This is a genomic window from Pseudomonas antarctica (assembly GCF_900624995.1).
GTDB lineage: Bacteria > Pseudomonadota > Gammaproteobacteria > Pseudomonadales > Pseudomonadaceae > Aquipseudomonas > Aquipseudomonas antarctica.
Genome location: NZ_UYXQ01000003.1, coordinates 55,043 through 170,385 on the forward strand (window position 1 = coordinate 55,043; position 115,343 = coordinate 170,385).

Annotated in this window: 102 protein-coding genes and 2 pseudogenes (2 of these 104 running past the window's edge); 50 read left to right on the forward strand and 54 right to left on the reverse strand. The window is 60.4% G+C overall.

Features of this window, described 5'->3' with window-relative positions:
• Nucleotides 1-70: pseudogene (locus E0F99_RS03170) on the reverse strand (hypothetical protein); its annotated part reaches 166 nt to the left of the window's first position; the annotation flags it as partial.
• Nucleotides 71-369: 299 nt separating this feature from the next.
• On the opposite strand from E0F99_RS03170, the gene E0F99_RS03175 reads away from it, so the two are divergent.
• From E0F99_RS03175 to E0F99_RS03205, 7 genes are all read left to right on the forward strand, one after another.
• Nucleotides 370-1,296: a glutamate/aspartate ABC transporter substrate-binding protein gene (locus E0F99_RS03175; RefSeq protein ID WP_083359914.1), complete on the forward strand. Its 927-nt coding sequence runs from the start codon at nucleotides 370-372 to the stop codon at nucleotides 1,294-1,296.
• 194 nt (nucleotides 1,297-1,490) lie between these two features.
• Nucleotides 1,491-2,237 (forward strand): amino acid ABC transporter permease, encoded by a 747-nt coding sequence (locus E0F99_RS03180; RefSeq protein ID WP_083359915.1) that lies wholly within the window; start codon nucleotides 1,491-1,493, stop codon nucleotides 2,235-2,237.
• A complete protein-coding gene (locus tag E0F99_RS03185; RefSeq protein WP_083359916.1) occupies nucleotides 2,237-2,908 on the forward strand; it encodes an ABC transporter permease subunit in 672 nt (223 codons plus the stop codon). The genes E0F99_RS03180 and E0F99_RS03185 overlap by 1 nt, the downstream gene beginning before the upstream one ends.
• Nucleotides 2,905-3,639 (forward strand): amino acid ABC transporter ATP-binding protein, encoded by a 735-nt coding sequence (locus E0F99_RS03190; protein WP_083359917.1) that lies wholly within the window; start codon nucleotides 2,905-2,907, stop codon nucleotides 3,637-3,639. The genes E0F99_RS03185 and E0F99_RS03190 overlap by 4 nt, the downstream gene beginning before the upstream one ends.
• Before the next feature lie 209 nt (nucleotides 3,640-3,848).
• A complete protein-coding gene (aauS, locus tag E0F99_RS03195; RefSeq protein ID WP_083359918.1) occupies nucleotides 3,849-5,750 on the forward strand; it encodes a two-component sensor histidine kinase AauS in 1,902 nt (633 codons plus the stop codon).
• A complete protein-coding gene (gene aauR, locus E0F99_RS03200) occupies nucleotides 5,747-7,096 on the forward strand; it encodes a two-component response regulator AauR (protein WP_083359919.1) in 1,350 nt (449 codons plus the stop codon). Before aauS ends, aauR begins: the two co-directional genes overlap by 4 nt.
• Complete coding sequence (locus E0F99_RS03205; RefSeq protein WP_083359920.1) at nucleotides 7,096-7,434, forward strand: GlpM family protein; 339 nt, start codon at nucleotides 7,096-7,098, stop codon at nucleotides 7,432-7,434. The genes aauR and E0F99_RS03205 overlap by 1 nt, the downstream gene beginning before the upstream one ends.
• A 139-nt stretch (nucleotides 7,435-7,573) precedes the next feature.
• Here the strand turns inward: E0F99_RS03205 and E0F99_RS03210 are convergent, their stop codons facing one another.
• The 6 genes from E0F99_RS03210 to E0F99_RS03235 are packed head-to-tail and all read right to left on the reverse strand — an operon-like array spanning nucleotide 7,574 to nucleotide 14,827.
• Nucleotides 7,574-8,971 (reverse strand): sigma-54-dependent transcriptional regulator, encoded by a 1,398-nt coding sequence (locus tag E0F99_RS03210; RefSeq protein WP_083359921.1) that lies wholly within the window; start codon nucleotides 8,969-8,971, stop codon nucleotides 7,574-7,576.
• Nucleotides 8,961-10,739, reverse strand: a complete 1,779-nt coding sequence (locus tag E0F99_RS03215; RefSeq protein WP_083359922.1) for a sensor histidine kinase — start codon at nucleotides 10,737-10,739, stop codon at nucleotides 8,961-8,963. Before E0F99_RS03215 ends, E0F99_RS03210 begins: the two co-directional genes overlap by 11 nt.
• Nucleotides 10,739-11,863: a GNAT family N-acetyltransferase gene (locus E0F99_RS03220; protein WP_083359923.1), complete on the reverse strand. Its 1,125-nt coding sequence runs from the start codon at nucleotides 11,861-11,863 to the stop codon at nucleotides 10,739-10,741. Before E0F99_RS03220 ends, E0F99_RS03215 begins: the two co-directional genes overlap by 1 nt.
• A gap of 15 nt (nucleotides 11,864-11,878) precedes the next feature.
• Nucleotides 11,879-12,745 (reverse strand): alpha/beta hydrolase, encoded by an 867-nt coding sequence (locus tag E0F99_RS03225; protein ID WP_083359924.1) that lies wholly within the window; start codon nucleotides 12,743-12,745, stop codon nucleotides 11,879-11,881.
• Nucleotides 12,742-14,136: an aspartate aminotransferase family protein gene (locus E0F99_RS03230; protein ID WP_083359925.1), complete on the reverse strand. Its 1,395-nt coding sequence runs from the start codon at nucleotides 14,134-14,136 to the stop codon at nucleotides 12,742-12,744. Before E0F99_RS03230 ends, E0F99_RS03225 begins: the two co-directional genes overlap by 4 nt.
• A complete protein-coding gene (locus tag E0F99_RS03235; RefSeq protein ID WP_083359926.1) occupies nucleotides 14,129-14,827 on the reverse strand; it encodes an MtnX-like HAD-IB family phosphatase in 699 nt (232 codons plus the stop codon). Before E0F99_RS03235 ends, E0F99_RS03230 begins: the two co-directional genes overlap by 8 nt.
• A 240-nt stretch (nucleotides 14,828-15,067) precedes the next feature.
• Between E0F99_RS03235 and E0F99_RS03240 the strand changes: the two genes are divergently transcribed.
• From E0F99_RS03240 to cmoB, 6 genes are all read left to right on the forward strand, one after another.
• Nucleotides 15,068-15,838 (forward strand): MipA/OmpV family protein, encoded by a 771-nt coding sequence (locus E0F99_RS03240; protein ID WP_083359927.1) that lies wholly within the window; start codon nucleotides 15,068-15,070, stop codon nucleotides 15,836-15,838.
• A 1,166-nt stretch (nucleotides 15,839-17,004) separates the two neighbouring features.
• A complete protein-coding gene (gene lon / locus E0F99_RS03250; RefSeq protein WP_083359968.1) occupies nucleotides 17,005-19,428 on the forward strand; it encodes an endopeptidase La in 2,424 nt (807 codons plus the stop codon).
• 195 nt (nucleotides 19,429-19,623) lie between these two features.
• On the forward strand, nucleotides 19,624-20,013 hold the full coding sequence (locus tag E0F99_RS03255; RefSeq protein ID WP_083359969.1) for a protease inhibitor I42 family protein: 390 nt from the start codon (nucleotides 19,624-19,626) through the stop codon (nucleotides 20,011-20,013).
• Between the two features lies 1 nt (nucleotide 20,014).
• The gene (locus tag E0F99_RS03260) at nucleotides 20,015-20,671 is read left to right on the forward strand and encodes a lysoplasmalogenase (RefSeq protein ID WP_130908701.1); all 657 of its coding nucleotides are present in this window, start codon (nucleotides 20,015-20,017) and stop codon (nucleotides 20,669-20,671) included.
• Nucleotides 20,672-20,707: 36 nt separating this feature from the next.
• Entirely contained in the window at nucleotides 20,708-21,451 is a 744-nt protein-coding gene (gene cmoA, locus E0F99_RS03265) for a carboxy-S-adenosyl-L-methionine synthase CmoA (RefSeq protein ID WP_083359971.1), read from the forward strand.
• On the forward strand, nucleotides 21,448-22,404 hold the full coding sequence (gene cmoB, locus E0F99_RS03270) for a tRNA 5-methoxyuridine(34)/uridine 5-oxyacetic acid(34) synthase CmoB (protein WP_083359972.1): 957 nt from the start codon (nucleotides 21,448-21,450) through the stop codon (nucleotides 22,402-22,404). Before cmoA ends, cmoB begins: the two co-directional genes overlap by 4 nt.
• 50 nt (nucleotides 22,405-22,454) lie before the next feature.
• Here the strand turns inward: cmoB and tadA are convergent, their stop codons facing one another.
• The 10 genes from tadA to lptF form a co-directional block, all read right to left on the reverse strand.
• Complete coding sequence (gene tadA, locus E0F99_RS03275; RefSeq protein WP_083359973.1) at nucleotides 22,455-22,952, reverse strand: tRNA adenosine(34) deaminase TadA; 498 nt, start codon at nucleotides 22,950-22,952, stop codon at nucleotides 22,455-22,457.
• Complete coding sequence (locus E0F99_RS03280) at nucleotides 22,952-24,328, reverse strand: multicopper oxidase family protein (protein ID WP_130908702.1); 1,377 nt, start codon at nucleotides 24,326-24,328, stop codon at nucleotides 22,952-22,954. Before E0F99_RS03280 ends, tadA begins: the two co-directional genes overlap by 1 nt.
• A gap of 193 nt (nucleotides 24,329-24,521) precedes the next feature.
• Nucleotides 24,522-25,265 (reverse strand): pyridoxine 5'-phosphate synthase, encoded by a 744-nt coding sequence (pdxJ, locus tag E0F99_RS03285; RefSeq protein WP_083359975.1) that lies wholly within the window; start codon nucleotides 25,263-25,265, stop codon nucleotides 24,522-24,524.
• A 51-nt stretch (nucleotides 25,266-25,316) separates the two neighbouring features.
• On the reverse strand, nucleotides 25,317-26,006 hold the full coding sequence (recO, locus tag E0F99_RS03290; RefSeq protein WP_083359976.1) for a DNA repair protein RecO: 690 nt from the start codon (nucleotides 26,004-26,006) through the stop codon (nucleotides 25,317-25,319).
• A 194-nt stretch (nucleotides 26,007-26,200) separates the two neighbouring features.
• Nucleotides 26,201-27,103: a GTPase Era gene (gene era / locus E0F99_RS03295; RefSeq protein WP_032886448.1), complete on the reverse strand. Its 903-nt coding sequence runs from the start codon at nucleotides 27,101-27,103 to the stop codon at nucleotides 26,201-26,203.
• Entirely contained in the window at nucleotides 27,096-27,785 is a 690-nt protein-coding gene (rnc, locus tag E0F99_RS03300) for a ribonuclease III (protein ID WP_003188856.1), read from the reverse strand. Before rnc ends, era begins: the two co-directional genes overlap by 8 nt.
• A gap of 152 nt (nucleotides 27,786-27,937) precedes the next feature.
• The gene (gene lepB / locus E0F99_RS03305; protein ID WP_083359978.1) at nucleotides 27,938-28,792 is read right to left on the reverse strand and encodes a signal peptidase I; all 855 of its coding nucleotides are present in this window, start codon (nucleotides 28,790-28,792) and stop codon (nucleotides 27,938-27,940) included.
• A gap of 5 nt (nucleotides 28,793-28,797) precedes the next feature.
• Entirely contained in the window at nucleotides 28,798-30,597 is a 1,800-nt protein-coding gene (gene lepA / locus E0F99_RS03310) for a translation elongation factor 4 (protein ID WP_032859966.1), read from the reverse strand.
• Nucleotides 30,598-30,748: 151 nt separating this feature from the next.
• Nucleotides 30,749-31,828: an LPS export ABC transporter permease LptG gene (gene lptG, locus E0F99_RS03315; RefSeq protein ID WP_083359979.1), complete on the reverse strand. Its 1,080-nt coding sequence runs from the start codon at nucleotides 31,826-31,828 to the stop codon at nucleotides 30,749-30,751.
• Nucleotides 31,821-32,939 carry an LPS export ABC transporter permease LptF gene (gene lptF, locus E0F99_RS03320; RefSeq protein ID WP_083359980.1) on the reverse strand — a complete coding sequence of 373 codons (1,119 nt, stop codon included), beginning with the start codon at nucleotides 32,937-32,939 and terminating at the stop codon, nucleotides 31,821-31,823. Before lptF ends, lptG begins: the two co-directional genes overlap by 8 nt.
• A gap of 283 nt (nucleotides 32,940-33,222) precedes the next feature.
• On the opposite strand from lptF, the gene E0F99_RS03325 reads away from it, so the two are divergent.
• The 5 genes from E0F99_RS03325 (at nucleotide 33,223) to rlmF (ending at nucleotide 39,760) form a co-directional block, all read left to right on the forward strand.
• The gene (locus E0F99_RS03325; protein WP_130908703.1) at nucleotides 33,223-34,713 is read left to right on the forward strand and encodes a leucyl aminopeptidase; all 1,491 of its coding nucleotides are present in this window, start codon (nucleotides 33,223-33,225) and stop codon (nucleotides 34,711-34,713) included.
• 51 nt (nucleotides 34,714-34,764) lie between these two features.
• The gene (locus E0F99_RS03330) at nucleotides 34,765-35,193 is read left to right on the forward strand and encodes a DNA polymerase III subunit chi (RefSeq protein WP_083359982.1); all 429 of its coding nucleotides are present in this window, start codon (nucleotides 34,765-34,767) and stop codon (nucleotides 35,191-35,193) included.
• Nucleotides 35,194-35,200: 7 nt separating this feature from the next.
• A complete protein-coding gene (locus E0F99_RS03335; RefSeq protein ID WP_083359983.1) occupies nucleotides 35,201-35,596 on the forward strand; it encodes a DNA polymerase III subunit chi in 396 nt (131 codons plus the stop codon).
• Between the two features lie 152 nt (nucleotides 35,597-35,748).
• Entirely contained in the window at nucleotides 35,749-38,601 is a 2,853-nt protein-coding gene (locus tag E0F99_RS03340; RefSeq protein WP_083359985.1) for a valine--tRNA ligase, read from the forward strand.
• A 139-nt stretch (nucleotides 38,602-38,740) separates the two neighbouring features.
• Entirely contained in the window at nucleotides 38,741-39,760 is a 1,020-nt protein-coding gene (rlmF, locus tag E0F99_RS03345; protein WP_130908704.1) for a 23S rRNA (adenine(1618)-N(6))-methyltransferase RlmF, read from the forward strand.
• Between the two features lie 78 nt (nucleotides 39,761-39,838).
• On the opposite strand, the gene E0F99_RS03350 is transcribed toward rlmF, so the two are convergent.
• Complete coding sequence (locus E0F99_RS03350) at nucleotides 39,839-40,120, reverse strand: HU family DNA-binding protein (protein ID WP_003188840.1); 282 nt, start codon at nucleotides 40,118-40,120, stop codon at nucleotides 39,839-39,841.
• Nucleotides 40,121-40,516: 396 nt separating this feature from the next.
• Here E0F99_RS03350 and yejK point away from each other — a divergent pair, with 396 nt between their 5' ends.
• Together yejK and E0F99_RS03360 are read left to right on the forward strand one after the other, a co-directional pair.
• On the forward strand, nucleotides 40,517-41,521 hold the full coding sequence (gene yejK, locus E0F99_RS03355; RefSeq protein ID WP_003171997.1) for a nucleoid-associated protein YejK: 1,005 nt from the start codon (nucleotides 40,517-40,519) through the stop codon (nucleotides 41,519-41,521).
• Nucleotides 41,521-41,871: a glutaredoxin family protein gene (locus E0F99_RS03360; RefSeq protein ID WP_083359987.1), complete on the forward strand. Its 351-nt coding sequence runs from the start codon at nucleotides 41,521-41,523 to the stop codon at nucleotides 41,869-41,871. Before yejK ends, E0F99_RS03360 begins: the two co-directional genes overlap by 1 nt.
• Nucleotides 41,872-41,929: 58 nt before the next feature.
• On the opposite strand, the gene E0F99_RS03365 is transcribed toward E0F99_RS03360, so the two are convergent.
• The 6 genes from E0F99_RS03365 to E0F99_RS03390 all read right to left on the reverse strand — a co-directional run bounded on the left by E0F99_RS03365 (nucleotide 41,930) and on the right by E0F99_RS03390 (nucleotide 48,180).
• Nucleotides 41,930-44,170: a TonB-dependent receptor gene (locus E0F99_RS03365; protein ID WP_083359988.1), complete on the reverse strand. Its 2,241-nt coding sequence runs from the start codon at nucleotides 44,168-44,170 to the stop codon at nucleotides 41,930-41,932.
• Nucleotides 44,171-44,419: 249 nt separating this feature from the next.
• Nucleotides 44,420-45,397 carry a FecR family protein gene (locus E0F99_RS03370; RefSeq protein ID WP_083359989.1) on the reverse strand — a complete coding sequence of 326 codons (978 nt, stop codon included), beginning with the start codon at nucleotides 45,395-45,397 and terminating at the stop codon, nucleotides 44,420-44,422.
• Nucleotides 45,394-45,972 carry an RNA polymerase sigma factor gene (locus E0F99_RS03375; protein WP_083359990.1) on the reverse strand — a complete coding sequence of 193 codons (579 nt, stop codon included), beginning with the start codon at nucleotides 45,970-45,972 and terminating at the stop codon, nucleotides 45,394-45,396. The genes E0F99_RS03370 and E0F99_RS03375 overlap by 4 nt, the downstream gene beginning before the upstream one ends.
• A gap of 7 nt (nucleotides 45,973-45,979) precedes the next feature.
• Entirely contained in the window at nucleotides 45,980-46,306 is a 327-nt protein-coding gene (locus tag E0F99_RS03380; RefSeq protein WP_083359991.1) for a DUF3325 domain-containing protein, read from the reverse strand.
• On the reverse strand, nucleotides 46,307-47,881 hold the full coding sequence (locus E0F99_RS03385) for a PepSY-associated TM helix domain-containing protein (protein WP_083359992.1): 1,575 nt from the start codon (nucleotides 47,879-47,881) through the stop codon (nucleotides 46,307-46,309). It lies immediately after the preceding gene.
• Entirely contained in the window at nucleotides 47,878-48,180 is a 303-nt protein-coding gene (locus E0F99_RS03390) for a DUF3649 domain-containing protein (protein WP_083359993.1), read from the reverse strand. The genes E0F99_RS03385 and E0F99_RS03390 overlap by 4 nt, the downstream gene beginning before the upstream one ends.
• A gap of 170 nt (nucleotides 48,181-48,350) precedes the next feature.
• On the opposite strand from E0F99_RS03390, the gene E0F99_RS03395 reads away from it, so the two are divergent.
• The 3 genes from E0F99_RS03395 to fecA all read left to right on the forward strand — a co-directional run bounded on the left by E0F99_RS03395 (nucleotide 48,351) and on the right by fecA (nucleotide 52,204).
• Complete coding sequence (locus E0F99_RS03395; RefSeq protein WP_083359994.1) at nucleotides 48,351-48,839, forward strand: sigma-70 family RNA polymerase sigma factor; 489 nt, start codon at nucleotides 48,351-48,353, stop codon at nucleotides 48,837-48,839.
• Nucleotides 48,836-49,777 (forward strand): FecR domain-containing protein, encoded by a 942-nt coding sequence (locus E0F99_RS03400; protein WP_083359995.1) that lies wholly within the window; start codon nucleotides 48,836-48,838, stop codon nucleotides 49,775-49,777. Before E0F99_RS03395 ends, E0F99_RS03400 begins: the two co-directional genes overlap by 4 nt.
• Nucleotides 49,778-49,867: 90 nt before the next feature.
• Nucleotides 49,868-52,204 (forward strand): TonB-dependent Fe(3+) dicitrate receptor FecA, encoded by a 2,337-nt coding sequence (fecA, locus tag E0F99_RS03405; protein WP_083359996.1) that lies wholly within the window; start codon nucleotides 49,868-49,870, stop codon nucleotides 52,202-52,204.
• A gap of 91 nt (nucleotides 52,205-52,295) precedes the next feature.
• Here the strand turns inward: fecA and E0F99_RS03410 are convergent, their stop codons facing one another.
• Nucleotides 52,296-53,207, reverse strand: a complete 912-nt coding sequence (locus E0F99_RS03410; protein ID WP_130908705.1) for a LysR family transcriptional regulator — start codon at nucleotides 53,205-53,207, stop codon at nucleotides 52,296-52,298.
• 106 nt (nucleotides 53,208-53,313) lie between these two features.
• On the opposite strand from E0F99_RS03410, the gene E0F99_RS03415 reads away from it, so the two are divergent.
• Nucleotides 53,314-54,825 carry an MFS transporter gene (locus tag E0F99_RS03415; RefSeq protein ID WP_083359998.1) on the forward strand — a complete coding sequence of 504 codons (1,512 nt, stop codon included), beginning with the start codon at nucleotides 53,314-53,316 and terminating at the stop codon, nucleotides 54,823-54,825.
• A 59-nt stretch (nucleotides 54,826-54,884) separates the two neighbouring features.
• On the opposite strand, the gene E0F99_RS03420 is transcribed toward E0F99_RS03415, so the two are convergent.
• On the reverse strand, nucleotides 54,885-55,295 hold the full coding sequence (locus E0F99_RS03420) for an HPF/RaiA family ribosome-associated protein (RefSeq protein WP_083359999.1): 411 nt from the start codon (nucleotides 55,293-55,295) through the stop codon (nucleotides 54,885-54,887).
• 213 nt (nucleotides 55,296-55,508) lie between these two features.
• Nucleotides 55,509-56,456, reverse strand: a complete 948-nt coding sequence (locus E0F99_RS03425; RefSeq protein WP_083360000.1) for a LysR substrate-binding domain-containing protein — start codon at nucleotides 56,454-56,456, stop codon at nucleotides 55,509-55,511.
• A gap of 137 nt (nucleotides 56,457-56,593) precedes the next feature.
• Between E0F99_RS03425 and E0F99_RS03430 the strand changes: the two genes are divergently transcribed.
• The 3 genes from E0F99_RS03430 to E0F99_RS03440 all read left to right on the forward strand — a co-directional run bounded on the left by E0F99_RS03430 (nucleotide 56,594) and on the right by E0F99_RS03440 (nucleotide 60,059).
• Entirely contained in the window at nucleotides 56,594-57,970 is a 1,377-nt protein-coding gene (locus E0F99_RS03430) for an L-serine ammonia-lyase (RefSeq protein ID WP_083360001.1), read from the forward strand.
• 201 nt (nucleotides 57,971-58,171) lie between these two features.
• Entirely contained in the window at nucleotides 58,172-59,458 is a 1,287-nt protein-coding gene (locus tag E0F99_RS03435) for a serine/threonine transporter (protein ID WP_083360002.1), read from the forward strand.
• A gap of 286 nt (nucleotides 59,459-59,744) precedes the next feature.
• On the forward strand, nucleotides 59,745-60,059 hold the full coding sequence (locus tag E0F99_RS03440) for a DUF3509 domain-containing protein (protein WP_083360003.1): 315 nt from the start codon (nucleotides 59,745-59,747) through the stop codon (nucleotides 60,057-60,059).
• On the opposite strand, the gene E0F99_RS03445 is transcribed toward E0F99_RS03440, so the two are convergent.
• Nucleotides 60,056-60,544, reverse strand: a complete 489-nt coding sequence (locus E0F99_RS03445; RefSeq protein WP_083360004.1) for a phosphate-starvation-inducible protein PsiE — start codon at nucleotides 60,542-60,544, stop codon at nucleotides 60,056-60,058. The two genes, E0F99_RS03440 and E0F99_RS03445, sit on opposite strands and share 4 nt — an antisense overlap.
• A gap of 313 nt (nucleotides 60,545-60,857) precedes the next feature.
• Nucleotides 60,858-61,118: a DUF6124 family protein gene (locus E0F99_RS03450; RefSeq protein ID WP_083360005.1), complete on the reverse strand. Its 261-nt coding sequence runs from the start codon at nucleotides 61,116-61,118 to the stop codon at nucleotides 60,858-60,860.
• Nucleotides 61,119-61,391: 273 nt separating this feature from the next.
• Here E0F99_RS03450 and E0F99_RS03455 point away from each other — a divergent pair, with 273 nt between their 5' ends.
• Nucleotides 61,392-61,652, forward strand: a complete 261-nt coding sequence (locus E0F99_RS03455; RefSeq protein WP_083360006.1) for a YebG family protein — start codon at nucleotides 61,392-61,394, stop codon at nucleotides 61,650-61,652.
• A gap of 55 nt (nucleotides 61,653-61,707) precedes the next feature.
• Here the strand turns inward: E0F99_RS03455 and E0F99_RS03460 are convergent, their stop codons facing one another.
• Complete coding sequence (locus tag E0F99_RS03460; protein WP_083360007.1) at nucleotides 61,708-62,727, reverse strand: Leu/Phe/Val dehydrogenase; 1,020 nt, start codon at nucleotides 62,725-62,727, stop codon at nucleotides 61,708-61,710.
• Nucleotides 62,728-62,914: 187 nt separating this feature from the next.
• On the opposite strand from E0F99_RS03460, the gene E0F99_RS03465 reads away from it, so the two are divergent.
• On the forward strand, nucleotides 62,915-63,718 hold the full coding sequence (locus E0F99_RS03465) for a SirB1 family protein (RefSeq protein ID WP_083360008.1): 804 nt from the start codon (nucleotides 62,915-62,917) through the stop codon (nucleotides 63,716-63,718).
• A 1,267-nt stretch (nucleotides 63,719-64,985) separates the two neighbouring features.
• Here the strand turns inward: E0F99_RS03465 and E0F99_RS03475 are convergent.
• From E0F99_RS03475 to hmgA, 4 genes and pseudogenes are all read right to left on the reverse strand, one after another.
• Nucleotides 64,986-66,346 (reverse strand): annotated as a pseudogene (locus tag E0F99_RS03475) (MFS transporter).
• Nucleotides 66,347-66,421: 75 nt separating this feature from the next.
• Nucleotides 66,422-67,066 (reverse strand): maleylacetoacetate isomerase, encoded by a 645-nt coding sequence (maiA, locus tag E0F99_RS03480; RefSeq protein WP_083360009.1) that lies wholly within the window; start codon nucleotides 67,064-67,066, stop codon nucleotides 66,422-66,424.
• A gap of 11 nt (nucleotides 67,067-67,077) precedes the next feature.
• Nucleotides 67,078-68,364 (reverse strand): fumarylacetoacetase, encoded by a 1,287-nt coding sequence (fahA, locus tag E0F99_RS03485; protein WP_083360010.1) that lies wholly within the window; start codon nucleotides 68,362-68,364, stop codon nucleotides 67,078-67,080.
• Nucleotides 68,365-68,367: 3 nt separating this feature from the next.
• Nucleotides 68,368-69,651 carry a homogentisate 1,2-dioxygenase gene (gene hmgA / locus E0F99_RS03490; protein ID WP_130908706.1) on the reverse strand — a complete coding sequence of 428 codons (1,284 nt, stop codon included), beginning with the start codon at nucleotides 69,649-69,651 and terminating at the stop codon, nucleotides 68,368-68,370.
• Between the two features lie 120 nt (nucleotides 69,652-69,771).
• On the opposite strand from hmgA, the gene E0F99_RS03495 reads away from it, so the two are divergent.
• Nucleotides 69,772-70,551 (forward strand): IclR family transcriptional regulator, encoded by a 780-nt coding sequence (locus E0F99_RS03495; protein WP_083360012.1) that lies wholly within the window; start codon nucleotides 69,772-69,774, stop codon nucleotides 70,549-70,551.
• A gap of 1 nt (nucleotide 70,552) precedes the next feature.
• Here the strand turns inward: E0F99_RS03495 and dacB are convergent, their stop codons facing one another.
• The 8 genes from dacB to E0F99_RS03535 all read right to left on the reverse strand — a co-directional run bounded on the left by dacB (nucleotide 70,553) and on the right by E0F99_RS03535 (nucleotide 79,096).
• A complete protein-coding gene (gene dacB / locus E0F99_RS03500; RefSeq protein ID WP_083360013.1) occupies nucleotides 70,553-72,004 on the reverse strand; it encodes a D-alanyl-D-alanine carboxypeptidase/D-alanyl-D-alanine endopeptidase in 1,452 nt (483 codons plus the stop codon).
• A 115-nt stretch (nucleotides 72,005-72,119) separates the two neighbouring features.
• On the reverse strand, nucleotides 72,120-74,540 hold the full coding sequence (locus E0F99_RS03505) for a TonB-dependent siderophore receptor (RefSeq protein ID WP_083360014.1): 2,421 nt from the start codon (nucleotides 74,538-74,540) through the stop codon (nucleotides 72,120-72,122).
• 233 nt (nucleotides 74,541-74,773) lie between these two features.
• Entirely contained in the window at nucleotides 74,774-75,709 is a 936-nt protein-coding gene (locus E0F99_RS03510) for a glutathione S-transferase family protein (RefSeq protein WP_083360015.1), read from the reverse strand.
• A 76-nt stretch (nucleotides 75,710-75,785) separates the two neighbouring features.
• Nucleotides 75,786-76,061, reverse strand: a complete 276-nt coding sequence (locus E0F99_RS03515) for a GIY-YIG nuclease family protein (RefSeq protein ID WP_083360016.1) — start codon at nucleotides 76,059-76,061, stop codon at nucleotides 75,786-75,788.
• A 36-nt stretch (nucleotides 76,062-76,097) separates the two neighbouring features.
• Nucleotides 76,098-76,568 carry a nuclear transport factor 2 family protein gene (locus E0F99_RS03520; RefSeq protein WP_083360017.1) on the reverse strand — a complete coding sequence of 157 codons (471 nt, stop codon included), beginning with the start codon at nucleotides 76,566-76,568 and terminating at the stop codon, nucleotides 76,098-76,100.
• A gap of 87 nt (nucleotides 76,569-76,655) precedes the next feature.
• Complete coding sequence (locus E0F99_RS03525; protein ID WP_083360018.1) at nucleotides 76,656-77,300, reverse strand: DUF1120 domain-containing protein; 645 nt, start codon at nucleotides 77,298-77,300, stop codon at nucleotides 76,656-76,658.
• 229 nt (nucleotides 77,301-77,529) lie between these two features.
• Nucleotides 77,530-78,165: a response regulator gene (locus E0F99_RS03530; RefSeq protein ID WP_083360019.1), complete on the reverse strand. Its 636-nt coding sequence runs from the start codon at nucleotides 78,163-78,165 to the stop codon at nucleotides 77,530-77,532.
• A gap of 196 nt (nucleotides 78,166-78,361) precedes the next feature.
• The gene (locus E0F99_RS03535; protein WP_083360020.1) at nucleotides 78,362-79,096 is read right to left on the reverse strand and encodes a response regulator; all 735 of its coding nucleotides are present in this window, start codon (nucleotides 79,094-79,096) and stop codon (nucleotides 78,362-78,364) included.
• 496 nt (nucleotides 79,097-79,592) lie between these two features.
• Here E0F99_RS03535 and E0F99_RS03540 point away from each other — a divergent pair, with 496 nt between their 5' ends.
• The 9 genes from E0F99_RS03540 to E0F99_RS03580 all read left to right on the forward strand — a co-directional run bounded on the left by E0F99_RS03540 (nucleotide 79,593) and on the right by E0F99_RS03580 (nucleotide 87,697).
• On the forward strand, nucleotides 79,593-80,219 hold the full coding sequence (locus E0F99_RS03540; RefSeq protein ID WP_083360021.1) for a DUF1120 domain-containing protein: 627 nt from the start codon (nucleotides 79,593-79,595) through the stop codon (nucleotides 80,217-80,219).
• 40 nt (nucleotides 80,220-80,259) lie between these two features.
• On the forward strand, nucleotides 80,260-80,883 hold the full coding sequence (locus tag E0F99_RS03545; protein ID WP_083360022.1) for a DUF1120 domain-containing protein: 624 nt from the start codon (nucleotides 80,260-80,262) through the stop codon (nucleotides 80,881-80,883).
• 38 nt (nucleotides 80,884-80,921) lie between these two features.
• A complete protein-coding gene (locus E0F99_RS03550; RefSeq protein ID WP_083360023.1) occupies nucleotides 80,922-81,545 on the forward strand; it encodes a DUF1120 domain-containing protein in 624 nt (207 codons plus the stop codon).
• Between the two features lie 88 nt (nucleotides 81,546-81,633).
• Nucleotides 81,634-82,263, forward strand: a complete 630-nt coding sequence (locus tag E0F99_RS03555; RefSeq protein WP_083360024.1) for a DUF1120 domain-containing protein — start codon at nucleotides 81,634-81,636, stop codon at nucleotides 82,261-82,263.
• A gap of 2 nt (nucleotides 82,264-82,265) precedes the next feature.
• Nucleotides 82,266-83,003: a fimbria/pilus chaperone family protein gene (locus E0F99_RS03560; RefSeq protein ID WP_083360025.1), complete on the forward strand. Its 738-nt coding sequence runs from the start codon at nucleotides 82,266-82,268 to the stop codon at nucleotides 83,001-83,003.
• A gap of 56 nt (nucleotides 83,004-83,059) precedes the next feature.
• Nucleotides 83,060-85,513 (forward strand): fimbria/pilus outer membrane usher protein, encoded by a 2,454-nt coding sequence (locus E0F99_RS03565; protein ID WP_083360026.1) that lies wholly within the window; start codon nucleotides 83,060-83,062, stop codon nucleotides 85,511-85,513.
• An 11-nt stretch (nucleotides 85,514-85,524) separates the two neighbouring features.
• Nucleotides 85,525-86,655 (forward strand): DUF1120 domain-containing protein, encoded by a 1,131-nt coding sequence (locus E0F99_RS03570; RefSeq protein ID WP_083360494.1) that lies wholly within the window; start codon nucleotides 85,525-85,527, stop codon nucleotides 86,653-86,655.
• 9 nt (nucleotides 86,656-86,664) lie between these two features.
• Nucleotides 86,665-87,036, forward strand: coding sequence for a DUF1120 domain-containing protein (locus E0F99_RS03575; RefSeq protein WP_232000107.1), 372 nt, complete (start codon nucleotides 86,665-86,667; stop codon nucleotides 87,034-87,036).
• Between the two features lie 10 nt (nucleotides 87,037-87,046).
• Nucleotides 87,047-87,697, forward strand: coding sequence for a DUF1120 domain-containing protein (locus E0F99_RS03580; protein ID WP_083360028.1), 651 nt, complete (start codon nucleotides 87,047-87,049; stop codon nucleotides 87,695-87,697).
• Here E0F99_RS03580 and E0F99_RS03585 read toward each other — a convergent pair.
• Nucleotides 87,694-88,965: a CynX/NimT family MFS transporter gene (locus tag E0F99_RS03585; RefSeq protein WP_083360029.1), complete on the reverse strand. Its 1,272-nt coding sequence runs from the start codon at nucleotides 88,963-88,965 to the stop codon at nucleotides 87,694-87,696. The two genes, E0F99_RS03580 and E0F99_RS03585, sit on opposite strands and share 4 nt — an antisense overlap.
• Nucleotides 88,955-89,614, reverse strand: coding sequence for a FadR/GntR family transcriptional regulator (locus E0F99_RS03590; protein ID WP_083360030.1), 660 nt, complete (start codon nucleotides 89,612-89,614; stop codon nucleotides 88,955-88,957). Before E0F99_RS03590 ends, E0F99_RS03585 begins: the two co-directional genes overlap by 11 nt.
• A 159-nt stretch (nucleotides 89,615-89,773) precedes the next feature.
• On the opposite strand from E0F99_RS03590, the gene E0F99_RS03595 reads away from it, so the two are divergent.
• Entirely contained in the window at nucleotides 89,774-90,085 is a 312-nt protein-coding gene (locus E0F99_RS03595; RefSeq protein ID WP_083360031.1) for a type II toxin-antitoxin system MqsR family toxin, read from the forward strand.
• Complete coding sequence (locus E0F99_RS03600) at nucleotides 90,082-90,564, forward strand: type II toxin-antitoxin system MqsA family antitoxin (protein WP_083360032.1); 483 nt, start codon at nucleotides 90,082-90,084, stop codon at nucleotides 90,562-90,564. Before E0F99_RS03595 ends, E0F99_RS03600 begins: the two co-directional genes overlap by 4 nt.
• A 51-nt stretch (nucleotides 90,565-90,615) precedes the next feature.
• Here E0F99_RS03600 and E0F99_RS03605 read toward each other — a convergent pair whose 3' ends face one another.
• From E0F99_RS03605 to E0F99_RS03620, 4 genes are all read right to left on the reverse strand, one after another.
• The gene (locus E0F99_RS03605) at nucleotides 90,616-91,380 is read right to left on the reverse strand and encodes an amino acid ABC transporter ATP-binding protein (RefSeq protein ID WP_083360033.1); all 765 of its coding nucleotides are present in this window, start codon (nucleotides 91,378-91,380) and stop codon (nucleotides 90,616-90,618) included.
• An 11-nt stretch (nucleotides 91,381-91,391) separates the two neighbouring features.
• Nucleotides 91,392-92,489, reverse strand: a complete 1,098-nt coding sequence (locus E0F99_RS03610; RefSeq protein WP_083360034.1) for an amino acid ABC transporter permease — start codon at nucleotides 92,487-92,489, stop codon at nucleotides 91,392-91,394.
• A gap of 10 nt (nucleotides 92,490-92,499) precedes the next feature.
• Complete coding sequence (locus E0F99_RS03615) at nucleotides 92,500-93,681, reverse strand: amino acid ABC transporter permease (RefSeq protein WP_083360035.1); 1,182 nt, start codon at nucleotides 93,679-93,681, stop codon at nucleotides 92,500-92,502.
• A 72-nt stretch (nucleotides 93,682-93,753) separates the two neighbouring features.
• Nucleotides 93,754-94,785: an amino acid ABC transporter substrate-binding protein gene (locus tag E0F99_RS03620; protein ID WP_083360036.1), complete on the reverse strand. Its 1,032-nt coding sequence runs from the start codon at nucleotides 94,783-94,785 to the stop codon at nucleotides 93,754-93,756.
• Nucleotides 94,786-95,132: 347 nt separating this feature from the next.
• Here E0F99_RS03620 and E0F99_RS03625 point away from each other — a divergent pair, with 347 nt between their 5' ends.
• Nucleotides 95,133-95,789, forward strand: coding sequence for an alpha/beta hydrolase (locus E0F99_RS03625; protein ID WP_083360037.1), 657 nt, complete (start codon nucleotides 95,133-95,135; stop codon nucleotides 95,787-95,789).
• 96 nt (nucleotides 95,790-95,885) lie between these two features.
• Nucleotides 95,886-97,355, forward strand: coding sequence for an ATP-dependent RNA helicase RhlB (gene rhlB, locus E0F99_RS03630; protein WP_083360038.1), 1,470 nt, complete (start codon nucleotides 95,886-95,888; stop codon nucleotides 97,353-97,355).
• A gap of 139 nt (nucleotides 97,356-97,494) precedes the next feature.
• Here the strand turns inward: rhlB and moaE are convergent, their stop codons facing one another.
• From moaE to E0F99_RS03660, 6 genes are all read right to left on the reverse strand, one after another.
• Nucleotides 97,495-97,944, reverse strand: coding sequence for a molybdopterin synthase catalytic subunit MoaE (gene moaE, locus E0F99_RS03635; protein ID WP_083360039.1), 450 nt, complete (start codon nucleotides 97,942-97,944; stop codon nucleotides 97,495-97,497).
• A gap of 2 nt (nucleotides 97,945-97,946) precedes the next feature.
• Complete coding sequence (gene moaD, locus E0F99_RS03640) at nucleotides 97,947-98,189, reverse strand: molybdopterin converting factor subunit 1 (RefSeq protein ID WP_083360040.1); 243 nt, start codon at nucleotides 98,187-98,189, stop codon at nucleotides 97,947-97,949.
• Nucleotides 98,186-98,659 carry a cyclic pyranopterin monophosphate synthase MoaC gene (gene moaC, locus E0F99_RS03645; RefSeq protein ID WP_017135207.1) on the reverse strand — a complete coding sequence of 158 codons (474 nt, stop codon included), beginning with the start codon at nucleotides 98,657-98,659 and terminating at the stop codon, nucleotides 98,186-98,188. The genes moaD and moaC overlap by 4 nt, the downstream gene beginning before the upstream one ends.
• 116 nt (nucleotides 98,660-98,775) lie before the next feature.
• A complete protein-coding gene (locus E0F99_RS03650) occupies nucleotides 98,776-102,513 on the reverse strand; it encodes an autotransporter domain-containing protein (protein ID WP_083360041.1) in 3,738 nt (1,245 codons plus the stop codon).
• Between the two features lie 312 nt (nucleotides 102,514-102,825).
• On the reverse strand, nucleotides 102,826-104,220 hold the full coding sequence (locus E0F99_RS03655; RefSeq protein ID WP_048723779.1) for a PhoH family protein: 1,395 nt from the start codon (nucleotides 104,218-104,220) through the stop codon (nucleotides 102,826-102,828).
• Between the two features lie 349 nt (nucleotides 104,221-104,569).
• A complete protein-coding gene (locus E0F99_RS03660; RefSeq protein ID WP_083360042.1) occupies nucleotides 104,570-105,694 on the reverse strand; it encodes a polysaccharide deacetylase family protein in 1,125 nt (374 codons plus the stop codon).
• 335 nt (nucleotides 105,695-106,029) lie between these two features.
• Here E0F99_RS03660 and yaaA point away from each other — a divergent pair, with 335 nt between their 5' ends.
• The 7 genes from yaaA to algG form a co-directional block, all read left to right on the forward strand.
• The gene (yaaA, locus tag E0F99_RS03665) at nucleotides 106,030-106,809 is read left to right on the forward strand and encodes a peroxide stress protein YaaA (protein WP_130908707.1); all 780 of its coding nucleotides are present in this window, start codon (nucleotides 106,030-106,032) and stop codon (nucleotides 106,807-106,809) included.
• An 839-nt stretch (nucleotides 106,810-107,648) separates the two neighbouring features.
• Nucleotides 107,649-108,965 carry a nucleotide sugar dehydrogenase gene (locus tag E0F99_RS03670; RefSeq protein WP_083360495.1) on the forward strand — a complete coding sequence of 439 codons (1,317 nt, stop codon included), beginning with the start codon at nucleotides 107,649-107,651 and terminating at the stop codon, nucleotides 108,963-108,965.
• An 83-nt stretch (nucleotides 108,966-109,048) separates the two neighbouring features.
• Nucleotides 109,049-110,530, forward strand: a complete 1,482-nt coding sequence (alg8, locus tag E0F99_RS03675) for a mannuronan synthase (protein ID WP_083360043.1) — start codon at nucleotides 109,049-109,051, stop codon at nucleotides 110,528-110,530.
• A gap of 37 nt (nucleotides 110,531-110,567) precedes the next feature.
• Nucleotides 110,568-111,734: an alginate biosynthesis protein Alg44 gene (locus E0F99_RS03685; protein WP_083360044.1), complete on the forward strand. Its 1,167-nt coding sequence runs from the start codon at nucleotides 110,568-110,570 to the stop codon at nucleotides 111,732-111,734.
• Nucleotides 111,735-111,736: 2 nt separating this feature from the next.
• Nucleotides 111,737-113,128, forward strand: a complete 1,392-nt coding sequence (algK, locus tag E0F99_RS03690) for an alginate biosynthesis TPR repeat lipoprotein AlgK (protein WP_083360045.1) — start codon at nucleotides 111,737-111,739, stop codon at nucleotides 113,126-113,128.
• Nucleotides 113,125-114,612, forward strand: coding sequence for an alginate export family protein (locus E0F99_RS03695; RefSeq protein WP_083360046.1), 1,488 nt, complete (start codon nucleotides 113,125-113,127; stop codon nucleotides 114,610-114,612). Before algK ends, E0F99_RS03695 begins: the two co-directional genes overlap by 4 nt.
• Nucleotides 114,612-115,343, forward strand: the 5' end (the start) of a protein-coding gene (gene algG, locus E0F99_RS03700; protein ID WP_083360047.1) for a mannuronan 5-epimerase AlgG. 858 nt of this gene lie beyond the right edge of the window; only the first 732 of its 1,590 coding nucleotides appear in the window; it begins with the start codon at nucleotides 114,612-114,614; the stop codon falls past the right edge of the window. The genes E0F99_RS03695 and algG overlap by 1 nt, the downstream gene beginning before the upstream one ends.

Genomic DNA, 115,343 nt, shown 5'->3' on the forward strand with positions numbered 1-115,343 from the left:
AAGTCCCTTTGGCTGGACAGGCATTCCGAGCTCTTTTCCAAAAGTGACCCGCTGCAAGAGCGCAACCGATAGCCATCGTTACCGCAGCAACGGATAGACACTCTCCTCCGCCACACCGATTCGGTTTTCCGAACACCATACCCAGAACCATTCGGTTTGCCGGACCAAACAGCTAAAACCTTCCCGTAACACAAAATTAATCTCCATATAAATCAATCATATAGCCTTTTATTCCGGGTATGGCACGACTCATGCTCTACACTCCCTGACGATTGCCTGAGACGCTTCAGGAGCCGTTTCGGGCATTCGCTGTACAAGAGAGCCGTTTTAGCCGGCTTCATAAAAAAAACAAATGTCGAGGAAGTATTGATGCGTATCGTTCCCCATATCTTGGGCGCAGCTATCGCTGCTGCTCTGATCAGCACTCCAGTTTTCGCCGCCGAACTCACCGGCACACTGAAGAAAATCAACGACTCCGGCACCATCACTCTCGCTCACCGCGACAGCTCCATTCCGTTTTCCTACATCGCGGATGGTTCGGGCAAACCCGTGGGCTACTCCCACGACGTTCAGTTGGCTGTCGTTGAAGCCCTGAAAAAAGACCTGAACAAACCCGATCTCAAGACCAATTACAACCTGGTCACCTCGCAAACTCGTATCCCGCTGATCCAGAACGGCACCGCGGACCTCGAGTGCGGCTCGACCACCAACAACGCCGAACGCGCCCAGCAAGTTGATTTCACCGTCAACATCTTCGAAATCGGCACCCGTCTGCTGGTTAAGAAAGACAAGGATGGCAAGCCGTCCTACGCCGACTTCGCCGACCTGAAAGGCAAAAACGTCGTGACCACCGCCGGCACCACGTCCGAGCGCATCATCAAAGCGATGAACGCCGACAAGCAGATGGGCATGAACGTCATCTCCGCCAAAGACCATGGCGAATCCTTCCAGATGCTGGAAAGCGGCCGCGCTGTCGCCTTCATGATGGACGACGCCCTGCTGGCCGGTGAAGAAGCCAAGGCCAAGAAGCCGGATGACTGGGTCATCACCGGTACTCCACAGTCCTTCGAAGCCTACGCGTGCATGGTGCGTAAAAACGACCCAGCCTTCAAGAAAGCCGTGGATGACGCCATCGTCGGCCTGTACAAATCCGGCGAGATCAACAAGATCTACAGCAAATGGTTCGAGAGCCCGATTCCACCAAAAGGCCTGAACCTGAACTTCCCGATGAGCGAAAAGGTTAAGGAGCTGATCGCTAACCCAAGCGACAAACCAGCGCCTGACGTAAAAATCTGATACCTGACTAAGCTTATGCCCTGAGGGAGCCAACCCTCCCTCAGGTGTCTGTTACTACCTGCTTGCTTTAATTTGGAACACTCGACCTGGCGGTTTTCGAGCCGATCGCGTGTGCCTGACGTTCAACGTCGGGCTGGAAAGGATCTCCTCCAAGCGGGTGCTTGTACATCGATCGATCTTGAGGGGAGACCCTAATGAATTACAACTGGGACTGGGGCGTGTTCTTCAAGTCCACTGGCGTGGGCAGCGAGACTTATCTCGACTGGTACATCGCCGGCTTGGGCTGGACCATCGCCATCGCTGTTGTGGCATGGATTATCGCCTTGTTGCTGGGGTCCATTCTGGGCGTCATGCGCACCGTGCCAAACCGCATCGTATCGGGCATCGCGACCTGCTACGTGGAACTGTTTCGTAACGTGCCGCTGCTGGTTCAACTGTTTATCTGGTACTTCCTGATACCCGATCTGCTGCCGCAAAACCTGCAGGACTGGTACAAACAAGACCTCAACCCGACCACCTCGGCCTACCTGAGCGTTGTTGTGTGCCTGGGCCTGTTCACCGCAGCCCGTGTGTGTGAACAAGTGCGTACCGGCATCCAGGCGCTGCCACGTGGCCAGGAATCCGCTGCACGCGCCATGGGCTTCAAGCTGCCGCAGATTTACTGGAATGTGCTGCTGCCCCAGGCTTACCGCATCATCATTCCGCCGCTTACCTCGGAATTCCTCAACGTGTTCAAGAACTCCTCCGTGGCGTCCTTGATCGGCTTGATGGAGTTGCTGGCGCAAACCAAACAGACCGCCGAGTTCTCGGCCAACCTGTTTGAAGCCTTCACCCTGGCCACGCTGATCTACTTCACCCTGAACATGAGCCTGATGTTGTTGATGCGCGTGATCGAGAAGAAAGTCGCGGTGCCCGGCCTGATCTCCGTGGGGGGTAAATAATGGAATTTGATTTCAGCGGCATCATCCCCGCCATCCCGGGCCTGTGGAACGGCATGGTCATGACCTTGCAGTTGATGGTCATGGGCGTGGTCGGCGGCATCATCCTGGGTACGATCCTGGCGCTGATGCGCCTGTCGTCGAGCAAACTGTTGTCGCGCTTGGCTGGCGCCTATGTGAACTACTTCCGTTCGATCCCACTGCTGTTGGTGATCACGTGGTTCTACCTGGCGGTGCCGTTCGTGTTGCGCTGGATTACCGGCGAAGACACCCCGATCGGTGCGTTCGCCTCCTGCGTCGTGGCCTTCATGATGTTCGAAGCCGCGTACTTCTGTGAAATCGTGCGGGCTGGCGTGCAGTCGATCCCCAAGGGCCAGATGGCCGCCGCACAAGCGATGGGCATGACCTATGGCCAGACCATGCGTCTGATCATCCTGCCCCAGGCGTTCCGCAAGATGACCCCGTTGCTGCTGCAGCAGTCGATCATCCTGTTCCAGGACACCTCGCTGGTTTACACCGTGGGCTTGGTGGACTTCCTCAACTCCGCCCGCTCCAACGGCGACATCATTGGCCGCTCCAATGAGTTCCTGATCTTCGCCGGTGTCGTCTACTTCATCATCAGCTTTTCCGCCTCGCTGCTGGTCAAGCGTCTGCAAAAAAGGTTTGCCGTATGATCTCTATCAAGAATATCAACAAGTGGTATGGCGACTTCCAGGTGCTGACCGATTGCAGCACCGAGGTTAAAAAAGGCGAAGTGATCGTGGTGTGCGGGCCGTCCGGCTCGGGTAAATCCACCCTGATCAAGTGCGTCAACGCACTGGAACCGTTCCAGAAGGGCGACGTGGTAGTGGATGGCACCTCCATCGCCGACCCGAAGACCAACCTGCCGAAACTGCGTTCGCGCGTGGGCATGGTGTTCCAGCACTTCGAGCTGTTCCCGCACTTGACCATCACCGAAAACCTGACCATTGCGCAGGTCAAGGTACTCGGCCGCAGCAAGGAAGAGGCTACTAAGAAAGGCTTGCAACTGCTGGAGCGCGTCGGCCTGTCGGCGCACGCCCACAAGCACCCGGGCCAATTGTCCGGCGGCCAGCAACAACGTGTGGCGATTGCCCGCGCACTGGCCATGGACCCGATCGTCATGCTGTTCGACGAACCGACCTCGGCGCTGGACCCGGAAATGGTCAACGAAGTGCTCGACGTGATGGTGCAACTGGCCCAGGAAGGCATGACCATGATGTGCGTGACCCACGAAATGGGCTTTGCCCGCAAAGTGGCCGACCGCGTGATCTTCATGGACGCTGGCAAGATCATCGAAGACTGCCCGAAAGAGGAGTTCTTCGGCGACATCAGTGCCCGCTCCGAGCGCGCGCAGCACTTCCTTGAGAAAATCCTGCAGCACTAAGCCCTATATAGCTTCCACTGTGGAAACCGCGCCCATTTGGGAGCGGGCCTGTGTGGGAGCTGGCTTGCCTGCGATGGCATCACCTCGGTGCCCCTGTGATACCGAGGCGTCTGCATCGCGGGCAAGCCCGGCTCCCACAAAAGCCCGGCTCCCACACAAACAGGTTCGTGCCAGGGCTGGCAAGCTCTGGTTGACCCAAGGCATCTGTGATGAAATGCGACCCCAACCAATTTCGCGCCGCACCGCCATCACTTGCCGTGAGACCTCGTCTGATTCGCCAACTGTTCCTGCCGCCGTTGATTATCGCCCTGATGATCGGCTTGGGTTATATCGGCTTCTGGGTCAGTGAGTACTACGGCATCCGCACCCTCAGCGACAACGGCGAACGCCAGTTGGAGTTGCACGCGCGCACCGTCGAAAGCGAACTGAGCAAATACACCTACCTGCCAAGCCTTCTGGAACTGGAATCCAGCGTCTCCACGCTGCTTGCCGACCCAAACCAGGAAACCCGCAAGACCGTCAACGATTACCTCGAAGGCCTGAACCGGCGCAGTCGCAGTCGGGCCATCTACGTGATGGACACCACCGGCCGCGTGCTGGCCACCAGTAACTGGCGCGATGCCGACAGTTATCAGGGTGAGGACCTGTCCTTTCGCGCCTATTTCCAGAACGCCGTACGCGGCCAGCCGGGACGCTTCTATGGCATCGGCAGCACCAACGGCGAACCCGGCTACTACTTGGCCCATGGCCTGGAAGAGCACGGCAAGATCATTGGCGTCGCGGTGGTCAAGGTGCGTCTTGAAGCGCTGGAAGAACGCTGGCAGCGCGCCCGCCTCGAAGCGTTTGTAAGCGATGAGAACGGCATCATCATCCTCTCCAGCGACCCGGCTCGCCGGCTCAAGGCCGTGCGCCCGCTGAGCGACGACACCAAAGAACGCCTGGCCCACAGCCTGCAATATTACTGGGCGACGCTTAACGAACTGGAGCCGCTGGCCCGTGAGCGACTCAATGAGGGCACCGAAAAGCTGACCTTTCCGGCCAACAGCGAAGTGGTCAACGACGAGCACGCGGTCAGCTACCTCGCACAAACCCGCCCGCTTAACGACACACCGTGGAATTTCACCCTGCTCACCCCGCTCAATGACCTGCGCCGCGCGGCGATCAACCAGGGCATTCTGGTGGCCGTCGCGTTTGGCCTGGTCGCGTTTTTGCTGATCGCCTGGAACGAGCGGCGCAAGGTCATCGCCACCCGCCTCGCCGCGCGGGAAGCCTTGCAGGAAGCCAACAGCCAGCTGGAACGTCGGATTGCCGAACGCACCGCCGACCTGCGTGCCAGCAATGAACGGCTCAAGGGCCAGATTCGCGAACGGCGCCAGGCCGAAGAAACCTTGCGCCGCGCCCAGGACGAGTTGGTGCAGGCCGGCAAACTCGCCGCCATCGGCCAGATGTCGACCAGCATCGCGCATGAATTGAACCAGCCGCTGGCGGCGCTGCGCACGCTGTCGGGTAACACCGTACGTTTCCTCGAACGCGGTGCCCTCGATACCGCCAGCGCCAACCTCAAGACCATCAACGAACTGATCGACCGTATGGGCCGCATCACCGCCAGCCTGCGCTCCTTTGCCCGACGCGGCGATGACCAGGGCGAAGCCAGCCTCGGTAAAGCCGTGGACGCGGCGTTTCAGGTGCTCAGTGCACGCCTGGACGGCCTACCGTTGACCGTGCACCGCGACTTCGCCAACGCTCAGTTGCAGATCGACCAGACGCGCCTGGAGCAGATCCTGCTTAACCTGATCGGCAACGCCCTCGACGCGATGCAAGCACAACCGGCCCCCGAACTGTGGCTGGACGGCCACATGTTTGAGGGTAAGTACCGCCTGCACGTGCGCGATAACGGCCATGGTATTGCTCCCGAAACCCGCAAACATCTATTCGAACCGTTCTTCACCACCAAACCTGGCGAACAGGGCCTGGGCCTCGGCCTGACGCTTTCCGCCAGTCTCGCTGCGGCCACCGGCGGCAACCTCGCCGTGGAACACCCCGCCAGCGGTGGTACTGCCTTTGTCTTGTGCTTGCCGCTGGCAGGCACCCAAAAAGCTGAGTCGACATGAATACAGACGCTACCGCCTCTAAAGACGACCTCACCGTTCTGATCGTCGAAGACGACCCCCATGTGCTGCTCGGCTGCCAGCAAGCACTGGCGCTGGAAGACATTCCCAGTGAGGGCGTAGGCAGTGCCGAAGAGGCCCTCAAGCGCATCGGCGAAAACTTTGCCGGTATCGTCATCAGCGATATTCGCCTGCCGGGCATCGACGGGCTGGAGCTGTTGACCCGCCTCAAGGCCTTGGACAAAAGCCTGCCGGTGGTGCTCATCACCGGCCATGGCGATATCTCGATGGCCGTCGGTGCCATGCGCAACGGCGCCTACGACTTCATGGAAAAACCCTTCTCGCCCGAGCGCCTGGTCGACGTCGCCCGCCGTGCCCTGGAACAACGCGCGCTGGCGCGAGAGGTGTGGTCGTTGCGCCGCCAACTGGCTGAGCGCGACTCCCTGGAAGGTCGCATCATCGGCCGCTCCCCGGCCATGCAGACCCTGCGCGAGCTAATCGCCAACGTCGCCGACACCTCGGCCAACGTGCTGATCGAAGGCGAGACCGGTACCGGCAAGGAACTGGTCGCGCGCTGCCTGCATGATTTCAGCCGGCGCCATTCCCACCAATTCGTCGCCTTGAACTGCGGCGGCCTGCCAGAGAACCTGTTCGAAAGCGAGATATTCGGCCACGAAGCCAACGCCTTTACCGGCGCCGGCAAGCGGCGCATCGGCAAGATCGAGCACGCCCACGAGGGCACGCTGTTTCTCGATGAAGTGGAAAGCATGCCGATCAACCTGCAGATCAAATTGCTGCGGGTGTTGCAGGAACGCACCTTGGAGCGCCTGGGTTCAAACCAGAGCGTGGCGGTGGATTGCCGAGTGATCGCCGCCACCAAGTCCGACCTCGACGAACTGAGCCGTGCCAGCCAGTTCCGCAGCGACCTTTACTACCGCCTCAACGTAGTGACCCTGGAGCTGCCGCCGCTGCGTGAACGCCGGGAAGACATCCTGCAATTGTTCGAACACTTCTTGCAGCAGTCGTCGCTGCGCTTTGACCGTAGCGTGCCGGAGCTGGATAACCAGACGGTGTCGAGCCTGATGAGCCACGACTGGCCAGGCAACGTGCGCGAACTGCGCAACGTCGCCGAGCGGTTCGCCCTGGGTTTGCCCGCTTTCAAAAAAAGCGGCAACGGCAACGTCAACCATGGCCTGGCCTTTACCGAAGCGGTGGAGGCGTTCGAGCGCAACCTGCTGGTTGATGCCTTGCAACGCAGCGGTGGCAACCTGACCCAGGCCAGCCAGGAACTGGGTATGGCCAAGACCACCCTGTTCGATAAGGTCAAGAAATACGGGTTGAGCCACTGATGGATCTATTCTTAAAGGCCGCCATTGGCGCGGCAGTGGTGTTGATCTTGGCGGCGCTGGCCAAGACCAAGAACTATTACATCGCAGGGTTAGTGCCGCTGTTTCCGACCTTTGCGTTGATTGCGCATTACATCGTCGGCAAGGGCCGTTCGGTGGACGATTTGAAGACCACGATCGTGTTCGGGATGTGGTCGATCATTCCGTACTTCATCTATTTGGCGACATTGTATGTGATGGTCGACCGGATGCGCTTGGAAGCGTCACTCGCCGTGGCGGCAGTGGCGTGGTTGATCGCGGCGACGGTGTTGGTGAGTGTGTGGGTGCGCCTCCACACCTGACAACCGCAATCAACAATGTGAGAGCGGGCTTGCTCGCGAAGGCGGCGTGTCAGTCGATACATCCGCTGACTGAGTGACCGCTTTCGCGAGCAAGCCCGCACATTTGATCGGCGTTGTCTTGAAGATTGGGTTAGCAATCTCACCGCACGATCTTGTCGACCTGAATCCCCAGCTTTTTCAACCGATACCAGAAGCTCCTCTCGGAAATCCCGATCTTCGCCGCGGCCGCCGCCTGCACGCCGTTGCTCTCATGCAACGCCGCCAGAATGTAGGTTTTCTCGACCTCCGCCAGGGCCGCATCCAGGTCCGAAGGCACGCTTGGGTTGTCACCCAACAGTGCCGTGAGGCCACCTTCGGCGGGCCTGGACGCAAACAAATACGCCGGCAGGTCGATGTCTTCGATCACCGGCGACGCCGCGACGATGGTCGCGCGCTCCACGCAGTTTTGCAGTTCACGAATATTGCCCGGCCAGCTGTAGGCCGCCATGGCCTGCAACGCCTCGGGGCTGAAACCGGTGATGCGTTTGCCGGCGGTGGCGCTCAGGGTCTGGGCGAAATGTCGGGCCAGGGGCACGATATCCTCGGCACGTTCGCGCAGGGCTGGCAGTGGGATCGGGAACACATTGAGGCGGTAATACAGGTCCTCGCGAAACTCTTTATTGGCCACCGCATCCAGCAGGTTTTTGTTGGTGGCGGCGATCACCCGCACGTCTACCTTGCGCTCGCGCGGGTCGCCCACCGGCTCGATCACCCGCTCCTGCAAGGCGCGCAGAATCTTGGCCTGCAGCGCCAAGGGCATATCACCCACCTCATCCAGGAATAGCGTGCCTTTGTCGGCCTGCATAAAGCGCCCTACCCGGTCCGCCACAGCGCCGGTGAAGGCGCCCTTGCGATGACCGAACATCTCGCTTTCCAGCAAACCTTCGGGGATGGCTGCGCAATTGACCGCCACGAACGGCTTGTCGGCGCGGCTGCCGTGCTTGTGGATCGCACGGGCAACCATCTCCTTGCCGGTGCCGCTTTCGCCCGTCAGCAGGATGGTTGCGTTACTGTCACGTACCGAGTCGATCGCGTGCAACACTTGGCGAAACGCCGGGCTGTCGCCGACCAGACTGTCGAATTGCGCATGGTGATCAAGCTCGGCGCGCAGCCGCGCGTTGTCGCGCAGAATGTCGCGAAACTGCAGGGCCTTGGCCACGGTAATGTCCAGCTCGTCGATATCGAACGGCTTGGCAATGTAGTCATAAGCGCCATTACGCATCGACTGCACAGCGTTTTTCACCGTGCTGTAGGCGGTCATCACGATCACCGGCAATTGCGGGAAACGCACTTTTATCTCGGCCAGCAGCGCCGGGCCGTCCATGCCCGGCATGCGCCAATCGCTGATCACCAGGTCGATGTCTTCCTGCTCCAGTACTTTGAGTGCATGCAGGCCGTTGCTCGCGGTGAACACTTGAATGCCGTTCTGGCTCAATGCCGAGGACAGCAAATCGCAGAGCTTGGGCTCGTCGTCGACTACCAATACGTTATGCGTCATGACCGTCCTCATCGTCGCCGTCGTCGTCACCTTGGGCCGGAATGTACAGGCTGAAGGTGGCGCCGGCATCTTTCTCACTGGCGCATTCGATGCTGCCATCGTGACTTTCCATGATCGAATAGACTTTGGCCAGGCCTAAGCCTGTACCCGAGGCCTTGGTGGTGACAAACGGCGTAAAGATCCGCTCGATCATGTCCGCCGGAATGCCTTGGCCGGTGTCGGCGATGCTGATCACCGTATTGCCGCCCACGCTACGAATGCCTAAGGTCAGGCGTCCACCTGCCGGCATTGCATCGATGGCGTTGAGAATCAGATTGAGGCACGCCTGCTTGAGCTGTTTGGCATCGGCATAGATCGTCGCACCGGGTGCTTGGTCATCAATGTGCGCATCGATGTTATGGGTGGACAACTCCGGGCTGCAGAAGCCGAGGATTTCTTCCACCAGTGCGCGCGCGCTCTGCAGCACCCGCAGCGGCAGGTTGGGTTTGGCGAAGTCGAGGAACTCGGTGATCAGGTCATTGATGCGACTGACCTCGCTGATCACGTATTCCAGGTGGCGCTTGTCGGTTTCCGGCAAGTCCGCGCGACGGTGGAGCAGTTGGGTAGCCGTCTTGATAATACCCAACGGGTTGCGGATTTCGTGGGCAAGGCCCATGGCAACTTCGCCCAGCGCGTGCAGCCGATCACGGCGACGCAACTGAGCCTCGAGGTGATGCAGTTCACCCAGGCGCTCGGTCATGTGGTTGAACGTGCTGCTCAGTTGCGCCAGCTCGTCGCCACCGCTGACCAGCACGCGGTGCTCATAATTGCCCGAGATCACCGCGTCCACGCCTTGGGACAAGTCCCGCAGCGGCTTGGTCAGACGCCGCGACACCAGCACGCCGGCGCCCAGGGACAACGCCGAACTGAGCAGGAAAATCAGCACGAACAGGTTGCTCTGGTTCACCAGCCCCACCAGGCTGGTATGGCGCAGCAAGCCGCTGAAGATCACGCCTTGCAGGTCGCCGGCGTCATTGAAGATCGGCCAATACAAACCGCTGTAGTTGTTGGTGAACTGCTCGCTCGGCTGTTTGGTGGCGCGCATAGCCGTTTCGACATTCTTGGGGATGCGCGAAGGGTGATTTTCGAAACGCTGGGTCGAGAATATTTCGTTAAAACCCGAAGGGTTGGCCAGGTACAGACGCAGATCGAGGGAGTGCACATCGGCCACGCTGGTGAGGAAACTGCTGTCCAGGTAAGTCGCCACCAACAAAACGTAGTCGACGCCCTCCTGGTTGGTTTCGAACGTCGAGACCACCAGCCCCGTACTCACGCCAGCCACCTGGATGGTTTGCAACACCGCATTGCTGGTCAGGTTGATCTGCTTGACGACATCGTCGGGCGCCGTACTGAACACAATCTTGTGGTCACTCATGCGAATCAGCGAGACCACATCGATATCAGTGGCCTCGGCAATATCGGCCGTGAGCCGGTCATGCTTGGCAGCTTGCCGGCTCGAGGGCGGGCTGGTGTAACGCAGAAAGAGCTTGGCCATGCGCGCGTTGTCATGAAGGATGTCGCCAATCTCGTCCTTGACGATTTTGGTCGACTCCTGCAGCCAGATGCGCACGTTACTGTCGAAAATCTGCGACAGCGTGGTCGCCGCCAGCTCGGCGGCGATCATGGTAGGAATGACGCTGACCAGCCAGAACGCCAGCACCAGCTTGCGCTGGACGCTCCAGCGCGAAATGGCAAAGGGGCGGGCTTTCTGGCGGGTCTTGGTGATCATCAGGTTTCGCTTATCGCAGCAGCCATGGCAGGGTCGGATCGATCCGGTCTTATATACATTTTTACGAGTTTGAGCAGGCCATTGACCAGCCGATTACGGTGACGAAAGAACATGCTGTTACCCCGGAACTCGCAACCCAGACGCAGCTTACTGGCATACCCTTCCTGACCGCACTCGTAAACGGGAATATTGTGCTGAATACAGTAATCGACATTGGTCAGCCAGCTCCTGAAGTACAAGTGGTAGTCGCGGCTGAATTCACTGTCATGCCCAAAAAACTTGTCGATCAAACGGTGCTGGTCCAACAGCACCAAATTGAATGCCACCAGTCGCTCGTCCACCCAGTAAAGAGCACAGACCGCGCGCCCTTCCAGGCGTTCCAGAATGCCGGTGAAGTAACTCGCCGGCAGACGCTCGAATTGTAAATCGGCACGACACAAAGTGTCTTGGTACAGGCGCATCACCGCAGGCAGCACATCATCAATGTTGCGCCGCCACTCCACCCGCGGGCCCGGCGCACGCAACTTGCGGCGCAGGTCTTTACGGGTCGCCTTGCACAGCGACCCCAGGTAGGCGTCCACTGAACCGTAAGGCACTGCCAATAACCCGCTGGGCAGGCTCGGCATGCTCTGAAACCCTGCAACGCGGCAACTGTCTGCCCAGTGCGGGTCATTGGTCGGCACGTCTTTGACCGCCACCAGGCCAATCCCGAATGCCTGGGCATCTTGGCGTGCAGCCTCAAGCAAGTGCTTGATCAACAGCGGGCGCAGCGCCTCGGGAACGCTACTGGCGATTCCTGCATCGCAGCGCTCGGCAATCGGCGAGCCGATGGCATACAACTGCAACCGCAAAACACCCGGCCACAGTCGCTCCAGGCGCTCGGTAAAGCGCTTGCCTGCACCCGACACCGTGGTGTCGAGGCGATAATAGGTGATGAACGCGGCGGCGACTGCCACCAGCGTTTCATCGTCGTAAACAGCCAGGTAACGCCATTTGAAATCATCGATAGCGGCGTTTTCCACCGCGACGTAAAAATCCCAATCCTCCAGCGCTCCGGGAAAACAGTCGTTCCAGGCACTGCGCGGGATGGCCCGGATGGTCGAAAAGGCTTGGGCGGTGATCACGTCGCGTCCTTAGGCTTATGCCCGCTGTCGATAGTCTACGGGGGCCTGGATAGACTCGGCATGTTGCTCGACAAACTCGGCGCTCAACTCGATCACACGACGGTACTGCAGGTCGACGGTGATCATGTGGTAGCAGTTGTCCAGCAGGATTTTGGTCACGGGGCCGCCCAAGTGGCGTTCCACGTAGTCGGCGTTCCAGCGGCTGGTGATGTCGTCCTCGATGGAGTGCAACACCAGGGCCGGCACCTTGACCTCGGGCATGCGTTTTTTGACCACGGCGTTCATGCGGTGCAACTCGCGCACCGTGATGCCCTCCATGGTCAGCAAACCGGCCTCGCTGCTCTCCCCTTCCTTCATCTGACGCTCGACGATGGCCCGCAGGCGCTCGTTCTTGATGCCGTAAGGCGGCTTCTCTTCAAAGCGGCAGATGTGCACGCCAAAGGGGATTTTCATCAACAAGGGCGTCAGGAACGCCAGCTTGTTGATGCTCCAGCCGTCGTACTTCAAGGTCGTGGAATACATCAATAGCCCGGCGACTTGGCCCGGGTGCTCGGCGGCCACATACATCGACATCACCGCGCCCATGGACAAGCCACCGACAAACACCTGCTCGTGGCGCTGCTTAACCTGTGCGAAGGTCTTGCGTACGCCTTCGTACCAGTCGAGCCAGCCGGTGGCTTGCAGGTCACTGTTATCGCCGCAATGGCCGGCCAGGGTGGGCACATACACCGTGCAGTTACCCACCTTGGCCAACCCTTTGGCGACCTGACGCAATTCCGTCGGGGTGCCGGTCAGGCCGTGGATCAACAGGATCCCGACCGGACCTTCACCGAGAACGAAGCCGGCATCACCTTCACCGAGGTCGATCCCGGACGTATTCACCGTTTGGTCGCCCGAACCAGCAGTTGCTCGAGCAGCTTCAAGCCCAAGTCGATTTCCGGGTAGCTGATTTCCAGCGACGGTGCCAGGGTGATCACGTTTTTGTAGTAGCCGCCCACGTCGAGGATCAAGCCGAGTTTCTGGCCATCCACAACCATGTCGCCCTTCATGCCTTCTTCGACCATGTAATCCAGGGTCGCCTTGTCCGGCGTGAAGCCATCCGGGCCGCAAATTTCGCAGCGCAGTGCCAGGCCCAGACCGTCGACGTCGCCGATGATCGGGAAACGTTTCTGCAGGTCTTGCAGGCCTTCCAGGAAGTATTTGCCCTTGGCCATAACCATCGCGCCGTAGTCGACTTCGCTGGTCATCTTGAACATTTCCAGGCCTACCGCCGTACCCAGTGGGTTAGAGGCGAAGGTGGAATGGGTCGAACCTGGCGGGAAGATCTTCGGGTTGATCAACTCTTCACGTGCCCAGATGCCGCCCAGTGGGTTCAAGCCGTTGGTCAGTGCTTTGCCGAAAACGATTACGTCCGGCTGCACGTCGAAGTGCTCAATCGACCACAGCTTGCCGGTACGGTAGAAGCCCATCTGGATTTCGTCGGAGACCATCAGGATCCCGTGTTGGTCCAGCACGTGCTTGAGTTCGCGGTAGAAGTTCATCGGCGGAATTACGTAGCCGCCGGTGCCCTGGATCGGCTCGACGTAGAAGGCTGCGTATTCGCACTGGTTGGTTTTCGGGTCCCAGACGCCGTTGTATTCAGTCTCGAACAAACGGGCGAACTGCTGCACACAGTGGCTGCCGTATTCTTCTTTCGTCATGCCTTTGGGGCCACGGAAGTGGTACGGGAACGGGATGAAGTTGGCGCGTTCGCCGAAGTGGCCGTAACGGCGACGGTAACGGAAGCTCGAGGTGATCGACGAGGCGCCGAGGGTGCGGCCGTGGTAGCCGCCTTCGAAGGCGAACATCAGGCTCTTGCCGTTGGAGGCGTTACGCACCACTTTCAACGAGTCTTCGATGGACTGCGAACCGCCAACGTTGAAGTGCACGCGACCGTCGAGGCCGAATTTTTTCTTGGCGTCGACCGCGATCATTTCCGACAGCTCGATCTTGCCTTTGTGCAGGTACTGGCTGGCGATTTGCGGCAGGGTATCGATCTGCTGTTTCAGCGCGTTGTTCAGACGAGGGTTGGCATAACCGAAGTTAACGGCCGAGTACCACATTTGCAGGTCGAGGTAGGCCTGGTCTTCGGTGTCCCACACATAGGAGCCTTCGCAACGGCTGAAAATACGCGGTGGTTCGATGTAGTGAACGGTGTCGCCGTAGGAGCAGTACTTGGCTTCTTTATCCAGAAGGATCTGGTCTTCGGCAGTGGCGATACGGATATCAGACATGGTGGAAGAGTTCCTGATTGTCGGCAGTAAAAGTATTTGAGTTAGCGGCGATGCCTTGTGGCAGCACTGCCAGCAATGCGGGCAATTCGGCGAACGTGTCGAAGCGCGCATGGGGAATGTTGTTGGCTTCGCAGTACTTGGCGAGGCTGCCTTTGGCGAAGACGAAGTCGGCGGTAGAGGCCACGCACATGTCGGACTTGCCGTCGCCGATCACCAGTACGCGCTTGTTGCGCGGGGTGGATTTGCACTTACAGTTGCCGGAAGCGGCACGGCAGGCATCACTGGAATAGGGGAAGTCGATGCGCCAGCTGTTCTGGTCGACCTGACGCAGGCGGTTGGCAAGGATCGGCAGCAAGGTCACGTAGTTGCGCGACAGGATGCGCGCGATGCCTTGTTCGATGCCGTCGCTGACCACTTCGATGGTCGCACCGAGGCCCATGACGTGATCGACAAAGTCCGGGAAGTCCGGGTCGATCTCGACGCTGTCGAAGTACGCCAGCAGTTCAGCCGGGGTCGCTTTAATCAGCGCCAGTTGGCGGCTCAGGCATTCGCGTGAACCGATATGCCCATCCAGCCATTCCTGTTCGATGGTTTCCCACTCTTCGCCGGCGAAGCGTTGGAGGACGTTGTCGATGACGTCGGTGGGGGTGATGGTCCCGTCGAAGTCGCACACGATATGCCACTGGATCATTGCCTGTCCTTGAGTTGGAGGGCTTGAAGATGAGCGCGCTAAATGCGCTTGCTACAGGGATATAGCAGGGACTGTGCCAACAGGTTAAAGCCCAGTGGGGCTGGGGCTTTGGCCGTTGTTCTGAGTGAAATGTGTCGCAGGAGCTACAATTTTTGTAGCTTGCTACAAAGAAGATGAGTGCTTGCCTCAGGGATGCCCTTCGCGCGTGAATGCGCGCACGTTCAGATAAGGAAACGCTCCATGGTCAAGGTTACTTCTGCTGTATTCGTCGGTTTGCTTGGGCTGTGGAGCTTTTCCAGCTCGGCAGCCGCCGAAGGCATCACCGGCGAAGTGGGTGCAGGCGTCAGTTACCAACCCCACGACCCCACCGGCAGCCGCTACGAAACCCAGCCGATTCCCTACTTCGACCTGGACTGGGGCAGTGTCAACCTGGGTACCGACGACGGCCTGACCTGGAGCGCGCTCAATACCAACGGCATTACCGCCGGCCCGTACATCAACTACCTGCCGGGCCGCACAGCCAATGGCTCACTGCGCGGTTTGCGCGATGTACCGGACATGGCTGAGGTTGGCGGTTTCATTCAATACGCACCGGCTGAGTTCTGGCGTGTGTACGCCCAGGTCGGCCAGGCGGTGGGCGGCAGCCGTGATCACAGTGGTGTGCTGGGCAAACTCGGCGGCGAGCTGGGCTACCCGCTCGGTGGCGGCATCATCGGCAGCACTGGGCTGATGGCGCATTTTGCCGACGCCCGTCAGACGCAGACCTTTTTTGGTGTCGACGACAAGGAGTCCGCGGCCTCGGGCATTCGCGCCTATAACGCCAGTGCGGGGTTCCAGAACCTGACGTTGACCCAGAGTTTTGAATTTCCGCTGGCGACGCATTGGTCGTTGTTGGCCAGCGCCAGTTGGACGCACTTGGTGGGGTCGGCGGCCAACAGCACCATTGTTAAGGAAAAAGGGGATGTGAATCAGGGGCAGGTGCAGACCGCGATCAGTTACAAGTTTGACTGAAGGCTGGCAGCTGGCGGCTGTGTACATATCCGTTATTTGGGTAACGGCGGCTATGGGTTCCGCTCTTACAGCGGGTCACTTTTGAAAGAGCGCAAAAGTAACCAAAACGCTCTTGCCCCACCACTCGGCACCTCGCCTAGGCTCGGTGTGCCCTCACGCAGGCTTTGGACCGTGGGCCGCCGCCATGGGCCATCCTTGGCCCATCGCGGCTAAACCGGCGTCCTGCCGGTTTACCCACGCTCCAAAGCCTGCGTTCGGCCAGCGTGGTTTAACGGGGCGCCTAAGATCAGGATCAAAAGCAAGAGCACGGCGGCCTAGTAGCCGACCTGAGTGGTTAGATCAAAAGCGAAGCCAAGACGGCCTGACAGCCAACCTGATCTCTGAAACTAAACTCAATCAAATGTGGGAGCGGGCTTGCTTGCGATGGCATCAACTCGGTGTACTTGATGGACCGAGGTGTCTGCATCGCAGCGGTGCGGCGATCCGACAAGCCTGCACCCACAGAAAAGCAGAGCACTGCGGTGCTGGCAGCTAAACTCGGTCAAAATTGTGGGAGCGGCGGTGCGACGACTCGACTTGCTCGCGAATGCGGTGGGTCAGTCAGCTCATGTGTAACTGACCCACCGCATTCGCGAGCAAGCCCGCTTCCACATTGGGATCTGATTACATCAGCTAGATAGGGTGGTGCTCTGCTTCTGCCCTGCTTTTGCTTCAACCACTCAGCTCGGCTACTAGGCCGCCGTGCTCTTGCTTTTGATCTTGATCTTAGGCGCCCCGTTAACCACGCTGGCCGAACGCAGGCTTGAATCCGTGGGTAACCCGGCAGGACGTCGGGTTACCCACGGATTCAAGCCTTCGTTCTGGCATGCCGAGCCTAGGCGAGGCAACGAGTGGTGGGGCAAGAGCCCTTTTGGTTACTTTTGGCTGGGCCGGCATTCCGGGCTCTTTTCCAAAAGTGACCCGCTGTAAGAGCGGAACCAATAGCAGCCGTTACCGCAGCAACGGATATGTACCCAATCTACCTAAACCCAGGCAAGCCAGCTCCCACAGGCGTAAAGCGCCGCTGTCGAAAATATTATGCAATATGTTGCTAACTGCGCCCGGCCATTGAAACCACCGCTGCACCGCCCCATCTAACCTGCATACTTCCTTATGCAGGTGCCCCCATGAGCGACCAGCAAGAATTCCCGGACATCGACCTCAACGATTACGCCGATCCGGAAAATGCTGAACACGAAACATCGTCCAACACCGGCCTGGCCCTGCCGGGGCAAAACCTGCCGGACAAGGTTTACATCATTCCGATCCACAATCGGCCGTTCTTCCCGGCGCAAGTGCTGCCGGTGATCGTCAATGAAGAACCGTGGGCCGAGACCCTGGAACTGGTGAGCAAATCCGACCACCATTCCCTGGCGCTGTTTTTCATGGACACGCCGCCGGAAGACCCACGCCACTTCGATACCTCCAGCCAGCCGCTGTACGGCACACTGGTGAAGGTGCACCACGCCAGCCGCGAGAACGGCAAGCTGCAATTCGTCGCCCAGGGCCTGACCCGCGTGCGCATCAAGACCTGGCTCAAGCACCATCGCCCGCCGTACCTGGTGGAAGTCGAATACCCGCACCAGCCGACCGAGCCGACCGACGAGGTCAAGGCCTACGGCATGGCGCTGATCAATGCGATCAAGGAACTGCTGCCGCTCAACCCGCTGTACAGCGAAGAATTGAAGAACTACCTCAACCGCTTCAGCCCCAACGACCCGTCGCCGCTCACCGACTTCGCCGCCGCGTTGACCTCGGCCACCGGTAATGAGCTGCAGGAAGTGCTGGACTGCGTGCCCATGCTCAAGCGCATGGAAAAAGTGCTGCCGATGCTGCGCAAGGAAGTCGAAGTCGCGCGCCTGCAAAAAGAAATCTCGGCCGAGGTGAACCGCAAGATCGGCGAGCACCAACGCGAGTTCTTCCTCAAAGAGCAGCTCAAGGTCATTCAGCAAGAGTTGGGCTTGACCAAGGACGACCGCAGTGCGGACGTCGAGCAGTTCGAACAACGCCTGGTCGGCAAAGTACTGCCCACCCAGGCGCAAAAACGCATCAGCGAAGAAATGAACAAACTGTCGATCCTGGAAACGGGTTCGCCGGAATACGCCGTGACCCGCAACTACCTGGACTGGGCGACCTCAGTGCCGTGGGGCGTGTATGGCAAAGACAAGCTCGACCTGAAACACGCGCGCAAAGTGTTGGATAAACACCATGCGGGCCTGGATGACATTAAGAGCCGCATCCTCGAGTTCCTCGCGGTGGGCGCCTATAAAGGCGAAGTCGCCGGTTCCATCGTGCTGCTGGTCGGCCCGCCGGGCGTGGGCAAAACCAGTGTCGGCAAATCAATTGCCGAGTCCCTGGGCCGGCCATTCTACCGCTTCAGCGTCGGCGGCATGCGTGATGAAGCCGAGATCAAGGGCCATCGCCGCACCTACATCGGCGCCCTGCCCGGCAAGCTGGTGCAGGCGCTCAAAGATGTGGAAGTGATGAACCCGGTGATCATGCTCGACGAGATCGACAAGATGGGCCAGAGCTTCCAGGGCGACCCGGCGTCGGCGCTGCTGGAGACCCTCGACCCGGAACAGAACGTCGAATTCCTCGACCACTACCTGGACCTGCGCCTGGACCTGTCCAAGGTGCTGTTCGTGTGCACGGCGAACACCTTGGACTCAATCCCCGGCCCGCTGCTCGACCGGATGGAAGTGATTCGCCTGTCGGGCTACATCACCGAAGAAAAAGTCGCCATCGCCAAGCGCCACCTGTGGCCCAAACAGCTGGAAAAAGCCGGCGTGTCGAAAAACAACCTGAGCATCAGCGACGGCGCCCTGCGCGCGTTGATCGACGGCTATGCGCGCGAAGCCGGGGTGCGCCAGTTGGAGAAACAGCTGGGCAAACTGGTGCGTAAAGCCGTGGTCAAGCTGCTGGACGAGCCGGACTCGGTGATCAAGATCGGCAACAAGGACCTGGAAAGCTCCTTGGGCATGCCGGTGTTCCGCAATGAACAAGTGTTGTCCGGCACCGGCGTGATCACCGGCCTGGCCTGGACCAGCATGGGCGGCGCGACCTTGCCGATCGAGGCGACGCGCATCCATACGCTCAATCGCGGCTTCAAGCTCACCGGGCAGTTAGGTGAAGTGATGAAAGAGTCCGCCGAGATTGCCTACAGTTACATCAGCTCGAACCTGAAGTCGTTTGGCGGTGATCCGAAGTTCTTCGACGAAGCCTTCGTGCACTTGCACGTGCCGGAAGGCGCCACGCCAAAGGACGGCCCGAGTGCGGGTGTAACCATGGCCAGTGCGCTGCTGTCGCTGGCGCGCAACCAGCCGCCGAAAAAAGGCGTGGCCATGACCGGCGAGCTGACGCTGACCGGGCATGTGCTGCCGATTGGCGGCGTGCGTGAGAAGGTGATTGCGGCGCGGCGCCAGAAAATTCATGAGCTGATCTTGCCGGAGCCAAACCGAGGCAGTTTTGAAGAGCTGCCGGAGTACCTGAAAGAAGGCATGACCGTGCACTTTGCCAAGCGCTTTGCGGATGTGGCGAAGGTGCTCTTCTGATCGATCGCTCCCACGCTCTGCGTGGGAATGCCTCTCTGGGCGCTCTGCGTCCGCTCGTATGACGCGGAGCGTCCCGGGCTGCATTCCCACGCAAAGCGTGGGAACAATCAAACAAGGTCATCATGTAGACCGCTTGTCACACCTTGCCTCATCTTCGGTTATGCTCGCCCTTCGTCGCCACACAACGGAGCCCCCATGACCGCTGCCCGCCTGCTTCTCCCCTTGAGCCTTGCCCTGCTGGCCGCGTGCGCCAGTGCCCCCAAGCAAAACGTCACAGTGGAAAACCAGAGCGCCTGCCCGCTCCAGCTTAAATCCGGGCAAAACCTGACCCTCACCTTACCGAGCAACCCCACCACCGGTTACCGCTGGGCCATCCAGGACTCCGCCGGCGGTGTGCTGCGTGCACTCAGCCCTGAGGTTTACAGCAGCACGGAATCCGGTGTGATCGGTGGTGGCGGCCAGTCGACCTGGCGCTTCCAGGCCTTCGCGGCCGGCCAGGGCCGTTTGCGCCTGACCTCCCAGCAACCGTGGGAACCGGAAGCCGAGCCCGCCGAAACCTTCGACTGCGCCATTACGGTGAACTGATATGCCGTGGCTGATTCTTGCGTTGATGGGCGCCGGCACGTTTATCTACGGCCTGAGCACCCATGCGGCCTTACTGTGCCTGCTGGTCAAACCGCTGCCGGTATTGGCGCTGCTGGGCTGGTTGCATGATGCGCCGCCCACCGACTATCGACGCTGGATCAGCTTGGGGCTGATTTTTTCCTTGGTGGGCGATGTGTTGCTCGCGTGGCCGGGCGACCTGTTTATATTCGGCCTCGGCGCTTTTTTGTTCGCGCACTTGGCGTATTTGAAAGCCTACTTCAGTGATTGCCGCCGCCTGGCAGTGCTGCCATTGGTATTGGCACTGGGCGTGGGCGCCATCTTGCTAAGCATCCTGATTTCCCATGGCCTGGGCGAATTGCTGATTCCAGTGGTGGTGTATGCGCTGGTGATCAGCGCCATGCTCTGGCGTGCGTTGGCGCGACTGGGCAGTGATGTGCCGAAACGCTCGGCACTGCTGGCGGCGGCGGGTGCGGTGTCGTTTGTATTTTCCGACACGCTCATCGGCATCAATCGGTTTGTGGTTGGCTTTGAAGCGGCACCGTATTTGTTGATTACCACGTATTGGCTCGGTCAGTGGGGCATCACCGCCTCGGCTTTCCATCAGACAACCCGCGCATCCGAGGGCCAACTTGGCTAAAATGCCGGCCTTTCCCCCTTCGTCGCCGGAACAGCCGTGAGCAAAGAACCCGATCGCCTATTCGCCCAGCCCCTGCCCCAGGTGCCAGACTTCGCCTTTAACGAGGACGTGGTGCGGGTGTTCCCGGACATGATCAAGCGCTCGGTGCCCGGTTATCCGACCATCGTCGAGAACCTCGGCGTGCTCGCAGCGCAATTTGCCCAACCCAACAGCGTGCTCTACGACTTGGGCTCGTCTCTCGGCGCGGTCACCCAAGCGCTGCGCCGCCATGTGCGTACCGACGGCTGCCGGGTGATTGCGGTGGATAACTCGGCGGCGATGGTCGAGCGTTGCCGCGAATACCTCAATGGCCAGGACTCAATGTTCCAGGAGTTGCTGCCGGTTGAGGTGATTGAGGGCGATATCCTCGCGTTGCAGTTCCAACCGGCCTCGGTGGTGGCGCTGAACTTCACCCTGCAATTTGTCGCTCCCGATGAGCGCCTGGCGTTGCTCGGGCGCATCCGCCAGTCGCTGCTGCCCGGCGGTGCGTTGATCCTCTCGGAAAAGCTGCGTTTCAATGACCCCGAAGAACACGCGTTGCTCACCGACCTGCACATCGCATTCAAGCGCGCCAACGGCTACAGCGAACTGGAAATCGCCCAGAAGCGCAGCGCCATCGAAAATGTCATGAAGCCCGACAGCCTCGAAGAACACCGCGAACGCCTGCTGGCGGCCGGGTTCTCGAAAGTCGTGCCGTGGTTCCAGTGTCTTAACTTTGCCTCGTTGATTGCCTTGCCATGATTGATCTGTCCCCCCTCGCCCGCCATCTGGTCGGCACTCCCTTGGCCGTGTGGGCCCAGGGCCTGCAAGCACAACTCGATAGCAAGATGGAAAAGGGCCATGGCGACCTTGAGCGTTGGCAGAGTGCGTTGGATGCGCTGCCAAACATTCAGCCCAGCGAGGTCGACTTGCTCAACGGCTTGACCCTCGACACCGATTGCGACGACGCCACCCGCGCACAAATGCACACCGCGTTGATGGGCTTGAGCCCGTGGCGCAAAGGCCCATTCCACCTGTTCGGCGTGCACGTGGACACCGAATGGCGTTCGGACTGGAAGTGGTCGCGGGTTGCGCCGCACTTGGATCTGACAGGCAAGCGCATCCTCGATGTGGGCTGCGGTAACGGTTACTACATGTGGCGCATGCTCGGCGCCGGTGCCGATAGCGTGATTGGCGTGGACCCGAACTGGTTGTTTTTCTGCCAGTTCCAGGCAGTGCAGCGCTATTTGTCGGCGCCGAAGGCCTGGCACTTGCCGTTTCCGTTTGAAGACCTGCCGCCGAACATGGAGGGCTTCGACACGGTGTTTTCCATGGGCGTGTTCTATCACCGTCGCTCGCCCATCGAGCACTTGCTGGCGTTGAAAGATTGCTTGGTCAAAGGCGGCGAACTGGTACTCGAAACCTTGGTGGTCGAAGGCGATCAGCAGCAGGTGCTGGTGCCGGAGGACCGCTACGCGCAGATGCGCAACGTGTGGTTCCTGCCGTCGGTGCCAGCGCTGATGCTGTGGCTGCGCCGCGCGGGGTTCAGCGAAGTGCGTTGTGTGGACGTCAGCGTGACCACGGTCGAGGAACAGCGCCGGACGCCGTGGATGAAGTTCCAGTCGCTGAGTGATTTCCTGGATCCGGACGATCACAGCAAGACCCTTGAAGGGCTGCCGGCGCCGATGCGGGCAGTGATCATCGCGAAGAAGTAACCCGAATCCCCCTGAAAAAATGGAGCTCCCACATTGGTTTTCAGTACTCTTTAGAGTGGGGGTTTGGCGCGCCGGGCCTTAAAGAACTCACTCAGTACCGCCCCACACTCCTCAGCCAACACCCCACCTTCAAACAACACCCGATGGTTGAGAAAGCCCTGGGTAAAAAACTGACCCTGGCTTTGCACGATCCCAGCCTTGGGCTCCAGCGCGCCGTACACCACCCGCGCGATGCGCGAGTGCACGACCAGGCCCGCGCACATGCTGCACGGCTCCAGCGTCACATACAGCGTGCTGCCGACCAGGCGATAGTTGCTGATCGCTTGTGCGGCGGCGCGGATGGCGACCATTTCGGCATGGGCGCTGGGGTCGTTGCCGCTGATCGGGCAGTTGAAGCCGCGACCGATGATTTCACCGTCCTGCACCAGCACCGCGCCCACGGGCACTTCGCCCAATGCTGCGCCTTGAGCCGCGAGGGCCAAGGCCTCGCGCATGAAGTCCTGATCGCGGCTGCGGTCGATAATCGCGGCGGGGCGAACCTGACGCATTACGCCACCTCGATGGCGGCCATCAGGCCGGTTTCCATGTGGTCGATCACGTGGCAGTGGAACATCCACACCCCCGGGTTATCCGCCACCAACGCCACGCGGGCGCGCTCGTTCTTGCCCAGCAGGTAGGTGTCGGTGAAATACGGGATCACCTTGTGGCGGTTCGAGGCGATCACCTTGAAGCTCATGCCGTGCAGGTGGATCGGGTGTTGGTACTGGGTCATGTTCTTCAATTCGAAAATGTAGCTCTTGCCCTTCTCAAGCGTGGCAATCGGGCGGTCGGCGCAGGTTTTGTCGGTGATGTCCCAGGCCTTGCCGTTGATTTGCCACAGGCTTGGCGGCTTGCCGTCATCGACTGAGACGGTACCGACCCATTCGAAATTGAAGTTAAGTTTCTCGGCGTTGGCCAGGTCCGGCTCGGCAATTGGGTTGGCAGGTAGCGCCGGTGGCCATTCGGTGGGCGCGTCGGTATTGGCGACTGAACGGAACGTGCCCAGGCGCACCGGGCCGTTACGGATAGAGAGTTCTTCGCCAACCGGCGGCGCCTTGATCGCCAGGCAAATGCGCATACCTGGGCCCAGCCAGTATTCCTTGCCCAGCGGGCGCGGCTCGATAGGGTTGCCATCCAGCGCGTAGATCTGCGCTTCGACGCCGGGAATATTGATGCGATAAGTCAAGGTGTTATCGAGGTTGAGCAGGCGCACGCGGGTGATCTGCCCGGCGGGCAAATCGACGACCGCCTGGGACACGCCATTGATCGTCGACAGGCGCCCGGCCGTGCCGCCACGCGCGGCTTCTCGGGGTACGCTGAAGGCGACAAAGGCGCCCTCTTCGTCCACGTGCCAGCTTTTCAGGCTCAAGGTGCATTCGTGCTTGAAACCGGTGGGTTCACGCTCCTCGATGATCAACGGGCCGACCAAGCCACGGCCGAGTTCTTCGCTGCTGTTTACATGCGGGTGATACCAGTAGCTGCCGGCGTCCGGCACGCGGAATTTGTAGTCGAAGTATTCTCCGGGCAGCACCGGCAATTGCGAGACGTAAGGCACGCCGTCCATTTCCAGCGGCAGGCGGATGCCGTGCCAGTGGATAGTGGTGGCGACCGGCAGGTGGTTGATAAAGCGCACCCGCAGCCATTCGCCCTGACGCACACGTAACTCGGTGCCCGGCGCCGATGGGCCGAACGCCCAGGCTTGGGTCTTGTGGCCTGGCACCAGCTCCACGTCGAGCGGTGCGGCGATCAGCTCGTAATCGTGCCCTGCCTCGGCCTCGGCGACTTTCCCCAGCCAGTAGCGGTAGGCGCCACCGGCACCGACGCCCACTACGGCCAGGCCTGCAAGACCACCCAGGATTTGTCGACGGGAAAAGGATCGGGACACAACAACCTCACGTATCTGCCGCAGGCTCAGGGCCTGCAAAGGGCAGATACGATACACCTGCATTGGCTAAACAGTAAGGCTTCTCATGTGGAAGGGGGCTTGCTCCCGATAGCCGTGTGTCAGCCACCCCATTTATGGCTGATACACCGCTATCGGGGGCAAGCCCCCTTCCACATTGGGTTTTCATTGTTTTTTAGGGCTTGGCGGCCGCCAGGATCAGCGCTTTCATCTCGGCCACAGCGCCTTTGAACCCGACGAACAGCGCATGGGCGACCAGCGCGTGGCCGATGTTCAGCTCGTTGATGCCCTTGATCGCGGCCACGGCTTCGACGTTGTGGTAGTGCAGGCCATGGCCAGCGTTGACGATCAGGCCTTCACTCAAGCCGCCCTTCACGCCGTCGATGATGCGCTGCAACTCCTCAGCCACTTCGGTGGGCGTGGTCGCATCGGCGTAACGCCCGGTGTGCAGTTCGATGGCCGGTGCACCTACGCGGCGCGAGGCTTCGATCTGGCGCGGGTCGGCGTCGATGAACAGCGAGACCTCACTGCCGATCTTCGACAGGCGCTCCACGGCGGCTTTGATCCGCGCTTCCTGGCCGGCCACGTCGAGGCCGCCTTCGGTGGTCAGTTCCTGACGGGTTTCCGGCACCAGGCAGATGTGCGCCGGGCGGATGCGCTCGGCGAACGCCATCATTTCTTCGGTGACGCCCATTTCGAAGTTCATGCGGGTTTGCAACACCTCCTTGAGCAGCAACACGTCGCGCTCCTGGATGTGACGGCGGTCTTCGCGCAGGTGCACGGTGATGCCGTCGGCGCCCGCTTCTTCGGCGTCCAGCGCGGCCTTGACCGGGTCGGGGTAACGGGTGCCCCGGGCCTGGCGCAGGGTAGCGACGTGGTCGATGTTCACGCCAAGAAGAATGCGATTGCTGGTGGTCACGGAAGCGCTCCTGAAAAGGGAAAGAAACGCTGCACAGCATACACGGGGTTGTCAGGGCTTTCGAAACAACTCGCGGCTGACCAGCGGCCGTCCGCCCAAGTGCACGGCCAGCGCCTGGCGCATCAAACGCTTGGCGGCAGACAACGCGCCGGGCGCGGTCCAGTCGGCTTCGCTCATGGCCAGCAACTCGGTGCCCTGGAACAGGCCGGGTTGCAGCAGGTACACGCGCTCAAGGCCAGCGTCGACTTGCAGGCGGTACATGCCGTCCTCGGCGATGGGCTCGCCGTGCAGGTCGTTGCTCAGTTCGAAGCCGTAGCCCAGGTCGTCGAGCAGGCGCCATTCGAAAGCGCGCAGCAGCGGCTCCAGGGGGCGGCCTTCGGCCAGGGCGATGAGCGTAGCGGCGTAGTGATCGAACACCGCCGGGTGCGGGTCTTCGGCGGGCAGCAGGCGAATCAGCAGTTCATTGAGGTAGAGGCCGCTGAAGAGTGCTTCGCCATTGAGCCAGGCAGAGGTGCCGACGCTTTCCAGGCGGCCGACGTTTTTCAGCTCGCCCTTGCCACGAAACTCCACGTCCAGAGCCACGAACGGCCGGGCCAACGTGCCGGCCTTGCCACGGGCGCTACGCAAGACTGCACGCAGGCGACCTTGGGGCGTGAGGAAGTCCACCAAGGCGCTGGTCTCACGGTAGGCACGGCTGTGCAGGACGTAGGCGAGTTGACTGGGAGGTGGGGTTTGAGACATGAGGTTCTCGCTGACAAGCACGGCCTTGAAAACTGCGACTATCCAATGCGGGAGCGGGCTTGTGTGGGAGCCGGGCTGGCCCGCGATGCCGGCACCTCGGTCCTTGAGTTGTACCGAGGTGATGCTATCGCAGGCAAGCCAGCTCCCACACAAGCCCGCTCCCACATTTGTATTGCGGTGTTACTGGAGGCCGATTACAGGTCGCCGTAGCCCAGGGAGCGCAACGCGCGCTCATCATCAGACCAACCACCCTTAACCTTCACCCACAGGTTAAGCATGATCTTGGAATCAAACAGCAATTCCATGTCTTTGCGCGCCTCGGTGCCGATGCGCTTGATGCGCTCGCCCTTGTCGCCAATGATGATTTTCTTCTGGCCGTCACGTTCGACGAGGATCAGCGCATGGATATGCAGGGTTTTGCCCTGCTGCTTGAACTCTTCGATTTCGACGGTGATCTGGTACGGCAGCTCGGCGCCCATCTGGCGCATGATTTTCTCGCGAACCAGTTCGGCGGCGAGGAAACGGCTGCTGCGGTCGGTGATCTGGTCTTCCGGGAAGAAGTGTTCGTTCTCCGGCAGGTAACCGGCGATCACACGCTCCAGGGCCTCAAGATTGTGGCCGTGCTGGGCCGAGATCGGCATGATCTGGGCGTTCGGCAGCTGTTCCTGCAACCACGTAAGGTGCGGCATCAGCTCGGCTTTGTCTTCGATGCGGTCGGTCTTGTTCAGCGCGACGATCAACGGGCCGGTGACGTACTGCACGCGCTCGAGGACCATCTGGTCTTCGTCGGTCCACTTGGTGCGGTCGACCACAAAGATCACCACGTCGACGTCTTTCAACGCCGCCGAAGCGGTCTTGTTCATGTAACGGTTAAGCGCCTTCTCACCACCTTTGTGCATGCCCGGGGTGTCGACGTAGACCGCTTGCACGGCGCCTTCGGTCTTGATGCCCAGCATGTTGTGACGGGTGGTCTGCGGCTTGCGCGAGGTGATCGCGAGCTTCTGGCCGAGGATGTGGTTCAGCAGCGTGGACTTGCCCACGTTCGGGCGGCCGACGATGGCAACATAGCCACAGCGTGTTGCGGTTGAATCAGTCATGGCCATTCTCCACGCCCAGGGCAATCAGTGCTGCAGCCGCCGCTACCTGTTCGGCAATACGACGGCTCACACCCTGACCTCGGCTTTTTTCATTCAATAAGGTGATTTCACATTCCACGAAAAATACGCGGCAATGCGGCTCACCCTGGATATCCACCACTTCGTAGCGTGGCAGTTCGCAACCACGTGACTGCAGGTACTCCTGCAGGCGGGTCTTGGGGTCTTTGTTGGTGTCGACCAGCGTGAGGCTTTCGATTTCCGAAGCCAGCCAGGCGACCACGCGCTCCTTGGCCGTCTCCATGCCCGCATCGAGGTAGATCGCACCAATCAACGCTTCGAGGGCATCGGCGAGGATCGACTCGCGACGGAAGCCACCGCTTTTCAATTCACCGGACCCCAGGCGCAGGTATTCGCCCAAGCCAAAACCACGGGCCAGTACGGCCAGGGTCTCGCCTTTCACCAGGCGTGCACGCAGGCGCGACAGCTGGCCTTCGCGGGCTTGAGGGAAACGCTCGAACAGCGCCTCACCGGCGGCGAAGTTGAGGATGGCATCACCGAGGAATTCCAGGCGTTCGTTGTTACGCCCTGCAAAACTGCGGTGTGTGAGGGCAAGGACCATCAATTCCTGGTCCTTGAAGGTGTAGCCGAGCTGGCGCTCGAGACGGCTTAGAGAAACGGTCACGGTTTATCCATATCTAGTTGGTGGCACCGGCGGCCATCGAAGATTGACGCAATGTTCAAATTCAATTCCTGGTGGGCGCTGCATGAGGCAGGACGATTGATTGTCCCAACCCCAGAAAAGCATTCGGCGCTGTGTTCACAGCGCCGCTTGTATTACTTGATCAGCCCGACCCGCGAGAAGTTCGGCAGGTGGCTGAGTTTGGGTTCCGGCCAGCTCATCCAAACCGCAAAGGCTTTGCCGACAATGTTCTCGTCGGGAACCATGCCCAGCAGGTCCTTGGGAATGTTGGGGTCATCCCAGTACCGGCTGTCGTTGGAGTTGTCGCGGTTGTCGCCCATCATGAAGTAGTGCCCGGCAGGCACTTTCCACTGGCCATCAGGCATCGCGCGGTAGCGGCTCATTTCCTTGCGGATTTCGTGCTCTACCGTACCGAGTTTTTCCTGGTACAGCTCAGCGCTGCCCAAGGAGTTCGGTTCGGCGCCGATCAGTTTCTCGGCCACCGATTCGCCGTTGACGAACAAACGCTTGTCGCTGCTGTAGCGAATCACGTCTCCCGGCAGACCTACGACGCGCTTGATGTAATTGACGCTCGGGTCGCTTGGGTAGCGGAACACCATCACATCACCGCGCTGCGGGTCACCGACCGGGATGACTTTTTTGTCGATCACAGGCAGGCGGATCCCGTAGGAAAACTTGTTCACCAGGATGAAGTCGCCCACGTCCAGGGTAGGTTTCATCGACCCCGAAGGGATCTGAAACGGCTCCACCAGGAACGAACGCAGCACCAGCACGATGAACAACACCGGGAAGAACGACTTGCCGTATTCAACCAGCAAAGGCTCTTTGTTCAGCTTCTCGACCACCACCGCATCCGGCTGGCTGACGCTGCCCTGATAGGAGGCGATAGCGGCCCGACGACGCGGGGCGAAGAACACCAGATCGAGCAACGCCAAGAGGCCGCAAACGGCGACGGCGATGACCAGCAACAGCGGGAAATTTAGTGACATAGGACCTAACTATCCAACCTGAGCACCGCAAGGAAGGCTTCTTGTGGAATTTCCACATTACCCACTTGCTTCATGCGTTTTTTACCGGCCTTTTGCTTCTCAAGCAGCTTGCGCTTACGGCTTACGTCACCGCCGTAGCATTTGGCCAGTACGTTCTTTCTGAGTGCCTTGACGGAGGTCCGTGCAATGATCTGCCCGCCAATGGCGGCCTGGATCGCAACGTCGAACATCTGGCGCGGAATCAGTTCTTTCATCTTTTCGGTCAACTGGCGACCTTTGTAGTGCGCGTTGTCCTTGTGCACGATCAGCGCCAAGGCATCGACCTTGTCGCCGTTGATCAGCACATCCAGTTTCACCAGATTAGCCGATTGGTAGCGATCGAAATGGTAATCCAGCGAAGCATAGCCGCGACTGGTGGATTTGAGACGGTCGAAGAAGTCCAGGACCACTTCGTTCATCGGCAAATCGTAGGTCACCTGCACTTGGGTACCGAGGAACAACATGTCGTGTTGTACGCCACGTTTTTCGATACACAGGGTAATGACGTTGCCCAGGTGCTCCTGCGGTACCAGAATATTGGCCCGCACGATCGGCTCGCGCATGTCTTCGATGGAGGACAGATCTGGGAGCTTGGACGGGTTGTCGACGTAAATCGTTTCACCGGTTTTGAGCAACAGTTCAAAAATAACCGTTGGCGCGGTGGTGATCAGGTCCAGGTCGTATTCGCGCTCCAGGCGCTCCTGGATGATCTCCATGTGCAGCATGCCCAGGAACCCGCAACGGAAGCCGAAGCCCAGGGCGTCGGAGCTTTCCGGGGTGTACTGCAACGACGAGTCGTTGAGGGTCAGCTTTTGCAGGGCTTCGCGAAAATCTTCGAAATCATCGGAGCTGACCGGGAACAGGCCGGCGTAAACCTGCGGCTGGATACGTTTGAAACCCGGCAGCACGTCTACATCAGGGGTGGAGCTCAAGGTCAGGGTGTCACCGACCGGTGCACCGTGAATGTCCTTGATACCGGCGATGATAAAGCCTACTTCACCGGCCTTCAGGTCAGTGGTGGCGGTGTGCTTGGGGTTGAATACACCGACGCTGTCCACCAGGTGGATCTTGCCGGTGGACTTGACCAGGATCTTGTCGCCCTTCTTCACCCGGCCGTGGCGCACACGTACCAGGGAAACAACGCCCAGGTAGTTGTCGAACCAGGAGTCGATGATCAACGCTTGCAGCGGATCTTCGTAGTTGCCGGTTGGCGCAGGAATGGTCTTGACCAGGCGCTCGAGCACTTCGTCGACGCCCAGGCCGGTCTTGGCGCTGCACTCGACGGCGTCGGTGGCGTCAATGCCGATGATTTTTTCGATTTCTTCTTTTACGCGGTCCGGATCGGCCTGTGGCAGGTCGATCTTGTTCAGTACCGGCATGACCTCAAGGCCCTGCTCGATCGCGGTGTAGCAGTTGGCGACGGACTGGGCTTCTACGCCCTGGCCGGCATCGACCACCAGCAAGGCGCCTTCACAGGCGGCCAGCGAGCGGCTGACTTCGTAGGTGAAGTCAACGTGGCCGGGGGTGTCAATGAAGTTCAGCTGGTACTTGATACCGTCTTTGGCGGTGTAGTACAGGGTAACGCTGTGGGCCTTGATGGTGATCCCGCGTTCACGCTCAAGGTCCATGGAGTCCAGGACCTGGGCTTCCATTTCACGCTCGGCAAGGCCGCCGCACATCTGGATGAATCGATCGGCCAGCGTCGACTTGCCATGGTCAATGTGGGCGATGATGGAGAAATTGCGGATATGACTCAAATCACTCACGGATCAACACTCAAAAAGGCTGCAGGCAGATTGCCCGCTGAAAAATAGCCGGGAATTGTACCTGATGCTCAGGCCAAACGTCATCTTTGCTGACCAGAACAAAAATGCCCCGATCTCTCGAACGGGGCATTTTTTGTTCATAAGCGCGGTATCAACCGGCTCGGCGCAACAGCCAGAACCCGGCCAGGGCGCAAATACCCGTCGGTACCAGCACCGCAAACAGCGGCGAAAAACCGAATACCAGGCTCGACGGACCGAGCAGGTCTTGGGCGATGCGGAAGGTGAACCCCACCAACACACCGGTAAACACCCGCTGACCCAAGGTCACGGAACGCAGCGGGCCGAAAATGAACGAGATCGCCATCAATACCAGTGCGGCGGTCACCACTGGCTGCAACACCTTGACCCAAAATGCCAACCAGTAGCGGCCATTATTCAGGCCCTGGTCCTTGAGGTAGTGGATATAGCTCCACAAACCGGAGATCGGCAGGCTTTCCGGGATCATCACCACGGTATTGAGCAGTTCCGGCTTCAGGGAAATATCCCATTGCTCGGTTGGCACGCTGATGACTTCGGTGCTGGCCTTGGTGCCTTGGCCGACATTGCGGAAGTAAGTGGTGCTGACGTCACTGAGCGTCCACTTCTGGGCATCGTACTGCGCGCGCTTGGCGAAACTGGAGGTCAGCATGTGGCGTTCTTTGTCGAACGTGTAGCGCGTCACACCAATCAACAGGCCGCCCGGCTGCACGGCGTTAATGTGGATGAATTCATCACCCTGGCGATGCCACAGGCCGTGCTTGGCGCTTTGCGCATCGCCCGACCCCTGAGCCAAGGCACGATTGGCCTGGGCGGTGGCTTCGGACGGCGGCGCCACGTACTCGCCGATCAGCACGCTGCAGGCCATCAGCAGCAGCATGGGCTTCATGACCGCCCAGACGATACGACCGATGGAAACACCGGCGGCGCGCATGATGGTCAGTTCGCTGTTACTGGCCAGGGTGCCCAGGCCGATCAGACAGCCGATCAACCCCGCCATCGGCATCATTTCGTAGAGGCGACGCGGCGCGGTCAGCGCCACGTAGCTCAGTACGTCGGTGACGGTGTAGGTGTCGGTGACATTGCCCACTTCATCAATGAAGGCGAACAACGAGGCCAAGCCAAGGATGATGCCCAATACCGCCAGGATGGCGATCAGTACGCTGCTACCAATGTAGCGGTCGAGCTTAGCCACGAGCCAACTCCTTCAGGCCACGACGGCTCTTCATTTTCAAACGGATAGGTTCCCAGTAGAGCAGCCCCAGGCCGATCATCAGGAAAATCCCGTGTACCCACCACAAGCCAAGGACCGGCGACAATTTGCCTTTTTCCAGGGAGCCACGGGCGGAAATCAGGAGGGTCAGGTAGGCCATATACAACAGGATTGCCGGCAGCAGCTTGAGGAAACGGCCCTGACGCGGGTTTACCCGGGACAGTGGAACAGCCATCAAGGTCACGATGAACACCAGCAGCGGCAGGGAAATACGCCATTGCAGCTCGGCGATGGAGCGCAGTTCCTGGCTGCCGAACAGCGACGCCGTCGGCAGCGCGTCGCGGTCGGTCACCTCTTCGCTGATATCCGGCCTGGCAAGCATTACGCCATAAGTGTCGTACTTGATCGCCCGATAATCAGCCAAACCTGGGCTGCCGTCATAGCGATAGCCATTTTCCAGGATCAGGTAACGGCTGCCGTCAGGGCGAACTTCCTGGCGGCCACTGTTGGCCACCAGAATCGAAATACCACGGTCTTTCTGGTTATCGCCCTGGTTTTTCTGGGAAATAAACACGCCGCCGAGGTTGGCGCGGTCATCGGTCATGGTTTCGGTGTAGGTCACCCGCGTACCGTCGTTGAGCGCCTGAAAGCGCCCGGGCTCGAGGGTGTCGAACTCAGTCATCGCATCCTGTTTATTTAGCAGCAACTGAAACTGCATGGCGCCCTGAGGTGCAAGGCTCATGCTCAACCAGGCTACCACCAGCGCAACACCGGCGGCCGGCACCATGGTCATGGCCAGCAGACGCTGCTGGCTCATGCCGGTGGCCGAGAGCACGGTCATTTCACTTTCAAGGTACAACCGGCCATAGGCGAGCAGAATGCCGAGAAACAGGCCAAGCGGCAGGATCAGTTGCAGGAACCCCGGCAGACGAAAGCCCATGATCAGGAACAAAGAGCCCGGATCCAGGGCGCCGGACGCGGCCTGCGCAAGGAATTTGACGAAACGACCACTCATGGTGATGACCAACAGCACCGCACTCACGGCACTCAGGGTCAACAGAACTTCGCGGGACAAATAACGGAAGACGATCAAACCAGACACTCCAGGGTTGTCAGGCTAAGGCGGCCAAACAAGCAAGCATACCGAGTCGACCCGTGTGCACGGGCCGGCTAAAAAGATGGCGCATTATCCTGTGATTGACCGCGCCTGTCACGGAGCTTGCTCATACGCGTGCACAAAGCCTGCGGCAAGGGTTGTCAGGCTTCGCCTGCGAGGTTCAAACTGCGGCCTTTGTCGCGGGCGGTTTACAGAGCTGCCACGCTTTAAAGCCTGCGTACAGACTCAGGCTCACAGACCTTTATAAGGGACCCGAAAAATGGAATTGGTTGTAAAAAGCGTTAGCCCCGAAACGTTGAAAACCGCCACCCTCGTGGTCGCTGTCGGCGAAGGCCGCAAGCTCGGCGTAGCCGCCAAGCAACTGGATGAACTGAGCGGTGGCGCCATCAGCGCCGTGCTCAAGCGCGGCGACCTGGCCGGCAAAGTCGGCCAGAGCCTGCTGCTGCAAAGCCTGCCTAACCTCAAAGCCGAGCGCGTATTGCTGGTGGGCGTGGGCAAAGACGCTGAACTGGGCGACCGCCCGTTCCGCAAGATCGTCAGCGCCATTCTCACCACCCTCAAGGGCCTGGGCGGCAGCGATGCAGCGCTGGCACTCGACGAAATCGTCGTTAAAGGCCGTGACAGCTATGGCAAAACCCGCCTGCTGGCCGAAAGCCTGGTGGACGGCAGCTACATCTTCGACCAGTTCAAGAGCCAGAAAGCCGAGCCGCGTGCTCTGAAGAAAATCACCCTGCTGACCATCAAGGCCGCCCAGGCTGAAGTCGAGCGCGCTGTGACCCATGCCCAGGCTATCGCCGCTGGCATGTCATTTACCCGCGACCTGGGCAACCTGCCGCCAAACATCTGCCACCCAACCTACTTGGGCGAGCAAGCCAAGGCACTGGGCAAAGAGTTCAAGGGCCTGAAGGTTGAAGTGCTGGACGAGAAGAAGATCAAGGAACTGGGCATGGGCTCGTTCTATGCCGTAGGCCAGGGCAGCGACCAGCCGCCACGCCTGATCGTGATGCAATACAACGGTGGCAAGAAGTCCGAGAAGCCTTACGCCCTGGTTGGCAAAGGCATCACCTTCGACACCGGCGGCATCAGCCTCAAGCCGGGCGCAGGCATGGATGAGATGAAATACGACATGGGCGGCGCCGCCAGCGTGTTCGGCACCCTGCGTGCCGTGCTGGAACTCAAGCTGCCGATCAACCTGGTGTGCATTCTGGCCTGTGCCGAGAACATGCCGAGCGGCGGCGCAGCCCGTCCGGGCGATATCGTCACCACCATGAGCGGCCAGACCGTCGAAATCCTCAACACCGACGCCGAAGGCCGCCTGGTGCTGTGTGATGCGCTGACCTACGCAGAACGCTTCAAGCCACAAGCAGTGATCGACATCGCCACCCTGACCGGTGCCTGCATCGTCGCCCTGGGTTCCCACACGTCGGGCCTGCTGGGCAACAGCGACGAGTTGATCGAGCAACTGCTCAGCGCCGGCAAGGCTGCCGACGATCGCGCCTGGCAACTGCCGCTGTTCGATGAATATCAAGAGCAACTGGACAGCCCATTCGCCGACATCGCCAACATCGGCGGCCCGAAAGCCGGCACCATCACTGAGGCCTGCTTCTTGTCGCGCTTCGCCAAGAACTTCAACTGGGCGCACCTGGACATCGCCGGCACGGCCTGGACCAGCGGCGGCAAGGACAAGGGCGCCACTGGCCGCCCAGTGCCACTGCTGACCCAGTACCTGCTGGACCGCGCCAAAGCCTGAAACTGAAGATTCCGGGGCGGCCCCCATGGCGCCCCGGTCTCAGGAACCGCAATGACCCAAGTCGACTTCTATATATTGCCCAGCGCCGATCCATCTGCGCGCCTGGACTTTGCCTGCAAACTCACCGAAAAAGCCTGGCGCATGGGCCACCGCATCTACCTGCATTGCAGCGATGCCGCCCAACGTGACGACCTCGACGCCCGACTGTGGCGCTTCAAGGGCGAAAGTTTCGTGCCCCACGGCCCTTCCGAGTCCGAACCCGAAGGCCTGATTGTGTTGGGTTTAGGCGACAGCTGCGGCGATCACCATGACCTGCTGGTCAACCTGGACCTGAAAGTACCGCCCTTTGCCAAAGTGTTTGCCCGTGTGGCGGAAGTGGTGGTGGAAGACCCGGCTATTCGTCAGGCCGCGCGGGAGAGTTTCCGTTTCTACCGCGAACAGGGCTATTCTCTGCAAGATCACCGGCTACAACGACTTTGAGTACATGATGGACACGCCAAAACCTACAAAAAAAGACGACCACCTGCTGGACGACCTGGAGTCGATCCGCCAGTTGCTCGGTGATGATGGCTTGCAACCGCCGCTGCTGACCGAAACGGTCGATGGCGAGGTACAAATTCCGCTGTTGTTCGACATGGTCGGCGGCAAGCCCGCTGCAACGGCGCCAGTTGCCGCAGCCCGCGCTGTAGCACCCACACCGGCCGTGGCGCCCGCCGAAAAGGCGCCCGACGCCCTGCTGCTGCACTTGGACAACGAACTGCGCGCCGCCGCGCAATTGATCATGCAGGACGTGATCGATGACTTCGCGCCGCATATCGAAACCGAGATCAAGCGGCGGCTGGATGCGCGCATGGAGCGGTTGTTGAGCCAGTACCAGTCCTAAACCACACACATATTTCATGTGGGAGCGAGCAAGCCCGCTCCCACATTTTGATCGGTGTGCAGCTCAAGCCCGTCTTCAACTCGCCCTCCTCGCCCTGCCCCGTTATACTTATCGGCTTTCCTGAATTAATGCCAACTAGGGTCCCGCCGCGCATGGATAAGACCTACCAGCCGCACGCTATTGAAACTTCCTGGTACCAGACCTGGGAGTCCGAGAATTATTTCGCTCCGCAAGGCGCGGGCGATGCCTACACCATCATGATTCCGCCACCGAACGTCACTGGCAGCCTGCACATGGGCCATGGCTTCAACAATGCGATCATGGATGCGTTGATCCGTTTCCGCCGTATGCAGGGCCGCAACACCTTGTGGCAACCGGGTACCGATCACGCCGGCATCGCCACCCAGATGCTGGTGGAACGCCAACTCGAAGCCACCGGCCAGAACCGTCACGACCTGGGTCGCGAGAAATTCCTGGATAAAATCTGGGAATGGAAAGATCAGTCCGGCGGCAACATCAGCCGTCAGATCCGTCGCCTGGGCTCGTCCGTCGACTGGAGCCGCGAGCGCTTCACCATGGACGACGGCCTGTCGGAATCGGTGAAAGAAGCCTTCGTGCGCCTGCATGAAGACGGCCTGATCTACCGCGGCAAGCGTCTGGTCAACTGGGACACCAAGTTGCACACGGCGATTTCCGACCTCGAAGTGGAAAACCACGACGAGAAAGGGTTCCTGTGGAATCTCAAGTACCCACTGGCCGACGGCGCCAAGACCGCTGAGGGCAACGACTACTTGATCGTCGCCACCACTCGCCCGGAAACCATGCTCGGCGACGCCGCCGTGGCCGTGAATCCTAACGACGAGCGCTACCAGGCGCTGATTGGCAAGTTCGTTGAGCTGCCGCTGGTTGGCCGTCGCATCCCGATCATCGCGGATGATTACTGCGACCCTGAATTCGGCACCGGCTGCGTGAAAATCACCCCGGCCCACGATTTCAACGACTACGAAGTCGGCAAGCGCCACAACCTGCCGCTGCTGAACATCTTCGACAAAAACGCCGCTGTCCTGCCGGCCTGCCAGGTATTCAACCTCGACGGCACGCTGAACGAGAGCATCGACGGCAAGATCCCGGCTGAATACGCCGGCCTCGACCGTTTTGAAGCGCGCAAGCAGATCGTTGCCGCCTTCGACGCTGCCGGCCTGCTGGTGAGCGTTGATGACCACGCCCTGAAGGTGCCGAAAGGCGACCGCTCCGGCACCATCATCGAGCCTTGGCTGACCGACCAGTGGTACGTATCCACCAAGCCGCTGGCCGAGCCGGCGATTGCTGCCGTGGAAGACGGCCGCATCGCATTCGTGCCGAAACAGTACGAAAACATGTACTTCTCGTGGATGCGTGACATCCAGGATTGGTGCATCAGCCGTCAGCTGTGGTGGGGCCACCGTATTCCGGCCTGGTACGACGAGTCGGGCAAGGTCTATGTCGGCCGCGATGAAGCCGAAGTACGTGCCAAGCACAACCTCGGCCCGGACGTGGCGCTGCAACAGGATAACGACGTACTCGACACCTGGTTCAGTTCGGGCCTGTGGACGTTTTCCACCTTGGGCTGGCCGCAACAGACCGAGTTCCTGAAGAAGTTCCACTCCACCGACGTGCTGGTCACCGGCTTCGACATCATTTTCTTCTGGGTTGCCCGGATGATCATGCTCACCATGCACTTGGTGAAAAACGAAGACGGCACCCCGCAGGTACCGTTCAAGACCGTGTACGTGCACGGCCTGGTGCGTGATGGCCAGGGCCAGAAGATGTCCAAGTCCAAGGGCAACGTCCTGGACCCACTGGACATCATCGACGGCATCGACCTGGAAACCCTGGTGCAGAAACGCACTACCGGCCTGATGCAACCCACGCCAAAACTGCTGAAAAAGATCGAAAAGCAGACCCGCGAAGAATTCCCGGAAGGTATCGCCAGCTACGGCACCGATGCCATGCGCTTCACCTTCTGCTCGCTGGCGTCCACAGGTCGCGACATCAAGTTCGACATGGGCCGCGTCGAAGGCTATCGCAACTTCTGCAACAAGATCTGGAACGCCGCGCGCTACGTGCTGGATAAAGGCGAAGACTGCGGCCAGAACGGCGAGGCCATCGAGCTGTCCCTGGCGGACCGCTGGATCATCTCCCAGCTGCAGCGCACCGAAGCCGAAGTGACCCGTCAACTCGACCAGTTCCGCTTCGACCTGGCGGCGCAGGCCTTGTACGAGTTCATCTGGAACCAGTATTGCGACTGGTACCTGGAACTGTCCAAGCCCGTGCTGTGGGACGAGAACTCGCCGATCGAACGTCAGCGCGGCACCCGTCACACCCTGGTGCGCGTGCTGGAAGTGGCGTTGCGCCTGGCGCATCCGTTCATGCCGTTCATCACCGAAGAAATCTGGCAGCGCCTCGCGCCGCTGGCCGGCAAAGACGGCAAGACCATCATGCTGCAACCTTGGCCGGTGGCCAACGAAGCCCGCATTGATGAGGCGGCCGAAAGCGACATCGAATGGCTCAAGACCCTGATGATGGGCACGCGCAACATTCGCGCCGAGATGAACATCGGCCCGGGCAAGCCGCTGGCCGTGTTCGTGAAGAACGCCAGCGCCGAAGATCAGCGTCGCCTCACCGAGAACGATGCGCTGCTCAAGAAGCTGGCGAAGCTGGAGTCGATCACCGTATTGGCGGATGGCGCCGAAGCACCGCTGTCTGCGACTGCGTTGGTTGGCGACATGGAAGTGCTGGTGCCGATGGCCGGCTTGATCGACAAGGGCGCGGAACTGGCCCGTCTCGACAAGGAAATTGCACGCCTGCGAGGCGAAGTGCAGCGGGTGGGCGGTAAGCTGTCCAACGCGGCGTTCGTCGACAAAGCGCCGGCTGAAGTGATCGACAAAGAACGCGCCAAGTTAGCCGAGGCTGAACAGGCCTTGGGCAAGCTGGCGGAGCAACATGCACGGATTTCCAGCCTGTAAGGTGAACCCCGTGTAAGAAAGAGACCTTCGGGTCTCTTTTTTTTGGCTGGAAAACCGCGCCCACATTTAACCGAGGTCAACTTCGGAATGTGTGACAATACCCACCACTTTTGAAGCAACCCCAGAATCGACGTAGCCCATGACCACCCCCAGCACGCCAAAACCTCCGCGCAAAAAGCCTAAAACCGCAGCCACGGCCAAGCCCGTGGTACCGCGTAAAGAGGCCACCTTGCACCCGCGTAACCGCCACACGGGCCGTTACGACTTCCCGGCACTGATCAAGACCACGCCGGAACTGGCGAAATTCGTGATCATCAACCCTTATGGCAAGGAAAGTATCGACTTCGCCAGCCCGGACGCGGTGCGGGTGTTCAACCGGGCATTGCTGAAATCCTTCTATGGCATCCAGCATTGGGACATCCCGGCGGATTACCTGTGCCCACCGGTGCCGGGGCGTTCGGACTACGTGCACTTCCTCGCCGACCTGCTCGCCAGCGTCAACGACGGCAAGATTCCGCGCGGCTCCATCGTCAAGGTGCTGGACATCGGCATGGGCGCCAACTGCGTCTATCCGCTGATTGGCTACATGGAATACCGCTGGAACTTCCTCGGCTCGGAGGTCGACCCTATTGCCGTGGCTGCGGCCAAGGCCATCGTGCAGTCCAATGACCTGAGCAAGGTTATCCAACTGCGTCAGCAAACCAATCCCAAGCAGATCTTGCTGGGCCTGCTGGAACCAGGTGAGCGTTTTGACCTGACCATGTGCAACCCGCCGTTCCATGCGTCCATGGACGAAGCCACCAAGGGCAGCGAGCGTAAGTGGCGCGCTTTGGGCAAGGCCGATCCCAAGCGCAAGCTGCCGGTGCTGAACTTCGGTGGCCAATCGGCGGAGTTGTGGTGTGAAGGCGGTGAAGCGCGCTTCGTAACGCAGCTTATCGCCGAGAGTGCGCACTTTGCCCACAAGGTGCTGTGGTTCAGCACGCTGGTGTCAAAAGCGTCGAACTTACCCGCGATCGAGACCGCTCTGAGAAAAGCCGGTGTGCTGGAAAGCCAGGTGGTGGAGATGTCCCAAGGCCAGAAACAAAGCCGTTTTGTGGCCTGGACCTTCCAGACCAAGAACGAACAGCAGATCTGGCGCCAGCGGTGGGTCCGCGACTAGCCCTTCATCAGAGTAAAACTGCAGGCAACAAAAAACCGTGCCCGGATCGCTCCGGAGCACGGTTTTTTTTGCTGCGTCTTACTTGTTAACAGCGTCGGTCAGGCCTTTGGCCACAACCAGCTTGATAACTTTCTTGGCAGCGATTTCGATGGCAGCGCCAGTCGAAGGGTTACGGCCAGTACGGGCAGGACGCTCGGTCACTTTCAGTTTGCCAACGCCTGGCAGAGTGATTTCGCCGCCGTTTTCCAGCTGATCAGCAACAACTTGGCTCAGTTGGTCCAGCAGAGCGCGCACGGTAGTTTTCGGTGCGTCTACTGCTTCAGCCAGGTCAGCGATCAGTTGGTCTTTAGTAATAGCCATTGTGGTGTTCCTTCCCTATCAAATTCATATGGATTGCAGAGTGCAGTGTCAGCCATCGAGCCCGACCGTCATGGCCTGGCACCCCCGGCCATAACCACGGAGATCGGGGTTATAGATGCTTGAAACGGGGATTGGTTCGACCTGACAGATGCTGAATGCACGCTTAACGCCGAGTCTTGGCGTAAGACGGGGCAAAACTAGCACAGAGACGAGGAAATATCCGCCTCAACATACCCATTTGGTCAGCTTTATCGCTCTAAACCGTGAAAAAAAGGCAGATAGCCCGTCGGAGAGCAGCCAAAACGTCCTTCGAAGCGTGCCATGCCCAATGGGTGCGGTACACTGGGCGACTTTTTGGGGAGGCCAACCGCTCCCCTTCAACCAGCCGAGAAGCCTATGCCGATCCGTCATTGCATTGTTCACCTGATCGACAAAAAACCCGACGGCACACCCGCAGTTCTGCATGCCCGCGACTCCGAGCTGTCCGAGTCCGCAGCCATCGAGAACATGCTTGCCGACCTCAACGAGAGCTATAACGCCAAGCAAGGCAAGGCCTGGGGTTTCTTCCATGCCGAGTCCGGCGCGCACCCGTTCAGCGGCTGGTTGAAGGAATATTTCGACGGTGGCCAAGATTTCACCACCTTCAGCCGCACAGCGGTCGAGCACCTGCAAAAGCTGATGGAGGAGTCCAACCTCTCCACCGGCGGCCACGTGCTGTTTGCCCACTACCAGCAAGGTATGACCGACTACCTGGCCATCGCCCTGCTGCACCACAGCGAGGGCGTGGCGGTGACCGATGAACTGGACGTGACCCCATCACGCCACCTCGACCTCGGCCAGTTGCACCTGGCGGCGCGCATCAACGTCTCCGAGTGGCAAAACAACAAGCAGTCCAAGCAGTACATCTCCTTTATCAAAGGTAAGAACGGCAAGAAGGTTTCGGAGTACTTTCGCGACTTTATCGGCTGCCAGGAAGGCGTCGACGGCCCGGGCGAGACCCGCACCCTGCTCAAGGCGTTCAGCGACTTCGTTGAAAGCGAAGACCTGCCGGACGAATCCGCCCGCGAGAAAACCAAGACCCTGGTGGACTACGCCAGCAGTCAAGCCAAGCTCGGCGAGCCGATGGGCCTGGAAGAACTCTCGGGGTTGATCGATGAAGATCGACCAAAAGCATTCTACGACCACATCCGCAACAAGGACTACGGCCTGTCGCCGGAAATCCCGGCCGATAAACGCACCCTCAACCAGTTCCGCCGCTTCACCGGCCGCGCCGAAGGCCTGTCGATCAGTTTTGAGGCACACCTGCTGGGCGACAAGATCGAGTACGACGAAGCCGCCGGCACCTTGATCATCAAGGGCCTGCCGACCCAACTGACCGACCAGCTCAAGCGCCGTAACTGATGCTCGGCGGGGTTTTCAAGAAGGTCCTGCTGGTGTTGCTGTTGGTGGTGGTGATCCAGAACTGGGGCAAGATCGAGCGATTGTTCAACCCCTCGCAGGTGGTGTCGGAGCAGGTACGCGCTTCAGCGCGCGTGGTGCTCTACTCGACCGAGTGGTGTGGCTACTGCAAGCAGATCCGCCGCTTTCTGGACCAGAAAGGCATTGCGTACCAGGCGCTGGATATCGAGAAGGACGCCCAGGCGCGCAAGGCGTATGAAGCGTTGGGCGGCGGCGGGATTCCGTTTGTGGACGTCAATGGCACGCTGATTCGCGAGTTCAACCCTGAAGCGATCATGGCTGCCCTCAAGTAACGCGACCTCAAATGTGGAAGCGGGATTGCCCGCTCCCACATTTAGTGTTGCAGCGTCTTTAGAAATTGGCTTCCAGCGACACCATTGCCGTGCGCTCTTCGCCGACGTTGTAATACGCCGTGCTCGGCGCCAAGCCATTCACCGGTGCCGAGTTGAACGCCACGGTGCGCGCCGAGCTCAGGTATTCCTTGTCGAACACGTTAAGCATCGAGAAGCGCAAGGTCGCCGACTGGATGACTTTCTTGTCCACCGGCAAGTAAATACCAGCGTTGAGGTCAAACACCGTGCGGCCTTCGATTTTTTCCTTGTTGGTCAAATCGCCATAGAAGCTGCCGACGTATTTGCCCGCAATGTTGCCGTAGAACCGCGCGTCGTCATACCCGAATACCAGGTTGAACATGTTTTCCGGCACGTTGGCCAGTTGCTTGCCCGCCGTCGGCAATAACACGTTCTTGCTGAGCAAATTGTCTTGCTGCTCCGACTTCGTATAGGTGTACGAGGCGTAGTAGTTGAAGTGATGTGGCAGCAGGCCACTCCACTCCAGCTCCAGGCCTTTGTTTTCGACGCTACCGACGTTGAGCACCATGTAGTCACCGGCGGAGTCGGTGGTCGACACTTGGCGATCCTTGAAGCTGATGTAAAACAAGGTCGCGCTCAACGCCATGTCGTCTTCGCTGTAGCGCCAGCCGAGTTCCTGGTTCCAGCTCAACTCGGACTTCAGGCTCACCGAGTCGCCCTTGTTGTACAGCACGTAGTTCGGCGGCGTGCGCATGTTGCGGGTGACGTTGTAAAACGTCTGGTTACGCTCGTCGACCTGGTACTTGGCGCTGAAGCCCGGCAGGAACTGGTGGTAGCGGGTGTTACGTTTTTCCGGCTTGTCGTACAGGCTGCCGAGGTTGTTGCCGTCACGCTCGACGTATTGGTACGCCAAGGTGCCGACAAAACTCAGGTCGGGGGTGGCTTGCCAGCTGTCCTGCACCCAGAGTTTCTGCGACGGGGTGACCGTGTAGTAGTGGCGGCCTTGGACGGTGGCGCCGTTCTTGTCGACCACCTGACCGCCGCCGTTGTAGTCGCCCCACACATCACTGGGCGCGCCTTCACTGTTGATCCCGATAAAGGGCTGGGTCTGGCGCTGGCGTGCGCGTTCATACCAGTAGCCGTAGTCCAGGCTGTGTTCTTCGTTGATGTCCCACTTCATTTTCGCGGTGACGCCAGGGCGCCAGGTTTCGGTCCACGAAGGGCGGTAGTAGTTGGCCGATTTCAGGTTGCTCAGGTCGTAGTTGCCGGCCTTGTCGGATTTGGGCCCCAGGTTCGACGCGGTCTGGCCGCTGAAGCTGCCACCGTTGGCCCAGTAGTAATACGGCGTAACCGTCAGCGCCAGGTTGTCTTGCAACTGCCAGCGCTGGGTGAGCGTGGCATTGACGCTTTCGAACGGATTGCGGTTGAGCTTATAGGACGAAGACAGCAGGCCAGACTTGTAAACTGGAGTTTGCGCGTAGTCCTTGCGCCGCCCTTCGTTCTCAAATTGCGCTTTGCTCAGGGTGTTGTAGTTGTAGTTTTCCTGGTTGTTGTATTTGACGGTCGCCAGTGTGGAGTTGCCACTGCCATCTTCGAACAGGCTGCTCCACTCGACTTTGTCGCTGCGCATCGTGCCTTTGCCGCGCCACTTGTCACTTTCCAGGTGCGATGCCGACACCCAGGTCTTGAGGCCGCCGAAATCGCCGGTGTTCAACCGCACGAAGGTCTTGCGCAGGTCATTGGCGCCGACGATCTGTTTGGCAAATAACCCGGACTCTTTAGTCGGCCGAATCGTGATCATGCCGATATTGCCGCCGCTGGAACCGATGTGCGGGCCGTCCGCCTCGGAGGAGCCTTGGGTGACAAACACTTCGGCGAGGTTTTCCGGGTCGCCCAGTTGGTTTGAATACACGCTGTAGTTGCCCGAGTCGTTGATCGGCACGCCGTCAACGGACACACCGAGCTGGTCAGAACTCATGCCACGCATGGTGAAGTTGGTGCCGCTGGTACCGCTGGCGTCATCGCTGGAAACGTTGATGCCTGGCGTGTACTTGAGCTTGTCGATGGCGTTGGCGGTCGCCGACATTTGGTCCATGGCTTCCTTGGTCACCGTCGACCGCGCCTTGGCACTTTCTTCGCGAATCATGTGGCCGTTGCCCAGCGTTTGTTTACCGGCGATATTCACCGAGCCCACATCCTGAGCGTCGTCCGCCAAAACCAGCGGCGCAAAGCCACCCAGGCCCGAGGCTAAAAGCAGGGCATAAAGATTGTTGTAGTTCACCTGTAGATCCCTTACTGACGTTGCTCTGTTGTATGGGGCAGTCGCGCCGGCACTGGGTTGGCAGACGACGCTTAGCTTCCTGACCACTTGCTCAGGAACCCGAGGATGATCCACGCCACGTGTAACGGTTTGGTGACAGGTCTGGGTGATTGCGATGAAGGTTCGGTGAACGGTCTGCAGGCACCGTGGGGCACGGGGCGTAGAGGCCGACTTGAGGATGCTTAGGCGTCATTAAGGCTTGATATGTAACTAGCGCAACACAATCATGCGGCCCAACAGGTTGTGCTGTTCGAACCCGAGCACCGCCTGCAAGGCATTCAACACCGCCTGTGGGTCTTTGCTCGGAAAGCTGCCGCTGACACGTTTGGCGGCCATCTCATCATTCAGCAGCAGGATTCGGCCAGGGTAGTAACGGCGCAGGTCCTGTACCACGTCGGCGAGCGGCGCCTTGTAGTAGTTGAGCCAGCCGTCACGCCAGGCCAGGCGTGATTCGCTGTCGACGGTGTGCATCGGTTCAGCCACCCCCTCGGCGTAGGCCAGTTGCTGGCCTGCGGTCAGAATTTGCTGCTGGCCCTGTTTGGACGGCGTCACGCCAACCCGGCCGGACAACACTGTCACTTGGGCCCCGGCCGGTTGCAGGCGCACTTCGAACTGCGTCCCCAGCACCCGCGTTTCGCCACTGCCAGCGCCGACCACAAACGGCTGGCCGGTATGGGTCACGCTGAAAAAACCCGCCCCGCGTCGCAACTGGATATGGCGCTCGCCGTGGCTGAAATCCACGGCGATGGCGCTGTCGGCATCGAGGGTGACCTGGGATCGATCGGCCAGGGTCACAGTTTTCACTTGCCCCGGTGCCGTGACGTAATCGGCGCCAACGTCATCGACCCAGCGCCACGGCTGCCAACCGCCGCCCATCGACACCATCACCAGCAAGCAGGCGACCATGGCCAAGGCGCAAGACCTGCGCACCACGCGCGAACGCTTTGCGGTATCCATCGCATGGAGGTAGCCCTGCAAGGCCAAGGCGTCTTCGTCCGCCAGTGTGCGTGCCGGCACTTCGCTTATCTCCCACAGCACCTGCGCTTGAGCGTAGGCCTCGACGTGCGCAGGGTCGGCACGCAACCAGCGGCTGAACGTTGCCTGGTCACCGCTGCTGGGCTGGTCGTGCAGCAAGCTCAGCCAGTCGAGGGCGGCCTGTTCTTGGGAGGGTGTGGGGGTCGCGTTCACGGTGCTTTCCCTGGCGTGCGTGGCTGCATGGGTTCGCGAAGGCTGGCCTTGCAGGCTTCGAGGGCACGCATCATATGTTTTTCCACCGCACTTTGGGACAGCCCCATCGCCTTGGCGATTTGCGCGTACTTGCGGCCATGGATGCGGTTGAGCAGGAAAATCTGCCGGGTGCGCTCCGGCAGGCTGCGCAGGGCGGCTTCGACATGGCGCAGATCATTGCCCGCTTCGAGCGCTGCCTGGGGCTCGGAGCCCTGGTTGTCTTGTTGCTCCGGCAGCCAGCCTTCGCTGCTACGTACACGGGCGCCTTCACTGCGCAAGTGGTCGATGGCGATGTTGCCAGCGCAACGCAGCAAGTAGGTGCTGAGTTCTTCGACCTGCACCAACGGGCGGCGCCAAAACCGCAGGAACAGGTCCTGCACCAGGTCGGCCGCCGTGGCACGGCAGCCCACGCGGCGGCTGACCAGGGCTTCCATCTGCGCGCGCTGCGACAAAAATACCTGCAGGAAATGCGCACGCCCACCGGCCGCATCGGTGTGCGGGCTGTCTTGGGGTTGCGGTGGCGTGCTGATGATCATGGGAGGCTCAGAATAAGGCGAACGCCGCGACAGGGCTGGCCAGCAGGCCGACGCCCGCCAGGATCAAGGCCAGTCTTGGCCGATACGGCAACAGCAACACCAGCAGCAATGCGCTGAGCATCAATACGGCGCACCACTCCACCAGGCCTTGGGCCAAGCCCGAGGCAACCGTCGCAGGCCCAGTCGACAGCCCCAGCAGCAACCCACCGGCCGTGCGTAATGTGAGGCGTCGCACGGGTGAGGGCTTGCTGTGCAGCAGCTCACCGTGATGGCGGTCGGTGGACAGGCACAGCGCGGTAAACCCGGCGTAGCACATCAGCAGCGCGAGCAACATTCAGTTCGCCTCCTGCTTGAGCGTCAACGCACGTACGCCTTGGGCCTTGGGCTGCGGCGCCGTGCGGTGCTGCATCTTCCAGGCCGCCCAGGTCAGGAACAGGCCGCTGGCCAGGCACGTCAGGTCGAAACCGGCCATGGCCCAGTCACCGCTGAGCAGTGACACACCCAAATGCTGCGAGGTGGTCAGCGCGTTGAGCAGTGGAATCGCCACAAACAGCAACGCGGCGAAGCTCAGTTGCTCAACCCAGCCCTGACGACCTCGACGCAGTACGGCGTGCAGCACGCTCAAGCCCCAGGCGATAAAAAAGGCCTGCACTTCCCAGTCGGAGCGCTCGGCGAAGTTCACCGGCAACAAACGGTTGGCCCAGAAAAAAACTGCGATGGCAATCATCAACCCGCACATGCTGGCGATGTTCAGCACTTCCACCAGCCGCAGTTCAAACGGCATCACGCCGGTTTTGGCGTGCTTGAGTTGGCGCTTGCCGAGCCAGATCACCAGGCCCGTGCCGATCATCGCCGTGCCCGCAAGACCACAGATAAAGTACAACCAACGCAGCACCGGGCCAGCGAAATGGCCCATGTGCAGGCCGTAGAAGCTGCCGCCAATGGCAGCGGGTAGCGACTGCTCGCCACTGACGCGCAACACCTCGCCAGTGGTGCCGTTGAACGACACACTGCTGCCGAAATCATGCGCCACGCGGTCGGCACCTGAACGCACCACATTGACCGAGGCGTTCACATCGCCCGGGTTGTTGACCACTAAACGGCCAACATGCCCACCGCCCCATTGCTCGCGCGCTTGCTGGTACATCGGCAATAACGGCAGCAATTTACCTGGCTGGCCGAGCGCCGTCGCATTGTGGGTGTTGGGGAACACTTCATTGAAAAACCCACGGCTGTCGTCGCCGTAGGAAGCCACGATCGGCGCGGGCATCACCATGCTCATGAAGATCACCAGGCTGCTGTAAGTGATCATCAAATGAAACGGCAGCACCAGCACGCCGACCGCATTGTGCCCGTCGAGCCAGGAACGCTGGCCTTTGCGCGGGCGGAAGGTGAAGAAGTCCTTGAAGATTTTCTTGTGGGTGATGAGGCCGGTGATCAGCGCGACGAACATCACCATCGCGGCGATGGTCGACAACCAGCGGCCCCACGGGTAAGGCATTTGCAACTGGAAGTGGAAGCGATAGAAGAATTCGCCACCCCTGCTTTCACGGGCCTCGACCACTTGGCTGGTGACCGGATTGAGGACTTTCTGGATGAAATTGCCGCGTTTGCCGGGGTCGACTTTGTCTTGCCACATCACCGACAGGCCAGGGTCACGGCTGTCCGGCAGGGTGATAAACCAGCGCGCGGCATTGGGCGCCTGTTGCTGCAGATAGGTTTGGGCAGCGGCGAGGCTGCGCGCATCGTCCAGTGGATAAGCCTGCACTTCGGGCTGCATCCAATGGGTAATTTCGTCTTTGAAATACGCCAAGGTGCCGGTCAGGAAAATCGCAAACAGCAGCCAGCCAAAGATCAACCCGGCCCACGTGTGCAACCAGGCCATCGCCTGGCGAAAGCCCTCTTTCATGTGCGTGCCATCCAGAAACCTACGCCGGCCAAGGTCGCGAACAACGCACTCGGCAAGACCACACCCGCCCAGGCGCGCCACGCCGTGCGGCAGGCAAAACACCAGAGCACCGCCAGCAGGTAGAACACGAACGAACTCATCATCCCGGTAATCACCGCGTCGGCGCGGGACGTGGGTATCCACAACGCCAGGCAGACCGCTGCCAGGGACGCCATCAGATAACCGCCCACCACCGCTGCCAACACACGCGAGGTGACGGCAAGGCGGTAGGCAACGGGCAGTGAGGTTTTGCTTTTCATGCGGGAGGCGCCAGGTTCATCAGTGCGCAATATTAATGATAAATATTCTCATAAGCAAAAGAGAACGGATGAATCACCGGCCTTGCCGGATTGCCGAACCTCGTCACGCACCCTAAAATGCGAACAATTCTTGTTCTCTAAAGCATACCGATGCTTGTGGAGTGATTGCGTTGCAGCCGTCCAATACCGTCGAAGTTCTGTACAACGACCATCATCACTGGCTCACCGGCTGGTTGCGACGCAAGCTTGGCTGCCCGCAAAGCGCCGCCGACTTGGCCCAGGACACGTTCATCCGCGTGCTAACAGGGCGGGAAACCCCGACGCTGATCGAACCCCGCGCCTTCCTCACCACCGTGGCCAAGCACGTACTGTTCAATTTCTACCGCCGCCAGGACCTGGAGCGCGCCTACCTCGACGCACTGGCGCACATGCCCGAACACGTGACGCCGTCGGAAGAAGAACGCGCAATCATCCTGCAAACGCTGATGGAGCTGGACCAATTGCTCGACGGCCTGCCCGTCCAGGTCAAACGCGCCTTCCTGCTGGCCCAGCTCGACGGCCTGACCTACGCGCAAATCGGCGCTGAATTGGGCATCTCCATCGCCACGGTCAAACGCCACCTGAATAAAGCCGCCATGCGCTGCTACTTCGCCCTATGAACGTCTCCACGCAAGTCGCCGAGCAAGCTGTGCACTGGCTGATGGAAATGCAGCAAGGCGCGCTCAACCCGCGCCAGCAAGCCGCCTGGCAGCAATGGCTGCAGGCCCACAGCGAGCACCAACGCGCGTGGGACCATATCCAGCGCGTCAACCAACGCCTGCGCGGCATGCCCTCGCCGCTGGCGCACGCGGCGTTGAACGCGCCGACATCCAGCAGCCGGCGCCAGGCCCTCAAGCTGCTGCTGATCCTCGGCGCCGGTTCGGCTGCGGCCTGGAGCCTGCGCCAGCAGCATATTCTGCCGCCGCTGAGCGCCGACTACCGCAGCCCCGTCGGCCAACGCCGCAAGGTGCAATTGGCCGACGGCAGCCAGTTGCAGCTCAACACCGGCAGTGCGGTGGATGTGCATTTTGACGGCAGCCAACGTTTGGTCCGCCTGTTGGAAGGCGAAATATTGCTCACCGCCCGCCCCGGCGATACGCCCCTGCACGTGCTGACTGGCCAAGGCCTGCTCAGTAGCCAGGCGGCGCGCTTTAATGTGCGCCAATTCAACGGCCATACCCAACTGGCAGTGTTCGACGGCCATGTCGACGTGATGCCCAAGACTTACAGCGGCCTGCCGCTGACCGTCGAGGCCTCGCGCCAAGTCAACTTCACCCGCAAAGGCTGGGACACCCCGCGCCCTACCGACGCCAACAGCGGCGCCTGGGCGGACGGCATGCTGGTAGCGGCGCACATGCGCCTTGAAGACTTCCTTGCCGAGTTGGGTCGCTATCGCCGTGGCCAGGTCAACTGCGACCCGCAAGTGGCCAACCTGCTGCTGTCCGGCAGCTACCCGCTGGATGACAGCGAACGCATCCTCGACCTGTTGGAAGTCAGCCTGCCGGTCAAAGTGCGGCGTTTTACCCGTTACTGGGTGACGGTCCAGGCACGCGCGTAAATTATTTTTAAAAGAAATGAGCCGTTTTCCACACCTCGCGTGACAGAGAAGGAAAGCCACCTTGATCCTACCTTCTCAGGACCGCCCTTCATGCCCCAGCAACCGACACTTCTTGCCCGCACCTTGCGCCAACTCCTACTTGGCGCCAGCCTGAGTTTTACCGTGCTGCCGCAGGTACTGGCCGCTGAAGCCAAGCCGTATCACATCGCCCCGGCGTCGCTGGAAGCGGCATTGAATCAATTTGGCCGCGAAGCCGGCGTGCTGATTTCCTTCGGTTCCGAGATCACGGCGGGTATACAAAGCCGTGGTTTGTCGGGCAACTACAGCGCCGACGAAGGCTTGCAAAAACTGCTCGAAGGCACTGGCCTGCACGCCCGCGCCGAGGGCGAAAACGCCTACAGCCTGCAACCGGCCAGCGCCCCTGCCACCCTCCAATTGCAAACCTCTAACGTGGTCGGCGACTGGCTCGGCGACGCGGCGCAAACCAATGTGTTTGAACACCCCGGCGCGCGTGATGTGATCCGCCGCGAAGAGTTCGAGCGCCAGGGCGCAACCCAGGCGCGTGATGTGCTCAACCGCATCCCCGGCGTCAACGCCCCGGAAAACAACGGCACCGGCAGCCATGACATGGCGCTGAACTTTGGTATTCGCGGGCTCAACCCACGCCTGGCTTCGCGCTCCACGGTACTGATGGATGGCATTCCGGTGCCCTTCGCGCCTTATGGTCAACCGCAACTGTCGTTCGCGCCGATCAGCATGGGCAACATGGACGCCGTGGACGTAGTACGCGGCGGCGGCGCGGTGCGTTACGGCCCGCAAAACGTCGGCGGCATCGTCAACTTTGTGACCCGCGCGATCCCGGATGCACCCACCGTCAAAGGCGGTTTGCAGACCGAGACCAGCCCGTCCTCCAGCCATGATGGCTTCAAGACCACCGGCAATTTGCTGGCAGGCGGCACGGCCGATAACGGCCTGGGCGGCGCGATTCTGTACTCCGGCACCCGTGGCGGCGACTGGCGCGAAAACAGCAACACGCGCATCGACGACTTGATCCTCAAAGGTAAATACCAGCTGGACGACGCCAACAGCTTCAACGCCATGGCGCAGTACTACGAAGGCCAGGCCGATATGCCCGGTGGCTTGAACGTCAAGGACTACAAGGCTGATCCGTACCAATCCACCCGCCCCTACGACAAATTCTGGGGCCGCCGTACGATGTTCAACGCCGGTTACCGCTACCAGGAAGACCGCCGCGAATTCACCGCCAACACCTTCTTCACCACCACGTTGCGTAATGGCTACCTGGACCAGGGCAACTTCCTCTCGCTGTCACCCCGCGAGTACTGGGTACGCGGCCTGGAAACCCGCTTTGCCCAAGGCTTCGACCTCGGCCCGAGCAGCCACGAGGTCGGCGTCGGCTACCGCTACATCAACGAAGCCGGCCATGAGTTGCGCTACCGCACGCCGATCAGCGCCAACCAGCAACTGCCCGACACCAACAGCCGCAACGACCGCGATACGCGTGGCGCCACCGAAGCCAATGCGTTTTTCGTCGATGACCGCATTGATATCGGCAAGTGGACCATCACCCCGGGCATTCGCTACGAGATGATCGAGTCCCAGCAGACCAACAACCTGACCAACGTGAAGTACAAGGGCGACTACAACACCGCGTTGCCGGCATTGAACGTGCTTTACCACCTCACCGAAGACTGGAACCTCTACGCCAACACCGAAGGCTCGTTCGGCAGCGTGCAGTACAGTCAAATGCCGAACCGCGTGAGCAGCGGCGAAGTGAAGCCGGAAAAAGCCCGCACCTGGGAACTCGGCACGCGCTACGACAACGGCACCCTGCGGGCGGAAATCGGCGCGTTCCTGATCAACTTCGACAACCAGTACGACAGTAACCAGACCAACGATTCGGTGATTGCCCGTGGCGAAACGCGCCACCAGGGTATTGAGTCGAGCATCAACTACGCCCTCGACGGCTTGAGCCCGGCGCTGGCCGGGTTTGATGTGTACGCCACCTACGCCTATGTCGATGCAAGCATCCGCGAAGACGGCTCGAACAAAGGCAACCGCGTGCCCTTCTCGTCCAAGCACAAAGGCACCCTGGGCGTCGGTTACACAGAAGGTCGCTGGAAGCTCAACCTGGACAGCAGCTACCAGAGCAGCCAGTTCGCCGACAACGCCAACACCCAGGCGGAAACGGCCGACGGTGCCAATGGACGCATCCCCGGCTACATGCTGTTCAGCAGCCGCGCAGCGTATGACTTCGGCCCACAACTGTCGGATTTGAACGTGGCAGTCGGGGTAAAAAATATCCTCAACAAGCAGTACTACACACGCTCGTTCGACGATAACAACAAAGGCAAATACGTGGGTGAACCGCGCACGGTGTACGTGCAGACGTCTATCGCGTTCTGATTGCCTGAGTCATAGAACGCTGGTTAAGAAGTGGCACCTTACAAACGATGCAAAACCCTGTGGGCGCTGTGGGCGCTGTGGGCAACGGGGTCTAGCTGCCCGCCAGACAACTCGGGGTGCCGGCGACCAAGGCATCGATGGCACAGCGTGTCTTGGCCGGCATGTGTGCGGCCGTGGGCCAAATCACATGGATCGGCGCAGGCTGGTCGCGGTAGCTCGCCAGTACCGCTTCCAGTTGGCCGCGCAGTACATAGTGCGCAATCAGCCAACTCGGCAGCCAGGCCAGACCCACGCCCGCAATGGCTGCATCTGCCACGGCCTGGAGGTCGTCCATCATCAGGGGCGAGGCAACCCGTGCGCGGTGTGGGCGACCCTGGGCATCGTTCAATTCCCACTCCAGGCGCGGTGCACTGCAGCGGTAGGCAATGCCCCGATGCCCGGCCAAATCCTCAAGACATTCGATTCGTCCGCAGCGTTGCAAATACGCCGGTGCTGCGGCCAGGCCAATCGCTTGCTCGCCCAAGCGGCGTGCGCTCAGGCGGTCAGTGTCGGGCAGCGGGCCAATGCGTACCGCCAAATCGAAACCTTCCTGGGCCACATCTATCAGGCGGTCCGAAAAAGAAATCTCGATCTCCAGTTCCGCAAACCGGTCCATCAGCCCCCATAGCGCAGGCGCCGCATAATGGTGACCGAACGCCAGTGGCAGGCTCGCCCGTAACCGCCCTCGCGGCTGTTGCCGGCCACTCTCCAGCACCGATTCGGCGGCTTCGAGCTCGGCCAGTGCACGCAAGCAATGTTCGTAGTAAGCCTGCCCGTCCTCGGTCAGCCGCTGGCGGCGCGTGGAGCGCTGCAACAAGCACGTGCCCAGGCGAGCCTCCAGCCGCGCCAACCCTTTACCCACGGCCGAACGCGTGAGGTTCAGCCGTTCGCCAGCTTCGGTCAGGTTGCCGCTTTCAACGATTTGCAGAAAGAGTTCAACGCCCTCAAAACGCGGAGTCGCCATGCTTTCGTTGTCGCTCTTGATTCCCCTATTGAAGGAAAACTTATCACAAATAAAGAATCCTGTTCCCGCGAGAATGGTGTGACCACCTAATCGAAAGGAATATCCCATGCCACCCGTCGCCGCCGTATCGGCCGTCAGCGCACCGCGCACCGCCAAAGATGGCCTGGCCCTCACGGCCGTCTGCCTCGTAGCCCTGATGTTCGGCCTGGAAATCTCCAGCGTGCCGGTGATCCTGCCAACCCTGGAACAGCAACTAAGCACGGGTTTCCAGGATGCGCAATGGATCATGAATGCCTACACCTTGGCCTGTACCAGCGTGCTAATGGCGGCAGGCACACTGGCCGATCGCTTTGGGCGGCGGCGCATGCTGGTACTGTGTTTGTGGCTGTTTGGCTTGGCCTCGCTGGCCTGTGGCCTGGCGAACGACGCGTCCACGCTGATCGCCGCGCGGTTTGTTCAGGGCGTGGGCGCCGGGGCGATGATGATTTGCCAGTTCGCGATTCTTTCGCACCAGTTCCGCGAGCCGGCGGCGCGTGCGCGTGCCTTCGCGATCTGGGGCGTGATCGCTGGCGTGGGCCTGGGCTTCGGGCCGATGGTCGGCGCGCTGATTTTGGCAGTCGCGGACTGGCGCTGGGTGTTCCTGGTGCATGTGCCGCTGACCTTGCTGACCCTCGTGCTGCTGCGCATCAGCGTGCAAGAGTCCCGTGACCCGGCCGGCCACCGCCTCGACATCGCCGGCATGCTGACCCTGACGCTGTCGGTGTTCGCGCTGGTTTACTTCATCACCCAGGGCAGCGAGAACGGCTTTTGCACGCCGGCCATGCTTGGCTGGGCAGGCTTGTCGTTGGTCGGGCTGCTGTTGTTCATCACTGTCGAGCGGCGCAGCGCGCACCCGATGTTCGATGTCTCGGTGTTCCGCATCCCGCGCTTCAACGGCGCGCTGATGGGCTCGATCGGCATGAATTTCAGCTTCTGGCCGTTCATGATTTACCTGCCGCTCTACTTCCAGGCCGGCCTGGGCTACGACACGCTGACCACCGGCGGCGCCCTGCTCGCCTACACCTTGCCGACCTTATGGGTGCCGCCGCTGGCCGAACGGCTGGCCCTGCGCTACGGCGCCGAGCGCATCATTCCTTTAGGCCTGGGCATGATGGGCGCGGGGTTTATCGCCATGGCCGCGGCCAATGCTGCCGAGCACGCGAGTATTGTGCTGGTACTGGTCAGTTGCGTGACGGCCGGCGCGGGGTTGGCGCTGACTAATTCGCCCACCACCAACACCACCACCGGTTCAGTTTCAGCCGACCGCGCGGGCATGGCCTCGGGCATCGACCTCAGCGCCAGGCTGATTACCCTGTCGCTCAACATCGCGCTGATGGGCCTGGTGCTGTTGCTGGGGATCAGCCATCACCTCTGCGGCGTGCTGCCCGCCAGCTCGGCACTGGATTGGCCCGCCATCAGCCAAAACATTGCGACAGGCAAGCTGGACACGCTAGGCCTGGCCCGCGCGGATGCCCAGGCGGCCCTGCGCCACGGCGCCGGTTGGGCGATGCTTTTTGCGGGCTTGGGTGCCGGCGGCTTGGCGATGCTAAGCGGGTATTGCTTCCGACGTGGCAGGTAAACGAAAACGGGCCTGCAGATGCAGGCCCGTTTTGTTGGGGTTGAAAAAACAGTCAGCTATTAGCCGTTAAGCGTAGCCTGTTCGTTTTCCAGAAATTCCTCTTCGAGTTCGGCCTCGTCGGCCTTGGTATCAGGCAGTGCTTGCCCGGCGGCGCGTGGTTTGCCGCGTAACTTACCGTACAAGTGCTCCAGCGCATGCTCAAGCTTGGTAGCTGCGCCATCAATCGCCTGTTCCAGGGTATCGGCCTTATGCAGGACCGACAGTGGTTGATGGCCTTTTGGCCGCGCTTCCAGGCGGCAACTTAGATCGTGGGGACCGGGCTTGTCGCCATTCTCATCCTTCAGGTAGACCTCGACGCGGGTCAGGTCTTCTTCATAACGTTCGAGCGTGCTCTCAATGGTAGTACGTACCCACTCCTCCAGTCGGATGCTGCTTTCAATATGGTTATCGCTATTGACTTGGATTTGCATAGTTCTTCCCTTATTTCAGCTAGCTCGCAGGAGGTCACAAACTGCAACACCGGGGTGGTGAAACCATGACCTCTTGTTTACACAATTGAGCAGTCAGAAGAACATTTCAAGCCCTTTGCAAAGATAAATCCAACTTTACAAATTAAGCCTGACGACGAGCAAAATCGCTGTTAGGGTGGGGAGTTAGTTACATCTTCTTACGCCCAGCGAACCTCATAATTGCCCCTCTCCCAACGGGTGCAATCCGCGAAAAACCCCCGCTTCCTCCACCAGCCAGTCATGCACCGCGCGTACGCCCGGATGGTTCAGCGCGCCCGGCGCGTACAGCAACACATAGCGTTTATGGTTCGGCACGGCCAGGCCGAACGGCACGATCAAGGTGCCACGCTCCAGCTCATCGTTGAGCAACGTGCGCCGCGCGATGGCCACGCCCATGCCGGCGATGGCGGCTTCGATAGTCAGGTGGTTGCGGTTGAAGGTGTGGCCACGCCGTACGTCGGCGTGGTGGTAGCCGATGGCGTTCAGATAAAACTCCCACTCGGCATATTCATAACTCCCACGCCAGGCGGTGATGTCGTGCAGCAGCGGAAAATGCACCAGGTCGGCCGGGCCATGCAGCGGCGGGCGACCGCGCAATAGGCTGGGGGCGCACACCGGAAAAATCTGCTCATCGAGCAGGGCGGTGGATAACAGGCCGGGGTAGCTGCCGTCATTGAGGTCGATAGCCAAGTCGAAGTCACCTTCGTGCAGCGCGATGCTGCTGTCTTCAGCGACCATGCGCAGCTGGATATCCGGAAAGCGTTGCTGCAAACGCGGCAAACGCGGGGTCAGCCATTTGCCGAGAAACGACGGGATTGAGCGCAGGCGCAACGTGCCGCTGATCATCCCCGCGTCCAGCCGCTGCAACTCCGCATCGATGCTGCCATAGGCCTCCCCCACCGTCGCCGCCAGCCGTTGCCCCTCGGCACTCAACTCCACACCGCGCGCGCGCCGATGGAACAGCCGAAAACCCAGACGCTCCTCCAGCTGGCGGATTTGCTGGCTCACCGCCCCCGGCGTGATGTGCAGTTCTTCGGCGCAGCGGGTGAACGACAAATGCCGCGCAGCGCAGGAAAAAACGTGCAGCCAGACGTACGTCTGGCCATGAAGGGGCCGGGTCATAGCGTTTAGTCCTGCTAAAGGGTGTCTTAGGATAATTCGTTGGTCAGTACCAACCCAGAGGCTCAGTATCGCGCCAATTCCGCCTGCTCTACAAAACATGGCAGCGATTTCTACTCCATTGCTTGTAAGGCTTTAGCATGGCTATCAGTGTTTTCGATCTATTCAAGGTGGGCATCGGCCCTTCCAGCTCCCATACCGTTGGCCCAATGCGGGCGGCGGCGACCTTTGCCCAAGCACTCACCGACCAAGATTTACTGAGTGGCACGCGCCGTGTCGAGGTGCGCCTGTACGGCTCGCTGTCTGCCACCGGCGTCGGCCATGCCACCGACCGCGCCTGCGTGATGGGCTTGATGGGTGAATGGCCGGACAAGGTCGACCCCACCTTGATCAATGCACGCATCCAGCAACTGCGCGAAACCGGCCAATTGCTGCTGGCAGGCACACAGGAAATTGCCTTCAACTGGCACAAAGACCTCCTGTTGCTGGACGAAAGCCTGCCCTACCACCCTAACGCCATGTCCCTGCACGCCTATGGCGACAATGGGCTGCTGAGTGAACAAACCTATTACTCGGTAGGCGGCGGTTTCATCATCGAGTCGGCCGAAGCCGCTTCCGGTATCGCGCCGACCAGCGATGTTGAATTGCCCTACGACTTTTCCAGCGCCGTCGAACTGCTGGCCTTGTGCAACAAGCACGGCTTGCGGGTTTCCGAGCTGATGATGGCCAACGAACGCGCGTGGCGCAGCGACGAAGACATCCGCAGCGGTTTGCTGCATATCTGGTCGGTGATGCGCGAATGCGTGGAGCAAGGCTTGCGCGATGAAGGCATCTTGCCCGGTGGCCTGGATGTGCCACGCCGTGCGGCGAAACTGCACCGCAGCCTGTTGGAAATCGGCAAGCCCAACGTGATCACCTCGACCTTGTCGGCGATGGAATGGGTCAACCTGTTCGCCCTCGCCGTCAACGAAGAAAACGCCGCTGGCGGGCGCATGGTCACCGCACCCACCAATGGCGCGGCAGGCATCATCCCGGCGGTGCTGCATTACTACATGAAGTTCAACCCGAACGCGTCTGACGACGACGTGGTCAATTTTTTCCTGGCAGCCGCCGCCGTCGGCATCCTCTGCAAGAAAAACGCCTCGATCTCCGGCGCCGAAGTCGGTTGCCAGGGCGAAGTGGGGTCGGCCTGCGCGATGGCCGCTGCTGGCCTGGCCGATATCCTCGGCGCTACGCCAGAACAACTGGAAAACGCCGCCGAAATCGGCCTGGAACACAACCTCGGCCTGACCTGCGACCCCGTCGGCGGCCTGGTGCAAGTGCCGTGCATCGAGCGCAACGCCATTGCCGCGGTCAAGGCGATCAACGCCACGCAAATGGCCCTGCGCGGTGATGGCAAACACTTCATTTCCCTCGACCGGGTGATCCGCACCATGCGCGATACCGGCGCCGACATGCATGACAAATACAAAGAAACTTCACGGGGCGGCCTGGCAGTCAACTGGGTGGAGTGCTGATCAGAGCACCTTCGAAGGCCGTGTGAAAGCGTAGCGAGCGAAGGCAAGACAAGGCAAAAACAGGCGAGGAAGCGGAGTTTACTGGTTGTAAATGAGCATTCCGAGCCTGTTTTTAACGCAGGATTGCCGAGCGTAGTAGCTTTCACATGGCCTGAGCGCCCCAACGTGAGCCCGCGCAAAAACAATAACGAGGCAATATCGATGACCGATGTACGTACACCTGCTGCTGAACATCCTGCTATAGCAACAACCGTGACCAAAGGCTGGACCAAACACGACACCACCTGGATGCTCGGCCTTTACGGCACCGCCATCGGCGCCGGCACCTTGTTCCTGCCGATCAATGCCGGCGTCGGCGGCTTCTGGCCACTGATTGTGCTGGCGCTGCTGGCCTTCCCGATGACCTTCTTCGCGCACCGTGGGCTGACGCGCTTTGTGCTGTCAGGCAAATCCGGCGACATCACAGAAGTGGTCGAAGAACACTTCGGCGTCGGCGCCGGCAAACTGATCACCCTGCTGTACTTCTTCGCCATCTTCCCGATTCTGCTGGTGTACAGCGTGGCGCTGACCAACACCTTGAGCAGCTTCATGGAACACCAACTGCAGATGGCTCCGCCGCCACGGGCGATTCTCTCGCTGGTGCTGATCCTCGGCCTGATGGCCATTGTGCGCTGCGGCCAGGGCGTGATCGTCAAAGCCATGAGCGTGCTGGTATACCCGTTCGTCGCCGCCCTGCTGTTGCTGGCCGTGAGCCTGATCCCCAATTGGAACGGCGCGTTCTTCGCCTCCGCCAGCGAGGGCATGCCGCTGCCGGCTTTCTTCAAGACCTTGTGGCTGGCGATCCCGGTGATGGTGTTCTCGTTCAACCACTCGCCGATCATCTCCGCCTTCGCCGTCGACCAGAAGCGCGTATACGGCGCCCAGGCCGAGCGCAAAAGCAGCGGCATCCTCGCCACGGCCCACGGCATGATGGTGCTGACGGTGATGTTTTTCTGCTTCAGCTGCGTGCTGGCGCTGTCGCCGGCAGATCTGGCGGCTGCCAAGGCGCAGAACATTTCGATCCTGTCGTACCTGGCTAACCACTTCCAGACGCCGGTAATCGCCCACGCCGCACCGCTGATCGCGCTGGTGGCAATTACCAAATCCTTCCTCGGCCACTACATCGGCGCCAGCGAAGGCTTTCAGGGGTTGATCGTCAAATCCTTGCGCGGGCGTAACCGCTCTATGTCGGCCAAAGCGCTGGAACGCTGCACCGCACTGTTCATGGTGCTGACCTGCTGGGCCGTGGCCACCTTCAACCCGAGCATCCTGGGCATGATCGAAACCCTGGGCGGGCCGATCATTGCCTGCCTGCTGTTCCTGATGCCGATGTACGCGATTCGCCGCGTGCCCTCTTTACGCCAGTATTCGGGGCAGGTGTCGAATGTGTTTGTGGTGGTGATCGGGCTGATTGCGCTGTCTGCGATCGTTTTCTCTGTGTTGCCCTGAAATAGCCCACAACACAAATCCAATGTGGGAGCGGGCTTGCCCGCGACAGTGGTCTGTCAGCCAGAAATTATTAAGCTGATCCACCGCAATCGCGGGCAAGCCCGCTCCCACAGGGGTTAGAAACAGTCAGATAGGTCGTCATACGGCACGCCCTTTGCTGTACAGCCTACGAGGCAAACGGACTTTGTGACCCCTCAGCGACGGAGTGGCCGGTGGTCAGGCAACGCGAACTAAACCCGACACCGGTCGTCAATGACTGCATGTTCTTATCAGGCGGTAACGCACCATGGACAATCCTTTTCAGATCATCACCGACACCTTCACCCCACAATACCGCGTCAACCTAAGCATCCAGCGGCTGGATGGCAGCATCATGCTCACCCTCTCCAATGAGGAGCGCGTGGTCGCCAAACGCATGATCAGCGCCGAACAACGCAACGACCCGCAGCGGCTCAAACGGCTGGTGCAAAGCATTCAGTTCGGCATCGCCATCGAGCAAGGCCACAGCGCCATGGAAATCCTGGCGGTGATGACGGACGGCGACCATAAACTCCTGCAGCGACCGCCCGCCCGCACCCTGCCCTTCAGCGTCGGGCTTTAAAGCTCGCCCTTCTCGGTTTCCAGGCTCGCCTCGCCTTTGCGACGCGGGCCTTCGACTTTCACCGAGGGGAACGCCGACGAGGCATAGCGCACCACCAGAATCGAGAATGCCAACAGCAAAATGCCGCCGCACAGGTAGATGATGCCGATGTCAGGCGGGTTGTGGTGGGAGACGTTGGAGATCAATAGGCGCGTCAGCGCGGTGATCGCCACGTAGATCAGGAAGCGCACCGGCATGTGGTTGGTCTTGAAATAAATCCCGACCATTGCGCCCAGTTCCAAGTAGATGAACAGCAGCAAGATGTCATCGATCTTGATGTGCCCGGTTTCCAGCATTCCCAAAAACTCCATCACCGCCGCCCAGGCGGTCACCGCACCAATGGCGAACAACGCCAGGTAGTGGAACGTCTCGACAAACAGATTGCCCAGCGACTCAGCCAGCCCATGGACATTTTGACGCAGCTTTTCGGCCCAGTTGAATTTCACGATGATGCTTCCTTAGGTCGGCTCGACCGGATAATGCGGGTGGGACGTGACGGTTGTTCTGCATGCAGAAAAAAGGCCAGAGGCAGGTATAAGATGATGGCGGCGTGATATGAGGCACAAGGCAGGCGCATAACCTGTGGCGAGGGAGCTTGCTCGCGCTGGGGTGCGAAACGCCCTTGATCGTTCCCACGCTCTGCGTGGGAATGCATTCCGCGACGCTCCGCGTCCCCTTGAGCCTTGCGTGGGCAGCGGGGCGCAGAGCGCCCCTGACGGCATTACCACGCGCAGCGCGGGAACGATCGGTAGTGAGGCCTCAGGCGGGTGCGACTTGCTCCAGGGCTCGGTCGACCAACAAGCCGCCCATTTCCACTAGTTGGTGAATCGCCAAGACCAGGCTTCGCTGCGGGCCTTCAAGGTCGAATGCCAGCCTATTGGCCATTTCACGGGCGCTGCTTAGGGTTTCGCTGGCGTTTGCCAGAAGGGTTTCTGTGTCCACTGTAGGTGTGACGCTGAATAGCGTAACGGGCGGCTCGCAATTCAAAGCATCGACGCTACGGTGAGTATCGTTTTCCATGGTGCGGCTCCGGTATTAATCAAGAAAGTTCTCCTTTTCGTGTTCGAGCCGCCAAGCTCGGCCCCGCGTTGCAAGGCCCGGAGAAGGTAAGCCACCGTAGGATTACTCGGCAACCTCAGCGTGTCGTCAGAAATTCCCGTTCTAGCAAACCCCTATTTCCCAGCTACATTAAAAAACTGCTACCCAAACCCCATCGTTTGGCTTACTCTTTTAGCTGTATATAAATACAGTAGTCGCAAAAGACAACTATCGTGAAGGCATGTGAGGTGGTGAATGGCCGTCGAAGTGGTATACCGCAGCAGCCGAGATCTGGAGCGTTTGTTCATGGATAAAGCCGAAGCTGACCGTCATGACAAAATGCTAGAACTCGCTGAGTTGCTGGCAGAAGTGTTGCAAAAAGCCGTGCCGTCCCTGAACGAGCAGCAGGTGGAAGAAGCCGGGATCTACATGGCGAAGAACCGCGATGTATTTGCCAAGGCGTTCAAGAGCCAACCGGACGCACTGTCCGAGTTGCTGAACCCAGCGACAGAGTAAAGCCCGAATTGAACAGGCCCTGAATCATTGGTTCAGGGCCTTTTTAATGCCTGCGCTATGGGTAGAGCAGGCGTTCAGCCAGCTCATCCGCCACCCGTGCGGGCGAGCGTTTTTCGGCTTGGGCGTGGGCGAAGATTTCCGTCAGCCGCGTGCCGATGTTCGACAGGTGCGCAGTGATGCCTGGCAGTTCGGCGCCGCTGTGCTTGAGGGCGACGTAGATCAGGCCGCCGGAGTTGATCACATAGTCCGGCGCGTAGAGGATGCCGCGCCCTTCCAATTGGTCGGCGATGTCCAGGTTGGTCAGTTGCGCGCTGGCGGCACCGGCCACGGCGGCGCAGCGTAGCTGGCCGACGCTGAGCCGATTGAACACGGCGCCGACGCCGCACGGCGCGAGGATGTCGCACGGCGTGCTGAGCAAGGCGTCGTTGGCGATGGGGTGTGCGCCGAGTTGTTCCATGGCCAGTTGTACCTTGCCGTGGTCGATGTCGCTGACCAGCAGCTCGGCACCAGCGGCGTGCAGCTGTTCGGCCAGGGCGTAACCGACATTGCCCAGGCCCTGGACGGCCACGCGCAAGCCTTCGAGGTTGTCACTGCCCAGGCGCGCCATGGCGGCGGCGCGGATGCCGGTGAACACGCCCATGGCGGCATGGGGCGCGGGGTCGCCGGCGGCGGTGGTGCTGGTAACGAAGCGGGTGTGCTGGGCGATGCAATCCATGTCGGCCACCGACGTGCCACTGTCGATGGCGGTGATGAAACGGCCGTCGAGTTTTTCGATACAGCGGCCAAACGCTTCAAACAGTGCCGCACGGCTCTCCACATGCACGGGGCGGATGATCACTGCCGTGCCGCCGCCCACCGGCAAACCGGCCAGGGCGGCTTTGTAGCTCATGCCTTGGGCCAGGCGCGCGGCATCGGCCACGGCACTTTCATCGTCGGGGTAGGCGAGGTAACGGCAACCGCCCAAGGCAGGTCCCAGGCGGCTGTTGTGGATGGCGATGACCGCCTTCAGCCCGGTCGCCGGGTCGATGCTCAGGTGCAGCGATTCAAGGCGGGTGCTGTGCATGAGCGCAAACATCGTCGGGCTCCCGAATCACTTCTGGTAGAGGCCCAAGTATAGGCTTACGCCAGGAAACTGCCGAAGTGCGCTGGAATAAGCCGCCCGATTTCACAGCCCCAGCGACATAAGCAGGTCGGATATTGCTTAAGTCACTGGACGAAAATTCACCGCAAGGCTAAAACAGGGGCATCCGTCGGAGAATGCAATGAATCCCCGCACAGCCTTTTTCGCCTGCCTGGACCGTTCACCCGCTGCGCTGTTTGAAGCGGCGCTGTGGATTGCTGCCGAGCATGACCCGGCCGTGCAGCCACTGCTGATCCTGCAAGATCTTGCGTTACTGCAACAACAGATCAGCGTAGGTATGCCCCTGTTGCCTGCGGATGAACTCGGCCAGCCGCTGTTGCGGCGTATGAATGACCTGGGGTTCGCCCAGGATGACTTCACCCCCCTGCGCCCCGCCGCCGCCTTGCTGGACAAGGTGCTGCAGCGCAAGCGTGGGCAGCCGCTGGCGATGGGGCTGATCGCGCTGGAGATGGCGCGGCGCCTGGATATCCCGATGGCGGGCGTGAACTTCCCGGGGCATTTCCTGCTGCGGGTGCCCGGTGCCGATCACCTGCTGGACCCGTGCGGTGGGCGGCGTTTGTACCCCAATGACTGCCGCGAGTTGCTGCACCGTCAGTACGGGCCGAATCTGAAGTTGCAGGCCGACCATCTGCTCAGCGCCGAACCACGCTCGATCCTGCAACGGTTGTCACGCAACCTGCGCCAGTTGCACCTCTCCAACGATAACCCATTGGCCGCTCTGGTCGATGCCGAGCGTGTGTTGGAGCTGGGCAATGCCAGCGCCGCCGACTACCTGGCGCGGGCCAGTCTGTACCAGCGCCTGGATTGCCCAAGCGCCGAGCGCTATGACCTGGAACACGCCTTGTTGCTCAGCGAAGACCCGATCCAGCGCCTGCGCCTGACCGAGCGGCTGGGGCACCTGCCGCCCAACTCAGTGGTGCATTAATGGGGTGGGAGCTGGCTTGCCTGCGATAGCGGTGAGTCAGCCATACATCTGTCACTGATACACCGCTATCGCAGCATAGGTATCTACACATTTTTTTATGGGTTGAGTTCTTTGGTTGTCGCGGGGGCGCTGGGTACATATCCGTTATTTGGGTCATGGCCTCTATTGGTTCCGCTCTTACAGCGGGTCACTTTTGAAAGAGCGCAAAAGTAACCAAAACGCTCTTGCCCCACCACTCGGCACCTCGCCTAGGCTCGGTGTGCCCTCACGCAGGCTTTGGACCGTGGGCCGCCGCCATGGGCCATCCTTGGCCCATCGCGGCTAAACCGGCGTCCTGCCGGTTTACCCACGCTCCAAAGCCTGCGTTCGGCCAGCGTGGTTTACGGGGCGCCTAAGATCAAGATCAAAAGCACGGCGGCCTAGTAGCCGACCTGAGTGGTTAGATCAAAAGCAAAGCAGAGGCGGCCTGACAGCCGACCTGATATTTGAAACTGAACTCAATCTAATGTGGAAGCTGGCTTGCCTGCGATGGCATCAACTCGGTGTACTTGATGGACCGAGGTGTCTGCATCGCAGCGGTGCGGCGATCCGAAAAACCAGCTCCCACAGAAAAGCAGAGCACTGCGGTGCTGGCAGTCGAACTCGGTCAAAACTGTGGGAGCGGCGGTGCGACGACTCGACTTGCTCGCGAATGCGGTGGGTCAGTTACACATGAGCTGGCTGACCCACCGCATTCGCGAGCAAGCCCGCTCCCACATTGGGATCTCAGTACATCAGCTAGATAGGGTGGTGCTCTGCTTCTGCTCTGCTTCTGCTTCTGCTCTGCTTTTGCCTTGCTTTTGCTTCTACCACTCAGGTCGGCTACTAGGCCGCCGTGCTCTTGCTTTTGATCTTGATCTTGATCTGAGGCGCCCCGTAAAACCACGATGGCCGAACGCAGGCTTGAATCCGTGGGTAACCCGGCAGGACGCCGGGTTAGCCGCGATGGGCCAAGGATGGCCCATGGCGGCGGCCCACGGATTCAAGCCTGCGTGCGGGCATGCCGAGCCTAGGCGAGGCACCGAGTGGTGGGGCAAAGACCTTTTGCTTACTTTTGGGTCTTTCCAAAAGTGAGCCGCTGTAAGAGCGGAACCCTACGAAGCCGTTACCGCAGCAACGGATATGTACTCAATCTACCTAAACCATCCCAGGCTAAAAGCAACACAAAAAGTTGCGTAGACACGCATGGCAATCGCAGACAAGCCACACACATTTGACTTGCGTTGAATCAGTGACTCCCCGGCGCTTTGAGAATAGCGCTGTGCAGCGAGTCCTTCGGCGCATTTGAGCCAGGCGAACGCACTTGAATGATCAACAACGCGGCGATCACCGCCGGAATCGCGCAGAAGAAGAAAATCTGCTCCACCGGAATATGCATTGCCAGCAACAGGCTGCCAAACAGCGGCCCCAGGATTGAACCAAATCGCCCCACTCCGAGCGCCCAGCCGGTGCCGGTGGCGCGCACGTGCGCCGGGTAGAAATTACTGGCGAACGCATTGAGGGTCAGCTGGCCGCCGATAATGCAGAACCCCGCGGCGAACACACAGGCCACCAGATAGCGCGGATTATCGTGGTTCAAGCCGAGCAGAACGGTGCACACCGCAGCCGCCGCCAACACACCGGACAGTAGCCGCACTTTGCTTTTCAGGCGGTCGGCAAACCAGGCCATGCCAATGGCGCCCAAGGTGCCGGCGAACAGGAACATTGAGGTCACCAGATTGGCTTCCTTCAATTCCAGGCCGCTTTCCAGCAGCAACGACGGCAACCAGCTGATCATGAAATACAGCAGGATCAGGCTGACAAAAAAGGTCGCCCAGATCAGCAGGGTCGGGCGCGCGTAGCCGTTGCGGAACAGCTCCACCACCGTGAGTTTGCTGCCTTGTTCCTGGCGGTTTTCGGCATCACTGGCCAGCGGCGGTTGCCAGTCGGGCAGCATGCGCGCCGTAACCTTTTGCAGCCGCCTATAAGGCGGTGCATCACGCAGCAAACGCGGCAGGGATTCAGGCAACAGCCACACCAAGAAAGGAAACAACAGCAACGGCGTCACACCACCGGCCAGGAAGACCGCCTGCCACCCGTAGCCGTCGATAAACCCCGCCGCCACGAAACCGCCCGCTGCGCCGCCGAATGAGAAACCACAGGCTGCCAACGTCACCATCAAGGTGCGCATGCGGAGTCCGACATCAGCGCCATGGCGCTCGGCATCGCGCCGCCCATGCCGATGCCGCAGATAAACCGCGCGGCCATCAGGCTGGTCAGGGAATTGGCGAACACCATCAGTACCGTGAGGCTGGCGTAGATCAACACGCAGCCGAGCAGGATACGTCGCACGCCGAACCGGTCGGCCAGCGGCGTCACCAGCAATGAGCCCAACGTCAGGCCCAGCAGGTTGGCGCTGAACACGGGGCCGAACGCGGCTTTTTCCAGGCTCCAATCCTTGGCCAATGCCGGCACCACATAACCCAGCACTTGGGCATCGTAGCCATCGGTTACCAGCAGCAACGCCAGCAACAGGAGGATCAACCACTGGTAGCGCGACACCGGACGGGCGTCGAGTGCCGCGAGAAAGCTGGCAATCTGATTGTGCATCGCAAGGTACCTGTTATTTTTATAAGGATGACGCCGATCAACTGTGGGAGCTGGCTTGCCAGCTCCCACATTGATTTAGGGTGTGGCAGGGGTATCGGGTTGATTAGCTGGATGCGCCTGCACAAATGCCGGATGCTGCGCCGCCAACGCGGCTACCCGCCCGATGCGCGGGTACGCCGCCAGCGGCACGTTGAAGCGCTCCGCCGCGTACAGCTGCGGAATCAGAAACGCGTCCGCCAGCCCCGGCTGTTCACCAAAACAAAAGCCTGTATCGCCAATCAACTGCTCCACCGCACTCAAGCCTTGGCTGATCCAATGCCCGATCCACTCGAGCAAGTGCGCCTCATCATGCCCCCACTTGCGCAGCAAGTTCTGAGTGCTGGAGTTGTGCAGCGGGTGAATATCGCAGCCGATGATCGACGCCACCGCGCGCTCATGGGCACGGGTCGCCAGGTCTTTGGCAAGCAACGGCACCTGTGGATAACGTTCGTCCAGGTACTCGATGATCGCCGGCGACTGAATCAACAGGTCGCCGTCATCGGTACGCAAGGCCGGCACACGGCCCTGTGGGTTGATCGCCAGGTATTCAGGCTGGCGATTAGCGCCGCCCGGCGGCACCAGCAGGTTGACCGGCACGGCGGTGAAGTCCAACCCCTTGAGCGCCAGCGCGATACGTACCCGGTATGACGAAGTGGAGCGGTAGTAAGTGTAGAGTTCCATCGCCCGGCCCTCTACCGCGCCGCAACCACGGTGCCACGGCATTCGCCGAAGCCGATGGAGGCAAACCCTTCGCGGCTGCACCGTGCGCGCAGGATGATTTCGTCGCCGTCCTCGAGGAATTTACGCACCTCGCCCGAGGCCAGTTCAATCGGCTTTTTGCCGCCTTCGGTGATTTCCAGCAGGCTACCGAACTGCCCCGGCTGCGGCCCGGACAAGGTGCCTGAACCAAACAGGTCACCGGCCTGCAACTGGCAACCGTTGACGCTGTGGTGGGCAACCATTTGCGCCACGGTCCAGTACATGTGCTGAGTGTTGCTCAGGGTCAGGCGATGTTCCGCCAGGTTTTGCTCACGCATCGCGGCGGTGCTCAGCAACACTTCCAGTTCGATATCAAAGCCGCCGGCCGCCTGGTCACGCGTGTCCAGCAGGTACGGCAGCGGTTGTGGATCGCCCTGCGGACGCGCCGGTTGCGCTTTACGGAACGGTTCCAGCGCTTCGGCCGTCACCACCCATGGCGAGACGCTGGTGATGAAGCTTTTCGACAGAAACGGCCCCAACGGCTGGTATTCCCAAGCCTGGATATCCCGCGCCGACCAGTCGTTGAGCAGGCAGAAACCGGCGATGTGCTCGGCGGCGTCGCCAATCGCAATCGAGTCGCCCATGGCATTGCCCTGGCCGATCCAGATGCCCAGTTCCAATTCGTAATCCAGGCGCGCGCAGGGGCCGAAGGTTGGCTCGGTCTGGCCGGCCGGCAGGGTCTGGCCTTTAGGGCGACGTACCTCGGTACCCGAGGGGCGAATGGTTGAGGCGCGGCCGTGATAGCCAATCGGCACGTATTTGTAGTTCGGCAGCAAGGGGTTGTCGGGGCGGAACAGTTTGCCGACGTTCTGCGCATGTTCGATGCCGACGTAGAAGTCGGTGTAGTCGCTGATTTTTGCCGGTAAGTGCATCTGGCAATCGGCAGCCAGATGCAGCACCTGCGCTTCACGGCGTTGCAGCTTACTGCCTTCGGCAAGCAACTCCAGCAGGCGTTCGCGCAGGGCTACGCGCGGGCCACGGCCGAGTTCAAAAAAGGCGTTCAGTTGGCCGCCAACGGTGGCTTCAACAGCGCGACGCGCCTCACCGTCAAACTCATCCAGGGCGGCGTGCAGGTCGAGGATCGCGTCGCCAATCGCTACGCCGCTGCGCGGTGCCGAGCCGTTGATGCTGAACACGCCCAGCGGCAGGTTCTGCAGGGGAAAATCGCGGTGACCGTTGGCGCTGGTCACCCAGCTGCGGGTTGGCATGGGTTGAGTCATCGGTTATCTCCGGTTCGGGTTGAAGGTGGCAGGCAGCGAGGCCCAGCACGCGTCGTAAGAAGGTTGCAGCTGCGGGCATTCCAGGGCGAACTGGGTCGGGCGCAGCACTTGGCTGGTTTCGAACATGAAGGCCATGGTGTTATCGATCTTGTGCGGCGCCAGCTCGACGTTGATGGCCTTGGTGCACGTTTCGCCGTCCGGGCCGTGGGCGCTCATGCAGCTGTGCAGCGACGCGCCGCCGGGCAGGAAGCCTTCGGCCTTGGCGTCGTAGGCGCCCTGGATCAGGCCCATGTATTCGTTCATCAGGTTGCGGTGGAACCACGGCGGACGGAAGGTGTTCTCGGCCACCATCCAGCGCGGCGGGAAGATCACGAAGTCGAGGTTGGCCAGGCCGTGCACGCTGGGGGGCGAGGTCAATACGGTAAAGATCGACGGGTCCGGGTGATCGAAACTCACCGTACCGAGGGTGTTGAAACGGCGCAGGTCGTATTTGTACGGCACGTTATTGCCGTGCCAGGCGACCACGTTCAGCGGGGAATGGTCGAGCTCACAGGCCCACAACTCGCCGAGGAATTTTTGTACCAGCGTGGTCGATTTCTGGTGGTCTTCGTAGTGGGCCACCGGGGTGAGGAAATCACGCGGGTTGGCCAGGCCGTTGCTGCCAATCGGGCCCAGGTCCGGGAGGCGCAGCGGCGCGCCGTGGTTTTCCGCGATGTAGCCGCGCGCTTGGGCGTCCAGCAGTTCGACGCGAAATTTCAGGCCCCGGGGCAGCACGACGATTTCCAGCGGCTCGACGTCCAGCACGCCGAGTTCGGTGGCGATGCGCAGGCGGCCCTGCTCGGGCACGATCAACAGTTCGCCATCGGCGTTGAAGAACACGCGCTCCATCGAACGGTTAGCGCGGTAGTTGTAGATGCTGATGCCGGACGGTTTTTCCGACCCTGAGTTTGCGACCACGCCGACCAGCCCGTCGATAAAGTCCGTCGGCTCGCCGGGAATATCCAACGGGTTCCAGCGCAACCGATTCGGCGTCACCGCGCCCAACGGCCCACCGGCCAACTGCCGCTCAAGCTTGACGAAGGCCGGGTGATTGGCCGACGGCTGGATGCGGTACAGCCAGGTGCGGCGGGCTTCGCTGCGCACCATGGTGAAGGCCGTGCCGGAGAACAGTTCGGTGTAGAGGCCGTAGGGCGCTTTTTGCGGGGAATTGTGGCCGACGGGCAGCGCGCCGGGCAGGGCTTCGCTGGCGAATTCATTGCCAAAGCCCGATTGGTATTCGAGGTTCATGGATCATCCTCTGTACGGAAGTTGTTTTTATCGTAATCCAGTTACGCATAACGTAATTTGATCACTGTCGACCGTCAAGCTATAAAGACGCCCATTCATCTCTCGGATTCTCGCCCCTTCATGGAAAAGCCACGCGACACCGGTAAACAGAAAGTCCGCTCGGCCGAAGTGGGCACCGATATCCTCAAGGCCCTCGCCGAACTGTCCCCGGCCACTTCGCTGTCGCGCCTGGCCGAGCATGTGCAGATGCCGGCGAGCAAGGTCCACCGCTATTTGCAGGCGCTGATTGCCTCAGGCTTTGCTGAGCAGAATACCGCCACCAACCATTACGGCCTGGGCCGTGAAGCGTTGCGCGTGGGACTGGCCGCGCTGGGCAGCATGGATGTGTTGAAAGTCGGCGCCCTGCCCCTGGCGGAGCTGCGCGATGAATTGAATGAAACCTGCTTTTTAGCGGTGTGGGGCAACCAGGGCGCGACGGTGGTGCACATCGAGCCGGCGGTGCGCGCGATCACGGTAGTGACGCAATTGGGTTCAGTGCTGCCACTGCTCAGCTCGTCCACCGGGCTGGTGTTCAGCGCTTACCTGCCATCGCGGGAAACCATGGCGTTGCGTGAGCGTGAGATCCAAGCCGGTCTCGCCCATGCCTTGGCCGACGATCAGGCCTATGCCAGCGCATGCGAACAGATCCGCAGCCGTGGCCTGCACTTTGTGCATGGTTTGCTGATGCCCGGCGTCGACGCATTGTCGGCGCCGGTGTTCAATGCGGTCGGCCAGGTGGCGGCGGTGATGACCGTGGTCGGCCCTACCTCACTGTTCCACGCCGATGAAGATGGCCCGGCGGCGCAGCATTTGCTGGCGGCGACCCGGGCCGTGAGTTGGCGCATGGGCTATCAGCCCTGAGTCAATCGTCCCAGCGTGACAGGGCCACCGCCACGCGATTTTCCAAGGCCTTGACCTGCGCCCCGGCCACCACGTAATTGTTGCTGATCATCGAGAACACCAACCGGCGCCCATGCGCGCCGGTGATGTAACCGCTCAACGAGGATACGCCGCCCATGGAGCCGGTTTTGGCATGCAGGTTGTTTTGCGCCGGTGTGCCGCGCAGGCGATAGCGCAGGCTGCCGCCGGTCATGCGGTCGGTGTTGCCGGCAATCGGCAGCGCGTTGTACCAGGCGTTGAACCACGGCTGTTTGCTCGCGGCCAGCAGCAAGTCGGTGAGGGTTTGCGCCGACACCAGGTTCTGCCGCGACAGGCCGGAACCGTCAACCTGCTTCAGCGTCGCGGTGTCCACACCCTGGCGTTTGAGAAACCCCGCGACGGCCACCACGCCCGCTGCCGCCGTGCCGCTATTCGCGGTCTTGCGGCCCATGGCCTTGAGCAACGCTTCAGACATGTTGTTGTTCGAGAGTTTGAGCAGTGGCGTGATCAACTCCTGCAACGGCGCCGATTGATGCTCGGCCTGCACGGTCACGCCGGCCGGGCTGGTAGCCCCCATCACCCGACGCCCGAGCACCGTGATGCCTTGCTGCTTCAATGCTTGTTCAAACAAATTGGCTACCAGTTGCGTCGGCTCCCACACGCTGACCAACTGCTGACTCTGCCTGCCCGGCGCGACGGCACCGCTGAGTTGCAACAGATTGGTGCCGTGGCGGCGGTTGATGCCATAGGTATTACCCGGCCCACTGACGGCGCGGTTGCTCAGTTGCAGGTAGTCGGTGGGCGGGAAGACCTCGACGCTCACAGGCACGCCGACGCGCACCGGCGCCTTGGCCGTGACCAGCACACTGCCTGCATCAAAATCCGAATTGGGTGACACGGTCAACGCTGAAATCTGCGCGCCGTAGTAGGTGGTTTCATCATCGTGGGACCAATCGACGCCCAGCCGCTCGGCGTCAAACCAGGTGTCGTCGAACACCAAGTCGCCTTGCACCTGGCGAACGCCTTGGCTGGCCAGTTGTGCCGCCAGGGCCTGGTAGTCGGCGAACTGAATGGTCGGGTCGCCCAGGCCGCGCAGGTAGAGGTTGCCGGTCAGGCGATCGCCCTGGCGTATACCGTTGCTCAGCAGTTGCGTGGAAAACCGGTATTGCGGCCCCAGCAGGTCCATCGCTGCGGCGGTGGTCAATAGCTTGAGGTTGGAGGCAGGCATCAACCGTGTGCGTGGGTTGTGTTGGTAGAGCGTGTTGCCGCTGCGCGCGTCACGCACCACCAGCGACACCGTGGCGCCCTGCAGCGCCGGGTCGGCCAGCCATTGATCGAGGCCGTTGGAGGTCGGCGAAACACTCGCGCAGCCGCCCAGTAAAAAACTCAAACCGACCAGCATTGCGCTGGTGTGTATCCATCTGCCCAACTGCATCAGTACCGTTTTCCCGCAAAGTCTTCAGTGACGGCAACGCTACCAGCTCAGTGCTGTTGTGGCGAGCGGGCTTGCCACAACAGCCCGCTCGCCACAGGAAGCTGCGCTTTACACATCAAAACTGGAGCGTACTGGACACCGACACCTGCCGCGCATCCCCCAGCGACACAAACACCCGGCTCGCGGCGGAGGCGTAGTACGTGCGATCAAACAGGTTCTTCACGTTGAGCTGGAACTTGACCTTCTGCCCTTCGATCTTGGTGTCATAGGTGGCAAACGCGTCTGCAACGGTGTAGCCGGGCAGGTTGAAGTCGTTGGCGGCATCGCCAGCACGTTCGCCGACATAACGAGCACCCGCACCAACCCGCAGTTGATCACCCCCGAATACGTTGCCGAAGTCGTAGACCGCCGAGAGCGAACCGGTGTGCTTGGCCACGTTTTGCAGGCGGTTACCCTCAAGAGTCGGGTCTTTGTCCTTGATGTCTTCGGCATCAGTGAAGGCGTAGCTGCCGATCACGCTCCATTGGTCGGTCAACTGGCCGGTGGCGTCCAACTCCAGGCCACGCGAACGCACTTGGCCGGCAATGCTGTAGACGGTGTTCGCACCGGAACCCACCGAGACCAGCACGTTGCGTTTGTCGATATTGAACAACGCCGCGCTGGCGGTAATCCGCCCAGGAATGTCGAGCTTGGCTCCCAATTCCCACGACTTGGATTCCTCCGGCGTGAGGTCGCCGGTCAAGGTGCTGCCATCGGCCAAGGCGGCGATGGTGGAGTTGGGTTTGAACGACTCGGTGTAGCTGCCGTAGAACGACAACTCATCCGTGTAGCGGTACACCAGGCCGGCACGCGGCACCCAGGCTTGGCCATTGCCGTTGGTGTTGGCCTTGAATGGCACGCCCTTACCGGCGTATTGGTCGTACATCTGATAGCGCACGCCGCCCACCAGGATCCACTGGTCGGTCAGGTGAATGGCGTCCTGCAAGAACAATGAGTCACTGCGCAGCAGGTCGGTCTGGGCGCTGTCCTTGGCGCTGACGGTGGTGCCCTGCACATCCTTGCCGTAGACCGGGTTGAGGTAGCTGAAGGCACTGCGTTGCGACTGGCGGATCAGGTCGGCGCGGTAGATCTTGCGGTACTCATCGTCCAGGCCGAATACCAGATCATGCTGCATGCCTGCGAGGTTCACCTTGCCTTCCAGGCTCATCGTGGCGAAGCGATCAGTGGTCAACGCGCCCCGGGTGCCGTCCATACTGCGGGTCAGGGTGCCGTTGGGGTTCACCGACACAATACGCACTTGGCTGGCGTCGTAGGTCTCGCGGTTCCAGCTGTAACCGACATGCGCCTTCCAGTCGTCGTTCAGGTCGTGGTCGACTTCCAGGCGGTACAGGTCGGAGCGGCCCTCCATGTTGTTGAAGGGTTCATCCAAGCGACGGGTTGTGGGGATGTTCAGCGGGTGGTTGGTCTTGGGGTCGATGGCGGTACCACGGTCGAACGGCGAGAGGAATTCGCGGTGTTCATAGGCGAACACCACCTGGGTGGTGTCGCCGTACCAGGCCAGGGAAGGTGCCACCAGCGTCTCGCGGTGGGTGCCAAAATTGCGCCAGTAATCTTCGTCTTCATGGTCGACGATCAGGCGATACGCCAAGCCGCTGTCGCCAATCGGGCCGGTGGTGTCGAGGTTGCCGCCGCTGCCGTTCTTGCCACCACCGAAGGTCGAGCCGCGCGCGGTCAGGGAAGTGGACTGCACCAGCTCGGGCTTTTTGCTGACGATATTGACCACGCCACCTGGGTCCTGAATACCGTAAAGCAGTGAGGACGGGCCTTTGAGCACTTCAACACGCTCGGCGGTGGCGTTCAAGGCACGGCCCTGCACCACCGGCATGCCGTCTTTCATAATCGAGCCGTTACGGTTATCGCCAAAGCCGCGCAGCATCACCGCGTCCTGGGTGCTGGCCAAGGTGTTGGCCTGGGTGATGCCGCTGATGTTGGCGAGGGCGTCGTCCAGATTGCGCGGGGTCTGGTCGCGCAGCACTTGGGCGGGCACCACGTTGACGGTTTGCGGGGTTTCCAGCAGCAGGCCATGGGCGCGCATCACCGAGCTGGTGGGCGGTGGCTGGTAGCTGGTGCTGTCCTGGGCCTGGCCGGCGCCGCTGATGGTGGTGGCGCCGAGGTTGACCGCGCCGTCGGTGGGCACGGGCTCCAGGGCCAGGGTGCGCGCGTCGATCTGGCGGAAGGTAAAGCCGGAGTGACCGAGCAGGCGTTGCAGGGCCTGGTTTGCGCTCATCTGCCCGCTGACCGCCGGGGCGCTGAGGCCGTAGGGCGCTTCATCGGTGTAGATCACGCTGATGCCAGTGACCCGGCTGAAATCGCTCAAGGCCTGGGGCAGCGGTTTGGCTGCCAGGGCAAAGTTGAACTGGGCGCTTTGCTGCTCCTGCGCGCGCGCCACGCCGAGGGGCAGCAACGCCAGCCCCGACACCGCCAATACCGAGGCTCCCAGCCACTGTTTTACCCAACCGCCCGCCGTCGATTTCATGCTGTGAGAACCCGTGTAGAAAACGCTGTTAATGCGAATAGATCGCAGTTTCAAGCACTACACGGATGGGCGGCGGATTTACCTCACCTTTGTTTGCAAATATTTTTATCACGATCGTTCCCACGCTCTGCGTGGGAATACCGCTCAGGACGCTCCGCGTCCCGCCGTTGACGCCTGCGCAGGGGCGACGCAAGCGTCACGGGCTGCGTTCCCACCCAGAGCGAGGGGAACGATCATTGCGCTTGAATGCGGAAACCCAAGCGCGGGAAGTGCACATGCACGGTGCCGCCCCGCTCGTCGGTACGCCGCAGGATCAGCTCTTCGCGCCCGGCAAACAGCAGCTCGCCCGCCACCAGGTCGGTGCCGTAGTCGGTGGCGCAAATGCTGACTTGCTGGCCCGGTCTGAAGCCGTTCAAATCCTCGAACAGTTCATCCGGCAAGGCCGCAGGCGTCGCATTACGCGCGACTTCCAGGGCTTGCTCGGCGCTCATCTCACTGGCAGTGCCATGGCCGAAGCTCAGCACGCGGTCCAGCCAGGTGGCCACGGCCGGATAGGCATCCACCAACGGCGCCGTCACCTGCGAGCCTTTGAGGAACCACAACGGGTGCGCCAGGGCAAAGTCGGCAATCGAAGGTTCACCGAACAGGAAGTCGCCTGCCTGGTGCTGCAATTGCTGATCGATGCGGCTGATGATCGTCGGCCATTGATGCTTGGCGAGGTCCAATTGCACGCGGGTGGCAGTGCCACCGCTGAACAGTTTGGCGCGGTCAGCCACCAGCACTTCAAGCATCTGCGGCGGCACCTTGGCGAACTTGACCGCCAGGGATTCGGGCTGGAACACCAGCGCCACGGCGTGAGCGAACACCTGCGAATCGGCCCAGGCAGCGAAGCTTTGAGTGACCAGTTCCAGGCCTTGGGGAAACAGCGCGGGTGCGGACTTTTCCTGCTCCAGGCGGTGAGCGATCAAGGCAGTGTCGCAGTAGATATCCGCGCCGACTTGCAGCACCGGCGTCTTGCGGTAGCCGCCAGTGAGGGCGGTCAAGTCTGGCTTGGGCATCACCGGCGAGATCAATACCGAGCGCCAGGACAAACCTTTGAAGCCCAGCAGCAGCCGGGCTTTTTCAGCAAAGGGGGACTGTGGGTAGTGGTGCAGGATCAACTCAGACATACCTGGCTCCGCTTAAATAAGTGAGCCGCAAGCTTAGCCTGCAAAACCACGCGAGGGAGCAATGGGAACCCATCAGTCAAATCAATGAACCACTCGCTGCCAGACACTCCTTGGCGCTCTTCTTCAGCTTCTTGATCAGCCGCTCCTGGCGCAGCGCCTCGCCTTTGCTCGCGCATTGCTCGGTGTACACCAGCGCCACCGCGGGGCTGGACAGGAAGAACCGCGCGCCCTTGCCACTTTGGTGAGAAGCAAAGCGGCGCACCGGGTCGTTACTGATGCCGCAATACAGCGAGCCATTGGCGGCGCGCACCAGGTAGACAAACCAGGGTTTGGGGTCAGGAAGGTCAGTCACAGGTCGATTCGGCAAACCAGAGGAGTGCCAATCTTATCAACGACCGACCTGGAATGCCTTCAGGCCTTTGAGTGCCTGGGCGCGCACGGCGTTTTTCAACGCGGGTGACCAACCCAGCAACAGCCCTTTGAGGCCCAAGGCCTGGCGCGACCAACGCCACAGATCGAAATGGTCGTGGTGCTCGCAGATCTTGCCATCGCGAAACACAAACCGTGCGCCGATATCGTTGACCACCGTATTGCCGGTGGCGCTGAACAGGTAAGTCGCCACCCAATGCGCGCTGCCGGTGGTTTCGTCACTGCGTATATGGTCGAAGGTCAGCGAAAAGTCCTTGGCACGGGAGGTCAGCATGCGCCACATGTCCCCGGCATCGCGCCCGCGCAGCTCGCCGAACGCCGGGTCACTGAACAGCACGTCGTCGGTGTAGCAGGCGGCCATGGCTTCGGCGTCCAGGCGCTGGAAAGCACTGTAGAATTCGGTGATCAAGGCGTTGTGGGCATCACTCATGGGCAGGTTTCGCACGATAGTCAGAGGTGTTGAACGATAGTCCGCGCGGCGAGGGAAAGCCATGACCTTGGGTGATACCCGGCAGGGTTACATATACTTGACCTCCAGGGTGGCGCTGCCGTCTACGTGTACTTCTTCATCCATCGGCAGATAATTCTTGTGCGCGAGGGTGGTGCTCACTATTACATCCGTTTTGAAGGTCGTCATTGCCAAGGGCGTGGGGGCTGCGCTACTCGGGTCTTTGGCGGTGCGTCTGAAGCCTGGCTGCCAGACCGTATTGGTGGCATACATCCACTCATTACCATCCCAGGATTCGATCAATTCTGCGGGTTGATCGTCGGCGGTAGCATTGGCCATTTGCAGTCGGTACCGGCCGATCTTTTGACCGCCGCTGGCCACGTTCAAACCAAAATGTGACTTATCCCCCGACTGATACGGAGACGTCGCGGTACCGGCGCGGTTATCCGTAATATTAACGGCCATCAGCATCGGCCCACTGCAGTCAACTCTCAAATTCAGCCTAGCGTCTGGCAGTTCTTTCTCCCCCGACGCGGGGAAGTCCTGGAACGAGACTTTCCCGTGATCCACTACGCCATTATTGGACAAGGTTGGCGTACAAGCCGACGGCGTGATCACGCCGACGACACTGAGGTCCACGCTGGACGCGGCGATTGCATTGGAAACACCGACCAGCCAACAGGCAGCGGTTATAAGTACACGAGACGGTTGCATATCAATGCTCACTTTCGGTCGATAATTAACAAAATCAACACGCGCGCAGGGACGCACTGCCAAGCTGTAAGTTCGACTCAACTAAATAGACTAGGAATGTTATGCCGCCCCCATCAATAGCCGTGGCGACCCTCACAACTTAATGAATAACTCGTTCAGTGTTAATACACATAATACGAATTCCAACGACGCGCCATTTAATTGAGCGCCGTCCTAAAACGGCAACTTTCTACGGCACCATTCCAGCGGCACGCGCATAGGCAAACAAGTCCACATCCGTCGAAATACAGAGCCGTTGCATGGCCGTGCTTTTTTGTTTGCTGATGGTGGAAATGCTGCGGTTGACCCGTGCCGCAATCTGGCTGACGGTCAGGCCACTGGCGAGCATGCGCACCACCTCACGCTCCTTGCCGGACAACTGCGGCTGTTGCGACTGGTCGCCCCCGCCAGCTTCCACCAGTTGCTCGCGCAGGGATTCACTGGCGAAGCTCTGGCCGGCACACACGGCCTTGATCGCCTGGGGCAACTCCTTGGCCGAGGCATTTTTGGCCACGATGGCTCGAGCGCCATGGGCAAAAGAAGCACGCAAGGTGGCGATATTGGCAAACATCGTGACCAGAATCACCGGCAACCCCGGGTACTGGCGACTTAACAGGCTCAGCAAACCGTAGCCGTCGGCCTGCTGCCCGCCAGGCATGGCGAAGTCAGTGATGAGCAAGTCGCAGGGGACCTTAGCCAATAGACTAAGCAGTTCATCGGGGCCACTGGCCTCACCGACCACTTTGCATCTACCGCCCGCCTCAATCACCACTCTCTGCCCGATACGCACGATGGGATGATCGTCAGCAATAATTACTCGAAGCATAGCTACCCACGGATGATGGCAAATTGAATCCGCGCAAAATACCCCCGCCGTCGCTCCTCAACAACCGCCAAACAGAAGCACTTTTTAGCCGCGCCCAATGCCAGATAGCAGACGCCATAAAACCTACAAAATAAAAGGAAAGTACTCACATCTAAAAACTACAATACAAAAGAATAAATTCCTACAAATCGAAGCGTCATATCGTACTCACGTACGCGAAGTAAAGTTTGAGGTCATGCTCAAACGTCTTCAAGCGGCACAGGCTCGACCCCATACCATCGGCGCGGACCCGTTCAATCAGCAAACCGCCCTGCATCTCCAGTTCATCGCAACCTAAAAACGCCAGGCTTCCCAACAAACGGTGCAGCCGCTCCTGCACGACTTGTGCGTTCGATGTAAGGCGCGCATATGCCAGCGCCGCACAGTCCTTGCGGGCTTCGCGCAACAGGCTGTCGAGCATCTGGTTCACCACATGTTCGCTGCCGAACGTCTGGATCAGGTCCGCTCGGGTCGGCCAGGCCCCTGAGCCCCCGGGAGCAGGTGGCGAGACGCCGCATGGCGGACCCGGCAGCCAACGCCCCAACACATCGCACAACTGCGCAAACGTCAGCGGTTTGACCAGCCACGCATCCATTCCGGCATCACGGCAGCGCTGGGGATCATCAGCCCGCAGGTTGGCGGTAAGCGCGATGATCGGAACCCGTCGATAGCCGTTTTGCTGCTCATGAAGGCGTATGGCACGGGCCAGGGCATAGCCGTCCATCAGCGGCATTTGACAGTCGCTGATCACCAAGTCGAAGCGTCTGCGGGTGATCGCCGCCAAGCCTTCACAACCATCACCGACCACTTCGTGGCCGAGTCCGAGTTTTTCCAGAAGCCAGCCCAACAGCGCTCGATAGGCCGAATGATCTTCAGCCACCAATACGGCCATTTGGCGCCAGTGATCGGGGGGGGAAAAATGGAAAGGGACCTGCTGTGAAGAGGTATCGCTCGAAAGCACTCTCGCTCACCTCGTTGAAGTTGTCGGTAATGCAGCGCTGGCAGTCCCGGAAAAGGGCTGAGCAGCGCTGACGCGACAGTCAAAGGCGAGGCACTTTGCAGCGTCTTATGACATTCATATGACTGTCATCGCGACAAAAAAATAGCGCTTGAAGGCCGTGCTGGCGATACAACAAGTACGAAACTGATTATTTACCTACATTCGCAGTCAATTATTCCGACACAAGTAAGTCCCTTTTCCCTCACTCGCAGCATTGTCGTAATTGTTGCATGTCGCCAACGCGAACCTGTCGCTAGATTACTGCCCACTCTTGCCAGGGGCGGTCTATGCCCTCCCTGAACAGCCCTCGAAAACATGAGTCGACGTCTGACTGCGCGCGCCGATACGGCATTACGCGATAAGCCGGCCCGTACTGGAACCTACTGAAATGAATAACCTCTTCGCCCTGTTAAGCACCGCTCTGTTGCTCACCAGCGCCTCAACGGTTTTTGCTGCCAGTAGCGCAGACCTGACCGTCAAGGGCCTGATAACACCCAGCGCCTGCACGCCCGGTCTTTCGAGCAACGTAATCGACTACGGAAAAGTCTCGGCCAAGGATCTGAAGCAGGACAGCTACACGTTCCTCGGCGAGAGTCTCCTGCAAATGACGCTCACCTGTGATGCCCCGACCCTGTTGGCCCTGCAAGGCGTCGATAACCGCGGCAACGCTTATGACTCATACAACGCCTATGGCCTGGGCCTGGTCAGCGGTAAAAAACTGGGCGGGTATACCCTGGCGTTCCGCAATGCAACGAACAACGGCGCGGCGATTTCCCTGCTTGAGTCGGGCGATAACGGGCGCACCTGGACGGAAAACTACCTGGGTGACGTCTTGCCAATCTCCTTCCTCGCGTCTTTTGGCGATCGATCAACAGGCAACTGGGCCCCCACGCCAGTCCAGAACGTAACGTCAGAGCTCAATGTGCAAACCCTCATCTCCCCCACAGCGGGGATGGACCTGACCAACGAGATACCGATCCTCGGCTCCGCCACCCTGCAAGTGCGCTACCTGTAACCCTGCGGCTTTACTGCATCGCTCACAAGGACCTGTGCCCATGGAGAAATTCCACCCCGCCGCTCTTGCCTTTCTGCTGGCTGCCTGCGCCCCCGGCGCACTCGCGGCCAGTCATGCCGACTTGAGTGTCACTGGGATCATTACCCCCAATGCCTGTACCCCACACCTGACCAATGACGGCGTGATCGACCATGGAAAGATGGCCGTCAAGGACCTGCAACAGACGAAACCCACGTTGCTGGACCCCGCTGAAATGCAATTTGAAGTGCATTGCGACGGCGAGACACTTTTCACCCTGACTACCTCGGACAATCGCGCCGGCACCTCGGCTATCAACCCGGCGCATCACGGCCTGGGGACCACTCCTGAAGACGAGAAACTGGGGAGTGTCGCCTTCACGTTATTCGATCCGATTGCGGATGAAACCGCAGTCAACGTGATCGTCTCGCGCAACGGCGGCGCCAGCTGGAGCTTATCGCCCTACTTGGGGCATGAGGCACTGACGTCGTTCGCGGTGACGGGGGGGCCGAACACCCCCGTCGCCATCAAAGACCTCCGGGCGAGGCTGCGCGCATTCACCATTATCGTGCCGGCCCGCGACCTGACCCTGCTTGATGAAGTGCCTATCGACGGTCAGGCCACGCTGCAACTCAAGTACTGGTAATTGCGCTTTTTCTTCCGTTCTTCATTAGGAGTAACACCATGAGTAAGTCCCTCAACACCCTGATCGGCAGCCTGATGTTTGTGGCTGCCAGCACTGCCTTTGCCGCCTCCAGCATCGACCTGACAGTCAAGGGCCTGATTGTCCCGAGCGCCTGCGTCCCGGGGCTGACCAACGGCGGGGTCGTGGATTACGGCAAGGTTTCGGCCAAGGATTTGAATGCCGACAAGTCGACCTCTCTGCCTATCCAAATCCTGCAATTTACCCTCGATTGTGACGCCCAGACCCTGGTGGCCATGGAGGCCAAGGACAACCGCGAAGGCTCTGACTCCAACAACGACTTCCTGGAATTTGGCCTGGGCATGATCAATGGCACGGAAAAACTCGGCGGTATGGAACTCAAACTGTTTAACCCGCTTTCCAATGGTGCATCGATCAGCACCATCGGTTCCTACGACAATGGCGCCAACTGGAGCTCCGAGCGCCAACTGATGCGCGACAACATCCTCGCGCCAGCCGCAACCGGTGTGAATGCGCCCATTGCGGTCCAGCAATGGACTGCGGACCTTCACGTCATGCCCTTTATCGCCAAAACCAGCGGGCTGACCCTCACCAACGAGGTCGTCATCGACGGCTCGGTGACCCTTATCGTGCGCTACCTGTAATTCCATGCGCATCGAACAAGGGCAGGCCTTCACGCCTGCCCTTGCCCTGTACACAAACCATGAACAAGGCAACCGGTGAACCTTCCTCATGAAGCCCATCTCTTCAGGCCTTCTTGCCCTGCTTTACGTGCTCGGCGCCAGCTCGCTGGTATTGGCGGCGTCCAGCACCGAGTTGAGCGTTACCGGCTTGATAACGCCCAGTGCCTGCACCACGACGCTATCGGCCAACGGCATCGTCGACCACGGCAAGGTGCCGGCGCACACGCTCAACCAGTACGAGCTCAAAGACCTGCCCACTCAAGAGCTGGGCCTGGAGGTGAGCTGCAACCAGCCGGTGCTGTTTGTACTGGTGGGCATGGACAATCGCGCCGACTCCTCCTTGGGGCCAGGTTTTTATTACGGCCTGGGCACCAATACCCACGCGCCCCTCGAGCGGCTGGGCATTGTGTCCCTGACCATTGGCGAGGTTACGGCCGACAACCAGCCCCTACGGGTGCTGGCCTCCAGCAACCAGGGTGAGACGTGGTTCCCCGAACCCACGGCCTACCCGAACAACTACATGGGCTTCGCCAGCCCGGGCACGCTGGTGCCGGAACCCTATCGCGTGGTGAACGCCACTCTGCAAATCAACACGTCCATCAATGCCGCCACCTATTTGACCCTCAAGCAGGAAGTGCCGCTGGACGGTTCAATCATGCTTGATCTGAGGTATTTGTAGCCATGACTGCCCTACCCTTTTTGACCCGGATATTCATCTGCGTTCGCCTCACAGGTCTCTACCTCGGCGCGCTGGCGCTGGCGATCGGCAGCCCTGCCGTGGTGTTGGCCGACGGCATGGTGCCCGACACCTCGGTGGTGATCGTCAACGAGGCCGATGGCGAGGCCTCAGTCACCGTGACCAACACCGACGGTAAGCTGGCCCTGCTGCACGTCACCCTTGAAGACATTCCCGAAGACACGGCGACGCTGCTGTTTGTGACCCCGCCCTTGGCCAGAGTCGAACCCGACAAGAGCCAGTTGATCCGCTTCATCTTGCAATCGCCAGAGCCGTTGACTACCCAACGTTTGAAACGGGTGACCTTCGAAGGCCTGCCCCAAGGCCGTTCGGCGGCCCAGGCTGGGCATGCACAGGTGGGCGTGACGGTGCGCCAGAACCTGCCGGTGATCCTGCACCCCAAGGGCCTGGCCCCCAATCGCACGCCCTGGACCGGGCTGGAGTGGCGCTTGAGCCAGGCGCAATTGAGCGTGCACAACCCGCCCCCTTACGTGGTGCGCCTGGCCCAGGAACTGCGGCTGCTGCCCGGCAGCGGTTCGGCCCTGTTGCCGCGCACTTATGTGCTGCCGGGTGAAACCCTGAGCGTGACCGCCACAGGCACCGGCGCCAACCGCGTGCAGCTGCAACCGGCCACAGTGTATGGCTTTGCCGTGGCACCTTACGAAGCACCCATCACCTTATAAAAAAGAGTGGCCCGCCAAAGCCACCCAATATTTGAGTACGACCTTGTGAGCACAGCATGACTGACAGCGACGGCAGAGCCGTGCCTGGCGTTTCACCGCGCCACGCACGCAGAATACTGACGAGTCTGGCATTGACCCTGGGCGGCGCACTGCCGTTCGGCGCGCCACTGGCGAGCGACCTGCTCGCCGGCTCTTTCGACCCCCAGACCCTTTCCCGGCGTGGTATCGACCCGGAACTGGCCAACCAACTGCTGCAAGCCCCGCGTTTTGCACCGGGCCGGCATGCGCTCAACCTGAGTATCAACGGCCAGCGCCGTGGCCGCGTGGACGTGGCGTTCGACCGCCAGGGCGGCCTCTGTTTCAGCCGTGCCCTGCTGGATGCGGGCAACCTGATTTTGCCCGATGACGACAAAACGACCACCTGCCATCGCTTTATCGAACGCTACCCGCAAACCGTGATCGAGCAAGACCCGGCCGGTCTGAGCCTGGCGCTGGTGGTGCCGACCGACGCCCTGCGCCCGGCCCAGCAGGATATCTCCGGCTACCAGACCGGCGGCAAAGCCCTGCTGCTCAACTACGACCTGACCGGCCTGTACAACGAATTTGGCGATAACAGCAGCCGCTTCGGCTCGGCCAACACCGAAGTCGGCTTCAACGCTGGCGACTGGATCGTGCGCAGCCGGCAGGTCAAGACCTGGCAGGACAGTAGTTCGCGCACCACTCACCTGGACGCCTACGCCCAGCGCACTTTTGCCGAGCAGCAGGCGGTGTTGCAGGCCGGGCAAATCAGCCTCTACAACCCAGTGCTGGCTGGCACGCAGATCACCGGCGCCCAGGTGCTGACCGAAACCGCGTTGCAAGACCAGAACCAGGGCGCGACCATCACCGGCATCGCCAACAGCCCGGCCCAGGTGGAAATTCGTCAGAACGGCGCGTTGATCCACTCCACCGTAGTGCCCGCCGGGCCGTTTGCCCTGGCCGATGTGCGCCGCTTGAACAGCCGCTCCGACGTGGAGGTCACGGTCAAGGAAACCACCGGCGAAGAACGCCGCTTTACCGTGCCCGCCGCCATGCTCGGCCTGGGCCTGCCCGCGCCGGGCTATTCGGTGGCGGCTGGGCGCATGCGCCAAATCGGCACCAGCGACGCCCAGGAGCCTTGGGTGATCAGTGCGGGCTGGAGCGGCCCAGTGCACCCGCAACTCAGCGTCAGCGCTGGCGGGCTGGTGGCGGATGCCTATCGCTCGGCGGGTGCCAGCCTGGGCTGGTTAACTTGGCAGGACAGCCAACTGCAGTTCACCGCACAGGCAGCCCAGGCCACCCCCAAGCGTGAGGGGACGGAGCGCGGCGTGCAAACCGACCTGTCCTGGTCCCAGCGCCTAAGTGACAGCTGGGCCGTAAGCACCGCAGGCTCGTGGCGCTCCCAGGGTTACCGCGACCTTGAGGATTCAACCTACGTCGGCAATAGCCAAGAGCAACAGCGCACGCGTTACCGCGACCAGCAAAGTTTTACCGCGTCCTGGGCGCACCCGGCGTTGGGTGCGTTCAGCGCCGGGGTCGCGCGCACCGCCTCGTATGACGGTGAAAGCAGCAGCCGCGCGCTGGCATCGTGGGGCACCAGTTTTGGCCAGGTGTCGGTGTCGGCCAGTGCCGAATGGCAAGTGGGCGGCCGCCAGCAGAACGACGACAGTATTTACCTGAACATCAGTGTGCCGCTGGGTGAAAGCCGGCGTGGGCGCGCCTGGGTACACAATACCGGGGGTGAGCACCGCCTCGGTGCGGGCGTGAGCGAACAACTCAACGATCAACTGAGCTACCGGGTAGGCGTGGAACGCGACAGCCGTGACCGTGAAGTGGAGTCGTCGGTCGGCGTATCGGCGTTGCCGTGGTACAGCCAGCTGGACTTCAACTACACCCGCAGTGACGAGGAGCGTGCCAGCTATCAAGGCGGCGCCCGCGGTGGCGTGGTGTTACATGAGGACGGCCTGACCTTCTCGCCATACCCGGTGCGCGACACGTTTGCCGTGATGTCAGTGGGCGACATGGCCGGGATCAAAGTCAGCACCCCAAGCGGCCCGGTATGGACCGACTGGCAAGGTCAGGCGGTGGTGCCGCAACTCAGCGCCTATGGCCCAAGCCCGGTGGAAGTGCAAACGCGCTCACTGCCGCGCAATGCTGATATCCACAACGGCCTGGCCGTGATCGCCGCCGGACGCGGTGCAGTCGACAAGGTGCACTTCGGCGTCGCCCTCACCCGTCGCGCCCTGTTGAACGTGACCACCGACAGCGGCCAGCCGTTGCCACGGGGCGCCACCGTGAGCAGCGCCGACGGCGAGTTCATCACCCTGGTGCAGGAAGGCAGCCAAGTGTTCCTGCCTGACGTGATTGCCCCACGCGCTCTGTGGGTCAAGGCACCGGGGCAGCCACGTTGCCGACTGGACTTTGAACTGCCCAAACACGCCGATCCCGACGTGTATTTTGAAACCGCACCGGCCCGGTGCCGCCAGCCATGAGGATGTCCACCATGGGCCTGAAACACGCGTTATACCCCTTGGCTTTTGTGCTGCTGAGCGCGAATGCCTGGGCCGCCGAAGAGTGCCAGCTCAACCTCAGCCAGGCGCAACTGGACTTTGGCCTGATGAACCGCGCCGTGGCGTTAGTCCCCGCGCCTGAGCGCTTGCTGGGGGAACGGCGTATCAGCCTGACGCTGAACTGCCCGCAGCCCACCGACATGAGCCTGTTTTATCGCGCACCGGGCGCCGGGGCCGAGCGTTTTCGCTTTACCGAGCGCGGCAGCTACGGCCTGCGGGTCAGCGAAGCGCTGCTGGACGGCCAGGCGGTGGAGCTGGGTGTGATCGCAGGCCAGGGGCAGCCGCCCTCCGCTGTCAGCACGCATCTGGCGTGGCAAGCGGACCACGGCCTCGTGCCGATGCGCGCAGGCATGCCGATGACCGGGCGCAACTTGTCATTGCAGATCGACGCCAGTGCCTGGGCCCGCGAAGACGCCGCGCGGGTGCGCGATGCCGTGACCTGGGAGGTCGCTGGGCTGTTCGACGCCGTCACTGCCGGGCGCTCGCGGGAACTGCGCCTGCAAGCGCGCTTTGCGCCGGCGGCGTGTACGCCCATCCTGTCCAACGGTGGCCATGTGGAGTTTGGCAAGCTATCGGTCAGCGACCTGAATCTGGACAAAGACACCCCTCAGGCCCCACGCACCTTGTCGCTCAGTGTGACCTGCGATGGGCCGACCGCCTTCGCCGTTCGCATGCAGGACAACCGCCAGGGTTCGGCGACCGGCGTCGCCGATGAAAGCACTTATGGATTAGGCCTGGACGCTCGCCAACAGAAAATCGGCCGCTATCGGCTGTTGTTCGACACGGATCGCCTCACCGCCGACAACTTCGCCCAAGTCTTTCAAACCCACTCCGCCACCGACCAGGGGCCCTGGAGTAGCGCCAGCACAGGCATCGTTGCCGTCGGCGCTAACCGCTACCTGGGTTTTGGCGCTGCATCCGGCAGCACCAGCGGCCCCAGTGCCATTCAAAACCTCAATGCCACGCTGAGCCTGGAAGCGGTGATTGCGCCCCTTGGCTCGCTGGATTTGAGCAGCGAGGTGCGGCTGGATGGCTCGGGCACTCTCGACATTTATTATTTATAGGCTCACACCATGAAACCGTTTCTGATGGCTTTGCCCCCCCGGGCATGCCTGGCCACAGGTTTTGCGGCCCAAGCAGCCTCCACCGTTGACCTGAGGGTCTGCGGGTTGATCACGCCCAGTGCCTGCGAGCCCAGCGTGTCCAATGGCGGTGTGTATCCCCTCGGCTCAACCACGTCCTCTGGTTGGGCCCCGACAAGCCTGCTGTCGAACGCCTTCCTCACGTCGTTTACTTCCGTGCCCACGGGGCTGACGCCGACACCGATACAACAATTGAACGCAGACCTGCAGATCACGCCGACCATCGCCGCTGCCAGCACGCTGCCGCTGACAGAACAGATGCCCATTGAGGGTTCCGTGACCCTGACCATGAAGTACTTATAGGAACTGAATCATGAAAATCTTGTTGAGCGCTTTAACCGCCGGCGTGTGGCTGACCAGCCTGTCTGCGGCCCACGCCGCGTCCACCGCCGAGCTCACCGTGGGTGGGCTGATCACGCCCATGGCCTGCACGCCTGTGTTGTCCGCTGGCGGGTTGATCGACTTCGGCAAGATCTCTCAGAAGGACCTCAACCAGACCACCGGCACCCGGTTGCCGCTTAAATCGCTGACGCTGACCGTCAGTTGCAATGCCCCTGGCCGTTACGCCTTGCGCATGCGCGATAACCGCGACGGCACCGCCCATGTCAACAGCGAGATCTATTACGGGCTGGGGCTGGACAGCGCGGGCAACAAGCTCGGTGTGTACTCGGTGAAGTTCGATCCTAAGCAAACGGTGGCCGATGCCTTGCCGGTGACCTACGGCACCGAATCGACCACCGGCGGCGTAGCGTGGCGCACATCCAACACCCAGCCCATCGACATCGGCTCCAAGAGTTTACTGGGCTTTACCGATGTGGTCGGCAGCACCGCCGGACCGTCGGCGATCAAGAACCTGACCAGCACCCTGACATTGGAAGCGGTGATCAACGCCAAGCAGAACCTGGACCTGAGTGTGGAGACGCCCATGGACGGCTCCGCCACGTTGGAAGTGGTCTACCTCTAGCCCTGGAGTTTTTCGCTGGTGACCTGCACATACAACGCACGCCCGGCACCGAGCCCGGCGATGATCGCGCCCAGCCCGATCACTGCGAAGATCCAGCCCACGGCGTTCCAGCCGCCGGTCCAGTCATGCACCAGGCCGACCGCGAACGGGCCCATGGAGGCCAGGGTGTAACCAATGCCCTGGGCCATGCTCGACAGGTTCGCCGCCACGTGGGAATCGCGCGAGCGCAGCACGATCAAGGTCAGCGCCAGGCTAAAGGTGCCGCCCTGGCCCAGACCCAGCAGGATCGCCCAACCCCACAAGCCATCAAGTGGGGCATACAAGCAACCGAACAGGCCGCCAAGGGTCAGCAACATCACCACCACGATGGCCAGGCGTTGGTCCTTGCCACGCGTAGCCAGCCAGGGCGCGGCGAGGGAACTGGCCAATTGCACGATCACTGAACCGGACAGCACCAGCCCCGCCTCGGTCGCTGTGAGACCGCGGCCAATCAGAATAGAAGGCAACCAACCAAACACGATGTAGGCCAGTGAGGACTGCAGGCCCATGTACAAGGTCACCTGCCAGGCCAGTGGGTCACGCAGCAAACCTTTCACGCGGTAGGCAACTTGATGCGCGCCGTGTTTGTGCCCCACTTGCGGCAACCAGAACAGCGCCGCCGCCAGCGCCGGCAGGATCCAGAAGCCCAGGCCGAAGGTCCAGCTGTCGCCAAAATACTTGCTCAGGGGCACCGTCGAGCCGGCCGCCAACGCGGCGCCCAGGCACAGCGCCATGGTGTAGACGCCCGTCATGGTGCCGGCGTGTTTGGCGAAGTCACGCTTGACGATGCCCGGCAGCAACACGCCGATGATGCCGATGCTCGCACCGGCGATCAGGCTGCCGGCGAACAGACCGACCTCGCCGAAGGAGCTGCGCAGAATGATCCCGGCCGCCAACGTCAGCAAAATCCCCAGTACCACCCGCTCGGCGCCGAAGCGCCGCGCCAGGATCGGTGCCATCGGCGCAAACAGCCCCAGGCACAACACCGGCAAGGTGGTCAGCAGACCGGCTTTGGCGGCTGACAGCCCCAGGCTTTGTGAGACTTCGGCCAGCAATGGCGACAGGCTCGACAGCGCCGGGCGCAGGTTCAGCGCCACCAATATCAAGCCCAACAGCAACAGCCACGGCCGCATGACAACCGGCGGTGTGTGCTGCACCACGTCGTCGTCGACTTCAGCGTCAATCAGCAGCGCTTTGAGTTCGGTGGTGCTTTTGACTTCAAGGTTCATTGATCAACTGCCGGCAGAGGGATTTGGCACGTTCCGGGTCTTGATGCTCCACGGCGTCGAGCAGGGCGATATGCAGGTCGAACACGGCCTGGCGACGCGGTGAGAGGGTCAGGGTCTGGCGCAACTGGGCGCCGACGATGGCGGAGAAATAGTGGTACAGCTCGCTTAAGGCCGGGTTGTGCGCGGCATCCACCAAGTGCTTGTGGAACACCAGGTCGGCACTGATATAGGCCTCCAGGTCACCGTGGTACAGCGCGGCGCTGACGCTTAAGGCTTGGCGTAAATTTTTCAGGTCTTCATCTGTGCGACGCAGCGCCGCGAGCCCGATGGCCTCCACTTCCAGAATCTGCCGGGTCTCCTGCGCCTGCTCCAAGGTGCAGTGGGACAACGCGCGCATCGCGCCCAACGGGTCGGTCATCGAGCGCAGGTAACTGCCGTCGCCCTGACGGACCTCGATCAAGCCGGAAAAAGCTAATACACGCATGGCTTCGCGCACGGTGTTGCGGCTGATGCCCAGTTCGGCAGAGAGCTCGGGCTCGGTGGGCAGGCGCTCGCCGACGGCCCATTTGCCTTCAGTGATGCGCCGGCGCAACTGCTCCAGGGCCTGGTCGACCAGCGAGCGTTTGATCAGGGGGGCGATGTCTGTCATGGGTTTTGCACTTTCGTCCAATCATAGGATGAATTTTCCTACAGCCTATTCGGAGCCACCTACAAAGGCAACGCACTAGGGTTTTGAAGCGATAAAAGGAACTAAATTTTCGATTGGTAAAATTACCCTCAGAGGGTAATTATTGGACTCAGGTGTCTTATGGAAAAGTACACACCTCATTACGATCTGGCGGTGATAAAGGCTGATGTGAGGCGGCTTGGAAAGCGGGCATTTACGCTTGCAGCAAAGGAAACAGGCTGGCATCTCGGGCTCGACCTCCACGAGATGCAAGAGGTCGTTTTCCAGTTACAGAACAGGATGTTGTACAAGTCGATAACCACGTATGCCAATCATCGTGTCTGGCAGGACGTGTACCACATCAACTCCCACGGTCTGGAGATTTACATCAAGGTCACTTACTGCTCAGCCGGTAACCCTCCAGTGATCTCCTTCAAGAAGAAGAGCTCATGAACACTCAAGATTGCTTCATCTGCGGTGCGCCCGACGCCATGACGCGTTTCGAAAACCGCAGCGAAACCCTTCGTGTCAAAGGCATGGAGCGACGTGTCGATAACCTGTCTGGCTGGGAATGCCAGCAGTGCGGCGACGGCATGCACGACCCTGACAGCTCCGATCGGCATAGCGCGGCCGGTGACGACCTGGTCCACGCCGCGCGAAAAATGATCGGTACCGAGATCAAACGCACACGCCGCAAGCTGCACCTTACGCAAAAAGAAGCAGTGCAATTGCTGTCCGGCGGCGGCCACAACGCGTTTTCACGCTACGAACGCGGTGAGCTTCTACCCCCCAAACCCTTAGTGCTATTGATGCGGTTATTGGATCGCTACCCGCATTTGCTCACCGATGCCAAGGCATTGACCGAGGGCGCAGACATGCGCGGGTTCACTCATACCTTGAACACAGCGCATAAGGCGCTAAAGACTTCCTAGCCCCAAAAAATAAACCCGGCACCAGGCCGGGTTTACCGTTTCAAGCATTGATCAATGCAAGATTTGACTCAAGAACAACTGGGTCCGCTCATTCTGCGGGTTGTCGAAGAAGTCATTCGGTGCCGCCTGTTCGACGATCTCACCTTTGTCCATGAAGATCACGCGGTTGGCCACGGTGCGGGCGAAGCCCATTTCGTGGGTCACGCACAACATGGTCATGCCGTCTTCGGCCAGGCCGATCATGGTGTCCAGAACCTCTTTCACCATTTCCGGGTCCAGCGCCGAGGTCGGCTCATCGAACAGCATGATTTTCGGCTTCATGCACAGCGCACGGGCAATCGCCACGCGCTGTTGCTGGCCGCCGGACAGTTGCCCCGGGAACTTGTGGGCCTGCTCCGGAATGCGCACGCGCTCAAGATAATGCATGGCAATTTCTTCGGCCTTGCGCTTGGGCATCTTGCGTACCCACATCGGCGCCAGCGTGCAGTTCTGCAGGATGGTCAGATGCGGGAACAAGTTGAAGTGCTGGAACACCATGCCGACTTCACGACGGATCGCTTCGATCTGCTTGAGGTCGTTGGTCAGTTCCACGCCATCGACCACGATGCGGCCCTGCTGATGCTCCTCCAAACGGTTAAGGCAGCGGATGGTGGTGGACTTGCCCGAACCCGACGGGCCGCACAGCACGATGCGCTCGCCCTGCTTGACGTTGAGGTTGATGTCTTTCAACACGTGGAACTGGCCATACCACTTGTTCACGCCCTGCATCTGGATAATGCCTTCAGGGCTCACAGGCTGTTTGATCGCTTCGCTCATAACAACAACTCCTAACGCTTGTGGCCTGTGTCGAGCTTACGTTCCAAATGAACGGAATAGCGCGACATACCAAAACAGAAAATCCAGAACACCAAGGCGGCGAACACGTAGCCTTCAGTGGCCATGCCCAACCATTTAGGGTCGGCGGCGGCTTGCTTGACGCTGTTGAGCAGGTCGAACAGGCCGATGATGATCACCAGGCTCGTGTCCTTGAACAGCGCAATAACCGTGTTGACGAGCCCCGGAATCACCAGCTTCAGGGCTTGCGGCAGAATCACCAGGCCCGTGCTGCGCCAGTAACCCAGCCCCATCGCCGCAGCCGCTTCGTACTGACCTTTAGGAATCGCCTGCAAGCCACCGCGCACCACTTCAGCCACGTAGGCCGACTGGAACAGGATCACGCCGATCAGCGCCCGCAGCAGCTTGTCGATGCCCATGCCTTCGGGCAGGAACAACGGCAGCATCACCGAGGACATGAACAGCACCGTGATCAACGGCACGCCGCGCCAGAATTCGATGAAGGTCACGCAGATCACACGAATCGCCGGCATGTTCGAACGCCGCCCCAAGGCCAGCACAATGCCCAACGGCAAGGCGCCGGCAATGCCGACAGTGGCGATGACCAGCGTCAGCATCAAGCCGCCCCACCGGTTGGTGGGCACGTTGGTCAGGCCGAAGATGCCGCCGTGCAGCAGGAAGTAGGCGATGATCGGGTATAGCACCAGAAAGCTCAGCCCGTAGATCGCCTTGCGTTGAAAGCGCGAGATGAACAACGGTGCCACGCCGACGATGGCCAGCCACACGGTCAGGTCTACACGCCAGCGCAGATCGCCCGGGTAGTAGCCGTACATGAACTGCCCGAAGCGCTGTTGGATAAACACCCAGCAGGCGCCCTCCTTGGTGCAATCGGCGCGCGTTGTGCCGACCCAATTGGCGTCCAGGATCGCCCAGTGCAAAATAGGCGGCACGACCAGATAGATCAGGTAAAACGCAAACAACGTCAGCAGGGTATTAAGCCAACTGGAGAACAGGTTGGCGCGCATCCAAGCCATCGGCCCGAAGACTTTATTCGGCGGCGGCATGTCAGGTTTAAACGTATGCGTAGTCATGCTGGTTTCCTCACCGCTCGATCAGCGCAATGCGCTTGTTGTACCAGTTCATCAGCAGGGAAATGCTGATGCTGATCGCCAGGTACACGCTCATGGTGATGGCAATGACCTCGATAGCCTGGCCGGTCTGGTTGAGCACCGTGCCAGCAAACAGTGAAACCATTTCCGGATAACCGATACCGGCGGCCAACGACGAGTTTTTCGCCAGGTTCAGGTACTGGCTGGTCAGCGGCGGAATGATCACCCGCAGAGCCTGCGGGATGATGACCTTGCGCAGTGTCGGCCCAGGGCGCAGGCCCAAGGAACGTGCGGCTTCGGTCTGGCCGTGGCTGACAGACATAATGCCCGAACGCACGATCTCGGCAATAAAGGCGGCTGTGTAGACGGTAAGCGCCAGGGTCAGCGCCAGCAGTTCAGGGATCAATACCCAGCCATCAACAAAGTTGAAGCCTTGCAGTCGGGGCATTTCCCAGCGCAGCGGCGCGCCGAAGATCAAGGCACACAACGCCGGGATGACGACAAGCAGCGCAAGCCCCACCCAGAATTTGTGGAAGGGTACGCCGGTCGCTTCGAAGCGTTTGTTGGCCCAACGCGCCATCAACACGATTGCCACAATGGCCACCACCATACTGACCATAAACGGCCAGAACCCGTCAGCGGCCAGCGCGGCCGGCATATTCAGTCCACGGCTGCTGACAAAGAAGGTGTCGCCGAAGTTATGGCTGTTGCGCGGCCCCGGCATGGTCAGGAACACCGCGAAGTACCAGAACAGGATCTGCAGCAGCGGCGGGATGTTGCGGAACACTTCCACATACACCGTCGCCAGCTTGTTGATCATCCAGTTCGGGGACAGCCGCGCCACGCCAATGATGAAGCCGAGCAGGGTCGCCAGGACCACGCCGATCACCGTCACCAGCAACGTATTGAGCAGGCCGATCACAAAGACGCGGGCATAACTGTCCGATTCGGTGTAGTCGATCAAGTGCTGCGCGATGCCGAAGCCGGCACTGCGCTCAAGAAAGTCAAAACCCGAGGTGATGCCCCGGTGCTGAAGGTTGGTCTGGGTATTGTCGAAGAGGTACCAGCCCAGCGAGATCACCGCCACAATCGTGATGATCTGGAAGAGCCACGCACGCACTTTGGGATCGCTGAAGCTGAGCTTCTGCTTGGGTGCGCCGATTTGATTTTGCATGAAGTGCCCCGTAAATAATGGAACAGAACATCACCCGGTGGTTGGCCCACCGGGTGATAGAACCATCAACGATCAGCGTACAGGGGGTGCGTACTGAATGCCGCCGTTAGTCCACAGCGCGTTCAGGCCACGGTCGATTTCCAGCGGAGTGTTCTTGCCCAGGTTGCGCTCGAACACTTCACCGTAGTTACCGACTTGCTTGACGATCTGTACGACCCAGTCTTTTTTCACTTTCAAGTCTTTGCCGTATTCGCCGTCAGCACCGAGCAGACGGGCAACGTCCGGGTTCTTGGTGGATTTGGCTTGTTCTTCGACGTTTTTGGAGGTGATACCGGCTTCTTCAGCGTTGAGCATGGCGTAGCCCACCCAGCGCACGATGGCCAGCCACTCGTCGTCGCCGTTACGCACGACCGGGCCCAGCGGTTCTTTGGAAATGGTTTCCGGCAGCACCACGTAGTCTTTCGGCGAGGCCAACTTGCTGCGCTGTGCGTAGAGCTGGGACTTGTCGGAAGTCAGCACGTCGCAACGGCCGGATTCCAGCGACTTGGCGCTTTCATCGGAGGTGTCGAAGGTGATCGGGGTGTATTTGAGGTTGTTGGCGCGGAAGTAGTCGGAAACGTTCAGCTCGGTGGTGGTACCGGCCTGGATGCAGATGGTTGCACCGTCCAGTTCCTTGGCACTTTTCACGCCCAGCTTGTTGTTAACCAGAAAGCCAACGCCGTCGTAGTAGGTGATGAAGCCTGGGAATTTCAGGCCCATGCCCGCATCGCGAGAGCTGGTCATGGTGGTGTTGCGTGACAGGATGTCGATTTCGCCGGACTGAAGCGCGGTGAAACGCTCCTTGGCGTTCAACTGGCTAAATTTGACTTTGGTTGCGTCACCGAATATGGCGGCTGCCACAGCGCGGCACACGTCAGCGTCGATCCCGAGGATCTTGCCTGTGGCATCCGGCACCGAGAAACCCGGCAAGCCGTCACTCACGCCACATTGCACAAAGCCTTTCTTCTGCACGGCGTCCAGAGTGGCGCCAGCTTGGGCGAAACCACTGACACCCAGTACAGCGGCCGCGGTCACAATGGCCAGGGTGGACTTCAATACCTTCATTCAAACCTCCAGTTTTGCTCTTGTTGTGTCGGAGCTAGAACCTCAGCGCACCCTTATGAGGCGATATCGACCCGTGTTGGCTTTTTTTAGGGTCAAGCGGCATGAAGTTGTCGCAGTAATTCCAGTCGCTATCCCACGAGCGGCAGTCACTGATAGTGTTACCGTCCTAGGATAGTTCTGACATCGACCTACACGTAGCAAGCCCCGTACCAGAGTGGTTGCTGAGTTGTTTAAGCCCATGGTCAATAGAAAAACTTTCAACTTTGCGACATTCTCTTAACAGATCAACCTGTCGCGCACCGCTCCGACGCACCCAATCGGAGCGCACGCACATATATGGAGCAGACATGACCGAACCCCTGATTCTTCAGCCCGCCAAGCCCGCAGACGCCTGCGTCATCTGGTTGCATGGCCTGGGTGCCGATCGCTACGACTTCCTGCCGGTGGCCGAAGCGCTGCAGGAAAACTTGCTGTCCACACGCTTTGTGTTGCCCCAGGCACCGACACGTCCGGTGACCATTAATGGCGGTTACGAGATGCCCAGCTGGTACGACATCAAAGCCATGAGCCCAGCCCGCTCAATCAGCCTGGAAGAGCTGGAAGTGTCCGCCAAAATGCTCACGGACTTGATCGAAGATCAGAAGAGAACCGGAATAGACGCCTCGCGGATTTTCCTCGCCGGTTTCTCCCAAGGTGGCGCCGTGGTGTTCCACACCGCCTTCCTTAAATGGCAGGGACCACTGGGTGGCGTTATCGCCCTCTCCACCTATGCGCCGACCTTCGGCGATGAGCTGGAACTTTCCGCCAGCCAACAGCGTATTCGCGCCCTGTGCCTGCACGGCCAATACGATGACGTAGTGCAGAACGCCATGGGCCGTAGCGCCTATGAGCATTTAAAGAGCCGTGGTGTCACCGTGACATGGCAGGAATACCCAATGGGTCACGAAGTGTTACCTCAAGAGATCCACGACATAGGTGCCTGGTTGGCCGCGCGCCTGGGCTGAAAACCACCCATTATGTAGCCGTGTGACCAACGCACTACGCCGCGCCCGATTCTTGCATTACACTGGCCGGCGTACATTCCTTAATCAATTAATGAGATGACCGTGCTCAAAGCACTTAAGAAGATGTTCGGCAAAAGCGAGGCTGAGCCGCTCGCGCCAGTTCCCAGTGCTCCTGTCCCCAAGCCCGGCAACCGCAATGACGGTAAACAGCCCGAGCGGACCGCACCTGTCGCCGCACCGAAGAAACCACCGGTGACCCCGCCTGACCTGGAAAAAACTGCCGAGGCCGCGCCTGCTCCTGCGCCGAAAGCGCCCCGCCGCGAGCGCGCACCAAAACCGCCCGTGACGCCGTGGAAACTCGAAGATTTCGTCGTCGAGCCCCAAGAAGGCAAAACCCGCTTCCACGATTTCAAACTGGCCCCGGAACTGATGCACGCTATCCAGGACCTGGGTTTCCCATACTGCACGCCGATTCAGGCGCAGGTGCTGGGCTTTACCCTGGCAGGCAAAGACGCCATCGGCCGCGCCCAGACCGGCACCGGCAAGACCGCCGCGTTCCTGATCTCGATCATCACCCAGTTGCTGCAAACGCCACCGCCCAAAGAACGCTACATGGGCGAGCCGCGTGCACTGATCATCGCCCCGACTCGCGAGCTGGTGGTGCAGATCGCCAAGGACGCCGCCGACCTGACCAAGTACACCGGCCTCAACGTCATGACGTTTGTGGGCGGCATGGACTTCGACAAGCAGCTCAAGCACCTTGAAGCCCGTCACTGCGACATCCTGGTGGCCACCCCGGGCCGCCTGCTCGACTTTAACCAGCGCGGCGACGTGCATTTGGACATGGTCGAAGTAATGGTGCTGGACGAAGCCGACCGCATGCTCGACATGGGCTTCATCCCACAAGTGCGTCAGATCATTCGCCAGACCCCGCAGAAAAACGAGCGCCAAACCCTGCTGTTCTCCGCGACCTTTACCGAAGACGTGATGAACCTTGCCAAGCAGTGGACCACCGACCCGTCCATCGTCGAGATCGAAGCGCTGAACGTCGCCAGCGAAAACGTCGAACAGCACATTTACGCGGTGGCCAGCGCCGACAAGTACAAGCTGCTTTACAACCTGATCAACGACAACGGTTGGGAGCGCGTGATGGTCTTTGCCAACCGCAAGGATGAAGTGCGCCGCATCGAAGAACGCCTGGTGCGCGATGGCGTCAACGCTGCGCAACTGTCGGGCGATGTGCCGCAGCACAAGCGCATCAAGACGCTGGAAGGTTTTCGCGAGGGCAAGATTCGCGTGCTGGTGGCCACCGACGTGGCCGGACGCGGGATTCACATTGACGGCATCAGCCACGTGATCAACTTCACCCTGCCGGAAGTACCGGACGACTACGTGCACCGCATTGGCCGCACCGGCCGTGCGGGCGCGGCAGGTGTATCGATCAGCTTTGCGGGCGAAGATGACTCGTATCAGTTGCCGTCGATCGAGACGCTGCTGGGGCGCAAGATCAGCTGTGAGACGCCGCCGACGCACTTGCTGCGGGCTGTGGAGCGCAAACGCCCGTAAGCTGGAATGCGATTAAAAATGTGGGAGCGGGCTTGCTCGCGAATGCGGTCTGTCAGTTAAAAATGTACTGACTGAGACACCGCTTTCGCGAGCAAGCCCGCTCCCACATTTGCATCTCCACACACATTTAGTCAGCGGTTTATTTCCAGCGATCCGCCGCCGCATGATCGCTGCCCCGCCCTTCCACCCAGCGCGGGCCTTCAGGCGTGTTTTCTTTCTTCCAGAACGGCGCACGGGTCTTCAGGTAGTCCATCACAAACGCACAGGCATCGAACGCGGCTTGACGATGGGCGCTGGCCGCCGCGACAAAAACAATCGGCTCACCCGGTTCCAGCACGCCGATACGGTGCAGCACCTCAAGCTTGAGCAACGGCCAACGCTGTTCGGCTTCGGTAGCGATCTGGGTCAGGGCCTTTTCGGTCATGCCGGGGTAGTGCTCAAGGAACATCCCCGACACCTCGCGCCCATCATTGAAGTCGCGCACATAGCCGACAAAACTCACCACCGCGCCCACGCCGACATTGGCCGCGTGCATCGCGTTGACCTCAGCACCTGGGTCAAACGCCTCGGCCTGTACGCGAATAGCCATGCTCAACCTCCGGTCACGGGCGGGAAAAACGCGACCTCATCGCCATCGACGAGCGGCTCGTCCAGCGAACACAGCTCTTCGTTGCGCGCACACATCAGGCTGGGTTCGTTGAGCACTGCAAACTCAGGGTCTGCCGCCAGCGCCAGACGCACCGTATCAACCGTGGCGAAATCGCCTTCCATCTCCAGCGAATCAAAGCCCACCGCTTCGGCGTAGCGCGCAAAAAACAATACGTTGATGCTCATGCCTGGTCCGCCTTGAAATGCCCGCTTTTGCCGCCGAGCTTTTCCAGCAGGCGAATACTTTCGATGGTCATGCCACGGTCCACGGCTTTGCACATGTCGTAGATCGTCAGCGCCGCGACGCTGGCGGCGGTGAGGGCTTCCATCTCCACGCCGGTCTGGCCGCTGAGTTTGCAGCGCGCGAGGATATGCACAGCGTCCACACCATCGGCGCGCAGCTCGACCTTGACGCCGGTGAGCATCAGCGGGTGGCACAGCGGAATCAGATCACTGGTTTTTTTTGCCGCCTGGATCCCGGCAATACGGGCCACGGCAAACACGTCGCCCTTGGGGTGGGCGCCGTCGACAATCATTTTCAGGGTCTCGGGCAACATGCGCACCCGCGCTTCGGCCACGGCTTCGCGGAACGTCACGGCTTTGTCGGTGACGTCGACCATATGGGCGCGACCTTGGGAATCGAGATGAGTCAGCACAGGGATACTCCTGATCAGGAGCGGCAATTGTAAACCTGTGAGTCAATTTTGCGCAGGGCTGTTTATCCCATGAGTAAAGGGGCGCAGTGCGCCCCTTTAGGAACAGCAGCCCGGGATTAGAAGCGGAACGTAAATCCAGCATTGATCCCATTGTTATTACCGCGATTGGACAGCAAACCGCTGTAGCTCAAGGACACCAGCGTATCCTGGGTCAAGGCCATTTCCGCGCTGGCCTTGATCACCGCACCGTCACGCGCCACGGGCACGCTGTTGACGGTAAAGGCGGTGTCGCTACCGGCGAACTTCAGCGAAGCGTCACGATCGGTGTCGCCAAACTGATGCTCCCAGCCCAGCTCACCGCGCAACGTGACCGCCGAGGTCGAGCTGACCGGCACTTGGGTATGCGCGCGCAAGCCCAAGGTCGAGAGCGTGGCGTCCTGGCTTTGCTTGCTGGCATGCAAGGCGGCGGCGCCGCCTTTCTCTTTAAACGAATCGCTCTGGTAGTTCAGGTACGTGAGGTTGGCGAAGGGTTCAAACAGCTTCCATTGGGTGTAACCGATCTCGGCAAACACTTGATCCGTGCGCGCGTTGTAGTCGGCTTTGTCGTAGTCAGACTGGTTGGCGTAAGCCACGCGCCGCGCGGTGTCCAGACGGTGCCAGGTGGTGGCGCCTCCCAGGCGCAGCGCAATTGCGTCGAAGCGCTTACCGCCGTAGACCGACAGATGATAGTTATCGCTGTCTGCCGAGGCCGAGGCGTCACCGTTGAGATGGCTCTGGGTGTAGCCGGTCGCTGCGCCCACACGCCAACCGACGCCGACCTCGGTGTCCAGGCCCAGCAGCACACCGCTGGTGGACGAGGAATAACCGCTGGCGTTGTTGTCACCACTGACGTTATTGCGACCGCCCAGTAACTGCACCCAACCACCGTTGTCACGGGTCTCGATTTGCGCGCTGGAATCCAGCGCCTGTGCCTGTTGCAGGCGGCTGTTGACCGCTTCACGGATGTAGCGACTGTCAGCCATTTGCGCCGCCGCCACGTCCGAGTGCAATTGCCCCGAGAGTTGCTTGAACGCCTCCCGCGCCTGGACGGCCGAGTCCGACGCCAGAAGGCTTTCATACACCGGGCTGCCGCTGCCTAACGCCTCGGCGGCCGTCGCCACGGCACGTTCGTTGCGGGTTTGCGCAATGCTGGCAAAGGTCGTCTGGTTGCGCTCCACCGCCAGGCTCAGTTGATTCGGCTGGTAGTTCAGTTGGGCGCCGATAAACAGGTAGTTGGGCGTGATCGCCGTAAACTGCCCATTGATGCCCTGGCTGGCGCTGAGGATATTGAACGGCTGACCCAGCAAGCTACGGGCTTCAGTGGCGGACAACAGGTTGGGGCTGTTTTCCAGGGAAACGGTCACTACACCGCCGTTGAGGGTGGCGACACCGCTGCTCTGGATCTGGTCGCTTTGCCCGTTGGGGCCAACTTCCACGGCATACACCGAGCCCGGGTTGAAGGTCACGTCGCCGGTGTGCAGAGTGCCGATCGAGTGCCCCGGTGCCACGCGGCCACCGGTGTTGACCGTCAACGCACCCACCATGCCGTTGCCGGCCAGCGTGCCGCCCAGCGTGGTCATCACGCCGTTGTCGGCATTGCGTGTGCCTACGGCGCTGCCATCCACGGTCACGGCAGAGGTCAGCGAACCATCTACCGACAGCTTGCCGCCGCGCACCCAAGTGCTGCCCGAGTAGGTATTCTGGCCTTCCAGCGCCAGTTCGCCGTCGCCGGACTTGGCCAGGCTGCCGACGTAGGTGGTGCCGGTGAGCAAATCCTTGCCGCGTGCCAGCGTCGCCTGTTCCCGGGCGTGGCCGATGTCGTATTCAAACTGATCATCCGCCGAAGCATTGGCCGGCAAGCCGTTCAGCCAGCCTTTTTGCTGCTGGGTGGCCGCCCAGGTGGCCTGCTCGGTGGCGTCCTCTACACGGCGGGCGCGAATGGCCTCGTCGGAAATCGGGTTGGCCCAGATGTCGCGAGTGCCGGAGGGCAAGGCAACGGCCACTGAGCCGAGGAACTGACCTGGGCCTTGCATGGCCTTTTGCAAATTGGGCAAACCCCAGCCACTGACCACACCCGGCACTTGCGGCGTGCCCGGCGCGGCATCGTGCACCGGTTGCAGGTTGTCGTAGGTGCGGCCACCGGTCAGGGTGCCCACCGGCGTGTCCGGCCCATCCGGCGCTTGCAGGCTGGAGGTGGTGAGCAACACATCGCGGGCCTGGCTGGCCGTCATGTATGGGAAACGCTGAATCACCAGGGCCAAAGCCCCGGAGACACTCGGTGCGGCAGCGGATGTGCCATTGGCATTGGGGATAATTTCCCCTTCGGGCCCAGTGGACGGAATACCCGAAACGCCCATCACACACCACCACTTCGAGGTGCCGCAGCGGTTGTACACCTGCGCACTGGTCTCGTCATAGCCGGTGATTGAAAGGAACTTGCTTTCGATATCAGGTTTGAAAAACGGCAGGTTGGCGTTGGTGTCCGGGTTGGCACCGTGGCTGTCGTTGCCCGCCGAAATAATCTGGATAAAGGTGTTTTGCCGCGCGGCATCGGCCATCGCGTCCATCCAGGTTTTCTGCCCGGCGTGGGCCTTGTCCCAGAACGGGCGATAAGCGGCGCTCATGTCGCGCAGGTTATCGGCCGCGCTGTCGCCCACATTGCCGAAGTGGTTCTCCACGTCGTTGCGCGAGTTTTGCCCCCAGCTCTGGTTAACGATCGACACGTTCTTCGCGGCCAGCGCGTTGTAGCTGGCCATGAACGCGTTGTAGTCAAGGTCATTGGAGCCTTGGAAACGGTTGTCATCGGTGCCGCCGGTATTGGCGACGAAGATATTCGCGTCGAAGGCAATGCCGTGCATGCCGGTGCCGTTGCGGCTGGCGCCCAATACACCAGACATCTCGGTGCCGTGACCGTCGTTGATCGTCGGGTCGTACTCACCGGAAATACTGAAGTGCTCGCCCTTTTGAAACTCGCCATCCGGGGTGTCATGGATATAGCGCGGATGAGTGGCGTAGTACTCGCCGGTAGACGTCACGGCCTGCACGCGATCCTGGCCCTGGGCATTTTTGCCCTGGAACTCGAAGTGTTCGGTGAGGATGCCCGAGTCCAGCACGCCGACGTTCACGCCCTTGCCGGTCATGCCCAAGGCATAGGCGTAATAGGCGTTGGTGCGGTCAAGGCCCGAGTTAACCTGGGCTTCGGGGGTTTTCCAGGTTTGCGCGTTGGCGCTCCAGTCACGGGTGGCGGCGGCCCAGGACTGGCCGGCGTTCAGTTGCCCGTTGAGGTTGCTGCTGATGCCCGGTTCTACGTAGGTGTAGGGCTTGGCAGCCGGCAGGTTGGCGATGATGGCTTTGGAGAAGTCGAGAATATTAGTGGTGTAGCGGCCGTTGTTGCTGAAGAGCCGGCTGCGGTAGTAATCCAGCCGCGAGGCATAGTCCAGCGGCCGTTTGGTATCGCCAAGCATGGCGCCGATGGTGAGGTTTTCCGGTTGCAGCTCGTAGTTTTGCTTGAGGGCTGAATCAAACTTGTCCGATTGGGCGGCAAAGTCCTTGGCGGCGAGGTCGACGATGTCGGCGTAGGCAAACCGCAGGTTTTTATACACGTCGGTGTCAGGACCAAACGACGCAACGGCTTTCCTGAACGCCGACTCCAGCACTTGAGAGGTGTAGGGGCTGGCGTCATCGGCCATCGCCATGGGCCCCTGGCTCAGCCATAAAGCCAGCCCGAGTGCGATGGGCGTGAGGGGTATCGATTTGAAACCTGTCGCGCGCTTGCTTTTTTGAGACAAAGTGAAGCCATTACCTGCTACGTCCATTATTCCTTTCCCTTTGGATATGTGCGTCGTCAATGAGCGATGTATCGGGCTTTTTGTAATAGGCAGGGTCACGCGAAAAACCCATAGGGTTTTTAAAACATCGTCGAATCAATCAGGTGGTTTTTCGACGGGGTCACGCAGCGGTCTTGTTGTTTTTGCGGCGCGAAAAAATGTAACAAAATAATTACAAACCCCACAAGCACTCACGGCGCATTAACGAAGACAAATGTCGCGCACAACAAAAACCCCGAACTTCGCGAGAAATTCGGGGTGTTTTGTGGCATTTAGCCACCAACTACGACATGGGTGTGTTTACAAATGCGACTCGGCGTACTCGGCCAGAATCGAACGAGGCACCCCTTGCAGCGCGATATGCACGCCGTTGGGGAAGTCTTTGAAGCGTTCCGTCAGGTAAGTCAGCCCGGAGCTGGTCGCGGACAGGTAAGGGGTGTCGATCTGTGCCAGGTTGCCCAGGCACACCACTTTGGAACCGGCGCCGGCACGGGTGATGATGGTTTTCATCTGGTGCGGCGTGAGGTTCTGGCATTCATCGATCAAAATCAGGCTTTGCTGGAAGCTGCGACCTCGGATGTAGTTGAGGGATTTGAACTGCAACGGCACTTTGCTGAGGATGTAATCGACGCTGCCATGGGTGTTTTCGTCATCCATATGCAAGGCTTCGAGGTTGTCGGTGATCGCGCCCAGCCACGGCTCCATTTTTTCCGCTTCGGTGCCGGGCAGAAAGCCGATCTCCTGGTCCAGGCCCTGCACGCTGCGGGTGGCGATGATGCGGCGATAGCGCTTGGTCACCATGGTCTGTTCGATCGCGGCAGCCAGGGCGAGGATGGTTTTCCCTGAGCCTGCGGCGCCGGTCAGGTTGACCAGGTGAATGTCCGGATCCAGCAGCGCGTACAGCGCCAGGCTCTGATAGATGTCACGCGGTTTCAGGCCCCAGGCTTCCTGGTGCAACAGGGGTTCCTGATGCAGGTCGAGGATCAGCAATTTGTCGACCTGGATCTCTTTGATCCAGCCCACAAAACCCTGTTCGTCGATGATGAATTCATTGATGTGCACGGCCGGCAGGTTGTCGATCAGTTGTACCTGATGCCAGGTGCGGCCATGGTCCTGACGGGTTTCGACCTTGCTGACGAGGTCCCAGAAGGAACCGGTCACGGTGTGATAACCCCGCGACAGCATCGACACGTCGTCGACCAGTTGGTCGGTACTGTAGTCCTCGGCAGCGATCCCACACGCTCGTGCCTTGAGGCGCATGTTGATGTCTTTGGTCACCAGCACCAGGCGCAGGTCCTTGTCGCGCGCGTGCAGGTCGATCAATTGGTTGATGATTTTGTTGTCGTTCAGATTTTCCGGCAGCAGGCTGTTGGGCTCGCTGCGCTTATTCATCAGAATCGACAGCAAGCCCTTGGGCCCGCTTTTGCCGCGCTGGATCGGCACGCCGACTTCAACGTCCTCAGGCGACGCTTCGCCCAACGTCTTGTCGATCAGGCGGATGGCCTGACGGCATTCGGCGGCAACGCTGTGGTGACCGCTTTTGAGTTTGTCGAGCTCCTCAAGCACGATCATCGGGATGGCGACGTGGTGTTCTTCAAAGTTAAGCAGTGCGTTTGGATCGTGAATCAATACGTTGGTATCAAGCACATAAAGGATTGGCTGGTCGGAAGAAGGGTTACGTCCATGATCATCCATACTCGGTCACCTTTGTGGGAGCCAGTCGACGCAATACCACAACAGTGCTGCGCCTCGATTCGACCACCGACTGCACCGCAGTGACGTCAAGTGCAGTGCCCACATGAGGAGTCTTGGAAGACGCCACCTGTGTTGCAGGTTTCGGCGATCTGCCTTCGTAATACCGCAAAAACCATGACAGGAAAAAGCACTTTGACGTTTTTTTGAAGTTTATTTTTCAGGATGACGAATAGCACTAGCCGAGTGCCAGGCACCCCGTTAAAGTCGGAAGTCCGCCTGCATCGAAATGTCGCACAAAATCACCCCAAAAACGCCTCATCCCCAACAGGGCCGGGCATTTGCGCTTTTTTCAGCGAAACGCCTCCCGGCAGTCCTGCCAACCCAGCCCACTTTGCGCCGTTGCCTGCAGCAACATCGGTAATGCGACCCGCGCCTTGTCTTGGGTGTCGTGAAACACAATCACGCCTTTGCGCCACAGCAGCATCAGTGTCAGCACTCGCTGCGCCGACTCATCAGCCTTGAGTTTGCCGGGCTCGTCCTGGGAGTCGATGTCCCATAGCGCTACCTGCAAACCTTGCGACTGGAAGAAGCCCTGGCTGTCGGCGCGACGCTGGCCGTAGGGCGGGCGAAACAACGGCAGGTAGTTTTCCGGCATCAGGTTCTGCGCCAGCGCGGCACTGCGGGTGATCGAGCTTTGCCAGTCGACCCAATGGCTGTGGGAACGGTATTGCCAGCCTTGGGTGCCCACGCACTGGCCTTGGTACAGCGCCTGCACATCGGCGGCAGAACTGCGCTCCACCCGGGTTTGCAGGCTGCTGCCGAGGGCAAAGAAAGTGGCGTTCATCTTTTGCTTGCGCAGGTAGTCGGTGAGCCAATCGGTATTGCCACTGACCGGCGCGGGGCCGCCGTCGAACGTCAGCAGGAACAGCCGGTCGTTGAATTCGTCGCCATTGCGTTCGTGGTCGCCAAAACGCAGCACTTCACTGCTGATTTGCGGGAACAGTGCGGCTTTGCGCAGCAGTTCGTCCAGGTAGCGTTCGTGGAAGGTATGGCTGGGACCGGCCCAGCCTATATAGAAGGAATTGTCGCTGACCTGGAATTTGCCGGCTTGCTCGCGCAGGTCGTCCATGTTTTCGACCAAGTAGCAGAAGGAGGCGTCTTCTTCGCAGCTTTGCTGGGCGAAGGTGTAGTTTTCCAGCAAGCGCTGCCACAGCTGGCGGCGCAGGTCGTCGATGGCCGCCAGGTTGATGATCTTCAGGCCCAGGCGTTGTTTGAGCGCGGCTTCGTCCTGGGCTTCGCTGGCGATCAAGCTGTGGGCGAACATCAGGATTTCGGCGCGTGAGGCGACGTCGAACAGCGCGGGGCTGCTGAGTTTTTCCGGCCAGGTGGTGCGGTCCAAGCTGGCTACGTCAACCGGCGCCGCGTTGGCGTTCAGGCATAACAGGCAAGCTGATAATAAAAGCGCGATTCGCACCTAAGGGCTCCCTCTCTAGAGTTGTCGGGCACTATAGCTGATCGTCTGCTTGGGGCTATTGGGTTGGTGGGTATATCTGGTGTTTGGGGTATGGCTGATATTGGGTGGTGTGTGTATCCGTTATTTGGGTGATGGCTGATATAGGTTCCGCTCTTACAGCGGGTCACTTTTGGAAAAGAGCCCAAAAAGTAACCCGCTGTAAGAGCGGAACCATAGGCGGCCGTTACCTAAATAACGGATATACCCACAAAAACCACAGCTATCTATCACCATCATAGGTGGAGTCAAACCGCATGACCCCCTAGAATCCCCCCACGATTACAGGAGCCAACTTCATGCTGATGGTGATTTCCCCCGCCAAAACCCTCGACTTCGAGTCCAAGCCGGTAACTCCGCGCTTCACCCAGCCGCAATACCTCGACCACTCCCAGGAGTTGATCGAACAATTGCGTGAACTGAGCCCGGCGCACATCAGCGAATTGATGCACGTCTCCGACAAGATCGGCGGCCTCAACGCCGCCCGCTTCGGCAGCTGGTCCCCCCCTTTCACACCGGAGAACGCCAAGCAGGCCCTGCTGGCCTTCAAGGGTGACGTCTACACCGGCCTCAACGCCGAAACCTTCAGCGATGCCGATTTCAGCTACGCACAGGACCACCTGCGCATGCTCTCGGGCCTGTACGGCCTGCTGCGCCCGCTGGACCTGATGATGCCGTACCGCCTCGAGATGGGCACCAAACTGCCCAATGCCCGTGGCAAGGACCTCTACGCCTTCTGGGGCACCCGCATCAGCGAGTGGCTCAACGAAGCCCTCGCCGAGCAAGGCGATGACGTGCTGCTCAACCTGGCGTCCAACGAGTACTTCTCGGCGGTCAAACGCACGGCGTTGAACGCACGCATCATCAACACCGAGTTCAAGGACCTGAAGAACGGCCAGTACAAGATCATCAGCTTCTACGCAAAAAAGGCCCGAGGCATGATGAGCCGCTTTGTGATCGAAGAGCGCATCAACGATCCGGCCAAGCTCAAGCAGTTCGATGTGCAAGGTTATCGCTTCAATGCCGAGCAGTCCAAGCCGGATAACCTGGTGTTCCTGCGCGATCACGCACCAGAGTAAGGCCCTGCACTGTCCTCACCAACGCTAAAAACCAATGTGGGAGCTGGCTTGCCTGCTCCCACATTTTTATCTGTATTCCAAGCCAATGATCGCCATTTATTTGACGTCAAAAAACATCCTGTCGCATTCCTAACGAATCTTTCACTCGACATTTCAGAATTTTTTTCGTAGTGGCACCACTTTTTTTAAACGGTAGTGGCACAAAACTATCCCATCGCGCCAACTCCCTATAACTACTGGCCCAAATAGCAAGTGCTATCACGGTAGTACCAGTGCCATCTTTTCTAATATTTCAAGAAATTTCCGGAAACAGGATGAGTGGACAGGAACTTCACTCCAAAGCACTGCTCATACCACCGGTAACGAAATGCTCTGTTGCTGTAAGAGATGACTTACATGACGGACCAACGGAAGTAGCAAAGTTGTCATATTAACTTTGACTGCGTGGTCATATTACCAACCGATTAGTTAAGAGCGGCGACAAGGATGCATTGCCACCTACTATAAGGCCAAGGCTCAGCGTGCCCTAATGGGTCAGTGAGACAACCCAAGGCATTGATATTTAAAGGCTAATTGCCTCTATCAACGCCCTGCGGCACTGGCGCCAGGCTCTTCTGCGACGAAGGCCGGCTGCATTTCAGGGCAAGTTCCAATAACAAGGTCACGTTTCGCACACCTTGAGTGCACGAGTTAGTCACTCGTTATTTAACATGCCTTTACGCGGCAAGTCGGCGTCTATTCGCCTAACTTTCGTGGCATCAGTGACGCTTGCAAACATGAACTCCAGCCATCTAATTGGCATGATTAATATCGTCTTCAATGACAATGAGGTAAATGCGATGCGCATCAGCATATTTGGTCTCGGTTACGTTGGCGCAGTCTGTGCCGGTTGCCTGTCTGCCCGCGGCCACGAAGTGGTCGGCGTAGATATCTCCAAAGAAAAGATTGACCTGATCAATGCAGGCAAATCGCCAATCGTTGAGCCGGGTCTGGGTGAACTGTTGAGCCAGGGCATCGAGACGGGTCGACTGCGCGGCACGACCAACTTCGCCGAAGCCATCCGCGATACCGACCTGTCGATGATCTGCGTCGGCACGCCGAGCAAGAAAAACGGCGACCTGGAACTCAACTACATCGAAGCGGTATGCCGCGAGATCGGTTTTGTCCTGCGTGAAAAAACCACCCGCCACACCATCGTAGTGCGCAGCACCGTGTTGCCGGGCACCGTCGCCAATGTGGTGATCCCGATCCTCGAAGACTGCTCCGGCAAGAAAGCCGGCGTCGACTTCGGCGTTGCGGTCAACCCGGAATTCCTGCGTGAATCCACCGCCATCGCCGACTACGACCTGCCACCGATGACCGTCATCGGCGAATTCGACAAAGCCTCCGGTGATGTCTTGCAGTCGCTGTACGAAGAACTCGACGCACCGATCATCCGCAAGGACATCGCCGTTGCCGAAATGATCAAGTACACCTGCAACGTGTGGCACGCCACCAAGGTGACGTTCGCCAACGAGATCGGCAACATCGCCAAGGCCGTCGGCGTCGATGGTCGCGAAGTGATGGAAGTAGTGTGCCAGGACAAGACCCTCAACCTGTCCCAGTACTACATGCGCCCAGGCTTCGCGTTCGGCGGCTCGTGCCTGCCAAAAGACGTGCGTGCCCTGACCTACCGCGCCAGCTCCCTGGACGTGGAAGCGCCGCTGCTCAACTCGCTGATGCGCAGCAACGAGTCCCAGGTGCAGAACGCCTTCGACATCGTGGAAAGCCATGACAAGCGCAAAGTCGCCCTGCTGGGCCTGAGCTTCAAGGCCGGTACCGATGACCTGCGTGAAAGCCCGTTGGTAGAGCTGGCAGAAATGCTGATCGGCAAGGGTTACGACCTGAGCATCTACGACAGCAACGTCGAATACGCCCGTGTTCACGGCGCCAACAAAGACTACATCGAGGGCAAGATCCCGCATGTGTCGTCGCTGCTCAACTCGGACTTCGATGACGTGATCAACAACTCCGATGTGATCATCCTCGGCAACCGTGATGAGAAATTCCGTGCCCTGGCGCATAACGCCCCGCACGGCAAGCAAGTGGTCGACCTGGTGGGCTTCATGTCCAAGGCCACCAGTGTGACCGGCCGTACCGAAGGCATTTGCTGGTAACAGCAACGGCAAGTTCCAGGCTGCAGGCGTACCCATCCCCAGCGCATGCAGCCTGGAGCCTTCTTCACCTTCGGATGACGCTTATGTCCAAGTTAAAACACGTACTCCTCCAATCCGCCGGCTGGCTGTTCTTTCTGAGCCTGCTGATGGGACTCGCCCTGCTGTTACCGGCGAGTACGTTCGACTCCGAGTCGAAAAACTTTATTTTCCTGATTGGCGCCGTCGGCATCTGGCGCTACTCAATGGGTGCTACGCATTTCTTTCGCGGCATGCTGTTCCTGTACGTGGTCTACCCGCACCTGCGCCGTAAAGTACGCAAGCTGGGCACGTCGGCGGACCCCTCCCATGTGTTCCTGATGGTCACCAGTTTTCGTATCGATGCGCTGACCACCGCGCAGGTCTACAGCTCCGTGATCCGCGAGGCCATCGAATGCGGCTTCCCCACCACCGTGGTCTGCTCGCTGGTGGAAATGTCCGATGAGCTGCTGGTCAAGAGCCTTTGGGAGAAGATGAACCCTCCAGAGCACGTGAAGCTCGACTTCGTGCGCATCGCCGGCACCGGCAAACGCGACGGCCTGGCTTTTGGTTTCCGCGCCATCTCCCGCCACCTGCCGGATGACCGTGCCGTGGTTGCGGTGATCGATGGCGACACCGTGCTCGCCGAAGGCGTGGTGCGCAAAACCGTGCCGTGGTTCCAGCTGTTCGGCAATGTCGGCGGCCTGACCACCAACGAGTTCTGCGAAGTGCGCGGCGGCTACATCATGAGCGAATGGCACAAGCTGCGCTTCGCCCAGCGTCACATCAACATGTGCTCCATGGCCCTGTCCAAGCGCGTGCTGACCATGACCGGGCGCATGTCGGTATTCCGTGCCAGCGTGGTCACCGACCCGGGCTTTATCGCCGACGTGGAAAGCGACTCGCTGCAACACTGGCGCCTGGGCCGCTTCAAGTTCCTCACCGGCGACGACAAATCCAGCTGGTTCAGCCTGATGCGCTTGGGCTACGACACCTTCTACGTGCCGGACGCCGCGATCAACACCGTGGAACACCCGCCGGAAAAGAGCTTTATCAAGGCCAGCCGCAAGCTGATGTTCCGCTGGTACGGCAACAACCTGCGCCAGAACTCACGCGCCCTGGGCCTGGGTGTGCGCCGGCTCGGCCTGTTCACCAGCGTGGTGCTGTTCGATCAGCGCGTGTCGATGTGGACCTCCCTGCTCGGCCTGACCGTGGCCTTCATCGCCACCTTCAAATACGGCGGCGCATTCATCCTCGCGTACCTGCTGTGGATCGGCATCACGCGCCTGATCCTGACCCTGTTGCTGTCGTGCTCCGGCCACAAGATCGGACCGGCTTACCCGGTGATTCTCTATTACAACCAGATCATGGGCGCGCTGGTGAAGATCTACGTGTTCTTCCGCCTTGATCAACAGTCCTGGACCCGCCAGGACACCAAACTGACCCGCGATTTGGCCAGCTTTCAACGTTGGTTCAACACCTGGTCGTCTCGGACCATGACCTTCTCCGCCGGCAGCATTTTCGTCGCCGTGTTGCTGATGATGGTCTGACCCTGCCAAGCCTGAATTAACTCTAGGAAATGCCCTGATGAACAGCCAAGTAAACGCCAACGTTGTCCACGAATCCGAAGCCCAGCGCCAACATGCCCGGGTCAAAATCCCGGCCAAGCTGCGCTTCTTCAACACCGACCGCAGCCAGACCGAAGCACGCGTGATCGACTTGTCCGCCGGCGGCCTGGCGTTCACCGCCACCCAGCCGTTGACCGTCGGCGAAGTGCATAAAGGCCGCCTGCAATTTGTGATCGATAACCTCGGCCTGGCGATGGATGTAGAGCTGCAGATTCGCTCCTACGACCGCCAGACCGGTCGCACCGGTTGCCAGTTCCAGAACCTCGACGCCCAGGATATTTCCACCCTGCGCCACTTGATCACCTCGCACTTGTCCGGCGACATCGTGACCATGGGCGACGTGCTGGCGACCCTGCAACGTGACAACTTCACCAAGGCACGTAAGGTCAAGGACGGCGGCAGCGGCATGACCGCGTTCGGTCGCCTGCGCGCCGTAACCTTTAGCCTGGCGATCTTCCTGGTCGGCCTGGCCGCCTTCGGTTTCATCTTCAAATCCGTGTACGGCATGTACTTCGTCAGCCATGCCCAGGCAGGCCTGGTCAGCGTGCCCGGCATGAACGTGACCATGCCGCGCGACGGCACCGTACAAAGCCTGCTCAAAGGTGACGCGGTTGCAGCCAAAGGCGCGCCACTGGCGACCTTCAGCACCAGCATGCTCGATGTGCTCAAGGGCCATCTGGACGAAGACCAACTGCAACCGGCCAAGGTTGAAGAGCTGTTCGGCAAACAAATGACCGGCACCCTGACCTCCCCATGCGATTGCATCGTCGCCCAGCAACTGGTCGCCGACGGCCAGTACGCCAGCAAGGGCGATGTGATTTTCCAACTGGTGCCACGCGGCAGCCTGGCCAACGTGGAAGCACGCTTCACCTACCGCCAGTTCGCCGACGTTCGCCCAGGTACGCAGGTGAACTTCCAGGTCGCCGACGAAGAACAGATCCGCACCGGCACCATCGTCAGCAGCACCAGCCTGAACGGCGCCGACCTGGCCTCCGACATTCGCGTGCAAATCAAGCCGGATGCACCGCTGGACAGCACCTACGCCGGCCGCCCGGTAGACGTGACCAGCGACCGTGGCCCGTCCCTGAACTGGCTGATCGATAAAGCCACGGCTGCAGGTCTTTAATCATGAGCGCCCTTCGAACCCTGCCGGTGCCCCTGGCGCTGGCCATCGCCCTCGCCGGTTGCGCCGGCCTGCCCGACCAACGCCTGGCCAATGAAGCGCTCAAGCGTGGCGACACCGTCACCGCGCAGCAGAATTACCAGCAACTGGCAGACCTGGGCTACAGCGAGGCCCAGGTGGGCCTGGCCGACATCCAGGTAGGCACCCGCGATCCGGCGCAAATCAAACAGGCCGAAGCCACCTACCGTGCAGCGGCGGATACCTCACCGCGCGCCCAGGCCCGCCTGGGTCGTCTGTTGGTGGCCAAGCCCGGCGCCACCGAAGCCGAGCAACACGAGGCCGAAGGCCTGCTGAAAAAAGCCTTTGCCAATGGCGAAGGCAACACCCTGATCCCGCTGGCCATGCTCTACCTGCAATACCCGCACAGCTTTCCCAACGTGAACGCCCAGCAGCAGATCAGCCAGTGGCAAGCGGCCGGTTATCCGCAAGCAGGTCTGGCCCAGGTGCTGCTGTACCGCACCCAAGACACCTACGACCAGCACTTGGATGATGTGGAGCGCATCTGCAAGGCCGCGCTGAACACCACCGACATCTGCTACGTCGAGCTGGCCACGGTCTACCAGAAAAAAGCCGCGCCGGAAAAACAGGCCCAACTGCTCAAGCAGATGGAAGCAGGCGTAAGCCGTGGCACCGTCACCGCCCAGCGTGTTGATAGCGTTGCGCGTGTGTTGGGCGATGCGACCCTCGGTAAAACCGACGAGAAAACCGCGCAAGCGCTGCTGGAAAAAATCGCCCCCGGTTACCCCGCGTCCTGGGTCAGCCTGGCGCAACTGCTCTACGACTTCCCCGAACTGGGTGACGTCGACCAGATGATGAAGTACCTGGACAACGGCCGCGCCGCCGACCAGCCGCGCGCCGAGCTGTTGCTGGGCAAGCTCTACTACGAAGGCAAGTGGGTGCCGGCGGACGCCCAGGCGGCCGAAGCGCATTTCGAAAAAGCCGTGGGCAAGGAAGTGGCTGCCGATTACTACCTCGGCCAGATCTACCGTCGCGGCTACCTGGGTAAGGTCTACTCGCAAAAAGCCCTCGACCACTTGCTGACCGCTGCGCGCAACGGCCAGAACAGCGCCGACTTCGCTATCGCGCAATTGTTTTCCCAAGGCAAGGGCACCCAGCCCAACCCATTAAACGCCTATGTCTTCAGCCAGTTGGCTAAAGCCCAGGACACGCCAGAGGCCAATGACTTGGCCACGCAGCTCGAAGCCCCGCTCACCCCAGAGCAACGCGCCGAAGGTCAACGCCTGGTGCAACAGGAGCTGGCGACACGCGGCACCCTGGCCCAGAGCACGCTGCAACTGCACGCCCTGCAAGAAGAAGACGGCGAGGAATCCCTATGAAGCTCAACCCATTCGTCAAGGCCGGCATCGGCCTAACCTTCGCCCTGCTGTGGTCGTGCCCGACCCTGGCCGCATTGACCGAAGCCAAGAACTTCGGCCTGGAAGTCAAAGCCACGGCGCAGTCCGAAGATGACCGCGACCTCGGCACGCAAAAAGGCGGCGACGTCAACGGCATCGGCCTCGACCTGCGCCCGTGGGTGTACGGCGAAAGCGGCGCGTGGAGCGCCTACGCCATGGGCCAGGCGGTCGTGTCGAGCGACATCATCGAGACCGACCCTCTGCAACAATCGGCCGATGACGAAAATCAGCAAACCACCAACAACGACCGCAAGTCCAAGAAAAACTACCTGGCCATGCGTGAGTTCTGGGTCGGCTACAGCGGTTTCACACCTTACCCGGGCGAGCTGCTCAAGCTGGGTCGCCAACGCCTGCGCAATGACGACGGCCAATGGCGCGACACCAATATCGAAGCGCTGAACTGGACCTTCGACACCACCCTGCTCAAGGCCAATGTCGGCGTTGCCGAACGCTTCAGCGAATACCGCACCGACCTCAAGGAGCTGTCGCCCAAGGACAAGGACCGCCAGCACCTCTACGCCGACGCCGCCTACCAGTGGACGCCCGGCCAGTGGATCGGCCTGCGCGCCCACCACACCCATGACGACGGCAAGCTCGACTACCCGGAACCGGGCGTGGCCACCGACTCGTTGGACAAACGCGAAAACGGCGACCTGACCTGGCTCGGTATCGAAGCCAACAGCGACGCCTACAACTGGCGCAACACCAACACGGTCAATTACTGGGCCAGCGTCACCGGCATGAGAGGCGACCGCGATTCGGTCAATGCCTTGAACGCCGACGGCACCCGTCCGACAGAGGCCAAGCGCAGCGATGACGTCAGTGGCTGGGCTACCGACCTGGGTATCCGCTTGCGTCTGGACCCTCAATGGCAAGTGGGTGCGGCCTACGCCCGCGCCAGTGCCGAATACGAGCAGAACGGCCTGCAGAGCAACCGTTCGAACTTCACCGGCACCCAGTCCCGCGTGCACCGCTTCGGCGAGGCGTTTCGCGGCGAGATGAACAACATGCAGTCCATGAGCCTGTTCGGTTCCTGGCAACTGCGCGAGGACTACGACGCCAGCCTGGTCTATCACAAGTTCTGGCGCGTCGACGGCAACAAGCCGGTGGGCAGCAACGGCATTGATGCCGTGCAGAACAACACTGATGACGTGACCGGCGCGATCCTGTCCAGCACTTCCCTGCCGCTTGAAGACGGCAAGAAAGACCTGGGCCAGGAGATGGACCTGGTGGTCACCAAGTACTTCAAGAAAGGCCTGCTGCCGGCCGCGCTCAGCCAGTCGATCGACGAACCGTCGGCCCTGGTGCGCTTGCGTGCCGGTGTATTCAAGCCGGGTGACGCCTATGGCAGCGGAGTCGATTCGTACATGCACCGCGCCTTTGTCGACGTGATCTGGAAATTCTGATGGGAGCCTGCGCGATGAACCCTCAAGCCCTCAAAGGCTCGGTCAGCCTGCTGGTCGCAGCCATGCTGCTGGCCAGCACTTCGGCCTTTGCCGACGGTGCGGCGGTGAAGGCGCCGACCATCGCCAAAGAACTGCAACAGGCCAAGACCTACACCATCTCCAGCCCGCCAACCGCGCCACTGGAAATGGCCAAGCCAGACCTGCCGGACCTGTCGGGCTATACCGCCGCCGCGATGGAAAAAAAGATCGTCAGAACCACGCCGGGCAAAATCAGCATCCGCCGCATGATGCAGGAAGATGCGCTCAAGGACTTTATCGGCGGCGACAACAAGATGGCCGAATGGGTGGTGCGCCAACACGGCATTCCCCAGGCGATCTTTGTCGACGACGGCTACATGAACCTCAAAGACCTGCTCGGCAAAGTGCCCAAGCAGTACCTCAGCGAAACCTCGCCGGGTGTGTTTTTGGCCAAGCTGCCGATCGTGGTCGGGCGCAAAGGCATCTTGGAAATCGACAAGAACACCCAAGAGCTGCGCCTGTCCCAACAAGCCGGTGCGTTCCTGATCAACGACGGCCAGTTGTTTGTGCGTGACACCAAAATCACCGGTTGGAATGAAAAGGCGAATGGCCCGGCGCTGTTTCAGTCGCCCAAGGAATTCCGCCCGTTCCTGCTGGCTTGGGGCGGCACCGAAACCTACGTCGCCAACAGCAAAATGGCCAGCTTCGGCTAC

Coding starts and splice junctions, on each gene's coding strand:
- E0F99_RS03175 (WP_083359914.1), top strand. CDS start 370: ATGCGTATCGTTCCCCATATCTTGGGCGCAGCTATCGCTGCTGCTCTG.
- E0F99_RS03180 (WP_083359915.1), top strand. CDS start 1,491: ATGAATTACAACTGGGACTGGGGCGTGTTCTTCAAGTCCACTGGCGTG.
- E0F99_RS03185 (WP_083359916.1), top strand. CDS start 2,237: ATGGAATTTGATTTCAGCGGCATCATCCCCGCCATCCCGGGCCTGTGG.
- E0F99_RS03190 (WP_083359917.1), top strand. CDS start 2,905: ATGATCTCTATCAAGAATATCAACAAGTGGTATGGCGACTTCCAGGTG.
- aauS (WP_083359918.1), top strand. CDS start 3,849: ATGAAATGCGACCCCAACCAATTTCGCGCCGCACCGCCATCACTTGCC.
- aauR (WP_083359919.1), top strand. CDS start 5,747: ATGAATACAGACGCTACCGCCTCTAAAGACGACCTCACCGTTCTGATC.
- E0F99_RS03205 (WP_083359920.1), top strand. CDS start 7,096: ATGGATCTATTCTTAAAGGCCGCCATTGGCGCGGCAGTGGTGTTGATC.
- E0F99_RS03210 (WP_083359921.1), bottom strand. CDS start 8,971: ATGACGCATAACGTATTGGTAGTCGACGACGAGCCCAAGCTCTGCGAT.
- E0F99_RS03215 (WP_083359922.1), bottom strand. CDS start 10,739: ATGATCACCAAGACCCGCCAGAAAGCCCGCCCCTTTGCCATTTCGCGC.
- E0F99_RS03230 (WP_083359925.1), bottom strand. CDS start 14,136: ATGTCTGATATCCGTATCGCCACTGCCGAAGACCAGATCCTTCTGGAT.
- E0F99_RS03235 (WP_083359926.1), bottom strand. CDS start 14,827: ATGATCCAGTGGCATATCGTGTGCGACTTCGACGGGACCATCACCCCC.
- E0F99_RS03240 (WP_083359927.1), top strand. CDS start 15,068: ATGGTCAAGGTTACTTCTGCTGTATTCGTCGGTTTGCTTGGGCTGTGG.
- lon (WP_083359968.1), top strand. CDS start 17,005: ATGAGCGACCAGCAAGAATTCCCGGACATCGACCTCAACGATTACGCC.
- E0F99_RS03255 (WP_083359969.1), top strand. CDS start 19,624: ATGACCGCTGCCCGCCTGCTTCTCCCCTTGAGCCTTGCCCTGCTGGCC.
- E0F99_RS03260 (WP_130908701.1), top strand. CDS start 20,015: ATGCCGTGGCTGATTCTTGCGTTGATGGGCGCCGGCACGTTTATCTAC.
- cmoB (WP_083359972.1), top strand. CDS start 21,448: ATGATTGATCTGTCCCCCCTCGCCCGCCATCTGGTCGGCACTCCCTTG.
- tadA (WP_083359973.1), bottom strand. CDS start 22,952: ATGCGTCAGGTTCGCCCCGCCGCGATTATCGACCGCAGCCGCGATCAG.
- recO (WP_083359976.1), bottom strand. CDS start 26,006: ATGTCTCAAACCCCACCTCCCAGTCAACTCGCCTACGTCCTGCACAGC.
- era (WP_032886448.1), bottom strand. CDS start 27,103: ATGACTGATTCAACCGCAACACGCTGTGGCTATGTTGCCATCGTCGGC.
- lepB (WP_083359978.1), bottom strand. CDS start 28,792: ATGTCACTAAATTTCCCGCTGTTGCTGGTCATCGCCGTCGCCGTTTGC.
- E0F99_RS03325 (WP_130908703.1), top strand. CDS start 33,223: ATGGAATTGGTTGTAAAAAGCGTTAGCCCCGAAACGTTGAAAACCGCC.
- E0F99_RS03330 (WP_083359982.1), top strand. CDS start 34,765: ATGACCCAAGTCGACTTCTATATATTGCCCAGCGCCGATCCATCTGCG.
- E0F99_RS03335 (WP_083359983.1), top strand. CDS start 35,201: ATGGACACGCCAAAACCTACAAAAAAAGACGACCACCTGCTGGACGAC.
- E0F99_RS03340 (WP_083359985.1), top strand. CDS start 35,749: ATGGATAAGACCTACCAGCCGCACGCTATTGAAACTTCCTGGTACCAG.
- rlmF (WP_130908704.1), top strand. CDS start 38,741: ATGACCACCCCCAGCACGCCAAAACCTCCGCGCAAAAAGCCTAAAACC.
- E0F99_RS03350 (WP_003188840.1), bottom strand. CDS start 40,120: ATGGCTATTACTAAAGACCAACTGATCGCTGACCTGGCTGAAGCAGTA.
- yejK (WP_003171997.1), top strand. CDS start 40,517: ATGCCGATCCGTCATTGCATTGTTCACCTGATCGACAAAAAACCCGAC.
- E0F99_RS03360 (WP_083359987.1), top strand. CDS start 41,521: ATGCTCGGCGGGGTTTTCAAGAAGGTCCTGCTGGTGTTGCTGTTGGTG.
- E0F99_RS03375 (WP_083359990.1), bottom strand. CDS start 45,972: ATGATCATCAGCACGCCACCGCAACCCCAAGACAGCCCGCACACCGAT.
- E0F99_RS03380 (WP_083359991.1), bottom strand. CDS start 46,306: ATGTTGCTCGCGCTGCTGATGTGCTACGCCGGGTTTACCGCGCTGTGC.
- E0F99_RS03385 (WP_083359992.1), bottom strand. CDS start 47,881: ATGAAAGAGGGCTTTCGCCAGGCGATGGCCTGGTTGCACACGTGGGCC.
- E0F99_RS03390 (WP_083359993.1), bottom strand. CDS start 48,180: ATGAAAAGCAAAACCTCACTGCCCGTTGCCTACCGCCTTGCCGTCACC.
- E0F99_RS03400 (WP_083359995.1), top strand. CDS start 48,836: ATGAACGTCTCCACGCAAGTCGCCGAGCAAGCTGTGCACTGGCTGATG.
- fecA (WP_083359996.1), top strand. CDS start 49,868: ATGCCCCAGCAACCGACACTTCTTGCCCGCACCTTGCGCCAACTCCTA.
- E0F99_RS03410 (WP_130908705.1), bottom strand. CDS start 53,207: ATGGCGACTCCGCGTTTTGAGGGCGTTGAACTCTTTCTGCAAATCGTT.
- E0F99_RS03415 (WP_083359998.1), top strand. CDS start 53,314: ATGCCACCCGTCGCCGCCGTATCGGCCGTCAGCGCACCGCGCACCGCC.
- E0F99_RS03420 (WP_083359999.1), bottom strand. CDS start 55,295: ATGCAAATCCAAGTCAATAGCGATAACCATATTGAAAGCAGCATCCGA.
- E0F99_RS03425 (WP_083360000.1), bottom strand. CDS start 56,456: ATGACCCGGCCCCTTCATGGCCAGACGTACGTCTGGCTGCACGTTTTT.
- E0F99_RS03430 (WP_083360001.1), top strand. CDS start 56,594: ATGGCTATCAGTGTTTTCGATCTATTCAAGGTGGGCATCGGCCCTTCC.
- E0F99_RS03435 (WP_083360002.1), top strand. CDS start 58,172: ATGACCGATGTACGTACACCTGCTGCTGAACATCCTGCTATAGCAACA.
- E0F99_RS03440 (WP_083360003.1), top strand. CDS start 59,745: ATGGACAATCCTTTTCAGATCATCACCGACACCTTCACCCCACAATAC.
- E0F99_RS03450 (WP_083360005.1), bottom strand. CDS start 61,118: ATGGAAAACGATACTCACCGTAGCGTCGATGCTTTGAATTGCGAGCCG.
- E0F99_RS03455 (WP_083360006.1), top strand. CDS start 61,392: ATGGCCGTCGAAGTGGTATACCGCAGCAGCCGAGATCTGGAGCGTTTG.
- E0F99_RS03460 (WP_083360007.1), bottom strand. CDS start 62,727: ATGTTTGCGCTCATGCACAGCACCCGCCTTGAATCGCTGCACCTGAGC.
- E0F99_RS03465 (WP_083360008.1), top strand. CDS start 62,915: ATGAATCCCCGCACAGCCTTTTTCGCCTGCCTGGACCGTTCACCCGCT.
- maiA (WP_083360009.1), bottom strand. CDS start 67,066: ATGGAACTCTACACTTACTACCGCTCCACTTCGTCATACCGGGTACGT.
- fahA (WP_083360010.1), bottom strand. CDS start 68,364: ATGACTCAACCCATGCCAACCCGCAGCTGGGTGACCAGCGCCAACGGT.
- hmgA (WP_130908706.1), bottom strand. CDS start 69,651: ATGAACCTCGAATACCAATCGGGCTTTGGCAATGAATTCGCCAGCGAA.
- E0F99_RS03495 (WP_083360012.1), top strand. CDS start 69,772: ATGGAAAAGCCACGCGACACCGGTAAACAGAAAGTCCGCTCGGCCGAA.
- dacB (WP_083360013.1), bottom strand. CDS start 72,004: ATGCAGTTGGGCAGATGGATACACACCAGCGCAATGCTGGTCGGTTTG.
- E0F99_RS03505 (WP_083360014.1), bottom strand. CDS start 74,540: ATGAAATCGACGGCGGGCGGTTGGGTAAAACAGTGGCTGGGAGCCTCG.
- E0F99_RS03510 (WP_083360015.1), bottom strand. CDS start 75,709: ATGTCTGAGTTGATCCTGCACCACTACCCACAGTCCCCCTTTGCTGAA.
- E0F99_RS03520 (WP_083360017.1), bottom strand. CDS start 76,568: ATGAGTGATGCCCACAACGCCTTGATCACCGAATTCTACAGTGCTTTC.
- E0F99_RS03525 (WP_083360018.1), bottom strand. CDS start 77,300: ATGCAACCGTCTCGTGTACTTATAACCGCTGCCTGTTGGCTGGTCGGT.
- E0F99_RS03530 (WP_083360019.1), bottom strand. CDS start 78,165: ATGCTTCGAGTAATTATTGCTGACGATCATCCCATCGTGCGTATCGGG.
- E0F99_RS03535 (WP_083360020.1), bottom strand. CDS start 79,096: ATGGCCGTATTGGTGGCTGAAGATCATTCGGCCTATCGAGCGCTGTTG.
- E0F99_RS03540 (WP_083360021.1), top strand. CDS start 79,593: ATGAATAACCTCTTCGCCCTGTTAAGCACCGCTCTGTTGCTCACCAGC.
- E0F99_RS03545 (WP_083360022.1), top strand. CDS start 80,260: ATGGAGAAATTCCACCCCGCCGCTCTTGCCTTTCTGCTGGCTGCCTGC.
- E0F99_RS03550 (WP_083360023.1), top strand. CDS start 80,922: ATGAGTAAGTCCCTCAACACCCTGATCGGCAGCCTGATGTTTGTGGCT.
- E0F99_RS03555 (WP_083360024.1), top strand. CDS start 81,634: ATGAAGCCCATCTCTTCAGGCCTTCTTGCCCTGCTTTACGTGCTCGGC.
- E0F99_RS03560 (WP_083360025.1), top strand. CDS start 82,266: ATGACTGCCCTACCCTTTTTGACCCGGATATTCATCTGCGTTCGCCTC.
- E0F99_RS03565 (WP_083360026.1), top strand. CDS start 83,060: ATGACTGACAGCGACGGCAGAGCCGTGCCTGGCGTTTCACCGCGCCAC.
- E0F99_RS03570 (WP_083360494.1), top strand. CDS start 85,525: ATGGGCCTGAAACACGCGTTATACCCCTTGGCTTTTGTGCTGCTGAGC.
- E0F99_RS03575 (WP_232000107.1), top strand. CDS start 86,665: ATGAAACCGTTTCTGATGGCTTTGCCCCCCCGGGCATGCCTGGCCACA.
- E0F99_RS03580 (WP_083360028.1), top strand. CDS start 87,047: ATGAAAATCTTGTTGAGCGCTTTAACCGCCGGCGTGTGGCTGACCAGC.
- E0F99_RS03585 (WP_083360029.1), bottom strand. CDS start 88,965: ATGAACCTTGAAGTCAAAAGCACCACCGAACTCAAAGCGCTGCTGATT.
- E0F99_RS03590 (WP_083360030.1), bottom strand. CDS start 89,614: ATGACAGACATCGCCCCCCTGATCAAACGCTCGCTGGTCGACCAGGCC.
- E0F99_RS03595 (WP_083360031.1), top strand. CDS start 89,774: ATGGAAAAGTACACACCTCATTACGATCTGGCGGTGATAAAGGCTGAT.
- E0F99_RS03600 (WP_083360032.1), top strand. CDS start 90,082: ATGAACACTCAAGATTGCTTCATCTGCGGTGCGCCCGACGCCATGACG.
- E0F99_RS03605 (WP_083360033.1), bottom strand. CDS start 91,380: ATGAGCGAAGCGATCAAACAGCCTGTGAGCCCTGAAGGCATTATCCAG.
- E0F99_RS03610 (WP_083360034.1), bottom strand. CDS start 92,489: ATGACTACGCATACGTTTAAACCTGACATGCCGCCGCCGAATAAAGTC.
- E0F99_RS03615 (WP_083360035.1), bottom strand. CDS start 93,681: ATGCAAAATCAAATCGGCGCACCCAAGCAGAAGCTCAGCTTCAGCGAT.
- E0F99_RS03620 (WP_083360036.1), bottom strand. CDS start 94,785: ATGAAGGTATTGAAGTCCACCCTGGCCATTGTGACCGCGGCCGCTGTA.
- E0F99_RS03625 (WP_083360037.1), top strand. CDS start 95,133: ATGACCGAACCCCTGATTCTTCAGCCCGCCAAGCCCGCAGACGCCTGC.
- rhlB (WP_083360038.1), top strand. CDS start 95,886: ATGACCGTGCTCAAAGCACTTAAGAAGATGTTCGGCAAAAGCGAGGCT.
- moaE (WP_083360039.1), bottom strand. CDS start 97,944: ATGGCTATTCGCGTACAGGCCGAGGCGTTTGACCCAGGTGCTGAGGTC.
- moaD (WP_083360040.1), bottom strand. CDS start 98,189: ATGAGCATCAACGTATTGTTTTTTGCGCGCTACGCCGAAGCGGTGGGC.
- E0F99_RS03650 (WP_083360041.1), bottom strand. CDS start 102,513: ATGGACGTAGCAGGTAATGGCTTCACTTTGTCTCAAAAAAGCAAGCGC.
- E0F99_RS03655 (WP_048723779.1), bottom strand. CDS start 104,220: ATGGATGATCATGGACGTAACCCTTCTTCCGACCAGCCAATCCTTTAT.
- yaaA (WP_130908707.1), top strand. CDS start 106,030: ATGCTGATGGTGATTTCCCCCGCCAAAACCCTCGACTTCGAGTCCAAG.
- E0F99_RS03670 (WP_083360495.1), top strand. CDS start 107,649: ATGCGCATCAGCATATTTGGTCTCGGTTACGTTGGCGCAGTCTGTGCC.
- alg8 (WP_083360043.1), top strand. CDS start 109,049: ATGTCCAAGTTAAAACACGTACTCCTCCAATCCGCCGGCTGGCTGTTC.
- E0F99_RS03685 (WP_083360044.1), top strand. CDS start 110,568: ATGAACAGCCAAGTAAACGCCAACGTTGTCCACGAATCCGAAGCCCAG.
- algK (WP_083360045.1), top strand. CDS start 111,737: ATGAGCGCCCTTCGAACCCTGCCGGTGCCCCTGGCGCTGGCCATCGCC.
- E0F99_RS03695 (WP_083360046.1), top strand. CDS start 113,125: ATGAAGCTCAACCCATTCGTCAAGGCCGGCATCGGCCTAACCTTCGCC.